109 protein-coding genes (2 of these 109 only partly in view) are annotated in these 115,343 nt (G+C 66.6%); 64 read left to right on the forward strand and 45 right to left on the reverse strand.

Annotated features, from left to right (window positions below):
• On the forward strand, positions 1–686 hold the 3' portion of the coding sequence (locus tag OG326_RS01230; RefSeq protein WP_327142784.1) for an aminotransferase class I/II-fold pyridoxal phosphate-dependent enzyme. Its footprint begins 415 nt before the window's first position; only the last 686 of its 1,101 coding nucleotides appear in the window; its start codon lies beyond the left edge, outside the window; it ends in the stop codon at positions 684–686.
• On the opposite strand, the gene OG326_RS01235 is transcribed toward OG326_RS01230, so the two are convergent.
• On the reverse strand, positions 640–1,608 hold the full coding sequence (locus OG326_RS01235; protein WP_327142786.1) for a bile acid:sodium symporter family protein: 969 nt from the start codon (positions 1,606–1,608) through the stop codon (positions 640–642). The genes OG326_RS01230 and OG326_RS01235 overlap by 47 nt on opposite strands.
• Before the next feature lie 121 nt (positions 1,609–1,729).
• Between OG326_RS01235 and OG326_RS01240 the strand changes: the two genes are divergently transcribed.
• From OG326_RS01240 to OG326_RS01250, 3 genes are all read left to right on the forward strand, one after another.
• Positions 1,730–2,716 carry a TIGR04222 domain-containing membrane protein gene (locus tag OG326_RS01240; protein ID WP_327142787.1) on the forward strand — a complete coding sequence of 329 codons (987 nt, stop codon included), beginning with the start codon at positions 1,730–1,732 and terminating at the stop codon, positions 2,714–2,716.
• 284 nt (positions 2,717–3,000) lie between these two features.
• Positions 3,001–3,870: a DUF692 domain-containing protein gene (locus OG326_RS01245; RefSeq protein ID WP_327146319.1), complete on the forward strand. Its 870-nt coding sequence runs from the start codon at positions 3,001–3,003 to the stop codon at positions 3,868–3,870.
• A gap of 212 nt (positions 3,871–4,082) precedes the next feature.
• Positions 4,083–4,397, forward strand: a complete 315-nt coding sequence (locus tag OG326_RS01250; RefSeq protein WP_327142788.1) for a hypothetical protein — start codon at positions 4,083–4,085, stop codon at positions 4,395–4,397.
• Here the strand turns inward: OG326_RS01250 and OG326_RS01255 are convergent.
• On the reverse strand, positions 4,394–5,002 hold the full coding sequence (locus OG326_RS01255; RefSeq protein ID WP_327142789.1) for a TetR/AcrR family transcriptional regulator: 609 nt from the start codon (positions 5,000–5,002) through the stop codon (positions 4,394–4,396). The genes OG326_RS01250 and OG326_RS01255 overlap by 4 nt on opposite strands.
• Before the next feature lie 87 nt (positions 5,003–5,089).
• On the opposite strand from OG326_RS01255, the gene OG326_RS01260 reads away from it, so the two are divergent.
• The 3 genes from OG326_RS01260 (at position 5,090) to OG326_RS01270 (ending at position 6,298) form a co-directional block, all read left to right on the forward strand.
• Complete coding sequence (locus tag OG326_RS01260) at positions 5,090–5,485, forward strand: DUF4345 domain-containing protein (protein ID WP_327142790.1); 396 nt, start codon at positions 5,090–5,092, stop codon at positions 5,483–5,485.
• Positions 5,486–5,558: 73 nt separating this feature from the next.
• Positions 5,559–5,855: a hypothetical protein gene (locus tag OG326_RS01265; RefSeq protein ID WP_327142791.1), complete on the forward strand. Its 297-nt coding sequence runs from the start codon at positions 5,559–5,561 to the stop codon at positions 5,853–5,855.
• Between the two features lie 14 nt (positions 5,856–5,869).
• Positions 5,870–6,298 carry a GNAT family N-acetyltransferase gene (locus tag OG326_RS01270; RefSeq protein WP_327142792.1) on the forward strand — a complete coding sequence of 143 codons (429 nt, stop codon included), beginning with the start codon at positions 5,870–5,872 and terminating at the stop codon, positions 6,296–6,298.
• A gap of 7 nt (positions 6,299–6,305) precedes the next feature.
• Here OG326_RS01270 and OG326_RS01275 read toward each other — a convergent pair whose 3' ends face one another.
• The gene (locus OG326_RS01275; protein WP_327142793.1) at positions 6,306–6,716 is read right to left on the reverse strand and encodes an SdpI family protein; all 411 of its coding nucleotides are present in this window, start codon (positions 6,714–6,716) and stop codon (positions 6,306–6,308) included.
• Between the two features lie 259 nt (positions 6,717–6,975).
• Between OG326_RS01275 and leuS the strand changes: the two genes are divergently transcribed.
• Complete coding sequence (gene leuS / locus OG326_RS01280) at positions 6,976–9,834, forward strand: leucine--tRNA ligase (RefSeq protein ID WP_327142794.1); 2,859 nt, start codon at positions 6,976–6,978, stop codon at positions 9,832–9,834.
• A gap of 63 nt (positions 9,835–9,897) precedes the next feature.
• On the opposite strand, the gene OG326_RS01285 is transcribed toward leuS, so the two are convergent.
• From OG326_RS01285 to OG326_RS01295, 3 genes are all read right to left on the reverse strand, one after another.
• Positions 9,898–10,689: a polysaccharide deacetylase family protein gene (locus OG326_RS01285; protein ID WP_327142795.1), complete on the reverse strand. Its 792-nt coding sequence runs from the start codon at positions 10,687–10,689 to the stop codon at positions 9,898–9,900.
• Between the two features lie 41 nt (positions 10,690–10,730).
• Positions 10,731–11,537: a polysaccharide deacetylase family protein gene (locus OG326_RS01290; protein ID WP_327142796.1), complete on the reverse strand. Its 807-nt coding sequence runs from the start codon at positions 11,535–11,537 to the stop codon at positions 10,731–10,733.
• 136 nt (positions 11,538–11,673) lie between these two features.
• On the reverse strand, positions 11,674–12,378 hold the full coding sequence (locus tag OG326_RS01295) for an SDR family oxidoreductase (RefSeq protein ID WP_327142797.1): 705 nt from the start codon (positions 12,376–12,378) through the stop codon (positions 11,674–11,676).
• A gap of 208 nt (positions 12,379–12,586) precedes the next feature.
• Between OG326_RS01295 and ggh the strand changes: the two genes are divergently transcribed.
• Together ggh and OG326_RS01305 are read left to right on the forward strand one after the other, a co-directional pair.
• Positions 12,587–13,927, forward strand: coding sequence for a glucosylglycerate hydrolase (ggh, locus tag OG326_RS01300; protein ID WP_327142798.1), 1,341 nt, complete (start codon positions 12,587–12,589; stop codon positions 13,925–13,927).
• A 79-nt stretch (positions 13,928–14,006) separates the two neighbouring features.
• Complete coding sequence (locus OG326_RS01305; RefSeq protein ID WP_442790896.1) at positions 14,007–14,735, forward strand: glycoside hydrolase family 25 protein; 729 nt, start codon at positions 14,007–14,009, stop codon at positions 14,733–14,735.
• A gap of 4 nt (positions 14,736–14,739) precedes the next feature.
• Here OG326_RS01305 and OG326_RS01310 read toward each other — a convergent pair whose 3' ends face one another.
• The 3 genes from OG326_RS01310 to OG326_RS01320 all read right to left on the reverse strand — a co-directional run bounded on the left by OG326_RS01310 (position 14,740) and on the right by OG326_RS01320 (position 18,164).
• Positions 14,740–15,465 (reverse strand): amino acid ABC transporter ATP-binding protein, encoded by a 726-nt coding sequence (locus OG326_RS01310; RefSeq protein ID WP_327142799.1) that lies wholly within the window; start codon positions 15,463–15,465, stop codon positions 14,740–14,742.
• Positions 15,462–17,243 (reverse strand): ABC transporter substrate-binding protein/permease, encoded by a 1,782-nt coding sequence (locus tag OG326_RS01315; RefSeq protein ID WP_327142800.1) that lies wholly within the window; start codon positions 17,241–17,243, stop codon positions 15,462–15,464. The genes OG326_RS01310 and OG326_RS01315 overlap by 4 nt, the downstream gene beginning before the upstream one ends.
• 147 nt (positions 17,244–17,390) lie before the next feature.
• Positions 17,391–18,164: an LLM class F420-dependent oxidoreductase gene (locus OG326_RS01320; RefSeq protein ID WP_327142801.1), complete on the reverse strand. Its 774-nt coding sequence runs from the start codon at positions 18,162–18,164 to the stop codon at positions 17,391–17,393.
• 240 nt (positions 18,165–18,404) lie between these two features.
• On the opposite strand from OG326_RS01320, the gene OG326_RS01325 reads away from it, so the two are divergent.
• Positions 18,405–19,475: an ABC transporter ATP-binding protein gene (locus tag OG326_RS01325; RefSeq protein ID WP_327142802.1), complete on the forward strand. Its 1,071-nt coding sequence runs from the start codon at positions 18,405–18,407 to the stop codon at positions 19,473–19,475.
• 31 nt (positions 19,476–19,506) lie between these two features.
• Here the strand turns inward: OG326_RS01325 and OG326_RS01330 are convergent, their stop codons facing one another.
• Complete coding sequence (locus tag OG326_RS01330) at positions 19,507–19,998, reverse strand: winged helix-turn-helix transcriptional regulator (protein ID WP_327142803.1); 492 nt, start codon at positions 19,996–19,998, stop codon at positions 19,507–19,509.
• A 96-nt stretch (positions 19,999–20,094) separates the two neighbouring features.
• Between OG326_RS01330 and OG326_RS01335 the strand changes: the two genes are divergently transcribed.
• Positions 20,095–21,264 (forward strand): thiolase family protein, encoded by a 1,170-nt coding sequence (locus OG326_RS01335; protein ID WP_327142804.1) that lies wholly within the window; start codon positions 20,095–20,097, stop codon positions 21,262–21,264.
• Positions 21,265–21,291: 27 nt separating this feature from the next.
• Here OG326_RS01335 and OG326_RS01340 read toward each other — a convergent pair whose 3' ends face one another.
• Together OG326_RS01340 and OG326_RS01345 are read right to left on the reverse strand one after the other, a co-directional pair.
• Complete coding sequence (locus OG326_RS01340; protein WP_327142805.1) at positions 21,292–21,627, reverse strand: hypothetical protein; 336 nt, start codon at positions 21,625–21,627, stop codon at positions 21,292–21,294.
• A 98-nt stretch (positions 21,628–21,725) separates the two neighbouring features.
• The gene (locus OG326_RS01345) at positions 21,726–22,232 is read right to left on the reverse strand and encodes a hypothetical protein (protein WP_327142806.1); all 507 of its coding nucleotides are present in this window, start codon (positions 22,230–22,232) and stop codon (positions 21,726–21,728) included.
• A gap of 588 nt (positions 22,233–22,820) precedes the next feature.
• Here OG326_RS01345 and OG326_RS01350 point away from each other — a divergent pair.
• The gene (locus OG326_RS01350; RefSeq protein WP_327142807.1) at positions 22,821–23,804 is read left to right on the forward strand and encodes an o-succinylbenzoate synthase; all 984 of its coding nucleotides are present in this window, start codon (positions 22,821–22,823) and stop codon (positions 23,802–23,804) included.
• Positions 23,805–23,848: 44 nt separating this feature from the next.
• Here OG326_RS01350 and OG326_RS01355 read toward each other — a convergent pair whose 3' ends face one another.
• Positions 23,849–24,367 carry a TIGR04338 family metallohydrolase gene (locus OG326_RS01355; RefSeq protein WP_327146321.1) on the reverse strand — a complete coding sequence of 173 codons (519 nt, stop codon included), beginning with the start codon at positions 24,365–24,367 and terminating at the stop codon, positions 23,849–23,851.
• Positions 24,368–24,454: 87 nt separating this feature from the next.
• A complete protein-coding gene (locus OG326_RS01360) occupies positions 24,455–25,285 on the reverse strand; it encodes a DUF2786 domain-containing protein (protein ID WP_327142808.1) in 831 nt (276 codons plus the stop codon).
• Positions 25,286–25,432: 147 nt separating this feature from the next.
• Here OG326_RS01360 and OG326_RS01365 point away from each other — a divergent pair, with 147 nt between their 5' ends.
• From OG326_RS01365 to OG326_RS01390, 6 genes are all read left to right on the forward strand, one after another.
• On the forward strand, positions 25,433–26,734 hold the full coding sequence (locus OG326_RS01365; protein ID WP_327142809.1) for an ABC transporter substrate-binding protein: 1,302 nt from the start codon (positions 25,433–25,435) through the stop codon (positions 26,732–26,734).
• A 105-nt stretch (positions 26,735–26,839) separates the two neighbouring features.
• On the forward strand, positions 26,840–27,814 hold the full coding sequence (locus OG326_RS01370) for a carbohydrate ABC transporter permease (protein ID WP_442790990.1): 975 nt from the start codon (positions 26,840–26,842) through the stop codon (positions 27,812–27,814).
• Positions 27,814–28,713, forward strand: coding sequence for a carbohydrate ABC transporter permease (locus tag OG326_RS01375; protein ID WP_327142810.1), 900 nt, complete (start codon positions 27,814–27,816; stop codon positions 28,711–28,713). The genes OG326_RS01370 and OG326_RS01375 overlap by 1 nt, the downstream gene beginning before the upstream one ends.
• Positions 28,714–28,822: 109 nt before the next feature.
• The gene (locus tag OG326_RS01380) at positions 28,823–31,042 is read left to right on the forward strand and encodes a transglycosylase domain-containing protein (RefSeq protein ID WP_327142811.1); all 2,220 of its coding nucleotides are present in this window, start codon (positions 28,823–28,825) and stop codon (positions 31,040–31,042) included.
• Positions 31,043–31,207: 165 nt separating this feature from the next.
• Positions 31,208–31,663: a GyrI-like domain-containing protein gene (locus tag OG326_RS01385; RefSeq protein ID WP_327142812.1), complete on the forward strand. Its 456-nt coding sequence runs from the start codon at positions 31,208–31,210 to the stop codon at positions 31,661–31,663.
• A gap of 5 nt (positions 31,664–31,668) precedes the next feature.
• On the forward strand, positions 31,669–32,094 hold the full coding sequence (locus tag OG326_RS01390) for a GyrI-like domain-containing protein (RefSeq protein WP_327142813.1): 426 nt from the start codon (positions 31,669–31,671) through the stop codon (positions 32,092–32,094).
• A gap of 164 nt (positions 32,095–32,258) precedes the next feature.
• On the opposite strand, the gene OG326_RS01395 is transcribed toward OG326_RS01390, so the two are convergent.
• Together OG326_RS01395 and OG326_RS01400 are read right to left on the reverse strand one after the other, a co-directional pair.
• Positions 32,259–33,359, reverse strand: a complete 1,101-nt coding sequence (locus OG326_RS01395) for an inositol-3-phosphate synthase (protein ID WP_327142814.1) — start codon at positions 33,357–33,359, stop codon at positions 32,259–32,261.
• On the reverse strand, positions 33,352–33,909 hold the full coding sequence (locus tag OG326_RS01400) for a PadR family transcriptional regulator (RefSeq protein WP_327142815.1): 558 nt from the start codon (positions 33,907–33,909) through the stop codon (positions 33,352–33,354). Before OG326_RS01400 ends, OG326_RS01395 begins: the two co-directional genes overlap by 8 nt.
• A 174-nt stretch (positions 33,910–34,083) precedes the next feature.
• Here OG326_RS01400 and OG326_RS01405 point away from each other — a divergent pair, with 174 nt between their 5' ends.
• The 3 genes from OG326_RS01405 (at position 34,084) to OG326_RS01415 (ending at position 39,065) form a co-directional block, all read left to right on the forward strand.
• On the forward strand, positions 34,084–34,494 hold the full coding sequence (locus OG326_RS01405; protein ID WP_442790897.1) for a DUF5318 domain-containing protein: 411 nt from the start codon (positions 34,084–34,086) through the stop codon (positions 34,492–34,494).
• A gap of 728 nt (positions 34,495–35,222) precedes the next feature.
• A complete protein-coding gene (locus OG326_RS01410) occupies positions 35,223–37,415 on the forward strand; it encodes a transglycosylase domain-containing protein (RefSeq protein WP_327146324.1) in 2,193 nt (730 codons plus the stop codon).
• Between the two features lie 21 nt (positions 37,416–37,436).
• A complete protein-coding gene (locus tag OG326_RS01415; RefSeq protein WP_327146325.1) occupies positions 37,437–39,065 on the forward strand; it encodes a glycosyltransferase family 87 protein in 1,629 nt (542 codons plus the stop codon).
• 67 nt (positions 39,066–39,132) lie between these two features.
• Here the strand turns inward: OG326_RS01415 and OG326_RS01420 are convergent, their stop codons facing one another.
• Both OG326_RS01420 and OG326_RS01425 read right to left on the reverse strand, forming a co-directional pair.
• Positions 39,133–40,584, reverse strand: a complete 1,452-nt coding sequence (locus OG326_RS01420; protein WP_327142816.1) for a TerD family protein — start codon at positions 40,582–40,584, stop codon at positions 39,133–39,135.
• Positions 40,585–40,621: 37 nt separating this feature from the next.
• Positions 40,622–40,831, reverse strand: coding sequence for a hypothetical protein (locus OG326_RS01425; RefSeq protein ID WP_327142817.1), 210 nt, complete (start codon positions 40,829–40,831; stop codon positions 40,622–40,624).
• Between the two features lie 244 nt (positions 40,832–41,075).
• Between OG326_RS01425 and OG326_RS01430 the strand changes: the two genes are divergently transcribed.
• The 5 genes from OG326_RS01430 (at position 41,076) to OG326_RS01450 (ending at position 45,101) form a co-directional block, all read left to right on the forward strand.
• Positions 41,076–41,810 (forward strand): hypothetical protein, encoded by a 735-nt coding sequence (locus OG326_RS01430; RefSeq protein WP_327142818.1) that lies wholly within the window; start codon positions 41,076–41,078, stop codon positions 41,808–41,810.
• Between the two features lie 115 nt (positions 41,811–41,925).
• The gene (dhaK, locus tag OG326_RS01435; RefSeq protein ID WP_327142819.1) at positions 41,926–42,927 is read left to right on the forward strand and encodes a dihydroxyacetone kinase subunit DhaK; all 1,002 of its coding nucleotides are present in this window, start codon (positions 41,926–41,928) and stop codon (positions 42,925–42,927) included.
• Positions 42,915–43,550 (forward strand): dihydroxyacetone kinase subunit DhaL, encoded by a 636-nt coding sequence (dhaL, locus tag OG326_RS01440; RefSeq protein ID WP_442790991.1) that lies wholly within the window; start codon positions 42,915–42,917, stop codon positions 43,548–43,550. The genes dhaK and dhaL overlap by 13 nt, the downstream gene beginning before the upstream one ends.
• Complete coding sequence (gene dhaM / locus OG326_RS01445) at positions 43,547–44,281, forward strand: dihydroxyacetone kinase phosphoryl donor subunit DhaM (protein ID WP_327142820.1); 735 nt, start codon at positions 43,547–43,549, stop codon at positions 44,279–44,281. Before dhaL ends, dhaM begins: the two co-directional genes overlap by 4 nt.
• A 67-nt stretch (positions 44,282–44,348) precedes the next feature.
• Positions 44,349–45,101: an isocitrate lyase/PEP mutase family protein gene (locus OG326_RS01450; protein ID WP_327142821.1), complete on the forward strand. Its 753-nt coding sequence runs from the start codon at positions 44,349–44,351 to the stop codon at positions 45,099–45,101.
• A 36-nt stretch (positions 45,102–45,137) separates the two neighbouring features.
• On the opposite strand, the gene OG326_RS01455 is transcribed toward OG326_RS01450, so the two are convergent.
• Positions 45,138–45,482 (reverse strand): hypothetical protein, encoded by a 345-nt coding sequence (locus tag OG326_RS01455; RefSeq protein ID WP_327142822.1) that lies wholly within the window; start codon positions 45,480–45,482, stop codon positions 45,138–45,140.
• 1,050 nt (positions 45,483–46,532) lie between these two features.
• On the opposite strand from OG326_RS01455, the gene OG326_RS01460 reads away from it, so the two are divergent.
• Positions 46,533–47,447, forward strand: a complete 915-nt coding sequence (locus tag OG326_RS01460) for a hypothetical protein (protein WP_327142823.1) — start codon at positions 46,533–46,535, stop codon at positions 47,445–47,447.
• 584 nt (positions 47,448–48,031) lie between these two features.
• Here the strand turns inward: OG326_RS01460 and OG326_RS01465 are convergent.
• Positions 48,032–49,198, reverse strand: a complete 1,167-nt coding sequence (locus OG326_RS01465; RefSeq protein ID WP_327142824.1) for a helix-turn-helix domain-containing protein — start codon at positions 49,196–49,198, stop codon at positions 48,032–48,034.
• 133 nt (positions 49,199–49,331) lie between these two features.
• Here OG326_RS01465 and OG326_RS01470 point away from each other — a divergent pair, with 133 nt between their 5' ends.
• Entirely contained in the window at positions 49,332–49,508 is a 177-nt protein-coding gene (locus tag OG326_RS01470; protein WP_327142825.1) for a hypothetical protein, read from the forward strand.
• A 3-nt stretch (positions 49,509–49,511) separates the two neighbouring features.
• Positions 49,512–49,856: a hypothetical protein gene (locus OG326_RS01475; protein ID WP_327142826.1), complete on the forward strand. Its 345-nt coding sequence runs from the start codon at positions 49,512–49,514 to the stop codon at positions 49,854–49,856.
• A gap of 18 nt (positions 49,857–49,874) precedes the next feature.
• Here OG326_RS01475 and OG326_RS01480 read toward each other — a convergent pair whose 3' ends face one another.
• The 4 genes from OG326_RS01480 to OG326_RS01495 all read right to left on the reverse strand — a co-directional run bounded on the left by OG326_RS01480 (position 49,875) and on the right by OG326_RS01495 (position 55,608).
• Positions 49,875–50,654, reverse strand: coding sequence for an HAD family hydrolase (locus tag OG326_RS01480; RefSeq protein WP_327146327.1), 780 nt, complete (start codon positions 50,652–50,654; stop codon positions 49,875–49,877).
• Positions 50,655–50,710: 56 nt separating this feature from the next.
• Positions 50,711–53,194: a phosphoribosyltransferase gene (locus tag OG326_RS01485; protein ID WP_327142827.1), complete on the reverse strand. Its 2,484-nt coding sequence runs from the start codon at positions 53,192–53,194 to the stop codon at positions 50,711–50,713.
• The gene (locus tag OG326_RS01490) at positions 53,191–54,348 is read right to left on the reverse strand and encodes an HpcH/HpaI aldolase/citrate lyase family protein (protein WP_327146328.1); all 1,158 of its coding nucleotides are present in this window, start codon (positions 54,346–54,348) and stop codon (positions 53,191–53,193) included. Before OG326_RS01490 ends, OG326_RS01485 begins: the two co-directional genes overlap by 4 nt.
• Before the next feature lie 93 nt (positions 54,349–54,441).
• Positions 54,442–55,608, reverse strand: coding sequence for a hypothetical protein (locus tag OG326_RS01495; protein WP_327142828.1), 1,167 nt, complete (start codon positions 55,606–55,608; stop codon positions 54,442–54,444).
• Positions 55,609–55,867: 259 nt separating this feature from the next.
• Between OG326_RS01495 and OG326_RS01500 the strand changes: the two genes are divergently transcribed.
• Positions 55,868–56,443, forward strand: coding sequence for a TerD family protein (locus OG326_RS01500; RefSeq protein ID WP_327142829.1), 576 nt, complete (start codon positions 55,868–55,870; stop codon positions 56,441–56,443).
• A 110-nt stretch (positions 56,444–56,553) separates the two neighbouring features.
• Positions 56,554–57,663 carry a DUF475 domain-containing protein gene (locus OG326_RS01505; RefSeq protein ID WP_327142830.1) on the forward strand — a complete coding sequence of 370 codons (1,110 nt, stop codon included), beginning with the start codon at positions 56,554–56,556 and terminating at the stop codon, positions 57,661–57,663.
• Positions 57,664–57,693: 30 nt separating this feature from the next.
• On the opposite strand, the gene OG326_RS01510 is transcribed toward OG326_RS01505, so the two are convergent.
• Both OG326_RS01510 and OG326_RS01515 read right to left on the reverse strand, forming a co-directional pair.
• Positions 57,694–58,770, reverse strand: a complete 1,077-nt coding sequence (locus OG326_RS01510) for a DUF389 domain-containing protein (protein WP_327142831.1) — start codon at positions 58,768–58,770, stop codon at positions 57,694–57,696.
• Positions 58,771–58,893: 123 nt separating this feature from the next.
• Complete coding sequence (locus OG326_RS01515; RefSeq protein WP_327142832.1) at positions 58,894–59,847, reverse strand: DMT family transporter; 954 nt, start codon at positions 59,845–59,847, stop codon at positions 58,894–58,896.
• Between the two features lie 83 nt (positions 59,848–59,930).
• Here OG326_RS01515 and OG326_RS01520 point away from each other — a divergent pair, with 83 nt between their 5' ends.
• Positions 59,931–60,488: a CGNR zinc finger domain-containing protein gene (locus OG326_RS01520; protein WP_327142833.1), complete on the forward strand. Its 558-nt coding sequence runs from the start codon at positions 59,931–59,933 to the stop codon at positions 60,486–60,488.
• Here the strand turns inward: OG326_RS01520 and OG326_RS01525 are convergent.
• Entirely contained in the window at positions 60,485–61,819 is a 1,335-nt protein-coding gene (locus OG326_RS01525; RefSeq protein ID WP_327146329.1) for a hypothetical protein, read from the reverse strand. The two genes, OG326_RS01520 and OG326_RS01525, sit on opposite strands and share 4 nt — an antisense overlap.
• A 283-nt stretch (positions 61,820–62,102) precedes the next feature.
• Here OG326_RS01525 and rpsF point away from each other — a divergent pair, with 283 nt between their 5' ends.
• The 7 genes from rpsF to OG326_RS01560 all read left to right on the forward strand — a co-directional run bounded on the left by rpsF (position 62,103) and on the right by OG326_RS01560 (position 67,654).
• Positions 62,103–62,393, forward strand: coding sequence for a 30S ribosomal protein S6 (gene rpsF / locus OG326_RS01530; protein WP_297614012.1), 291 nt, complete (start codon positions 62,103–62,105; stop codon positions 62,391–62,393).
• Positions 62,394–62,500: 107 nt separating this feature from the next.
• Positions 62,501–63,082 carry a single-stranded DNA-binding protein gene (locus tag OG326_RS01535; RefSeq protein ID WP_327142834.1) on the forward strand — a complete coding sequence of 194 codons (582 nt, stop codon included), beginning with the start codon at positions 62,501–62,503 and terminating at the stop codon, positions 63,080–63,082.
• Positions 63,083–63,136: 54 nt separating this feature from the next.
• Complete coding sequence (gene rpsR, locus OG326_RS01540; RefSeq protein ID WP_297614015.1) at positions 63,137–63,388, forward strand: 30S ribosomal protein S18; 252 nt, start codon at positions 63,137–63,139, stop codon at positions 63,386–63,388.
• A gap of 17 nt (positions 63,389–63,405) precedes the next feature.
• A complete protein-coding gene (gene rplI, locus OG326_RS01545) occupies positions 63,406–63,861 on the forward strand; it encodes a 50S ribosomal protein L9 (protein WP_327142835.1) in 456 nt (151 codons plus the stop codon).
• Positions 63,862–64,482: 621 nt separating this feature from the next.
• Complete coding sequence (dnaB, locus tag OG326_RS01550; RefSeq protein ID WP_327142836.1) at positions 64,483–65,877, forward strand: replicative DNA helicase; 1,395 nt, start codon at positions 64,483–64,485, stop codon at positions 65,875–65,877.
• Positions 65,878–65,957: 80 nt separating this feature from the next.
• A complete protein-coding gene (locus OG326_RS01555) occupies positions 65,958–66,950 on the forward strand; it encodes a GlxA family transcriptional regulator (RefSeq protein ID WP_327142837.1) in 993 nt (330 codons plus the stop codon).
• Between the two features lie 86 nt (positions 66,951–67,036).
• Complete coding sequence (locus OG326_RS01560) at positions 67,037–67,654, forward strand: cysteine hydrolase family protein (RefSeq protein WP_327142838.1); 618 nt, start codon at positions 67,037–67,039, stop codon at positions 67,652–67,654.
• A gap of 6 nt (positions 67,655–67,660) precedes the next feature.
• Here the strand turns inward: OG326_RS01560 and OG326_RS01565 are convergent, their stop codons facing one another.
• Together OG326_RS01565 and OG326_RS01570 are read right to left on the reverse strand one after the other, a co-directional pair.
• Positions 67,661–68,650 (reverse strand): alpha/beta hydrolase, encoded by a 990-nt coding sequence (locus OG326_RS01565; protein WP_327142839.1) that lies wholly within the window; start codon positions 68,648–68,650, stop codon positions 67,661–67,663.
• Positions 68,651–68,928: 278 nt separating this feature from the next.
• Complete coding sequence (locus OG326_RS01570; RefSeq protein WP_327142840.1) at positions 68,929–70,677, reverse strand: penicillin-binding transpeptidase domain-containing protein; 1,749 nt, start codon at positions 70,675–70,677, stop codon at positions 68,929–68,931.
• A gap of 120 nt (positions 70,678–70,797) precedes the next feature.
• Here OG326_RS01570 and OG326_RS01575 point away from each other — a divergent pair, with 120 nt between their 5' ends.
• The 5 genes from OG326_RS01575 (at position 70,798) to OG326_RS01595 (ending at position 77,542) form a co-directional block, all read left to right on the forward strand.
• On the forward strand, positions 70,798–72,705 hold the full coding sequence (locus tag OG326_RS01575) for a DUF6301 family protein (protein ID WP_327142841.1): 1,908 nt from the start codon (positions 70,798–70,800) through the stop codon (positions 72,703–72,705).
• A 22-nt stretch (positions 72,706–72,727) separates the two neighbouring features.
• The gene (locus OG326_RS01580) at positions 72,728–73,366 is read left to right on the forward strand and encodes a class I SAM-dependent methyltransferase (protein WP_327142842.1); all 639 of its coding nucleotides are present in this window, start codon (positions 72,728–72,730) and stop codon (positions 73,364–73,366) included.
• A 48-nt stretch (positions 73,367–73,414) separates the two neighbouring features.
• Entirely contained in the window at positions 73,415–74,314 is a 900-nt protein-coding gene (locus OG326_RS01585; RefSeq protein ID WP_327142844.1) for an NADP-dependent oxidoreductase, read from the forward strand.
• A gap of 87 nt (positions 74,315–74,401) precedes the next feature.
• Positions 74,402–75,937 (forward strand): FAD-binding protein, encoded by a 1,536-nt coding sequence (locus tag OG326_RS01590; protein WP_327142845.1) that lies wholly within the window; start codon positions 74,402–74,404, stop codon positions 75,935–75,937.
• A 9-nt stretch (positions 75,938–75,946) separates the two neighbouring features.
• Entirely contained in the window at positions 75,947–77,542 is a 1,596-nt protein-coding gene (locus OG326_RS01595; protein WP_327142846.1) for a phytoene desaturase family protein, read from the forward strand.
• 10 nt (positions 77,543–77,552) lie between these two features.
• On the opposite strand, the gene OG326_RS01600 is transcribed toward OG326_RS01595, so the two are convergent.
• Positions 77,553–78,029, reverse strand: a complete 477-nt coding sequence (locus tag OG326_RS01600) for a winged helix-turn-helix transcriptional regulator (protein ID WP_327142847.1) — start codon at positions 78,027–78,029, stop codon at positions 77,553–77,555.
• A gap of 27 nt (positions 78,030–78,056) precedes the next feature.
• Here OG326_RS01600 and OG326_RS01605 point away from each other — a divergent pair, with 27 nt between their 5' ends.
• On the forward strand, positions 78,057–78,947 hold the full coding sequence (locus OG326_RS01605) for an NmrA family NAD(P)-binding protein (RefSeq protein WP_327142848.1): 891 nt from the start codon (positions 78,057–78,059) through the stop codon (positions 78,945–78,947).
• A 6-nt stretch (positions 78,948–78,953) separates the two neighbouring features.
• Here the strand turns inward: OG326_RS01605 and OG326_RS01610 are convergent, their stop codons facing one another.
• Both OG326_RS01610 and OG326_RS01615 read right to left on the reverse strand, forming a co-directional pair.
• Entirely contained in the window at positions 78,954–79,862 is a 909-nt protein-coding gene (locus OG326_RS01610) for a LysR family transcriptional regulator (protein ID WP_327142849.1), read from the reverse strand.
• Between the two features lie 15 nt (positions 79,863–79,877).
• A complete protein-coding gene (locus OG326_RS01615) occupies positions 79,878–80,798 on the reverse strand; it encodes a LysR family transcriptional regulator (RefSeq protein WP_327142850.1) in 921 nt (306 codons plus the stop codon).
• Between the two features lie 277 nt (positions 80,799–81,075).
• Here OG326_RS01615 and OG326_RS01620 point away from each other — a divergent pair, with 277 nt between their 5' ends.
• Complete coding sequence (locus OG326_RS01620) at positions 81,076–82,545, forward strand: threonine/serine ThrE exporter family protein (RefSeq protein WP_327142851.1); 1,470 nt, start codon at positions 81,076–81,078, stop codon at positions 82,543–82,545.
• Here the strand turns inward: OG326_RS01620 and OG326_RS01625 are convergent.
• Positions 82,522–83,148: a GDSL-type esterase/lipase family protein gene (locus OG326_RS01625; RefSeq protein ID WP_327142852.1), complete on the reverse strand. Its 627-nt coding sequence runs from the start codon at positions 83,146–83,148 to the stop codon at positions 82,522–82,524. The genes OG326_RS01620 and OG326_RS01625 overlap by 24 nt on opposite strands.
• A 194-nt stretch (positions 83,149–83,342) precedes the next feature.
• Here OG326_RS01625 and OG326_RS01630 point away from each other — a divergent pair, with 194 nt between their 5' ends.
• A complete protein-coding gene (locus tag OG326_RS01630) occupies positions 83,343–85,841 on the forward strand; it encodes a lysylphosphatidylglycerol synthase transmembrane domain-containing protein (RefSeq protein ID WP_327142853.1) in 2,499 nt (832 codons plus the stop codon).
• Between the two features lie 74 nt (positions 85,842–85,915).
• On the opposite strand, the gene fadD5 is transcribed toward OG326_RS01630, so the two are convergent.
• A complete protein-coding gene (fadD5, locus tag OG326_RS01635; protein WP_327142854.1) occupies positions 85,916–87,475 on the reverse strand; it encodes a fatty-acid--CoA ligase FadD5 in 1,560 nt (519 codons plus the stop codon).
• Between the two features lie 326 nt (positions 87,476–87,801).
• Between fadD5 and OG326_RS01640 the strand changes: the two genes are divergently transcribed.
• Positions 87,802–88,773, forward strand: coding sequence for an NAD(P)H-dependent flavin oxidoreductase (locus tag OG326_RS01640; RefSeq protein WP_327142855.1), 972 nt, complete (start codon positions 87,802–87,804; stop codon positions 88,771–88,773).
• A gap of 160 nt (positions 88,774–88,933) precedes the next feature.
• Positions 88,934–89,107 carry a type II toxin-antitoxin system VapB family antitoxin gene (locus tag OG326_RS01645; protein ID WP_327142856.1) on the forward strand — a complete coding sequence of 58 codons (174 nt, stop codon included), beginning with the start codon at positions 88,934–88,936 and terminating at the stop codon, positions 89,105–89,107.
• On the opposite strand, the gene OG326_RS01650 is transcribed toward OG326_RS01645, so the two are convergent.
• Positions 89,080–90,024: an MBL fold metallo-hydrolase gene (locus OG326_RS01650; protein ID WP_327142857.1), complete on the reverse strand. Its 945-nt coding sequence runs from the start codon at positions 90,022–90,024 to the stop codon at positions 89,080–89,082. The genes OG326_RS01645 and OG326_RS01650 overlap by 28 nt on opposite strands.
• A 167-nt stretch (positions 90,025–90,191) precedes the next feature.
• Here OG326_RS01650 and OG326_RS01655 point away from each other — a divergent pair, with 167 nt between their 5' ends.
• The 3 genes from OG326_RS01655 to OG326_RS01665 are packed head-to-tail and all read left to right on the forward strand — an operon-like array spanning position 90,192 to position 94,363.
• A complete protein-coding gene (locus tag OG326_RS01655) occupies positions 90,192–92,735 on the forward strand; it encodes an acyltransferase domain-containing protein (RefSeq protein WP_327142858.1) in 2,544 nt (847 codons plus the stop codon).
• Positions 92,736–92,765: 30 nt separating this feature from the next.
• Positions 92,766–93,143 (forward strand): hypothetical protein, encoded by a 378-nt coding sequence (locus OG326_RS01660; protein ID WP_327146330.1) that lies wholly within the window; start codon positions 92,766–92,768, stop codon positions 93,141–93,143.
• A complete protein-coding gene (locus OG326_RS01665) occupies positions 93,140–94,363 on the forward strand; it encodes a cation:proton antiporter (RefSeq protein WP_327142859.1) in 1,224 nt (407 codons plus the stop codon). Before OG326_RS01660 ends, OG326_RS01665 begins: the two co-directional genes overlap by 4 nt.
• Here OG326_RS01665 and OG326_RS01670 read toward each other — a convergent pair.
• From OG326_RS01670 to OG326_RS01680, 3 genes are all read right to left on the reverse strand, one after another.
• Positions 94,360–94,752, reverse strand: coding sequence for an RNA-binding S4 domain-containing protein (locus OG326_RS01670; RefSeq protein WP_327142860.1), 393 nt, complete (start codon positions 94,750–94,752; stop codon positions 94,360–94,362). The two genes, OG326_RS01665 and OG326_RS01670, sit on opposite strands and share 4 nt — an antisense overlap.
• 16 nt (positions 94,753–94,768) lie before the next feature.
• Entirely contained in the window at positions 94,769–95,365 is a 597-nt protein-coding gene (locus OG326_RS01675; RefSeq protein WP_327142861.1) for a C40 family peptidase, read from the reverse strand.
• Positions 95,366–95,772: 407 nt separating this feature from the next.
• Positions 95,773–96,024, reverse strand: a complete 252-nt coding sequence (locus tag OG326_RS01680) for a hypothetical protein (RefSeq protein ID WP_327142862.1) — start codon at positions 96,022–96,024, stop codon at positions 95,773–95,775.
• A gap of 188 nt (positions 96,025–96,212) precedes the next feature.
• On the opposite strand from OG326_RS01680, the gene OG326_RS01685 reads away from it, so the two are divergent.
• The 5 genes from OG326_RS01685 (at position 96,213) to OG326_RS01705 (ending at position 102,682) form a co-directional block, all read left to right on the forward strand.
• Positions 96,213–97,397 (forward strand): AAA family ATPase, encoded by a 1,185-nt coding sequence (locus OG326_RS01685; RefSeq protein ID WP_327142863.1) that lies wholly within the window; start codon positions 96,213–96,215, stop codon positions 97,395–97,397.
• 127 nt (positions 97,398–97,524) lie between these two features.
• Positions 97,525–99,480 (forward strand): acyl-CoA dehydrogenase family protein, encoded by a 1,956-nt coding sequence (locus tag OG326_RS01690; RefSeq protein WP_327142864.1) that lies wholly within the window; start codon positions 97,525–97,527, stop codon positions 99,478–99,480.
• A gap of 254 nt (positions 99,481–99,734) precedes the next feature.
• Positions 99,735–100,730, forward strand: coding sequence for an alpha/beta fold hydrolase (locus OG326_RS01695; protein ID WP_327142865.1), 996 nt, complete (start codon positions 99,735–99,737; stop codon positions 100,728–100,730).
• 124 nt (positions 100,731–100,854) lie between these two features.
• Positions 100,855–101,145, forward strand: a complete 291-nt coding sequence (locus tag OG326_RS01700; protein ID WP_327142866.1) for a hypothetical protein — start codon at positions 100,855–100,857, stop codon at positions 101,143–101,145.
• Between the two features lie 118 nt (positions 101,146–101,263).
• Positions 101,264–102,682 carry a wax ester/triacylglycerol synthase family O-acyltransferase gene (locus tag OG326_RS01705; RefSeq protein ID WP_327142867.1) on the forward strand — a complete coding sequence of 473 codons (1,419 nt, stop codon included), beginning with the start codon at positions 101,264–101,266 and terminating at the stop codon, positions 102,680–102,682.
• A 15-nt stretch (positions 102,683–102,697) separates the two neighbouring features.
• On the opposite strand, the gene OG326_RS01710 is transcribed toward OG326_RS01705, so the two are convergent.
• Entirely contained in the window at positions 102,698–103,732 is a 1,035-nt protein-coding gene (locus OG326_RS01710; RefSeq protein WP_327142868.1) for an alpha/beta hydrolase, read from the reverse strand.
• Positions 103,733–104,475: 743 nt separating this feature from the next.
• Positions 104,476–105,807, reverse strand: coding sequence for an acetyl-CoA acetyltransferase (locus OG326_RS01715; protein ID WP_327142869.1), 1,332 nt, complete (start codon positions 105,805–105,807; stop codon positions 104,476–104,478).
• Positions 105,808–106,167: 360 nt separating this feature from the next.
• Here OG326_RS01715 and OG326_RS01720 point away from each other — a divergent pair, with 360 nt between their 5' ends.
• The 3 genes from OG326_RS01720 to OG326_RS01730 are packed head-to-tail and all read left to right on the forward strand — an operon-like array spanning position 106,168 to position 109,727.
• The gene (locus OG326_RS01720; RefSeq protein WP_327142870.1) at positions 106,168–107,001 is read left to right on the forward strand and encodes a hypothetical protein; all 834 of its coding nucleotides are present in this window, start codon (positions 106,168–106,170) and stop codon (positions 106,999–107,001) included.
• A 48-nt stretch (positions 107,002–107,049) separates the two neighbouring features.
• Positions 107,050–108,978, forward strand: a complete 1,929-nt coding sequence (locus tag OG326_RS01725) for a fumarate reductase/succinate dehydrogenase flavoprotein subunit (protein ID WP_327142871.1) — start codon at positions 107,050–107,052, stop codon at positions 108,976–108,978.
• A gap of 2 nt (positions 108,979–108,980) precedes the next feature.
• A complete protein-coding gene (locus tag OG326_RS01730; RefSeq protein WP_327142872.1) occupies positions 108,981–109,727 on the forward strand; it encodes a succinate dehydrogenase/fumarate reductase iron-sulfur subunit in 747 nt (248 codons plus the stop codon).
• A 37-nt stretch (positions 109,728–109,764) separates the two neighbouring features.
• On the opposite strand, the gene OG326_RS01735 is transcribed toward OG326_RS01730, so the two are convergent.
• The 3 genes from OG326_RS01735 to OG326_RS01745 all read right to left on the reverse strand — a co-directional run bounded on the left by OG326_RS01735 (position 109,765) and on the right by OG326_RS01745 (position 111,191).
• On the reverse strand, positions 109,765–109,920 hold the full coding sequence (locus tag OG326_RS01735) for a hypothetical protein (protein ID WP_327142873.1): 156 nt from the start codon (positions 109,918–109,920) through the stop codon (positions 109,765–109,767).
• 180 nt (positions 109,921–110,100) lie between these two features.
• On the reverse strand, positions 110,101–110,307 hold the full coding sequence (locus tag OG326_RS01740) for a DUF397 domain-containing protein (protein WP_327142874.1): 207 nt from the start codon (positions 110,305–110,307) through the stop codon (positions 110,101–110,103).
• Positions 110,304–111,191 carry a helix-turn-helix domain-containing protein gene (locus OG326_RS01745; RefSeq protein WP_327142875.1) on the reverse strand — a complete coding sequence of 296 codons (888 nt, stop codon included), beginning with the start codon at positions 111,189–111,191 and terminating at the stop codon, positions 110,304–110,306. Before OG326_RS01745 ends, OG326_RS01740 begins: the two co-directional genes overlap by 4 nt.
• A 391-nt stretch (positions 111,192–111,582) precedes the next feature.
• Between OG326_RS01745 and OG326_RS01750 the strand changes: the two genes are divergently transcribed.
• The 3 genes from OG326_RS01750 to OG326_RS01760 all read left to right on the forward strand — a co-directional run bounded on the left by OG326_RS01750 (position 111,583) and on the right by OG326_RS01760 (position 113,457).
• Complete coding sequence (locus OG326_RS01750; protein ID WP_327142876.1) at positions 111,583–111,786, forward strand: hypothetical protein; 204 nt, start codon at positions 111,583–111,585, stop codon at positions 111,784–111,786.
• Positions 111,787–112,171: 385 nt separating this feature from the next.
• The gene (locus tag OG326_RS01755) at positions 112,172–112,594 is read left to right on the forward strand and encodes a GNAT family N-acetyltransferase (protein ID WP_327142877.1); all 423 of its coding nucleotides are present in this window, start codon (positions 112,172–112,174) and stop codon (positions 112,592–112,594) included.
• Positions 112,595–112,596: 2 nt separating this feature from the next.
• Entirely contained in the window at positions 112,597–113,457 is an 861-nt protein-coding gene (locus OG326_RS01760) for a hypothetical protein (RefSeq protein WP_327142878.1), read from the forward strand.
• A 9-nt stretch (positions 113,458–113,466) separates the two neighbouring features.
• Here OG326_RS01760 and OG326_RS01765 read toward each other — a convergent pair whose 3' ends face one another.
• Both OG326_RS01765 and OG326_RS01770 read right to left on the reverse strand, forming a co-directional pair.
• Entirely contained in the window at positions 113,467–114,450 is a 984-nt protein-coding gene (locus OG326_RS01765; RefSeq protein ID WP_327142879.1) for an SCO2521 family protein, read from the reverse strand.
• Positions 114,451–114,460: 10 nt separating this feature from the next.
• Positions 114,461–115,343, reverse strand: the 3' portion of a protein-coding gene (locus tag OG326_RS01770) for an SCO2522 family protein (protein ID WP_327142880.1). The gene runs 134 nt beyond the window's last position; the window shows 883 of its 1,017 coding nt (coding positions 135–1,017); its start codon lies off the right edge, out of view; its stop codon occupies positions 114,461–114,463.

Raw genomic sequence — 115,343 nt, forward strand, 5'->3', positions numbered from 1 at the left:
TGGCGGTGTGCCGGCCGCACAATCCGACGGGCACCGTCGTTCCGGCCAGCGAGTTGAAGGCCTTCCTGTACTCGGTACCGGCCACCGTGCCGGTCATTCTCGACGAGGCGTATATCGAATTCCTCGGCGCGACAGACACGCTCGACACCGTGGAGTTGGTGCGGCGGCACCCGAATGTGCTGGTGCTGCGCACCTTCTCGAAGGCGTACGGGCTCGCCGGACTGCGCATCGGATATGCCTTCGGCGCACCGGAACTGGTGCGGCGCGTGCACCGGCTGCAGCTGCCGTTCGGGACGCCGGCGGCCGCCCTCGCCGCGGTGAGCGCCTCCTATGCGGCGGAAGCCGAACTCGGCGAGCGCATCCTGCGCATCACCACCGAGCGGGAACTGTTGCGAACAGCGCTGCGGCGCAATGGCATTCGGGTGCCGCGCAGCAGCGCGAACTTCCTCTACCTGCCAGGCCGCGAGGTCGCACCGGCACTGGCGCGCGCCGGGATCGTGGCCAAACGCTATCCGGACGGCAGTGCGCGCATCGCGGTCGGCGATCCGACGGCCGGGCGCGCGGTGTTGAAGGCCCTGGCCGCCCGGCCTGCCACGGGTGCGCGGCCACTGCGCCGGGATGACAGCCGGGTGCTCTCGCTCACGGTGCGCTCCGAGCCCAGCGTTGTGCGAGCGCCGCACAGGTGATCAGCTGGATCTGATGGAAGACCATGAGCGGCAGCACGATCAGGCCGATGGGATGGCCCGCGAACAGGACCGTCGCCATCGGCAGACCCGTGGCCAGGCTCTTCTTCGACCCGCAGAACACCACCACGATCCGATCGCCGCGATCGAAGTGCACGGCCTTGCCGAGCGCCGAGGTCGCGGCGATCACCAGTGCCAGCAGGACGCAGCACACCAGGACCAGGAGCAGAATTCGCCACGGGGACAGGGAATGCCAGATGCCCTCCACCATGCCCGCGCTGAAGGCGCTGTAGACCACCAGCAGGATGGAACCGCGATCCACCAGCTTGGTCGGCTCCGCATAGCGGGCGAGGAAACCCTTCACCTTCGGGCGGATCAGCTGGCCGAGGAAGAACGGCACCAGCAGCTGCAGCACGATATCGCCGATCGAGGACAGATCGACCTTCGCCTGACCGGTGGTGTTCATGAGCAGGATCACCAGGGCGGGGGTGAGGAAGACGCCGAGCAGATTGGAGAGCGTGGCGCTCACGATCGCGCCCGCCACATTGCCCTTGGCGATCGAGGTGAAGGCGATCGACGACTGCACCGTGGACGGCACCAGGCACAGGAACAGCAGCCCGGTGTAGAGATCGTCGGTCAGTACATGCGGCACCAGCACTCGCGCGGCAACACCGAGAATCGGGAAGAGCACGAAGGTGCAGGCGAGCACGGTGATGTGCAACCGCCAGTGCTTCAGACCGGTGACCGCCTCGTGCGAGGACAGGCGCGCGCCGTACAGCAGAAACAGCAAAGCGATGGCAATCTTCGTCAGCCAGGTCACCACCGTCGCGGCCTCACCTCGCGCCGGGAAGACGCTGGCCACAGCGACGGTGGCGAGAATCGACAGGATGAAGCCGTCGATGTAGAACTTGCTGAGAAATCGCACCGAACCAGGCTAATCACCCGGTGATTTCTCGATTAACACCGCACCCTTACCTCGGCGATACTCATGTTGATCTGTGTTTCCAGACGCTGTACATACAGACGACTCCGAGGATGGAATCGCCATGGACCCCTGGACCGCCCTGGCCGGCGCACCACACCCGGCCGCCGCCGATACCTGGGGAATCTCCGGCCCGACCTTCCTGAGCCTCTACGCCCTGGCCGGAATCCTCGCCGCGCTGTACGGATTCGGCAGGCGCGCCATGGTTTTGCGGGACGCGCGCGGCGCGCAAACCTCCGCCCACGCACTGTCACCGACCGAGACCGCCATGCTCTTCGACGACCGGCGCCCCGTCCTCACGGGTCTCGCGCAATTGCGCGGGTACCAGCTCATCAACTCCGCGGGCGCGACAACACGTCACCTGACCGCCACCGAAGAGCAGGCGCTGGACCCGGTTTCGCAATCCCTGCACGCCCACCTGATCGGCTCCGCGAACCGGAATGTGCTGACCCTCGACGCAGTGGCGCGCGACCCACTGACCGCGCTGCGAAACAGCCTGACCGACCGCGGCTACCTGATCGGCCCCGAACAGCGGAATTCCCTTCTGCTGGCGGCTTTTCCGCTCGGTGCCCTGTTCCTGTTCGGCGTGCTGCGCGTCATCGCCGGCCTCGCCAATCGGCACGGCGTCGGTTACCTGATTCTGGTGATGGTCGTGGTGCTGATCTGCACGCTCCTGATCCTGCGGCCACCACGCCTGACCCGCCTCGGACGTCGGGCCGCTGACGAGTCCGTCCGCCGCAACGGGCATCTGCGCCCGCACAATACGCCCGCGTACAGCGCGTATGGCCCCGACAGCGCCGCCCTGGCCACCGCGCTCTTCGGGGCAACGGTACTGGTAAGTCTCGATCCGGCCCTCGCCCACGCGACCGGAGCCCTCTGGGCCGGTGGCGGATTCACCGGATCGGGCGGCGGCTACTCCGGCAGCAACTGCTCGAGCAGTGACAGCGGCAGTAGCGGAAGTAACTGCAGCAGTAGCAGCAGCGGTTGCAGTAGCAGCAGTTGCGGCAGTAGCTGCGGTGGCGGCGGATGTGGGAGCGGATGCGGCGGATGACGAGACTGAAGTCGCGGCCGACAGCGCCCATGGGGGAGATAGCAGCGGCTACGGCGGAGCCGGCAGCGCGTGGAACCGAGAGAGCGGCGTCCTCGGCGGAGCCTGCAGCGCATGAGGCCGAGCTGACAGCGCCTGCGGCCGAGGGAGTCGCGGCAGCGACAAAGGCAAGCCACATGCCGGAGAGTTCTGGAAAAGTACTGGACGGCAGCACATTCGGAGGCTCCACCGATCTCCTGCTCCCGGGCCGGGCGATCGGGATCGGGTGGCGGCGCGAGATCTGCGGGATGATCGACGCGTTGGACGGGATCGGATTCTGCGAGGTCATCGCGGAGTCGCTGGTCGCGAGTCCGGCCCGGTCCGATCGTCTGGTCGGCCGAGCCTCGGCCGTGATTACCGGTCTGGTTGGACGGCGTGATTCCCGAGCCGAGGTTGCGGTTCCCGAAGAGCTCGCTGCGCTGGTCGCGCGAGGAATAACCGCCGTGCCGCACGGGATTTCGCTGTCGCTCGGAGGTGCGGAGCCGGTGGATGAGCGGCGGGTTGCGCATTTGGCGGCGTGTGCGCGGGCGCTCGGTTCGCCGCTGGTGAGTGAGCATATTGCGTTCGTTCGGGCGGGCGGGATGGAGGCTGGGCATCTGCTGCCAGTTCCACGCACTCGCGAGGGTCTGAATGCTCTGGTGCGCAATATCTCCCGCGTTCGGCAGGCGCTGGAGGTTCCGCTCGCTGTCGAGAATATTGCCGCCCTGTTCGAGTGGCCGGACGCCGAGTTCACCGAGGCCGAGTTCCTTCAGGAGTTGGTGGAGCGCACCGGCGTTCATCTGCTGCTCGATATCGCCAACGTTTATGCCAACGCCCGCAATGCCTCCCGCGATCCGCTCACCGAGCTGCTGCGGCTGCCCACCGAACAGCTCGCCTACTGCCATGTGGCCGGCGGGCGGGAGACCGGCGGGCGCTATCACGACACGCACAGTGACCCAGTTCCCGCGGACGTGCTGGCCCTGGTCGCCGAATTCGCCGCCGACCGCTCGGTGCCGCTCCTGCTCGAGCGCGACGGAAACTACCCGCCCGCAGCCGAATTGCTCGATGAGCTCAATGCCATCGCCACCGCCGTCCGCCGTCCGCTCATTACAGTTCGCTTACCGGAGCCGCAGGCATGACCGAATCAGTCAGTCCGGCAGGCATGGCCGCGTCGACCAGCCCAACAGGCGTGGCCGCATCAGCCAGCCCAACAGGCGTGGCCGCATCAGCCAGTCCGGCAGGCGTGGCCGTGTCAGCCAGCGCAGCAGGCGTGGCCACGTCAGCCAGCCCGACAGGCGTGGCCGCGTCAGCCAGCCCAACAGGCGTGACCGAGTCGGACAGCCCAACAGGCGTGACCGAGTCGGACGGTCTCGCGGAGCAGCAGGCGGCAGTTGTACGCGCACTGGTTGCTGGGGCGGCGGTACCTCCGGGCTTCGATGCGGCGGACTTCTCTGCCACCGCGCACGCGCTGCTGCACAAGCGTGCCGGCGAAGTGGCGCACCGTTTCCCGCTGCTCGCGCACGCCTGCGGACCGGACTTCAGCGCTCGTTTCCTGGAGTGGGCCCGCACCCGCCCCAAGACCACCACCGCACAGGACGCGGCCGCTTTCGCGGACCACCTCGGAATCCCGCTCCCCCAGCGCAGACGGTGGCAGCGCTCACGCTAATTCGACTGCGCGGGAACGGCTTCCAGGTCGAGGTGGGCGCCGACGGTGGCATCGAGCGTGGCCATGCACAGCTTCAGCGCCTCGTCCCGCGAAATCCGCTGGTGCAGTAGCCATTCGATCGCTACCTCGCGGATGAACGCAATCCATCCCGCCAGTGCCGCCGACGCCAGATCACGCGTGTGACCCGTGGCCGCACAGGCATCGAGTACGCGATTGCAGATCGCGGTCAGATCGTCCGCGACCGGTCCGCGCACCGCCGGATCAGTCGCGACCGCACTGCGATTCGCGATGAATACCAGCGGCACGTGCGCCTGATAGAAGTCCAGGTGCGCCGCGAGCGCGATGGCCACACCGGCACGCACGGACCGAGCGGGGTCGATGGTCGCCTCCGAGAGCAGCCGGTCGTGCGCCCGCTTCCAGATGGCGGCGAAGAACTCACCCTTCGTCGGGAAGTAGTGGTACATCAGCGCCCGCGAAACCTGCGCGTGCGCGGCGATGTCCTCCATGGCGATGTCCTCGAAACCGCGTTCGCCGAACAGTTGCGCACCGGCGTCCATCAGCTCGTCACGGCGCTGCTCGGGGGTCAGGCGGCGACGGCTGGGCACGTGGTCATCGTAGGTGGCAGGGGTTGACGCACGGCGGGCGAGGCGCATACCGTCACACTATTCAACAGTCGTCTAATAGGGGTGCCCATGCGACGAATTCTGCAGGTCTGGTTGGTGGCATTCGGGGTGGTCTGCGTGGGAATCGCGGTGGCGCACCTGCTCTTCGGCACCTCCACGATCATCGGCGGCGGAACGGTCAATGCCACCATCGACTCCGATATGCGTTTCTACGCAATCCTTTTCCTCGCCTACGGCCTCGCACTGCTGTGGTGTGCGCGGGACGTCGAGACCAAGGGCCTTCCGATCAACCTGCTGGGCCTGATCTTCTTCGCGGGCGGCCTGGCCCGGGCACTGGCCTGGGTCGCGACCGGCGAGCCGAATTGGTTCTACGTCTTGATGACTCCGGTCGAACTCGTCATTCCGGTACTCAACTATCTGCTGGTTCGCGCGGTGTGCCGCCCGGCCGCACTCGCGCGGGTGTAACCGACGAATGCATGGGTGCTAATGTCCCTACCTGTTTGCTGGATTGCACCCACCATCTCGGAAGGGAAGCTCCATGACACAGACCCATGCTGCTCACACCGATCACGATCATGCGCACGGCGCTAGTTGCGGTCACGTTGCCATTCCACACGGCGACCATGTCGACTATGTGCACGACGGACATCTGCACCGCGAGCACGACGGCCACTTCGACGAGTGCGAGCCCACCGCGCACACCGCGCACGACAGCCACGACCATCAGCACGGCGACGGATGCGGGCATGTGTCGGTGCCGCACGGCGATCACGTCGACTACATCCACGACGGCCACCGGCACGCGGCCCACGACGGTCACTACGACGAGCACTGAGGCATGCTGGCCTCATGATCGAGGTCATCACCGTCGGCACCGACCAGGAGCTGGCCGACGCCTACGCCGTCCGCATGAAGGTCTTCGTCGCGGAGCAGGGCGTGCCGGAGGAACTGGAACTCGACGAACTCGATGAGACGGCCGATCACTTCCTCGCCCGTCTCGACGGGCAGCCGGTCGGCGCGGGCCGCCTGATCGTCCGCGGGGATGTGGGCGTGCTCGGCCGGCTGGCGGTACTGGCCGAAACCCGGGGCTCCGGCCTCGGGGTCGCGCTGGTGCGAGCCATCGAGGAGCGGGTGCGCGAACGCGGGCTGATCGCGGTCGAACTACACGCGCAGACCCACGCGCAGGGCTTCTACGAACGGCTCGGCTATCAGGCCTACGGCGATATCGGTGAGGACGCGGGCATCCCGCACATCTGGATGCGCAAGGACCTCGGGTAGCCGGAAATCAGTTGGCGGCGGGGGCGCAGGCATCGCGCAGCGAGCACGAACCGCAGGCGCTGCCGCAGCCGCCGACCTCGGGAGCGGGCGCATTCGCCGCGAGCGCATTGGCCGCCGCGGTAGCGCCGGCGCCGAGCGTGAACACCGCGATGACCAGCGTCAGCACCGAAATGATGAGGGCGGGCAGACCGCCCGCGACCACCGCGACTCCGCCACCCGCGGCCAGCAGTACGCCCGCCACGAGGGAAGCCGGTGCGGCCACACGATTCGCGAGGCGGTAGTTCTCCTCGGTCCGCACTGCCTCGTCGGTGTGAACACCGAAGATGCGGTTCGGCGGAAGGGTGCCGGTGAGTCCGAGCACTCCGGTGACCACGGCCACCGCCGACAGGGCAAACAGAATGAGCGCTACAACCAACACGGTCGTCAATTTACCTCTGCCGCGCCGCGGCGCGGTTCCCGGCCCGCCCGTCACCGCCGGGAATCCGGTCACACCGTGCGGGCGGAGGCGCCGCGGCCCGGCGAAACTCACGGCGTGCCGGGGTGCGAGGTTCCGACCCTTTTTGGGGCCTGGGACCTGCACGCTTTAACCTGGTGAACGACCTTATAGGGGATCGGCTAGGACAAGAGGGCAGGACGTGCAGGACACTCGCGCAACCGACACACCCACCGCTGACGGCATGGCAGGCAGCGCGGCGGCGGTGGGTGGGGCCAGCGATGTGCCCGCACACCGTTACAACGCGGAGCAGGCCGGCCGCGTCGAGCAGAAGTGGCAGCAGGCCTGGCAGGAGCGCGGCACGTTCTACGCGCCCAATCCGGTCGGCCCGCTGCAGGGCGAGACCCCGGCCGACAAGCTGTTCGTGCAGGACATGTTCCCGTACCCCTCGGGCGCGGGCCTGCATGTCGGCCATCCGCTGGGCTATATCGCCACCGACGTCTACGCGCGCTTCCACCGCATGCGCGGCCGGAATGTGCTGCACGCCCTGGGTTATGACGCCTTCGGCCTGCCCGCCGAGCAGTACGCGGTGCAGACCGGCGCGCATCCGCGGGTGACCACCGAGTCCAATATCGCGAATATGCAGCGCCAGCTGGACCGGCTGGGCCTGGGCCACGATCGCCGCCGCTCCTTCGCCACCACCGATCCCGAGTACTACAGGTGGACGCAGTGGATCTTCCTGCGCATCTACAACGCCTGGTACGACGAGGCACTGGGCAAGGCCCGGCCGATCGCCGAGCTGATCACCGAATTCGAGCAGGGCAGGCGCGTCGCCGCCGATGACGACCGCGCCTGGAACGAGCTGGCCCCGTCCGAGCGCAATGCCCTGATCGACTCGTATCGCCTGGTGTACCAGACCGATTCGATGGTCAACTGGTGCCCCGGCCTGGGCACCGTGCTGTCCAATGAAGAGGTCACCGCCGACGGCCGCAGTGAGCGCGGCAATTTCCCGGTGTTCCGCAAGCGCCTGTGGCAGTGGATGATGCGCATCACCGCCTACTCCGATCGCCTGGTCGACGATCTGGACGATCTGGACTGGCCCGAGAACGTGAAGTCCATGCAGCGCAACTGGATCGGGCGTTCGCGCGGCGCGCAGGTGAAGTTCGAGGCGGGCTCGGACGTCGTCGAGGTGTTCACCACCCGCCCCGACACCCTGTTCGGCGCCACCTACGTGGTGCTGGCCCCCGAGCACGAGCTGGTCGACCGGCTGACCGAGGCCACCTGGCCGTCCGGCACCGATGTGCGCTGGACCTTCGGCGATGCGGAAACCCCGGCGGAAGCCGTTGCGGCATACCGCAAGTCCATTGCGGCCAAATCCGATCTGGAGCGGCAGGAGAGCAAGGAGAAGACCGGCGTCTTCCTGGGCTCCTACGCCACCAACCCGGTGAACGGCGCTCGCGTGCCGGTCTTCATCGCCGATTACGTACTGAGCGGCTACGGCACCGGCGCCATCATGGCCGTGCCCGGCCACGATCCGCGCGACTGGGAGTTCGCCAGCGCCTTCGGCCTGCCCATCACCGAAGTGGTTGCGGGCGGCGATATCTCGGAGGGCGCGTACTCCGGTGAGGGCACGCTGGTGAACTCCGGCTACCTGGACGGGCTGGAGATCGACGCCGCCAAGGCCAAGGTGATCGCCGAGCTGGAGGCCAATGGCCACGGTAGGGGCACCATCCAGTACAAGCTGCGCGACTGGCTGTTCGCCCGGCAGCGCTACTGGGGCGAACCGTTCCCCATTGTCTACGACGAGGACGGCGCGGCGCACGCGCTGCCCGAGTCCATGCTGCCCGTGCAGCTGCCGGAGATGGAAGACTTCGCACCGGTCACCTTCGATCCGGACGATGCCGACTCCGAACCGTCGCCGCCGCTGGCCAAGGCCACCGAATGGGTGCACGTCACCTTGGATCTGGGCGACGGCCCCAAGCAGTACCGCCGCGATACCAATGTCATGCCCAACTGGGCGGGCAGCTCCTGGTATCAGCTGCGCTATGCCGACCCGACGAACTCGGAGGCGTTCTGCGCCAAGGAGAACGAGCAGTACTGGCTGGGTCCGCGCACCGCCGAGCACGGTCCGAAGGATCCCGGCGGCGTCGATCTGTACATCGGTGGCGTGGAGCATGCGGTGCTGCACCTGCTGTACGCGCGCTTCTGGCAGAAGGTGCTGTTCGATCTGGGCGATGTGTCCAGCAGCGAGCCGTACCGCCGCCTGTTCAATCAGGGCTACATCCAGGGTTACGCCTACACCGACGAGCGCGGCGCCTATGTGCCCGCCGCCGAGATCGTGGAGCGGGACGGAAAGTTCTTCTGGACAGACACTTCCGGCACCGAGATCGAGGTCTTCCAGGAGTACGGCAAGATCGGCAAGTCGCTGAAGAACGCGGTCTCGCCGGACGAGATGTACGACGCGTACGGCGCGGACACCTTCCGCTTCTACGAAATGTCCATGGGCCCGCTGGACGCCTCGCGCCCGTGGTCCACCAAGGATGTCGTCGGCGCGCAGCGCTTCCTGCAGCGCGTGTGGCGACTGGTGGTGGACGAAGAGACCGGCGCGGTCCGGGTCACCGATACCGAGCCTTCGGGCGAGGCACTGCGCCTGGTGCACAAGACCATTGCCGGGGTGGACGACGACTACGCCAACCTGCGGGACAATACCGCCGGCGCGAAGCTGATCGAGCTGACCAACTACCTGACCAAGAACTACGGCGACGGCGCACCGCGCGCCCTGGTCGAGCCGCTGGTCCTGATGCTGGCCCCGATGTCCCCGCACATCGCCGAGGAACTGTGGGAACGCCTGGGCCACACTGCCTCGCTGGCGCACGGCCCCTTCCCGATCGCGGATCCGGCACTGCTGGTGGCGGATTCGGTGGAGTACCCGATCCAGGTCAACGGCAAGGTCCGCAGCCGCATCAGCGTTCCCGCGGATGCCGATCAGGCAGCGGTGCAGGCCGCCGCCCTGGCCGATGAGAAAATCGCGGAACTGCTGGGCGGCAAGGATCCTCGCAAGATCATCGTGGTCCCGGGCCGCCTGGTGAATATCGTCGCCTGACGCTGATCACCGACGATTCGGGCCCGGTGCGCAGTGCGCATCAGGCCCGAATCTATCGGCGCGCTAGCCGAGTACGAGCACGTCGTTCAAGGTGACCGTCGAGAGATTGCGCTCGCGGATGATGTCGTTGAGCTGATCGAAGATATGCGTCACGGTCGGTCGATTGGCGTGGCCGATGACGATGGACTGGGCGCGGAACCACTGGCGTGCGGCATTGAGCAGCATGTCCTCGTTGATCACCTTGTTGGTGTCCTCGAGGGTGCCGTACCACATGGTCGGCACCGCATAGCCGGAGTCGGCGGCGACCCGATCGACGGTGGCATTGTGGTATCCGTAGGGCGGGCGGTAGTACGGCGTGCCGTCGGTGCCGAAGTTGTTGAGCAGGAACGTCTTCGTGCGCTCGAGCTGATCGGCGATCGCCCCGGCCGACAGCCTGGTCAGGTCCGGGTGATCCCAGGTGTGATTGCCCAGCTGGATCTGCCCCGAATCCACCAGCGGCCGCAGGGCATCCCGGTGGATAGACCAGGAGTCGTAGTAGGCCGTCACGAAGAAGGTGAGCCGCACGCCGGTGCGCCGGGCGAATTCGATGAACGCGCCGACGGTTTCGGCGCTGGCTCCGTCATCGATGGTGAGCGCCATAGTGTTTCCGGCGCCGGGCAGTGCGCTGAGGGCGCCCGGCCCGATCGTCGTGCGGGGTGCGAGCGGCGGAATCGCATTGCCGGGCACCAGCCCCGGCGGGACCAGGCCGGCCGAACCGGAATCGAGGGGAGCGGGGTCACCGTGCGCTTCGCTACCGCCCAGCAGGGTGGCAGCGGTTCCCGCCGCCAGCAGCGTCAGCAGCCGTCGTCTGTCCATCATCGACCTTCTTCATTTATCCAACACAGAGAACTACGAGCTCATCGGGGCGGTGCGAGGACGTCGTCGAGGGTGACCATGGCGAGATTGCGTTCGCGGATGATGTCGACCATCTGGTCGTAGCAGTGGGTGACCGCGGGATGATTGGCGTGGCCGATGACAATGGTCTGCGCAGTGAAATACTGCTGCGCACACTGGATCAGGTACTGCTCGGTGATCACACCGGAGTCCGACAGCGAGCCGTACCAGAGCACGGGAACGGTGTAGCCGAGATCCGCGGCGACCTTGTCGACGGCGGCGTTGTGAAAGCCGTACGGCGGGCGATAGTAGGGCGTCCCGTCCACGCCGAAGGTATTGCGCAGGAACGTCTTCGCCCGCCCGAGCTGGTCGGCGACCCCGCTCGCGGAGAGTTTTGTCAGATCGGCGTGATTCCAGGTGTGATTGCCGAGCTGGATCTGACCGGAATCCACCAGCGGCCGCAGGGCATCGCGGTGGATGGACCAGGAGTCGTAATAGGCGGTCACAAAAAAGGTGAAACGAGCGCCGGTGCGCCGGGCGAATTCGATGTACGCGCCGACCACCTCGGGGCTCGCGCCGTCATCGACGGTGAGCGCGATACTGCTGCCCTTTCCGGGCAGCCCGGTAATAGTGCCGCCGCCGATCGGAGTTTTCGGCCCGCCGGGCGGTGGGAGCAGCAGACGCGGCGTCGGCGATGGCACACCGGGCCACTGAACCGGTCCTGCACCTGCGGATCCGCTGTCCGGCGGATCACCCTGAGCCTCGCTGCCGCCGGTGAGCGCGACCGCGGTGCCCACCGCGAGCAGGGTGAGCAGCCGTCTTCTGTCCATCATGTTCGGTTATATCGAGTTCCGATGAACCGAGCACTAATTCTGTGCGAAACGATCTGAATTCAGCCGAAACGTTCAGGCTCTTCTCAGTGTGCGATACCTCTCACGCGATCTCGGACACCTCTCGAAACGATCTTCAGCGCGGAATCGGCCGCAGCACGATTTCGGTCGGGTGTGCGTCGCGGGGGGTTTCGATCGCATTCCGCACCGCCCACGCCACCGTTTCCGGAGTGAGGAATTCCGTCGGCTCGTAGTCGCGCTGCTCACCGGCGACCACGGCGCGCTGCATATCGGTGTCGATGCGGCCCGGATGCACCGAGGTGACCCGCAGGTCCGATTCCTCCTGGCGCAGCGCATCGCCGAAGGCGCGCAGCGCGAATTTACTGGCCGCGTACACGCCCCAGCCGGGGCTCACCCGCAGTCCCGCCCCCGAATTGATCAGCACCACATGTCCGTGGGCGGCGCGCAGTGCGGGCAGCAGCACCCGGGTCAGCTCCGATACCGCTATCAGGTTGGCTTCCAACGTATTCCGCCACTGCGCAACGGACGAATCGGCTATTGTTCCCAGGTCGGCGACCCCGGCATTGTGCACCAGAACGTCCAGCCGCTCGATCGACTCCGCCGCGCGGGCCACCGCCGGATAGTCGGTCAGCTGCACCGGCCAGCCGGTGGCCTCGGGCAGTTCGCTCAGAATGGGTTCCAGCGCCTCCGGCGTGCGTGCGCCGAGCAGCAACCGGTGGGTGGGCGCCAGCTCCCGGGCGATGGCGGCGCCGAGGCCGCGGCTGGCTCCGGTGATCAGCGCGGTCGGTCGCTCGTTGCTGGTCTTCGCGGAATTCGCCATGCGATCACCGTAACCGGGCGGGGGTTACCGGCGATGCTCCGGCTAGGGACAGCAGCGTTCGAATCACGAGAAGGCGAACACAGTGCAATCTGGCGATCCGGTATCTGTACCGGAGATAGCGTCCCCCGGCCACCCCGCAGCGCCCTCCGGCCACCCGCCGCGGGATGCCCCCCGCGCATACCTGCAAGTTCCGTCGCAGAATAGGGCGATGACGCACCCGGGTTTCACGCCGACACAGCTCGCGGCCCGCGCGGCCTATCTGCTGCGCGGCAACGATCTGGGCACCATGACCAGCGCGGCCCCCAAGCTGTATCCGCACATGTGGAGCTGGGACGCCGCATTCGTCGCGGTCGGGCTGGCCCCACTGAGTGTGGAGCGCGCGACCCTCGAACTCGACACCCTGCTCTCGTCGCAGTGGCGCAACGGCATGATTCCGCACATCGTCTTCGCCAATGGCGTGGACGGCTACTTCCCGGGCCCCGCGCGCTGGGAGTGCCGCACGCTCGCGGCCGACGCACCCGACGGCCCGGACACCTCCGGCATCACCCAGCCGCCGGTGCATGCCATTGCGGTGCAACGGATTCTGGACCATTCGCGCAGACACGGACGCTCCACGCGGGCGACCGCCGAGGAGTTCCTGCAGCGCCGCTGGCCGGATCTCATGCGCTGGCACCGCTGGCTGGCCTATGCGCGAGATCCCAAGCAGCACGGGCGAATCACGCTGTACCACGGCTGGGAATCCGGGATGGACAACTCACCGCGCTGGGATCGCGCCTACGCCAATGTGATTCCCGGTGCGGACCTGCCGCCGTACGAGCGCGCCGATCTGCATGTGGTGGAGGATCCGACGCAGCGGCCCACCGACCGCGAGTACGACCGGTACATGTGGCTGGTCGAACAGATGCGGCGGGCCGGGTACGACGACTATCAACTGGCCTCGACCATGAGCTTCGCCGTCGAGGACGTCTTCGTCACCGCCATCTTCGCGCTGGCCTGCGATGTGCTCGCCAATATCGGCGAGGACTACAAGCAGCCGCATGCCGATGTGCGCGAGCTCTACGAATGGGCCGACTACTTCCGGTCCGGGGTGATCGCCACCACCGATGCCCGCACCGGCGTCGCCCGCGACTTCGATCTGCGCGCCGATCGGTGGATCGACACCGAAACCCTCGCCTGCTTCGCGCCCCTGCTCAGCGGCGGACTGACCCGCGATGCCGAACGCCGCCTGCTGCGCCTGTTCGAGGGCCCGCGCTGGTGCGGCCATCCGGATCTGCGCTACGCGCTGCCGCCGTCGACCTCACCGGTCTCCAAGGACTTTCGCCCGCGCGAATACTGGCGCGGCCCGGTCTGGCCGGTGATGAGCTGGCTGTTCTCCTGGGTCTTCGCCCGCCGCGGCTGGGCGGAACGCTCGTTCATGCTGCGGGCCGAAGGGCTGCGGCAGGCCAGCGACGGCACCTTCGCCGAGTATTTCGAGCCCTTCACCGGCGAACCGCTGGGCAGTATGCAGCAATCCTGGACCGCGGCCTCGGTGCTCGACTGGCTGGGTTAGCTGAGATTCAGCTAACACTTGGACAACACGCGGGCGATTCCATAGGCAATGAGGGAAAGCCCACATAGCGTCCCCTGGCATGGTTCGACGAAACAGGCTGGGCCTGATCGCCTTCGCGGCGGCCAGCATTCTTGCAGCAATGTCGGCCGCTCCCGCAGCGGCCGATGCCGGCGGTCCCGACGTATCGTCCTGGCAGCACCTGAACGGCACCATGATCAACTGGTTCGCGGTGCGCGCCGCGGGCCATAACTTCGCCATGGTCAAGGCGACCGAGGGGCTCAACTACGTCAACCCCTACTTCATCCCGGACAGCGTGCTCATGCGCACGGCGGGCGTGGCACGCGGGACCTATCACTTCGCGCGCCCGGCCCTGCCGCCGGAACCGCAGGCCGCGCTCTACGCCGCGGTCGCGCTCGGCCAGAACGGGCCGCTGGATCTGCCGCCGGTGCTCGATATGGAGGACGCGGGCGGACTGTCGCCCGCCGGGCTCATCGACTGGACGCATCGGTATCTGAACACGGTGCAGGCGTTGACCGGTCGCACCCCGATCATCTACACCTATCCGCGCTTCTGGCAGACCGCCATGGGCGACTCCAATGAATTCACCAGGTACCCACTGTGGATCGCCGACTACCGCGGCAATGACGGTCCCGAGGTGCCGGGCGGGTGGCCCGCCTGGACGTTCTGGCAGTACACCGACTCCGGCAATGTCCCCGGCATCAACGGCGGCACCGACCTGAACTCCTACAGCGGAGCCCAGGGCGATTTCAGCCGCTTCGCGAATATGCCCAACCTCGGCAGTAGCTGACCCGCTACAGCACCTGGGACAGGAACTGACGGAGACGCGGCGTCTCGGCATTGTCGAAAAGCGCTTCCGGCGTTGCGGTTTCGACGACCTTGCCGTGGTCCATGAACACCACCCGGTCGGATACCGAACGGGCGAAGCCCATTTCGTGTGTCACGACAATCATCGACATGCCGCCCGAGGCCAGGTCGGCGATGAGCGCGAGCACGCCCTTGACCAGCTCGGGGTCCAGCGCCGAGGTGGCCTCGTCGAAAAACATGACCTGCGGCTTCATGGCCAGCGCCCGCGCGATGGCGACGCGCTGCTGCTGACCGCCGGAGAGATTGGCCGGGCGGGCGTCCGCCTTGCCCGCCAGGCCGACCGCCTCCAGCTGCTCGATGGCCAGCGTGCGCGCCTGCTCCTTGGAGAGCCCGTGCAGTTTACGCGGGCCCAGCTCGATATTCTCCGCGACCGTCTTGTGCGGGAACAGGTTGAAGTGCTGGAACACCATGCCGATTTGCCGGCGCAACTTGTCCGGATCGTCCTTCAGCACGGACTTGCCGTCGAGCAGGATGTCGCCCTTACTCGGCTCGTGCAGGCGGTTCAGCACGCGCAGCAGCGTCGATTTGCCGGAGCCCGAGGGACCGATGACCGTGGTGGTCTTGCCCGCGTCCACGTGCACGTCCACACCGCGCAGCACCTCATTGCTGCCCAGCGTCACATGCAGGTCGGTGCCGGTGAGAGAGGCACTCATGCTCCACGCCCTTCCGTGGTCACGGTCTGCTCGACCGGTTCGATCGCCTTCTCGGCCCGGCCGGTGCGCAACCGGCGGTCGATGTAGTTCACCAGGTGGGTCAGCGGCACCGTCAGGATCAGGTACATCAGACCGGCGGCCATCAGCGGCGACAGATTTCCGGTCTGCGCGTTGAGATCCCGGCCCACCGCGAACAGCTCCCGCTGGGTGGCGAGCAAACCCAGGAAGTAGATGAGCGAGGAATCCTTGATGAGCGCGATGAACTGGTTCATGAGCGCGGGCAGCACTCGGCGCACACCCTGTGGAATCACCACCAGCGACATCGACTGCCGGTAGCCGAAGCCGATGGCGCGCGCCGCCTCCAGCTGACCCGCCTCCACCGATTGGATGCCGGAGCGGAAGATCTCGCCGATATAGGCGGAGGACAGCAGCGCCAGCGCCACCACGCCCAGCCAGTACGGGTTGTTGCCGGTGAGGTTCTTCACCACCGGGCCCACACCCAGGCCGATGATCAGAATGATCACCACCGCGGGCAGGCCGCGGAAGATATCGGTGTAGACGCGGGCGGGCCAGCGCAGCCAGCGGGTGCGGGAGATGCCCGCGACCGCAAGCAGCATGCCGATCACGGTGCCGAGCGCACCCGAAACCAGTGCCAGGATCAGGGTATTCGGCAGACCGGTCTTGATCAGGTCCGGAAAAGCCTTGCGGTACAGCGACCAATCGAAGAATGTGTCCTTCAATTGCGCGAGCGTGGATTTCGGCGCCGTCGCGGCCTGGCCGGTGTGATCACCGGCGTGTTCGGCGGCGATCTTGTCGAAGTCCGGGAGCTGCGGGGCGGCAACGGCTTTGGAGCCCGGCTTCCAGCCCGGCGGCAATTCGCGCGGCACCCAGTTCTCGTACAGCTTCGCGTAGGTGCCGTCGGCGATCACCGCGTCCAGACCGGCATTGAGCGCATCGGTGAGCGGCTGATTGCCCTTGCGCACCGCCCAGCCGGTGAAGTTGTTGAGGCTGAAGGTGTTCTGCACGATCGAAACCGGATCACCCGGCTTGATGGTGCCGATGGCCTGCTGCGACGGGGCCACCCAGGCATCGATCTGCCCGGTCTTCAGATTCGCGTAGGCGGTGTTGTAGTCGGGGAACTTCACCGGATCCAGGTGCAGTTCGTTCACCACGTACTCGTCCTGCACGGTGCCCTGCACCACGCCGATGCGGGTGCCGCGGTTCAGGTCCGAGAAGGCTTTGACGGCACTGCCGTTCGGTGCGACCAGGGAGAAGTAGCCGAAGTCGTAGCCATTGGTGAAATCGACCAGCTGGCGGCGGGCATCGGTGGTGGTGATGCTGGAGGACGCCGCGTCGAAGCGGCCGTTGGCCACCTGCGCCAGCAGCCCCGCGAAGTCGGTGCCGGTGAACTCCACCTGCAGGCCGATCTTGGCGGCGGCCGCCTTCAGCAGTTCATTGTCGAAGCCGGTGTAGACGCCCTGCGAATTGACGCAGATGCTCGGCGGGGCGTCCGAGAGCGTGCCGACGCTGAGCTTGCCCGGCGTGAGCAGCCCGAGCTTCTTCACATCGATGCGGTCCAGCGGTTCGGTCGTCGCCGTCGTGTACTTGTCCGAGGACGGGGACTGCTGCCCGCTCGCCAGATTGGTCGGCGCCGCGCTGGCCGCCGATAACCCCGGAGGAGAGCACAGATCGGTGCTGCTGGGCGCCGCGGAGCTGGGCCCGGCACCGAGGGTGACAGCGCCCAGGGTGACCAGCAACACCCCCGCGATCGACAGCATGCGAGGTCGACGGCCGTACCGTCGGGACCTGGCCGTGCGCAAGCAAACCATGACAAACCACCCTAGTGGGGGTAGCGGGCATTTCCAGAGTTGCGGTCAGCTCGAGTCGAGAGTTGCGTTCAGGCCGAATGAATTGATAACCGAGATCTAGCCGGTGACCTTGTCGCGCCAGGCAATGGCCTCCTTGACCGCCGTCAGGTCGTAGTCCGGGCCGCCCGTGCCGACGGTGAACAGGGTCGCGCCCTGCGCCACGAAGTCGTCCGCCTTGTCCGCACCGGGCCAGTCGACCGACTTCTCGATGGTCGCCACATCGGTGCCGACCGCGGTGCAGTGGTCGGCCAGAATGCCGGACTTGCGCTTCAGCACGTCGAGATCGGCGAAGGTGTGCCAGATATCGGCGTACTGGGCGACCAGGCGCAGCGTCTTCTTCTCGCCGCCGCCGCCGATGAGGATGGGGATATCGCGGACGGGCTGCGGGTTGAGCTTGGCGAGCCGGTCGGTAATGCGGGCCAGGTATTCCTTCAGCAGTTCCAGACGGCTTCCGGCAGTGCCGAATTCGTATCCGTACTGGTCGTAGTCCTTCTCGAACCAGCCCGCGCCGATGCCGAGAATCAACCGGCCGTCGCTGATCTGATCGACCGTGCGGGCCATATCGGCCAGCAGATCCGGATTGCGGTAGCCGCCGCCGGTGACCAGTGCGCCCAGCTGCACCCGCTCTGTCTGCTCGGCGACCGCGGCGAGCATGGTCCAGCACTCGAAGTGCGCGCCCTCGGGATCACCGTAGAGCGGATAGAAATGGTCCCAATTGAAGACGATGTCCACCCCGGCGTCCTCGGCCCGGCGCACCGCGTCACGGACCAGCCCGTACTTGGGCGCGTGCTGCGGCTGCAGTTGAACTCCGATACGAACCGATCGACTCATTGGTCGCTCCTCGTTTCAGGCTGACATTCATGGACCGATCAGGTAGCCCGACAGACCCGGGCGGCGTCCGATTCCGAGGCTACCGGGATCCGGTATCGCGGTCGCGGTGTGCGTCGGCTTCGCACCCCGACACGCTGGCAAGCATGCTGATATCGTGCGCGGACCCGGGCTCGATGCCCGGGGACAACCCCCTCTACTCGGATCGTCCGGCACGTTCCTGCCGGTGAAGGGATGTGCACCGTGGCTACGGTGACTTTCGACAAGGCCTCCCGGCTGTACCCGGGCTCGGCCAAACCCGCTGTGGACGAACTGAATCTGGAGATCGCCGACGGCGAATTCCTGGTTCTGGTGGGTCCGTCCGGCTGTGGCAAATCCACCTCGCTGCGCATGCTCGCGGGCCTGGAGGAGGTGAGTGACGGTCGCATTCTCATCGGCGATCGGGACGTCACCCATGCCGAGCCCAAGGAACGCGATATCGCCATGGTGTTCCAGAACTACGCGCTCTACCCGCATATGAGCGTCGCCGAGAACATGGGCTTCGCGCTGAAAATGGCCAAGGTCGCCAAGGAGGAACGCCAGCAGCGAGTGCTGGAGGCGGCCAAACTGCTGGATCTGGAGCCGTACCTGGACCGGAAACCCAAGGCGCTCTCCGGCGGTCAGCGCCAGCGCGTCGCCATGGGCCGCGCCATCGTGCGCCAGCCGCAGGTGTTCCTCATGGACGAGCCGCTGTCCAATCTCGATGCCAAGCTGCGGGTGCAGACCCGCACCCAGATCGCCCAGCTGCAGCGCCGGCTCGGCACCACCACCGTCTACGTCACCCATGACCAGGTCGAGGCCATGACCATGGGCGATCGGGTGGCCGTGCTCAAGGACGGGCTGCTGCAGCAGTGCGCGTCCCCGCGCGATCTGTACCGCAATCCGGCCAATCTTTTCGTGGCCGGATTCATGGGCTCGCCCGCCATGAACCTGTTCACGCTGCCGGTCGAGAACGGCGCGGTCACCGTCGGCGGCCACATCATCGAGCTGCCCCGCACGGTCGCCGACGCCGCCGGGCCGAAGGTCGTGGTCGGTGTGCGGCCCGAGCATCTGGAGCCGGTCGGCGACGGTCAGGGCATCGGCATGGAGGTCGATGTGGTGGAGGAGCTCGGCTCCGACGCCTACATCTACGGCCGCACCCACGGTGACGGGGAAACCATTGTGGCGCGCGCGGATTGGCGCAACCCGCCGGTCAAGGGCGCGAGCCTGAGCCTGACCACCGAGGCCGAGCACATCTACTTCTTCGGCCCGGAAGACGGCCGCCGGCTGAACTGACGGCTCCCGCACGACCGGCTGGCGTCGCCCCTCACTGACGGGGGCGGCGCCAGTTCTTGTTGATGCGCACGCGCAGATTCTCCAGTGGCACTTCATGTCCCGAGGCGCTGCGGATTTCGACCCGGACCGGCTCGCCGGTGGCATCCTCGACGCGCTCCAGCGGCGGCACACCGTCCTGCAGGTAGGTGTCGCCCCATTGCCAGAGCCCGACCACTACCGGAAGAAGATCCAAACCCATTGCGGTGAGCGTGTATTCGTGCCGGGTGCGCTTGCCTTCCTCCTGGTAGGGGCGCTTCTCCAGCAGCCCGGCCTCGACCAGCTTGCGCAGTGCACTGGAGGCGGCGGCATCGGTGATGCCCACGCGGGTGGCGAAGCCGTCGAATCGGGTGGTGCCGTAGTACGCCTCGCGCAGGATGAGGATCGCCGAGCGGGTGCCGACGATCTCCAGGGCCTTGGCGATCGAGCAACCCTCGGGTTTCCATGCGCTCAGATCACCGAGCTTGCCTTCCATCACTGCGGACATGGCGTACATCATACACAAGCTGACTTGCCCTAACTATTGCCAGCTCGTACGCTGGCATTAGGGCAATGAAGCCAGCTACTCCGAAAAGGATCAGCCATGAGAGACGCAGTCATCGTCGAAGCGGTGCGCACACCGGTCGGCAAGGGCAAGGCCAACGGAGCGCTGCACGGCGTGCACCCCGCCGATCTGTTCGCGCACAGCCTGCGAGAAGTGGTCCGGCGCAGCGGAATCGACCCCGAACTCATCGACGATGTGATCGGCGGCGTTGTCACCGCGGTCGGTGAACAGGGCAGCAACCTCACCCGGCGGGCCGCGCTCGCCGCCGGCTATCCCGAATCGGTGCCCGCCACCACCGTGGACCGCCAGTGCGGAAGCAGCCAGCAGGCCATCCACTTCGCCGCGCAGGGCGTCATCGCCGGGGCCTACGACATCGTGGTCGCGGGCGGCGTCGAATCCATGAGCCGGGTGCCCATGGGCGCGAACATGATCGGCGCGGAGGACATCGCCGGCGTCGGATTCGCCGAGCGGTATCCGGAAGGGCTGGTGCCCCAGGGCATCAGCGCCGAACTCATTGCCGCGAAGTGGGGGCTCTCGCGCGGTCAACTGGACGAGTTCGCGCTCGCCAGCCACGAAAAGGCCGCTCGCGCAACGAAGGACGGGGCCTTCGAGGCACAGCTCGCACCCCTCGGCGGACTCACCACCGATGAGGGCATCCGCGTCGGCAGCACACTGGAGACGCTCGGCGCACTGCGACCCGCGTACTACAGCGAGGACATGGCCGCCCGCTTCCCGCAGATCGGCTGGAACATCACCGCCGCCAATGCCAGTCAGATCAATGACGGCAGCTCCGTGGTACTCATCATGACCAGCGAACGCGCCGCCCAGCTCGGCCTGACCCCGCTCGCCCGGGTGCACAGTTTCGCCGTGGCCGGCGACGACCCGCTGCTCATGCTCACCGCCGTCATCCCCGCCACCCGGAAACTCCTGCGGCGCAGCGGCCTCCAACTCTCCGATATCGACCTCTTCGAAGTCAACGAGGCCTTCTCCTCGGTAGTCCTGGCCTGGGCCCACGACACCGGCGCCGACCTGTCCAAAGTGAACGTCAACGGCGGCGCCATAGCCATCGGCCACCCCCTCGGGGCCTCCGGCGCCCGCCTCGCCACCACCCTCGTCCACGCCATGCACGACCGCGGCGCCCGCTACGGCCTGCAAACCATGTGCGAAGCAGGCGGACTCGCCAACGCCACCCTCTACGAACGCCTCTGACACCTTCCGACATGCGTGGGTTCTCGGTCAGATCGACACTGCCACTACGGCGGTGAGGAGGCCGAGGACCCAGGCTTCGATGAGCATGGGGAAGGCGAGTAGGGCGGTGGTCCAGGAGCGTTGCCGCCATTGGGCGGCGCGGAGGATCCAGAGGGGGACGAGCATGAGGGTTACGGCTATGCCGGACCAGGCTACGGCGTAGGCGATGGGGAGGTAGCGGGGATCGCCTGGGCCGCGGGCCAGTAGCTGGTAGTCCGGGACGAAACCCGCTATCACCCAGGCTGATCCGCATGCTGCGAGATAGATCAGCGTGGAGATCGCGAGATCGGCCCAGCGCATGGGCGGCCGCCACCACTCCGCCATCCCTCCAGCATGCGCCCGCGCGTCAGCTGACGGCGTTGCCGACTACAGGGTGCCCGCGCCTCAGCTGACGGCGTTGCCGACTACAGGGTGCCCGCGCCTCAGTTGACGGCGTTGCCGACCAGAAGGTGCCCGATCCCTCCGCACACCGCGATCATCGGGAGCGCCGCTGCCGTCCACCACCAGGCGCGCCGCCCCGTCATGGCTGCCACTGCGGCCAGTACCAGGCCCGCACCCAGGGCCAATGCCATTCCGCCACCGCCGATCAGCAAGCCCCACAGGGCCGATCCCGCCGGCCGAATCGCCTCACACTGCACCGAGAAGTCCTTCTTCGCGGTGCAGCGATTATGGATCAGCCCGAATGCCTTACCGAAAAGGTCGTAGGCGAACAGGGCCGCAATAGCCACATCCACTGCGAACAACAAGGTCGCCAGGAGCACGTCCTTGCGCGCCACCGCTGGTCGTGACGACCCGGCGGGTGACGACACCGACCGGTCGGGTCCCGCAGCCACGGGATGCTGTTCCGGCACACTCTGATTCACCCCGGAGTCGCCGGGTGGCAGGGTGTGCTTGACCGTTTCGGCCGCGTCCGCCCCATACGGCTGCACCGCACGGCCCGGTTCCTGCGGCGGAGTGGGGCCACCGGGCCCTCGTGAAACACCAGGACCCGGCGGACGGCCTGCCCCGCCCGGATTCCGTTGCGGCCCCAGCCCACCTGGCCCCGGCGACTGCCCCGGCCCGCCCGATCCCGGCCCCGGCCCACCTGGTCCCGGCGACTGCGCTGACCCACCCGATCCCGGCGGCTGCCCACCTGGCCCCGGCGACTGCGCTGGACCGCTCGGTCCCGGCGACTGCCCCGGACCGCTCGGCCCCGGCCCACCTGATCCCGGCGACTGCGCCGGACCGTTCGGTCCCGGCGGACGTCCCGGACCCGGCGGGGGTTGCTGACGTCCGGGAACGCCTGGATTCCGTTGCGGCACCGGGCCAGCCGGTCGCTGCGGCGGCGCTGGCGGGCGGGCGGGATTCGGGCGAGGGCCGTCCGCCCCTGGCCGTCGCGGTTCATTGGGCGGATACATACGTGGACTCCCCCGGTCGATCGTCTTCTCTCGGCATTCTGACCGTGTCGCGAGCTCACCGCCACTCCGATTCCGGTCGGCCGGGCCGCATACCGGATAGCTGAGTAGGGTGCTCGGTTAATGAACGAGAGCGCGGGTGCCCCGGACTTCGACGCTGCGATCGTCTATGCGATTCCGATGCGGACTCGGTTTCGCGGGATCACCGTCCGGGAGGGGATGCTGATACCCGGGCCGCTCGGGTGGGGAGAGTTCTGCGCCTTCCCCGAGTACGACGATCATGAGGCGGCCGCCTGGCTCGCTACCGCGGTGGAGCAGGTGACCGCCGGGTGGCCCGAGCCGGTGCGGGATCGGGTGCCGGTGAACTGCATTGTCCCGGCGGTCGGCCCGGAGCGGGCCCGGGAGATCGTTGCCGCGTCGGGGTGCCGGACCGCGAAGGTGAAGGTCGCCGATCATCCGGGGTCGCTGGCGGAGGATATCGAGCGGGTGGCTGCCACCCGGGAGGCGCTCGGACCCGGCGGCGGGGTCCGGATCGACGCGAACGGGCTGTGGGATGTGGAGACCGCGGTCGAGCACATCAAGCAGATCGACCGGGCCGCAGGAGGTTTGGAGTACGTCGAGCAGCCCTGCCGCACCATCGAGGAGCTGGCCGCCGTACGCCGGCGGGTGAACGTGCGCATCGCCGCCGACGAATCGATTCGGCGCGCGGAGGACCCGATGCGCGTCGTGGTGGCGGGCGCCGCGGATGTCGCGGTGCTGAAATGCACACCGCTGGGCGGAGTCCGCCGCGCGCTGCAGGTCGCCGAGGCCGCCGGACTGCCCTGCATCGTCTCTTCGGCACTGGAGACCAGCATCGGCCTCTCCGCCCAGATCGCCCTGGCCGCAACACTTCCCGAACTCGACTTCGCCTGCGGCCTGGACACCCTCTCCCTCTTCACCGGCGATCTGGTCACCGAATCCCTGCGCCCGGTGGACGGCTACCTTCCGGTCCCGGCCGCCCCGCCGACCCCCAGCCTCGAATTGCTGAAGCGCTACCGGCACCCGGACGCGGAACGGACCGCGTGGTGGCACAGCCGTCTCACCCGCGTTCGCCGCCACCTGGAATAGTCGTTCGAAGCGGGCCCTGCGTTCAATGCCGGTAATGGTGCGGTTCAGGTGATTCGGACGCCGCAGGAGTACATCGTGGTGCGCAGTAGAAGTGCGGCTTCGGGGCCTATGACACCGTCCACCAATTCCACATAACGACCGCAGAATTCCGACCCGTGCGCCGCGGTTCCGGCGTGATCGGGGTCCAGATGATGCGCCAATTCGTGCAGGATCACCAATTCCCGCAGCGCCCACGCACGGCCGTGGACATGCAGCGGAACAGCGAGAACCGCCCCTTCGGCCTCGTAGTGCGCCGCCTTCGCACCGGCCCGGGCGCGCACCAGAATCGGGGTTCGCGACCGTTCCCATTGGGCGCGTACCCAATTCAATGCGAGCACCCGATCCACATAACTCTGCACCGATTCCACCGAGGCGAACTTTCGCTCGATCGGCAGCGTCACCTGTGAGCCGAGCACCTCCACCGTGCGCGCCCCGAATTCGTCCGCCCGCTCGAATACCCCGCGCACCAGCATTTCCGCGTCGTACACCTGAGCCCGCTGCGAATCACGCACCGCCGCACTCATTCCCGGACTTCCGGTGGCAATGCCTCGCAGGACCCGCCGCTCGATCACCGCATAATGCGGGCCGGGAGAACGGCACCGGCCGACGGCTCACTGCCCGCCGCGCGGCAATTGCCCGCGAGCGCCGTCCAATTCGGGGGCGGTGCCCAGGCGCGCAGCCTTGCCCGCGCGGTCTCCGGCCCGGCGCGCGGCCGCCGAATAGCCCGCCGACGCCTGCGGCCCGCGCCAGGTGCCACGCGCCTCGGAGGTGCTGGTGTAGAAGTCGGTGAGCTCCAGCTCCTTATTGCGCAGCGCCAATGCCGTTCCGGTGGAGACGGTTTCGGTGCGCACCGCCTCGGCCTCCACCTCGGTCTTGACCTCGCCCAGCCGGCGGCCGATGCGCGCGGCGAAGGCCATCTGGAAATTCAGGCGCGCGGTCACCGCCGCGACGGGCGCCTGCACGCGGCGCTGCACGGTACGGCCCCACCGGGTTTCGGCGACCACCTTCTCGGTGGTGGCACTGCGGTAGGCCCCGGATTTGATGTACTGATCCGAAGCCCGCACCATCTGCACCAGCAGGCTGCCGTAGAGCGCCTCACAGGTGTCGATATCGGTGTCGAAACCGTAGGCGTAGACCGTCGTCGAGGACCGCGCCACATCACAGCGCACATCGTTCGCGGCGGCGATGGCCACGAAGAGCTGCACATAGGTGCGCAACCCCTTCTTGCCCGGCTCGCCGATGGGCACCACCCGCTGGATCGGCGTCGGCCGTCGCTCTCGGCCCGCGATATGCGCGCGCGCCACCGCCAGATCGACCGAAGACCTGGTCGCGAGCTTCTGCGCGGCCGCGAGGAACGCCTCCGCCTCATGCTCGTTATCGGTGGATTCGGCCTGCCGCAGCAGTCCGCCGATACGCGTCAGTAGTTTGTCCTGAGAAGACATCGGCACCCAGCCTAGCTGGGCCTATGACTGCGCGTCCGAGCCGGAAGACCGAGGTAGTCCGGGCACCGGGCACATCCACCATGTATCTTCCTGTGTGCAACCGGCTGAGTGTGCCGCCGCTCACGTCTCGACCCTGGAGTATCAAAGATGGTTTTGAAGAAGGTGTCGTCCCTACGATCGTCGCTGATTCCGCGCGCCGCGGTGGCTTTCACCTCCGCCGCGCTGCTGACCGCGACATTCGCCGCGGGCTGCTCGAGCGACTCGAGCACCAACGCCACCTCGCAGAACCTCACCGGGCGTGGCCCGATCACCTATGTCGAGGGCAAGGACACCACCGAAACCGGTGCGGTCAAGCAGCTCATCGACCGGTGGAACACCTCGCACCCGGACGAGAAGGTGACGTTCAAGGAGCAGTCGAACGACGCTTCCCAGCAGTACGACGACCTGGCGCAGCACATGCGCGCCAAACAGTCGGACTACGACGTGGTCGCGCTCGACGTGCCGTGGACCGCGGAGTTCGCCGCCAAGGGCTGGATCCAGCCGTTGAAGGACTCCTTCGCCATCGACACCTCCACCCTGCTGTCGCCGCCCGTGGCCAGCGCCACCTACAACGGCACGCTGTACGCCGCGCCGCGCAATACCAATGGTGGCCTGCTGTACTACCGCAAGGACCTGGTCCCCGAGCCGCCCAAGACCTGGACCGAACTGCTGGGTGACTGCCCGAAGGCCAAGGACGCCGGAATCGGCTGCTACGCCGGTCAGTTCGCGCCGTACGAAGGTCTGACCGTGAACACCGCCGAGCTCATCAATGCCTACGGCGGCAGCTTCGTCGGCCCGGACGGCAAGTCCCCCACCGTGAACAGCCCGCAGGCCCGCGCCGGCCTGCAGGTACTCGTCGACGCCTACAAGAACGGTGACATCCCGAAGGAAGCGATTTCCTTCAAGGAGCCGGAGAGCCAGAACGCCTTCGCCACCGGCAAGCTGCTGTTCATGCGCAACTGGCCCTCCAGTTTCGGTGATGTCGGCTCCGACGCCTCCGCGGTCAGGGACAAGTTCGGCGTCGCGCCGCTGCCCGGCAAGGACGGCATCGGCGCCTCCACCCTCGGTGGCTACAACGCGGCCATCAGCTCGTTCTCCAAGAACAAGGCCACCGCGCTGGACTTCCTGCGCTACCTGATCAGCGAGGACGCGCAGCACATCGTGGCCCAGGGCGGGTTGCCGTCGGTCCGCGCCTCCGTCTACGACGATCCGGCGCTCATCGCCAAGATGCCGTACCTGCCCGCGCTGAAGGATTCCATCGCCTCGGCCGTGCCGCGTCCGGTCACCCCGTTCTACCCGGCGGTGTCGAAGGCCATCCAGGACAACGCATATGCTGCTCTGACCGGCACCAAATCCGTAGACGACGCCATTGTCGGAATGCAGAAGGGCATCGAGACCGCCGGTTCGTAGTCTCGACGCAGTGCGGATAACGCTCGAGTCCCGTAGGAGAAGAAAAAGGTGTCACGTCCTTCGGGAGCGACCGACGTCGCGACGCCCGACCTGCCCGGCAAGACCGTGAAATCCGCACCGCCGCAACCGAAGCGCCGATCCGCCCTGGGCGGGTCGGCGAAGGCGTGGCTGTTCGTCACCCCGGTGTTGCTCTCCCTGGCCGTCGTGATCGGTTATCCGGTCGGCCGGGCGCTGTGGATGTCCTTCCAGAAGGACCAGGGTCTCGACAAGAGCACCGGCATGTTCACCGAGGGCGGCAGCGCCGGGTTCGACAATTACACGCACTGGATCTTGCAGCAGTGCACCGATTCCCTCGGCCAGACGGTCGACTGCCCGACCGGCAATCTCGGCGCGTCGTTCTGGTCGGCCATCGCCATCACCCTGCTGTTCACCGTCGTGACGGTGACGCTCGAGGCCACCATCGGGCTCGGCATGGCCGTCATCATGGGCAAGACGTTCAAGGGCCGCGCCCTGCTGCGCGCCGCCGTGCTCATCCCGTGGGCCATCCCCACCGCCGTCACCGCGCGGCTGTGGGAGTTCATGTTCCAGTACGACGGTGTGGTGAACCGGGTCCTCGGCACCCACATCCTGTGGACCGCCGACGAGTGGCCCTCACGTTTCGCGGTCATCATCGCCGACGTGTGGAAGACCACCCCGTTCATGGCACTGCTGATTCTGGCGGGCCTGCAGGTGATTCCGGGCGATGTGTACGAGGCCGCCCGCGTGGACGGCGCCTCGGCCTGGCAGCGCTTCACCAATATCACGCTGCCGCTGCTGAAACCGGCACTGATGGTGGCAGTCCTGTTCCGCACCATGGACGCCCTGCGCCTGTACGACCTGCCGGCCATCATGACGCAGAACAGCCCGCACACCCGCACCATCTCCATGCTGGTGGTGGATCAGGTGCGCCAGGGCCCCAACAGCGCGTCGGCACTGTCCATCATCACCTTCCTGCTCATCTTCGCCGTGGCGTTCCTGCTGGTGAAGGTATTGGGCGCCAATGCGGTTCGCACCCAGGAAGAACAGCGGGAGGCGCACTGATGAGCACCGATCTGGCCACCGAGACCGTGTCCGAGCCGAAAGCCCCTGCCGGGCAGGCAGTTCCGTGGACCAAACGACTCGCCTCCGGCCGCGTCTACCTGGGCGCGCTGATCGTCCTGGTCTGGGGTCTGGGACCGTTCTACTGGATGGTCGTCACCGCACTGCGCGATCCGGTCTACACCTTCGACAACACGCCGTGGCCCACCCACGTCACCTTCCAGAACTTCAGCAATGCCTTCGACACCAGCCGCGGCAACAACTTCGGGCGCGCACTGCTCAACAGCGTGGTCATCGGCTCGATCACCACGGCGGTCGCCCTGCTCATCGGCGTCATGGCCGCTTACGCGCTGGCGCGCCTGACCTTCCGCGGCAAGTACGTGGTCTCCGGGCTCATCCTGAGCGCCTCCATGTTCCCGGTCGTGGTGCTGGTGACGCCGCTGTTCCAGCTGTTCACCGATCTCGGCTGGATCGGCCACTACCAGGCCATGATCATTCCGAACATCTCGTTCGTGCTGCCCATGACCGTGTACATCCTGGCCTCGTTCTTCACCGAACTGCCCTGGGAGCTGGAGGAGGCCGCGCGCATCGACGGCGCGACGAAATTCCAGGCATTCCGGCTGGTCATGCTGCCGCTGGCCGCACCCGCCGTATTCACCACGGCGATCCTGGCTTTCATCGCGGCGGTCAACGAATACCTGCTGGCGAGCCTGCTCTCGAGCGATAAGACCGAACCGGTGACGGTCGCCGTCGCCCGATTCTCCGGTAACGATCCGCTGGTCCAGCCGTACGCGGCGATCATGGCCGCGGGCACCATCGTCTCGATTCCGCTGGTGATCATGGTGCTGCTTTTCCAGCGCCGCATCATCTCCGGTCTCACCGCGGGCGGCGTCAAGAGCTGATCCCGCGTACACCCGGAATGACAGAGCGCGGCCCATGCGTCCATTAGCATGGGTCGCGCCGCGTCTGCGGCGCTGAAGTACGCAAGCTTTGTCGACGCTCCGGAAGGAGATGCTCGTGAGCTCGTCCCGTAAGCGGCGCCGTGAACAGCCTGCGCCGTACGACACCCTGGCAGGGTGGAACGAGCTCCCGACCAGCCCCCTTCCCAAGCAGACCGGACAGAGCAGCAAGCCGCGGCGACGCCCCAAACCAGCCGAAAAACCCACGGCCGCACCACGTCCGGCGCAGCCACGCACACCCAGAACGCGCGCGCAACGCATTCGGCGGGTGATCACCGCACTGTTCGTGATCTTCTTCGTCCTGCCCACCCTGCTGCTCGGGCTCGCCTACTGGAGCGCCGAGATTCCCGATCCGGCAGCGGTGCAGACCAATCAGATCGCCACCATCCTCGCCGCCGACGGCACCAGCGTCATCGCGAAGGTCGTTCCGCCGGAAGGCAATCGGATCCCGGTACCGCTGACCGATGTCCCCGAACCGGTGCGCCTGGCCATGCTCTCGGCCGAGGACCGCAACTTCTACAGCAATCCCGGCTTCTCCACCGCGGCCTTCGCCCGCGCCGCCCGGGACAATCTGCTCGGCAAGGAGGACGCCGGCGGCGGCTCCACCATTACCCAGCAGTATGTGAAGAACGCCTTCCTCAGTTCCGAACGGACCCTGAGCCGCAAGATGCGCGAGCTCATCATCTCCGCGAAGATGTCCCGCGAATGGAGCAAGGACGACATTCTCGCCGCCTACCTCAACACCATCTACTACGGCCGCGGCGCGTACGGCATCTCCGCCGCCGCCAAGGCCTACTTCGGCAAACCGGTACCGGAGCTGACCGTCGCCGAGGGCGCGGTGCTCGCCTCCGTGGTGCGCACCCCCTCGCTGCTGGATCCGGAGACCCATCTGGATCAGCTGCGCGCCCGCTGGACCTATGTGCTGGACGGCATGGTGACCATGGGCGCTCTCACCAGAAACGACCGCGCCGCAGTCCAATTCCCGGTCATCGTCCCCGCCACCGGAATCGACGACAGCATTCCGCGCGGCCCGGAGGGACTCATCCGCACCCAGGTGCTGCGCGAACTGCGCTCCTCCGGCATCAGCGAGCAGGAACTCAATACCGGTGCGCTGCAGATCATCACCACCATCGACGCCCGCGCCCAGCAGGCCGCGCTCAATGCCGTCGGCAATGTGATGGGCGGGCAGCCGGGCGAACTGCGCACCGCCGTGGTGTCCGTCGATCCGCGATCGGGCGCGGTGCGCGCCTACTACGGCGGCCCCGACGGCATCGGCATGGACTTCGCGCAGGCGCCGCTGCAAACCGGTTCCGCCTTCAAGACTTTCGCGGTGCTGGCGGCGCTGCAGCAGGGCATCACCATGTCCTACCCGCTCGACAGCGCGCCGGTCACCGTCAACGGCGAGAAGATCCAGAATGTCGGCGGCGAATCCTGCGGCACCTGCCCGCTCAGCGAGGCGTTCAAGCGATCGCTCAACACCAGCTTCTACCGGCTCACCCAGAGCCTGTTCGAGGGCCCGAAAGCCATTGCCAATGCGGCACATCAGGCCGGCATCCCCGACCAGATTCCCGGTGTCGCCGGTAAATCGCTGTCCGAGGACGGCGCCGCGCCGCTGCCCGCCATCGTGCTGGGCGCGTATTCGGTGCGGCCGATCGATATGGCCTCGGCCTACGCCACCATCGGCGCGTCCGGCACGTACCGCGCGCCCTACTTCGTGCAGAAGGTGACCACCGGCGACGGCAGGGTGCTGCTCGATCGCGGGGCCGACCCGCAGCAGGGCGAACAGCGCATCCAGGCCTCGGTGGCCGATACCGTGTCGCAGGCCATGCTGCCGATCGCCGCCTACTCCAATAATCACAATCTCGCGGCCGGGCGGCCGTCGGCGGCCAAGACCGGGACCACCCAGCTGGGCGACACCGGACAGAACAAGGATGCCTGGATGGTCGGATTCACCCCCTCGCTGTCCACCGCCGTCTGGGTGGGAACCGAACAGTCGCAACCGATTCACACCGCGCGCGGATCGGCCATCTACGGCTCCGGCCTGCCCTCGGACATCTGGAAGCAAACCATGGACGGCGCGCTGGACGGCACACCGATCGAGCAGTTCCCGAATTCGAATCCGCTGCCCGGCGCGCCGCCCGCCAATGGCAATTACGACATTCTCAACCCCGCGCCGGGGCCGGCACAGGAACCGGTGGTGGTGATTCCACCCGCCCCGGCGCCACGGCAGGTGGAGATCTTCCCCGGCCTCAGCATCCCCGTTCCCGGTTAGCCACAGAGTTGTTGATCATGAATCGCGACTACCGGACCCATCCGCCCCCGGCCACGGATATTGTGGAATCGGCCACCGGTGCCATCGACTCCGGACATCGGTGGCAGGATGCGGGTTGGGAGCAGGGTGGGGTCGGAGACAGCACGAGACTTAGGGGCGACGCCGGTGGATTTCAATGTTGTTGAACGCCACGAGACGCTGGTGGCCGGAACGGTGCTACGCAGCCCGGCGCTGGCTGTCGAAGGGCCGCGCCGCGCCAAAGTAGAGGAAGCCTGGAAACAGAACCTCTCGCGCAGCCTGCCCGGACCACCCGCGACCGCATATGTCGATCACGCACCCGAGATCGGGTCGTATCTGACCCATATCGTCGGCTACAAGTGCGAAACCCTGGACGACCTGCTGCCCGGCGATGTGCTGGCGCGCGTCCCCGCGGGCACCTTCGCGCTGTTCACCCGCACCGGCGAGAATCTGGGTGACACCATCGCCTCCATCTGGCGCACGGTGTGGGATCTGGAGGCCTCGGGCACGCTGGTCCGCGCGTACACCGGGGATTTCGAACGGTATCCGGACTCCCGGACCGTAGAGGTTTTCGTCGCGCTGCACCCCGGCGCGGAGGGATAGAGGCCGTGGATTTCGAGATCATCACCCTGGACGCGTTCTTCATCGGCGGGCTCACCATCCCCCTCGCCGGCCGTGAAGTCACCGCACGCGACCTCGATCTGGTCAACTTCACCTGGGACCGCTACCTGGCCCGCGAGAAGAAGGTGGAACGCACCGCCGCCTACATCGGCCAGAACGACCATGCCGTAGCGGTACTCGGCTACGAACTGGCCGGACTCGACCAGCTCGACACCGGCGACGTCCTCACCCGAATCCCCGCCGGGCGCTACGCGAAATTCGTGGTCTCCGACAAGCCCTACGACCTGCTCCGCACCGCCTGGGCCAAGGTCGCCAAGGCCGAAAACGCCGGAACCATCACCCGATCCCACACCGCGGAGATCGAGCGCTACACCGGACCGACCTCAGTCGAGGTCTACGTCTCCCTCGACTGAATTTTCTGCCTCCGCTTCGCTCCGGCGGGTTCGCGGCGTGGATGTTGTTGCGAGGCTGCGGATGCCGAGTCGGTTGCGAACCTTGGGCGCGGTCGAAGACAGCAAAAGCCCGGCCGGAGTTGAACTTCCGGCCGGGCTTCCCTCACCTGCGTGGTGTGTTGCTACTACTCGGCGCCGATGATGAACGCTTCGAGCTGCTCGCGGGCGACATCGTCGGCGAGCTGCTTCGGGGGCGACTTCATCAGGTACGCGGAGGCCGGGATGACCGGTCCGCCGATACCGCGATCGAGGGCGATCTTGGCGGCGCGGACGGCGTCGATGATGATGCCGGCCGAGTTCGGGGAGTCCCAGACCTCGAGCTTGTACTCCAGGTTCAGCGGCACGTCACCGAAGGCGCGGCCCTCGAGACGCACGTACGCCCACTTGCGGTCGTCCAGCCAGCCGACGTGATCGGACGGGCCGATGTGCACATTGCCCGCGCCCAGATCCTTCTTCAGGTTGCTGGTGACGGCCTGGGTCTTGGAGATCTTCTTGGACTCCAGGCGCTCCCGCTCGAGCATGTTCTTGAAGTCCATATTGCCGCCGACGTTCAGCTGCATGGTGCGGTCGAGCTGCACACCGCGGTCCTCGAACAGCTTGGCCATCACGCGGTGCGTGATGGTCGCGCCGACCTGGGACTTGATGTCGTCGCCGACGATCGGGATGCCCGCATCGGTGAACTTCTTGGCCCACACCGGATCCGAGGCGATGAACACCGGCAGCGCGTTGACGAAGGCAGCGCCCGCGTCGATGGCGCACTGCGCGTAGAACTTGTCGGCCTCTTCGGAACCCACCGGCAGGTAGGAAACCAGCACGTCGACCTTGGCGTCCTTGAGCGCCTTGACCACGTCGACCGGCTCGGCCTCGGAGAGCTCGATGGTCTCCGCGTAGTACTTGCCGATGCCGTCGAGGGTCGGGCCGCGCAGCACGGTCACATCGGACGGCGGCACATCGGAGATCTTGATGGTGTTGTTCTCGCTGGCGAAGATCGCGTCGGACAGGTCGAAACCGACCTTCTTGGCGTCGACATCGAACGCGGCGACGAACTTCACATCGCGAACGTGGTAGCGACCGAACTTGACGTGCATCAGGCCGGGCACAGTCGCGGTCTCATCCGCGTCCTTGTAGTACTGCACGCCCTGAACCAGGGACGATGCGCAGTTACCCACACCTACGATGGCCACGCGAACTTCGATGGCGCCCTCAGCCGTGTTGATTTCACTCATGGCCGATATTTCCCTCTTTCTGTGGTGCCGCCTTCGTCGATTGCTCCGCAGCAATCAACTCGTTGAGCCAGCGCACTTCGCGCTCGCTTGATTCGAGACCGAGTTGATGGAGCTGGCGGGTGTAGCGATCCAGTTGCCCGCTGGCTCGTTTGATCGCCTCCCGCAGTCCTTCTCGGCGCTCCTCGACTTGCCTCCGGCGCCCCTCCAAGATCCGCATTCTCGCTTCCGCGGGGGTGCGGCTGAAGAAAGCCAGATGAACGCCGAAGCCGTCGTCGGTGTAGTTCTGTGGTCCCGTATCGGCCAGGAGCTCGGCGAACCGCTCCCGGCCGGTGTCAGTCAGCTGGTAGACCCGCCGCGCACGGCGTGTTGCCAACCCCTGCGGACTCTCCTCCGCAATGAGACCGTCGGCCTGCATGCGCCGCAGGGTCGGGTAGAGCGACCCGTAGGAGAAAGCCCGGAAAGGGCCGAGCAGACCGGTCAATCGCTTGCGCAGCTCATAGCCGTGCATGGGCGATTCGAGGAGCAGCCCGAGGATTGCCAACTCGAGCACCGGGCCTCACCCCCTCCTGACTGTTCTTTTCAGACCTAACCGATGGATGCAGTTCCAAACTATATCGCGCCGATATAGTTTTCGTGCACTACCCGAGCAGTCGGCGCCTGACGGAACCCTGAGAGTCACGCTGGGGCGTGCGGGGGTCGCTACCCCGCAAGTACTCTGGGACGCGTGCGAATACAGCGGCAGGTAGTGGACTATGCGCTTCGGCGCCGGTCGCTGCTGGCCGACGTCTATGCCGGACGTGTGGATGTGTCCGAGGTCTGTGACGCGAACCCGTATCTCCTGCGCGCGGCGAAGTTCCACGGACGCGGGAGCGAGGTCACATGCCCTATCTGCCGGAAAGAGCAGCTGACTCTCGTATCGTGGGTCTACGGTGACGGGCTGGGCCCGGTAGCCGGCTCCGCCCGCACGCCGGAGGAGTTGATCCGGCTGGCCGAGTCTCGCGAGGAGTTCTCGGTGCATGTGGTCGAGGTATGCCGGACCTGCAGCTGGAACCATCTGGTGCAGTCCTATGTGGTGGGCCAGACCCCGGCGCCGGGGCGCCGCCGTACCGGCAACCGCCGCCGCGCGGCCGAGTGAAGGACCACGACGACTGCTGACTTGGCGGGCACACGTGTGCCCGCGCGGCCTTTCCGGCCGCATCGAGCAAGGACCGTACCGAGTAGTTATTGGAGAGCCAGGCTGTGACATCGCCCTATGACGACGGACCGCAAGGCGGCCGCCCCCAGCGTGGCGGTTCGCAACCCGGCCCCGGCGGCTACCCGCCGCCTCGACCGGGCGGCCCGCCGCCAGGGGGACGTCAGCCGATGCCGCCGCGTCAGGGGCAGGGTCCAGTGCCCGGTCGTGGACCGGTCCCCGGCGGGCAACCGCCGCGCGGGCCCGGCGGGCAACCGCCGCGCGCACCCCTGCCGCCGCCAGGCGGGCAGCCGCGCCGTCCCGGACCGCCGCCGCCGCGCGCCGGCTCCGATGCCACGCAGGTGGTGAACACCGGCTCCAGGCAGGCTGTGCCGGAACATCTTCAGCGCGCCGCCACCTCCGATCGCGCCGAGCGCGTCGCCGATCGCAATCCGCGAGTGGCGAATCGGGCGGCGGGAGCGGGCGCCGGAACACGTCCGCGCCCCGCCGACGACCGCACCCGGCAACTGCCGGGTTCCGACTCCGGCGCGTCGCGACGGGTGCAGGGCGGCCCGCCGTCGGGTCCGCCGCCGCGGCGTCCCGGTGGTGAGGGTCCCGGGGGCGGTGGCGGTAGTCGCCGGCCGAAGAAGCGTTCGACGTGGAAGATCGTCCGGCGCGTCCTCTACATCTGCATGGCGCTGGGCATCGTGCTGCCGAGTACCGCGTTCCTGGTGGCCTATTCGACCGTGGACGTGCCGAAGCCCGGTGACCTGAAGACCAATCAGGTGGCCACCATCTTCAATGCCGACGGCACCACGGTGCTGTCCAAAGTCGTTCCGCCGGACGGCAACCGGTCCGATGTGAGCATCGACCAGATTCCGCCGACCCTGCGCAATGCGGTGATCGCCGCCGAGGATCGCGACTTCTACACCAATCCGGGCTTCTCCATCTCCGGCTTCGTCCGTGCCGCACGCGACAATGTGATGGGCAAGGCCAGTGCCGGTGGTGGTTCCACGATCACCCAGCAGTATGTGAAGAACTCGATGGTCGGTGACGAACACTCACTGACCCGAAAGATGCACGAGCTGGTGATCTCGGCCAAGATGGCGCGGCAGTGGTCCAAGGACGACATTCTCACCGCGTACCTGAACACCATCTATTTCGGTCGCGGCGCGTACGGCATCAATGCGGCGGCCAAGGCGTATTTCGACAAGAAGGTCTCGGACCTGGACGTCGCCGAGGGCGCCATGCTGGCCGCCACGATTCAGCAGCCGTCCAATCTGGATCCGGAGAAGAATCCCAAGGGTGCGCAGCAGCGCTGGAACTATGTGCTCGACGGCATGGTGTCCGGCGGCAATCTGTCGGCCTCCGATCGCGCGGGTATGCAGTATCCGCAGGTGATTTCGGGCGCCAAGGCCGCGGGTGACAACACCCTCGACAGCGGCCCGGAGGGCTTGATCAAGACGCAGGTCCTCAAGGAGCTCGAGGCCGCGGGCATCAGCTCGCGGGAGCTGAATACCGAAGGCCTGCAGGTCACCACGACCATCGACGCGAAGGCGCAGCAGGCGGCCATCGACTCGGTCAACAAGACCATGGACGGCGAACCCGACATCCTCCGCACCGCGGTGGTTTCGGTGGATCCGAAGACCGGTGCGGTGCGCGCGTACTACGGCGGCTCCGACGGCCAGGGCTTCGATTTCGCGAATGCCGGTCTGCCGCCGGGCTCCTCGTTCAAGGTGTTCGGCCTGGCCGAGAACCTGGAGATGGGCAAGCCGCTCTCGACGATGTACGACTCCTCGGCCGTCACCGTGAACGGCATCAAGATCAGCAACGTCGCCAATGAGACCTGTGGCACCTGCACCATCGCCGAGGCGCTCAAGCGGTCGCTGAACACCAGCTTCTATCGCATGGAACTGGATATGCCGGGCAACGGCCCGCAGAAGATCGCCGATATGGCGCACAAGATGGGCATCCCGGAAAACATTCCGGGCGTGGGCAAGTCGCTCACCGAGGCGGACGGCAGCGGTCCCAACAACGGCATCGTGCTGGGTCAGTACCAGGTGCGGGCCCTCGATATGGCGTCCGCGTACGCCACCTTCGCGGCCTCGGGCGTCTATCACGCACCGCACCTGGTGCAGAAGGTCGTGACCTCCGACGGCACGGTGCTGCTGGATCGCGGCGATGTCGCGGGCGAGCAGCGTGTCGCCGCGGCGGTCGCCGACAATGTCACCGACGCCATGAAGCCCATCGCGGCGTACTCCCGCAATCACAACCTGGCCAACGGCCGCGAATCCGCGACCAAGACCGGTACCAACCAGCTCGGCGACACCGATGAGAACCGCGACGCCTGGATGGTCGGCTTCACCCCGGAGCTGTCGACGGCGGTATGGGTCGGCACCGAACAGGGCGTGAAGTTGCGCAATGCCAACGGTGTTCAGATCTACGGTTCCGGTCTGCCCGCCGATATCTGGAAGGGCACCATGGACGGTGCGCTGAAGGGCGTGCCGAACAGCAAGTTCCCCAAGCCGGCCCCGATCAACGGGCAGGCGGGTGTGCCCTCGTGGTCCGCGCCGTACACCGCGCCCTCGACCACGGAGGCGCCGGTGCTGCCGCCGGTGGTGACCCAGAGTCAGGTGGAGATCCTGCCCGGTATCACGATTCCGGTGCCCGGTCTGGCGCCGAATCCGCAGAACCAGCAGCGTTCACAGCCGCAGCAGCAACAGTCGCAGGATCCCGGCGCGGGTCCGCTGCCCGGGCAGCCCGTCGCACCGGCCGACGGCGGCGCCGCCGTGACCACCACGCCCAATGCGAACGGTTACGGAAACGGCGGTTACGGCAATGGCAATGGGAACGGCAACGGCAACGGGTCCCCGCGTAGTCGGTAGCCTCGAGCCGTGATCGAGGAAGTGGAGCACCGGCCGGCCGCCAGTGGCGAGTCGGCCGGTGGTGCATCGCAGCCGTCCTACGTCTCCCCCGCACCGCTCGCCGCGGATCTGCGGTCGGTGGACGACCGGGACAAGCCGAGCCGCACCGATACCCTGACCGCGCAGCTGTGCGATCTGATCGGCGGACCGGTCGGCGATCACGCGGTGATCGGCCGGGTCCGGTTCTGGACGCCCATGCGCGTGCTCATGGCCTTCGCGGTGCTGTTCCTCGCGCTGAGCTGGTTCGGGAAGGCGGGCTGTATTCAGCAACGTCCAGATGCCGACGGCGTACTGGGATTGGATTGGAACAACGGCCGCCAGTACGTGGCCATGTGCTACTCGGACACGGTGCCGCTCTACGGCGCAGAGCATTTGAACGAGGGCGCGTTCCCGTACAAGAAGCAGTGGACCGATTTCGGCGCGGACGGCAAGCCGCAGGTCCGGTACATGGAGTATCCGGTGCTGTCGGGTCTCTACCAGTACGCGGCCATGGGAATCGCCAAGGCGTGGAAGCAATCTCCGCTGCCGGGCGCGCTCGAGGTGGTCATCTACTTCAATGTGGTCGCGGTCGGGCTGGCCCTGGCGTGGCTGGTAACGGTATGGGCGTCAGCGCAATTGGCGGGACGGCGAGTGTGGGATGCCGGGCTGGTGGCGCTCTCGCCGCTGGTGCTGGTGCACGCGTTCACCAATTTCGACACGCTCGCAACGGCTTTCGCGGCCGCCGGCCTGCTGGCCTGGGCACGGCGCAGACCGGTGCTTGCGGGCATACTGCTCGGACTCGGCGGTGCGACGAAGTTGTATCCACTGCTACTGCTGGGCCCGATTCTCATTCTGTGCCTGCGGGCCGAGCGCCTGGGCGAGGACGATGCGCGCTGGGGCGGTCTGCGGCCGCTGCGGGCCGGCGGTGCGGCGGCCGCGGCGGCGGTGATCACCTGGCTGGTGGTGAACGCGCCCATCGCGTTCCTGTACAACGAGGGCTGGCGAGAGTTCTTCCGGCTCAATACCGATCGTCATGCCGACCCGGATTCGGTCTACAACGTGATCAGCTCGTTCACCGGCTGGCAGGGCTTCGACGGGGTGCTCAAATCCACCGATACGCCGACGGTTCTGAATCTGGTGTCGCTGCTGCTGTTCGTCATCGCGTGCGCGGGCATCGGCTGGATCGGTCTGACTGCCGCCCGCCGACCGCGCCTGGCGCAGTTGGCCTTTCTGGTGATCGCGGCCTTCCTGCTGACCAATAAGGTGTGGAGCCCGCAGTATTCGCTGTGGCTGGTGCCGATTGCCGTGCTGGCGCTGCCGCAGCGGCGAATCCTGCTGGCGTGGATGAGCATCGACGCGCTGGTGTGGGTGCCGCGCATGTACTACTACCTGGGCACCGACCGTAAGGGCCTGCCCGAGCAGTGGTTCACCACCACGGTCGCGCTGCGCGATCTCACGGTGATCGCGCTGTGCTTCCTGGTGATTCGGCAGATCTACCGGCCCGAACACGATCCGGTGCGCCGGGACGGCGCGGACGACCCCGGCGGCGGGCTGCTGGATCGCGCCCCCGATCCGGAGTATCCGTGGTTGCCGCCGCGGCTGCGTCCGAGGACATCGGTCGGCGTCACCTAGCGCAACAGCCCGGATAAGATTCGGCCCCGCACTCATTCGGAGTGCGGGGCCGAGTTGTCTGCCGGACCTAGTTCTGTACGAAGCGGCCGAGCTGGGGTACCGCCTCGCCCGGATGCTTGGCCTGGAAGCCTTCGCCGATCGCTTCGAGTTTCCAGTCTTGGCTGCCGTTCGGGCGGTAGACCTTGGCCATGGCCATGGCGGTGAAATTCGCACCGCCGGGCAGGGTGAAGCGCGCCAGTTCGGCATTGTTGGTGCCGTCGACCAAGCGGCAGAAGGCATTCGCCAGCTGTTCGAAGGTGTGCCCCTTGTAGGAGGTCACGATGAACACCAGGCTGGTGACCTGCGCGGGGAGGCGGGTGAGGTCGACCAGGATGACCTCGTCGTCGCCGTCGCCCTCACCGGTGAGATTGTCGCCCTGGTGGCGCACGGAGCCGTCCTTGGAGGCGAGGCTGCCGTAGTAGACGACATCCACCGGACTCGCGCCGGCGAACATCACCACCGAGGCGTCGAGATCGACGTCGGGCGCGCGGTTTCCGAACATGCCGCCGCGCTTGACCGGGTCCCAGCCGAGCCCCATCTTCACGTAGGTGAGGGCCGCGCCACCTTCTTTACGCAGGTTGATGCGCTGACCCTTGACCAGGCTGACGGCATGGTTGTTCGGCAGATCGCGATCGGCGGGCTGCGCCGGTGCGGAGCCGTATCCGGGCGGGGGCGGAAACCCCTGCTGTGGATAGCCCTGCGGCGGAGGCGGATACCCCGAACCCTGGGGCGGGGGCGGATACCCCGATCCTTGCGGCTGGGGCGGATAGCCCGGGCCCTGCGGCGGATAGGAGCCGGGCGCGGAATAGCCCTCGTTCGGGTCGGCCGTCGGATAACCCACGGCGGGCGAGAATTCGGCCGGGGCGGGCGGCGGATAACCGCCGGTCGGCGCGAACTGCGGGGGCGCAGGCGGCGGATAGCCCGCCGCGGGCGCGAACTGCGGGGCCGGCGCGGCGGCGGGAGCAGCGGACTGCGACTCGCTCACCTGCACACCGTGATCGGTGACCAGTGCGCCGAATCCGCCCGCATACCCCTGACCGACCGCGCGCACCTTCCAACTGCCCTGCCGCCGATAGACTTCCAGCGCGATAACGATGGATTCGGCCTGCAGGCCCTCGATCCGGTACTCGAACAGGGCATTTCCGCCCAGATCGGCGACCGTGGCGACGGGCGGGGCGATGCGGCCGAAATTGCTGCCGGGCTCGTCGAGGGTGACGACCGCACGAATCTGCTCGATATCGGCGGGCACCGCGGCCAGCGAAATCACCAGGCCGGCGGGCTGACCGGATGCCCCGGGCTGCAACTTCACCCCGGGCCCGTTCGGATGATTGAAGAACACGAAGTCGGCATCGGACCGAACCTTGCCGTGCTCGGTGACCAGGAGCGCGGACAGATCCGCGGGTGCGGCGATCTGCACGCTGATCACCACATCGTTGACATTCAAAGGACCGTTCTGGCCCTTCACCAATGCTGCGGACAAGGTCGACCCTTCACTCGTCGGTGCTGACAGAGCCACTCTACGAGAAATCGCCGACCCGGTGGTGGTCGATGCGCAGTCGCTCACGACTGCCCGGGGGAATGTGCACGCTGAACTTGAAACCGCGCTGAGCTGGCGCAATGCGTTCGGCTGCCGAGCCGGTGCGGCCGTGGAGCCGCACGGTGCCGGCGGGAGCGCCGGGCACCTGGGAGCCTCGATGAGGAAGCTGAGAGTCTGCGATGAGGGCCATTTCCGAATCCGATGAATCTCGTTGGGAGCGATAATGTTCCGGGCAAGAATTATGCCCACGGCACCGATCTGCACAAACCGTTATTCGCGTTCCTTCCAGAATAGCAACCAAACCATTGATGCCGCGAATTTGCTGACCCTCGAGTTCGACTTCAGATCGACTGAGTGCCTACACCAGTCAGGGCACGCTAAAAGTTTGCTGACATTACGGCTGTCCGCCGCCTGCCCATGGCAGTATCGATCGCGTGAGTAGCGGTGAGGTCGAGCCGGCGGAAGGGCACGAGAAGTATCTGCGCGCCTTCCGGCATCCAGCCGTGTCCAGAGCCCAGTTGGAGGATCTGCTCGATGCGGTAAATGGCTTCCTCGACACCATTACTCCCGGTGAAGGCGAATTCGTCCCGCAGGGCGGCTGGGCGCCGGAATCGACCGCCATGGCCTTCCAGATCGGCCGTGCGGTCGAGCAGGTCCTGACCGAGCGGGAACAGGCCGAGCGGGAATTGCTGCACCGCCGGGAGATTCGAGATCGCCTGGTCGTAGCCCTGGACGCGGTGCTGGACTGCCTGCGCTCGCTGCCCGATCTTGCCGAGGCCGAGATCGCGCTGGGCACAACGGCAGTCAATGAAGGTTTCCAGGTATTCGACGACGGGTCCGTCCGCACCACCGTGACGCAGGAGATCGGCGCGGATATGGGTGCGCTGGAGGCCCGGCGCGTCGAACTCGACGAGCAGATGACGGCGGCGGTATCCGCCCGTACCGGATTGGTCGACGATACCGCGGACCTGGTGCGAGATCAGCTGGGAGTGGCCGATGTCGGTATCCCGTGGGTGATTCTGGAGGCCACGCGCGGCGGCCTCGATGTGTCCGAGCCGTTCGAATTCGCCGCACACCATCTGCCGGACTGTGAGCTGCGCGATCTCATGGTGCAGTTGGTGACCGATATCGAACTCGCGCGCACGCTGGAGCACGAGACTTCCGAATAGGACACTGCCGAATCGGGACGCCACTCCCGAATAGCCCGAAACAGGCACTGTCGGCGCGCCGGGGTGCGAGGCTGGCTGCAGCCGTGCGAACCGGGCCTTCCGAGGGGAGAATTCGGTGAAGAAGCTGATCAATGATCCGGCCGATGTGGTCGACGCCGCCCTCGCGGGTATGGCCGCCGCCCACTCCGAGCTGCGGGTCGATGCCAAACAGCGGGTGGTGGTGCGCGCCGACGCACCTATCGTGGGCAAGGTGGGTCTGGTATCCGGGGGCGGGTCCGGGCACGAACCGCTGCACGCCGGATTCGTCGGCCACGGCATGCTCGACGCCGCCTGTGCCGGGGAGATTTTCACCTCCCCCGTGCCGGACCAGATTCTCGCGGCCACCACCGCTGTGGACGCCGGGGCCGGGGTGCTGCACATTGTGAAGAACTACACGGGCGATGTGCTCAATTTCGAGATGGCCGCCGAACTCGCCGCGGCCGAGACCGGCGCGCAGGTGCTGTCGGTGGTGGTGAACGACGATGTGGCCGTGCAGGACAGCCTGTACACCGCCGGTCGGCGGGGTGTCGGCGCCACTGTGATCCTGGAGAAGATGGCAGGCGCCGCAGCCGAACAGGGGCGTCCGCTGGCCGAGGTGGCGGGCATTGCCGAGCGGGTGAACAGCGCATCGCGCAGTATGGGCATGGCCCTGACCTCCGGCACCGTTCCCGCCGTCGGCCACCCCACCTTCGCTCTGGGCGAGACCGAGATGGAGATCGGCGTCGGCATTCACGGGGAACCCGGACGGCGGCGGGTGCCGCTGGCTCCGGCCCGGGAGATCGCCGCCATGCTCGTCGAGCCGATCCTCGCGGATCTGCCGTTCGCCCAGGGTGATCGGGTGCTCTGCTTTGTCAACGGCATGGGCGGCACCCCGCTCATCGAGCTGTACCTCATGTTCGACGAGGTGTCCCGCCTGCTGCGCGGCCACGGTGTGGAGGTCGTCCGCTCGCTGGTGGGTTCGTACATCACCTCGCTGGATATGGCGGGCTGCTCGGTGACGCTGACGCGGCTGGATGAGGAGCTCACCGCGCTGTGGGACGCACCGGTCCGCACTCCGGCACTGCGATGGGGGATCTGATGACGGTGGATGCGGCGGCGTGGGTGCGCGGGTTCGCGGCGCTGATCGATGCGCACGCCGACGAGTTGACGGCGCTGGACGCCGCCATCGGCGATGCCGACCACGGCACGAATATGCAGCGTGGGATGTCGGCGGCTGTTGCGGCGCTGGATAATTCGGGTGAGGGTGTGGGTGAGACGGCGGCCGAAGTGTGCAAGCAAACCGCCATGGTGCTCATTCGCACCGTCGGCGGCGCGAGCGGTCCGCTGTACGGCACGTTCTTCCTGCGGTTCGCCGGTGCGATTCAACCCGATACGGAGACAGCCGATTTCGGGCGCGCGTTTCGTGCCGGGCTCGACGGCGTGATTGCCCGGGGTAAAGCCGAACTCGGCGACAAGACCATGATCGATGCCCTCTCCCCCGCCGCGGATGCGCTCGACAAACAGGTCGCGGCGGGTGCCGCTCCGGCCGACGCGCTGGATGCGGCGGTCACCGCCGCCGAAACCGGCCGGGACGCAACGACTTCCCTGCTCGCCCGCAAAGGTCGCGCCTCCTATCTCGGCGAACGCAGTGTCGGGCACCAGGATCCGGGAGCGACCAGCGCCGCGCTGCTGGTGCTCGCCGCCCGGCAGGCGCTGCGATGATCGGCCTGGTCGTCGTCTCGCACAGCCGTCCCCTCGCCAGAGCGGCGGTCGCGCTGGCCACCGAACTGCTGCCCGCCCAGGCGGTGCGTATCGAAATCGCTGCGGGCTCATATGACAACACCCTCGGCACCGATGCGGTCGCCGTGGCCGAGGCCATCACCGCGGCCGACAGCGGTGACGGTGTCCTGGTGCTCATGGATCTCGGCAGCGCGGTGCTCTCCGCCGAAACAGCGGTGGATCTGCTGGAGACTCCGATTCGGGTCCGACTGTGCGCCGCGCCGTTCGTGGAGGGTTTGGTCGCCGCGCTGGCAATGGCGGGCAGCGGCGCGGACCTGGAGAAGGTGGCACAGGAGGCCGAACACGCCTTGACCGCCAAACGAGCACAGCTGGGGATACGGCTGGATGATCCCGAAGGCGAATCCCCTTCCCTCGCAGACCCGATCGCACCGCCGACCACCACCGCGGGTCGTACCGTGGCCGTGATCGAGGTGACCAACGAACACGGCCTCCACGCCCGCCCCGCCGCCGAACTGGTGGCGGCGCTGCGGGATATCGATGCCGATGTCGAACTCCGCAATGCGACAACCGGCGCGGGCCCGGTCCCGGCCGACAGTCTGACCCGAGTCCTGACCCTCGGCCTGCTGTCCGGCCACCGATTGGAGGTATCGGCGCTCGGCCCGGAAGCGGCCGCAGCCATCGAGATCGTGCGCGCTTCGACCTCTGGACACTGAAGGACGCCGACGGCTCCGTGACCTGACCTCCTTTCGCCTGTCGCAGGACAGGGGCAAGATCGTGGGCATGACCCTGAAGGAGCAAGCAGTCACATTCCTCGGACTCCACCAGCCCGGCAATCCGGTGATTCTGCCGACGGTCTGGGATGCGTGGTCGGCGAAACTGGTACAGGAGGCCGGTTTCTCGGCATTGACCGTCGGTAGCCACCCGCTCGCGAATTCCCTCGGCAAAGAGGACAAGGAGGGGATGACGTTCCCCGAGGTGACCGCCCGCATTCGCGAGATCACCGCCGCCGTGACCATCCCCGTCTCGGTGGATATCGAATCCGGCTACGCCCAGAAGCCCGCCGACCTGATCAACGGTCTGCTCGACGCGGGCGCGGTCGGCCTCAATATCGAGGATTCCGTGCACAGCGAGGGCGGCCGCCTGCGCACCCCCCAGGAGCACGCCGACCTGGTCGCGGAACTCCGCCAAGCCGCCGACACCGCCGGCGTCCACTTCGTCATCAACGCCCGCACCGACGTCTTCCTCCGCCAGGACACCGGCACCCCCGCCGAACGCCTCGAAAGCGCCCTCACCCGTTTACATCTCGCCGCCGAAGCCGGCGCCGACGTCCTCTACCCCGTAGGCCGCCACGACCCCGAAACCCTCCGCACCCTCTGCACCGACCTCCCCCTCCCCATCAACGCCATCGGCATCCCCGCCGAAGCCAACCGCCCCGCCCTCGCCGAATCCGGCGTAGCCCGAGTAAGTTTCGGCCCCTTCCTCCAAAACGCGTTGTCCGAGCACGCAAACACACTCCTCACCCCCTGGCGCTGAACTACCGTCAATTCCCGATCGACCGACGACCCGAGATCATCTCGGGTCGTCGGCGTCATCGCTGGTCCAGTTGTGCAGTTCTTCGACATACCATTCGTGCTGTTGCTTCTCCCACGCACGCATAGTCGGATAGCGGTCTCCGCAGTAGCGGCGCACCATGTACGCGGCCAATGCTTCTCGCTCGGCATCGTCAGCCAGCACCATCGTCGCTCGACCCGCAGGGATCTCGAAGCCCTCATCACTTCGTCGCCGACATGACGACTCGACATCCGACGATTCGAACCCGCCAGAAGCACCGAGATGTGCGGAATAGACCGCGCGGTAGGCGAATTCATCGTTCTCATCGTGAATCTGACGAAGCCAGGCGTCGAACTTCTCCATGGTTGCGATTAGATCACTCTGCCTTGAACATCCGCTCCTGCCGCCGCGAGGATCGCGGTCCGACGGTGGCTAGTCGATCCTTCGATGCCGTGGGAGCGCAATACGTCCTGGAGATGAGGCGCAAGCCAGTCCGCACCGAGTACGCGTACAGATTCGGGAGGAGATCCAGGTCGTCGAGGCTGGGAGACTGCAGCCACCGCGAGGCTCGGGGCAGAAGCCGGCCGCTGCGCGGGTCCCCCGAGAACCAGGCTGGCGCGAGCTCGCCGCCCGCCAGCAGTCGGAGCGGATCCGCGAGGCCACTTCGCCCTTTGGTGACTATGGCCGCACTTCAAGGTCCTGCTGTTGGTGGCGGTCGTTGGCTGGGCATAGGCGGCAGTACGAACTGATCGGCACTGATCTGGGTGATAGCTACATAGCAATCACAGTAGGGAACTGGTCGGTTGTTTAACATTAAACTCAGCTACCATCGAATGGCGAAAAGATCCCGTATGTACGGTTTACTTGACCGTCGGGCGCCGGTGGATTCGCCTCGATCGAATGTGGGATCGAGCCTGGGATTTGTGAATCTTGTCACACGTCCAGAGGATCTCCGGACGGCCTACCGGGGGTTATGTGCGACCACCGCACACGTGTTCGACGTCGATGTTGGGCTTGTTGATCAGGCCAAATGCCATCACCATTTGTTCGTTATAAGGATGTGATTGGTACGTCGTAGCGGTTGATGTGAACCGATCGGTGCGTCTTATTCGGGCATTTAGCACGGTTTGATGTCGGGTGCCGAATGTATGCTCTACAAAGTCTGGGTGAGTTCGGCGAACCCGACCCCTCGGTCGCTCCGAGGGGTCGGATGCCGATGGAGTCCAGACAGCAAAAAACCCGGTTTCCGCGCCAACGGAAACCGGGCCCGTGCCGACTCGAGAGGCTCGGCGGTGACTTGCGTAGGTCGCCTCCAGCCTAGCGGGAGTTCCCACGAGGGCAACCCCTCGGCTCCCGCTTTTCTCGAGCGGATCCGTAGCCCCGCAGCTACCCATCCCCTCATTAGGAGGCTCCATGACCACGATCAAAAATTACTTCGGAATCACCGGCGCTGTCCCGTTCGTCGACGTCAAGGTCGAGACCGACAACCGCATGTTCCTCGACCCGCGCCGTGTTCGGCTGGCCCAACAGCCTCACCCCCACGCACGCAACGCGCGCCTGTGCCTGAACACCTTCTTCACAACGATCGCCAGCTGCGTCATGTCCTCGAACCCCGCGGACCAGCATCGCGGGCTTGACCTGCTGCAGCACTTCGGTGAGCCGCGCGAAACCCGCCTCGGTATGTCGCGCGCCGGCATCGATGGGCACGGCGGAGCCGGCAAGATCGGGCGCGCCATCTGGGACGCGCTCAGCGGCCCCGAGCTGGCACCGCTCTGGCAGGTAGGCATCATGCACGAGGTCGAAACGATCCCGCTGTTCGTGACGGGTGTCGACAAGGACATCACCTCAGACCTCACCACCCGCATCATCTTCGGCCCGCTAATCGACTTCACCGCAGAGGTGGTCGCGAACTTCCCTCAGTTCAAAACCCATCCGCACGGGCTGGTCACCGTTGAGCGCCCGATCTGGGACCCCAAACTTCGTGGCTGGGTCCAGAAGCGGGTAGAGCTACCCGTGGCGGCCGGTCAGCCGCTGGTGCTGGTGCCCGCCGAATGGGCCGCGTCGACCCTACTGATGTCGTCAGGGCGCTACCACGACACCGCGATCCTCGGCTGGGTCCAGGACAAGCAGTCGGTTCTGCGCAACGGCAAGGTCCTCAAGACGCCGAAGCACGAACTGCGCCGCCAGCCCGGCCTGGGCCGCGGTCGTCGCACCGACATCTCGTGGACGTTGCGCGCCTTGGAGGAGGACGAGTACGACCTGCTCGGCCGCTTCACAGCATGGGTCGACAGCAAGTACAACAGCCGCAACCAGGGTGAGGCCGCCTAGTCGAACCGCCGCCGCGCTCGACGCGGTGGCAAGCGCGACCTATCGCGGCTGCCACCGCCCGAGCCTGGGCGGGTACCGGACGTCTCGGGCCATCGGCGGGCCGTAGCGAGGGTAGAGGTGCTATCTCACTGTTCACCGAGTCGCCTGGACGCTGGAACGCGCTTCTAGCGACCATCGCTGGGTGGACACCTACCCACTCAACGGCCGGCCTCGACAAACACTCGGATTCCGCACACCATCAGAAGCACTCGAAGAAGTGTTGCGATGATTGCCTGAGCCCGCACCGCATGCCGCGCGGTTCGAAGCGGCCATGCGGCGCGATGCAAGGTCGCCGGGTCGAGATAATCTCGTGTGGGCGCGCACCGGTGCCAGAAGCTTGTGCAGTGCCAACTCGGCCGGGAGCATCCGGCCTGAGCGGTCAGAGATCGTGGTTGGACAGCAATTTTGCCGCCATGGCGGGGTTTGTGACCGCTCAGGCCGAGCGAGGTCCGGATTACCCACTCCTGCAATGACATCAGTCACGGAAGGCGGCAAGCCGGGGAAGGCCCGTCCGTGACATCCCACGTCAACGACTTACGTCTACATCAATCGACCAATCCGGCATGATTCGCCAAGGACCGCAGACCATAGCTGGCGCGCCGCTGTTGGGCTGCTGCAGTTTGCAATGCGGTCTTCACCGTTGTGCTGGCGCGAAAGTGCTCCGGCGCCAGGGCGTGTGCTTGATGTAGTTCTTCGATTGCCTCGTCAGGGTTTCTGTTCAGCAAGTACGCACGGGCACTATCGAGGTGAAAGTGCGTACGGCGCTCGGTTGCCATATCTCCCGGCAGCGCCGTAGTTTTCGCGATCCGGATCGCTTTGCCGCCTTGACCCAGGTCAACTGCTGCGGCGATCGCATGCAACTGCACATTGGCGGGCCCCACCGTCGTCTCGTAGACGACGCGATTGCCGACGCTCTCCGCGACACGGGCGGCCTCGTCGAGATGCTGCTGCGAGCCCGCACTGTCGGCGAGTGTGGCAGCGATTGTTCCGGCTCGCATGTGGAGTGCTGTCCAGACGGCCGCCGCATCTCGGTCCGCTTCGATGAACGGCTCGATATCGGTCATAGTGCGATCGAGCAGCAGTAGGGCTTGTTTGCCTGCGCCGATTCGAGCAAGGGCCGCGGCGCGAAGATAGTGGGTCGTTGCCAGCAGCAGTACGTCGCCGCTGCGCCTGGCGGCCCACTCCATACGGTCCATGGCCGTCAAGGAAAGATCCGCGTATCCGAGCTTGTGCGCCAATGTGTTCGACGCACGATATGCATCTGCCAGCAGAGCATAGGCGGGCTCACCGTATTCGCGTCCCGCGATGAGCAACTGCTCGACGAGATCCGGTAGCGCGAGTCCGATCTTGCGATACTTGGTGGCACGTCGCCAGCTGTTGAGTTCGACCACTCGCGACCGGAGGACCGAGATCTGTTCCGGCCCAGCATCAGGGTCGTAGAGGTCCACCGATGCCAATGCCCGCCGGATTGTCGGCACCATCTCGTGCAGCTGCTCCGGACCATCCTGCGAACCGGTCAACACCGTGGTGTCCACGCCGAGCGCCTGAGCGATCGCGCCGAGCAGCTGTGACGATGCCGAGGCATAGCCTCCTTCGATTTTCGACACCATGCTCACGCTGCTGCCGGCCTTCTTGGCGAGGGCGACCTGAGTCAGTCCACGCTGCTTTCGAATTCGTGCGACGCGGGCACCCACTCGTTCCAGCTCCTCCATGAATTCACGCTACCGCGATCACGCTCGCAGTAGCAGCGGGATTGAAAGTTCATTGAAAGTTCGAGGGGTCGCCTGTGCGTAGCGTCACAGGAGGATTCACTACAGCGAAACTCCGAGGATCGGGAGACACCAGATGGAAACTGCTCTCGTCATGATGTTCGCCGCCGCGGCCGTGATGCTCACGGCGATAAATCCTTTCGGCCGCACCGGATCGGCCGGACGGCACCAGCGTGGTCTACCGGTCGCCACGATTCAGGCGCGGCTCTCGCGCGAGCGTGCTCGCACCTTCGTCCCGCTGCGCGGATGGTGAATCATGTTGGAGATCCCCACCGCCATCGGGTACCTGCGCAGCGACATCTCGGGGTCGAGGCAGTCCTGGGATGAGATTCGGATACGGAGTCTCGCCGCACGTCTCGGATACACGCTCGCGAAAACCGTTGTCTTCGGGCGGTATACCGAAGATCCGGTGCACAGACTGATCGATGTGGTTCGGAGCGTGGATGCCGAGGCGGTGATCATGCCAGGTATCGAGCATGTGGGTGGACAGATATCCAATGAGCTGCTGGCGGTGGCCGATTCGATTATCGTCGATACTCAGGAGACGTTCTCGCGCTGGATCGTTCCGCCGGATACGCCTGCCGATCTGGGTTCCCATTGATTCTCAGACAGAACGCAATCAGCGGTCGCTCGACTTCAGGAACCAGTCGAGGATCTCCTCTCCGGCTCGGATGCCGGCGGCGGTGGTGATGGTTAGGTTGGGGTGGGTCCAGGCGAGTTCTTCCAGTTCGCCGTGGCGCGGGCGGATCGCGGCGTCCGAGGTGCGCAGCATTTCGGCGTCGAGTGCACCGTCTCCTGCCGAGAGCAGCCGGGCGGCGGGGTCCAGATCGCCCGAATCCTCCAGGCGGCGGCGGACTTCCGCGACCGTCCGGCTCTTACAGACCGAGACGGGCATGGTGTAGATCTTGCGGCCCTGCTGAGAGGCGGACCAGCCGCGTGGACGGCACCAGGCATCCCATTCGGCGAGGAAGTCGGCGGGTAGCGCTTCGAGCTGCACCACCAGGTAGCAGAAGAGCTCATCAGCGACCCGATACTTCAATACAAAGGAATCGTCTGTGCGCGAATGCAATTCGGCACTGATCTCCGCGAGCGATGCGCTGGTGGAGCGGACTTCGGCGGCCAGGCTCGCACGCCAGTGCGGGTCCGGCTGACCGTTGTCGAGAATATTGCCGCCGTTGGTGGTGACGGCGTATCGCCAGGGAGCACCGGGCAGCTGAATTCTGTTGAACTGCTCGATCGTTCGGGTGGTGGTCGGAACGACCATCGCAAGCTCGGTCAGCGCCTTCAGACTATCGGCGGCATCTGCGGTCATATAGGACAGCGGTTCGCCGTCCAGGTGTTCCACACAGACCGTGGACAATTCCGGTACCGGACCGAACGCGTTGCGAGAGTAGATCATGGTGCGATCGAGATCGGTCGCGACCAGGGTTCGCCTCGGCGATCGATGGTCAGCCACTACTGGTTCACATCCTTGATCAGTCCCATGCAGGCGTACGCCAGATCGGGAACCACCTCGACCGGTACATCACGCGCGGCGGCCAGCATTCGGATGTGCGCATGCTCGGGCGCGTCGGCCTCGCGCACCAGTACTCGCCACGGGAGTCGGCGTAGGAGCACCCTGGTCGTCTCTCCCACACCAGGTTTCACGAAATTGACACTGGATATGCCGTACGCTTCGCGCACCTTCTCGACCGAGACCCATCCGACCCAGGTGGGTGTCCGATCGGATTGCTGGATCTCGGCAACCCGTTCGGCGACCGCGGGCCGAACCGTATCGAAGCAGGTACTGACCTCCTCCACCAGTCGCCCGGAGACGTCCGCGCCCGCCAGCTCCCGGTAGAACTTCGCACCGTGGAAGTCGCGGTGACCGATCAGCGCGTCGTTCAGTACGGTCCGTGACACCAGACCGGAGACAGTGGAATTCAAACAGGCTGAGGCGATGAGGAAGTCGTCACGCGTACCGTATGTGCGGACGCAGCTACCCGGATCGGCGAGTACAACGAGCTCGTCATTGAAACGAGCGCCTCCCGCACGGTGGTAGGCAGCGAGGGCTTCGCTGAGTTCCCTGGTGATCGCCCCTTTTCCGGTCCAGCCGTCCACGAATACGATGCTCGCCGGATCATGCTGCTCGGCAAGATAATCCAGTGCCACCGTGTCGATCCCGCGATCCCGCACGATCGAGACCGCGTAGTGCGGCACATCTATTCCGCGAGTGCGCAGCCACCGGCGCATGAGAAGGCCAATCGGTGTGCCGGCTCGTGCCAGCGACACCAGGACTATGTCCCGGCCACGTTCCGCGACAACCAATTCCGCTACGGTGGCCACCGCCAGCGCCAACCGCTGCGCGCTCTCCGCGAGCACCTTGTCGAACAGTTCGCGGTACGCGGCGTCGGGTTGATATTCCACGGGCAGCGACTCCGCATAGTGTGCGGTACCGGCCTGAATCCGCCGTTCACGCTCCATCACATCGGCTTCCAGATCCGCTGTCGACAGATCCTTCAGCAACCACGCCACTTCATCCGGGGCGTAAGAGCCGAATGCCGGTCCGCGCAACGGTGAGGGGAGTGACAACGCGCTCGACGTACCGAGGTTCGAGCCGCTGGAATCGCCGCGAGCCACTGCGCGAACCGATGCTAGTCGGCGCGGGTCGGCGCCATGCAGCACGGCGAGTACGACATCGGCTCCGGCGGCCGTTAGGACATCCAGCAGTCCGCCGGCGGCCGTCATCCGATCGGTGTCGGCGGGTTCATCAGCGATCACCAGGATGATCGGGTCGGGCGCACCCGGCTCCGGCCAGTGAGCGTTGTACAGGTAGCGGGGCGCTTCTTCGCCGGATTCCGGTGCCGTGAAACGGAATCCACGACGCAGCGGATAACCGGGTTCATCCAGTACGTAGGCCGGCGAGCGTGTAGTCGTCTGATAGCGGGTGGGTACGCCGCCGTCCGCGAGGAACCCGGCCAGGCGCAGCGGAAGGTACATGAATTCTTCGTGTCCGAGCACGACCACCGGCCGCTGTGCGAATTCCCGCTCCGCAGCGCTGCCGACCGGGCCATTCCCGGTCCCCCAGGGCAGCGAATCCAGTTCCCCCCGCAGCACTTCGGCGGCGTTCGAAAGCGCGGTTTCGAATCCCACGACTTCGGTGTGCAGAATTCCGTGCCGACCGCCCTCCGGAATCGCTTCCGGCCAGGGTAGTTCGATCCGAGCGGTTCGTCCGCGTACGGCAGCACGCGGATTTAGTTTCGGATCAGGAAGCGCCGCAACTGATTCGACCAGATCTGTGGGAAGGAGCGTCTCGCCCGAGGCCAAGCACACCGTGTCTATGCGCACACCGAGTTCGCGGGCCCCCGCATCGAATACCGCCCGATCGGCCTCGGTACGCATGTCCACCAGCGAGGCAAGCACATAGTGCGGGCGCGGAGTGAACGCGTGCAGAGCCCTGATCGCATCGAGTGCTGTTGCACCGGTGGAGATCTCATCGTCCACCAGCACCATCGGCAGCTCGTTGCGGAAGATTTCCGCAGGCATCGGCTGCAGCATGTGCGAGGTGGCGTGTGAGTGCCCCTCCTCGAATCGGGTAAGCGTATCCGCCCTGGGCACCACACGACGAGTCGAGTGCAGGTAGCACTCAGCCTGGATGCGCGCAGCCACGCAGTGGCCCAATCCGGTTGCGGTTTCCGCGAAGCCGAGCACGATGACCGGACCGTCGATTAAATCGCGGACTCGATCACCGAGCCGGTTCCCAGCCTCGATCACGCGGTGCGGATCCGTCGGCAGGTGCTTGCCCAGGACAGTGGAAACCAGCAGATGGCCGCGCCTCGGGTTGCGGCGCAGACCGGGTTCGAGCAACGTCGAGATATGCCACTTGTCGGCCGGCGGATAGGACTCGCCGTGCCGCAGACCGAGTCCGAGTTCACGGGTCGCCCAGGGCGCGGAAGTCACGATGCCACCAGCACTTTCAGTAGATCCACGAAGGACACCCCCGTATTGGTGACCCCGAATACCCGGGCGCGCAGCAGCGTCTGCCGGGCCCAGCTGCGATGCGGGCGCATCTCGTTCATCTTGTTGCGGTACTCGGAGGCGGCGACGCCGCCGACGTCCTCGCGCAGAATGTCGAGGGCGTCGAGGTACTCCTCGTGCGTCACCACCGAAAGTGCGTGCACCACAGCCACATGCGAGGGATGGATGACCGTCTTGCCCTGAATACCGTTGGCGCGGTCCAGCGTGATCTCCCGCAGCAGCCCGTCCAGATCGCGGCTGACCAGGTATTGCCGGAACGGCACCGCATCGACTTCGGCAAACGGCGAGGTGCGCAGCAGCGGGCGGAACATGCGCTCGTGATCGGCGAAGTACTCCCAGACCGGGCCGGTGATGGTGAATCCCGTTCCGTCCGTACGCCCGAGGTAGTTCACGATATCGGCGATGACGTCGGCGACCACCCGCACGTCGTAGATGGTGAGATCGCGATCGCGGCGAATGCCGAAGGTGGAGCACATATCCGTGGCTCCGATGCGCACCGCGAGCACCTGTTCACGACGCGCGGAGAGCATCGATTGGATGCGGTGCAGTTCGGTATCACGGGTCTGCCGGTGCACCAGCGAGGGCGATTCCAGCACCGGCATGCCGAAGAGCGTGCGGCCCAGGCGTTCCGAGGCGGCGTCGAGCGCGGCGAGGTAGTCCGGGCCGGAGACGCTGTCGAACTTGGGGAATACGAATCCGGTGAGCGCCACGGCCCCGGGTCCGAGGCATTCGATGATTTCGCCGACGCTGGCGGCATCGCGCACCCGCACGAACAGCAGCGGATACGGGTCCATGCCCGCGCCCAGCTCCTCGATGGTGAGCGCGGCCTGCTTCTTCGCGAATTCCAGTTCGTGGTCGGCGACCGCGTCCTCGAGATCGATGACCATGGAGCACACGCCGCGTTCGGCCCGCCGCACGATGGTGGCGGTGAGATCGGGGCGGGTCGCGGGCACGTACAGCGTCGCCCCGAGTGCCATGGACAGCAGGTCACGGTCGGTGGAGCCGCCGAAGGGTTCGGGCAGCTGATGGAAGAGCAGTCGCAGCTCAGGTCCGGGGACCTGCCGGAAGTGCCGCATCGGGAACCGTTTTCGGAGCGATATGGGCGCGAATCCCGGATAAGTGGTGATAACTCCGGTCATCGGCTCTCGTTCCTCCTACTGTTCGGTCGGCTATCTATCGGTTTTTCGCATGCGGTCGACAACACCCGTCAGAAACCCGGAAATGGCATCCAGTTCGGAGATGTAGGCCCAGTAGTCCGGATGTGGTCCGACCAGCCCGCCCGCCGCCCGTTCGAGGCGTTCGGCCTGGGCATCCAGGACCGAACCCCACTGGGCGACAAGTCCGCTGTTCACCGCCAGCATCTGCGCGTCACGCAGTTTGAATCGGACGGTTTTGGCCTTCTCCTGCGGCTGCGCTCGTACCTCGCGCAGCAGGCTCAGCCGGTCGGTGACGGCGTCGGCCTGCTCCTCGGCGGTCGCGAGGAGGCCGCGGGCGGATGTGGTCAACTCAAGGGTTTGCTCCGGGTCGTTGTTCTGCAGGGCGGCCCGGGCTTTGGACAGTTCCGCAGCTGCGGCGTCGATCGCTCGGTGGGCTTGGCGCTCATTGTTCGCCAAATCCGCGGAACTTGCAGCGTTGAACTCTCGGAGCAGCGCGGACCGCGCCGGTGCGAGGCGTTCGGTACGGGTCTGCACGGCCGATAATCTGGTCCCGGCGGAGGCGAGTGCGGTGCCGGCCGAATGCTGTTTGCCCGGAGCCTCTTCCAGGGCCCTTGACAAGGATCGGGTGTGCGCCTCCAATTCGGTCGCCGCCTGCCGCACCACCCCCGCGCCACCACCGGCGACCGCGCCCTCGACTGTGACGAGAGCCTCATCCACAGCGGCCGCGTACTGCCGCACCGAGGGGTATCCGGCGTACGGGGAAGCGTCGGCGGCCTGCCGCGCCTGCTGCGCCGCGGACCGCACCTGGGCCACCAACTGCGGCACCGACGACAGCAGTGCCACCGAATGCTCGAGGTGCGCCTGATTGGCGTGATAGAACTCATCGACCCCGCGCGCGGCCTCGGCGAGCCGCCGCACCTGCGCGTCGATTTCGGGCTGCGGCACCGGGATTCCGTCACGTTCGGCCTGGTCCAGCCGCTCGTTCAGGGTCAGATAGGCGCCCGCGGCGTCATAGCAGCGCGCCCGCACCCGCTCCCACTGCGCGGACATACCGCGCTCCGGCGCTATCTGCGCGGAGGCCGCGACGGCATTTTCGGCAATGCTCTGCCGGGTGTCCATGTCCAGGAAGGCAGCGGTCAGCGCCTGCCGGGCCTGCTGCACCCATGCCGTATCCCTCACCGGGGTCCGGAACCATCCACGCTTACGGCCTGCCACGCCCCGATGTTAGGTGGCCGTTCACATCCTGGGCGACTGTGACGATGAACCCGGTGACATGTCGTGAGACAGGGTTGTCCCCCGCGATGTCCTCGGTTTGTTCGTGCGCAGGGCAGGTGTGAGCTACTAGGGTCGTACTTGCGGACTCCGGCAATTCGGACATGCCGCTGTAAAGCAGCTCTACCACAAGGCTTGAAAGCTTTCGAACGGAAGGGATTCCCGCATGGGTGTCAGTTTGTCCAAGGGCGGCAATGTTTCGCTGACCAAGCAGGCTCCGAACCTGACCGCAGTGGCCGTGGGGCTGGGCTGGGATGTGCGGACCACCACCGGGACCGATTTCGATCTGGACGCGAGCGCCATCGCGACCGGTGCCGACAAGAAGGTGTTGTCGGACAAGCACTTCATCTTCTTCAACAACCTGCAGTCCCCGGAGGGCACCATCGTGCACACCGGCGACAACCTCACCGGCGAGGGCGAGGGTGACGACGAGACCATCAATGTCGATCTCGCGAACACCCCGCCGACCATCGAGTCCATCGTCTTCCCGGTCTCGATCTACGACGCCGATTCGCGCGCCCAGAGCTTCGGCCAGGTCCGCAATGCCTACATCCGGGTCGTCGACCGGGCCACCAATGCCGAACTCGCCCGCTACGACCTCAGCGAGGACGCCTCCACCGAGACCGCCATGGTCTTCGGCGAGCTGTACCGCAGCGGGGCCGAGTGGAAGTTCCGCGCCATCGGCCAGGGCTACGCCTCCGGTCTGTCGGGCATCGCGCGCGACTTCGGCGTGAACGTCTAACCGAACAACGTTTTCCACGCACCAGGGGCTCGGGCACCCGAGCCCCTGCCTTGTGCGGGTTCTTGCTCTGAAAATCGAATCGATACCGGCACTACGAAAGGCCCTCTGCGGTGCGTATTTTCGGCCTCTCCATGATCGTCTCGGTGGTGGCTCTCATAGCGGCATTCGTATACGGCGGTGTCACAGGACTGGCTCTGTGCGCCATCCTGGGTGTCCTCGAAGTGTCGCTGTCGTTCGACAATGCGGTCATCAATGCCAGTGTCCTGCAACGGATGAGCGAGTTCTGGCAGAAGATCTTCCTGACCGTCGGCGTGCTCATCGCCGTCTTCGGCATGCGCCTGGTGTTCCCGCTGGGCATCGTGTGGGTCACCGCCGGTCTGGACCCGAAGCGGGCCTTCGACCTGGCGCTGAACCCGCCGGCCGACGGCGCGCTCACCTTCGCCGACGGCAGCCCCTCCTACGAGAAGCTGCTCACCGACGCGCATCCCCAGATCGCGGCCTTCGGCGGCGCGTTCCTGCTGCTGCTGTTCCTGAACTTCATTCTGGAGGAGCACGAGGTCACCTGGCTCGGCTGGCTGGAGCGGCCATTGGCCAAACTCGGCAAGCTGGACATGCTTTCGGTGGTCCTGACCCTCGGCGCCATCATCATCGCCGCGGAATTCATTGCGGACAGCGATGATCGGGGCACGGTACTGCTGTCGGGTGTGCTGGGCGTGATCACCTACATCCTGGTGGACGGGCTCGGCTCGGTCTTCCACACCGAGGAGGAGGGCGAATCCTCCTCCGGGCCTTCCGAAGCCGTGAAGGTGGCGGGCAAGGCGGGCTTCTTCCTGTTCCTCTACCTGGAAGTGCTCGACGCCTCGTTCTCCTTCGACGGCGTGATCGGCGCGTTCGCCATCACCTCCGACCCGATCCTGATCGCCCTGGGCCTGGGTCTCATCGGCGCCATGTTCGTCCGCTCCATCACCGTATTCCTGGTCCGCAAGGGCACGCTGTCGGAGTACGTGTACCTGGAGCACGGCGCGCACTGGGCCATCGGCGCGCTGTCGATCATCCTGCTGGTCTCGATCGGCGTGCACGTCAACGAGGTCGTCACCGGCCTGGTGGGTGTGGCGTTCATCGGAGCGGCGTTCATTACCAGCATCATTCGCAATCGCCGGGAAGGCGATGACGACGAGTCCAAAAGTGTGAGCACCAACGAGCCCACACCGGTCGGCTGATACCGGTTCACAGCATCCGCTGACACCGGTTCACAGCATGCGGCGCGGCGCGGCCAGATGCCTGGCTCGCCGCACCGATATGCGTGACCACACCGACTGCTGAATCGCGAGCGTGGCCCAGCCCGCCAAGGCCATCCCGGCCACATTCAACAGCAATTGCGCCACGCTCCCCCAGATGGTCGAGCCATTGCCGAAGGCCACACCCAGCGCGATATTGCCCGCGGCGGGGACGGTGGTCACCGAGATGAAAACGCCTGCCAGGCCAACCGATTTCGACGAGGTCATGGACAGCACACCGGCCGCGCCGGCGATCACCGCCACAATGAACGACCACTTGTCGGGCGTGTAGATGAAGGCGGTGCCGGGGCGGGGGCCGATCACATCGTCGAGGGTGATCCAGCCCAGTCCGCGGCCGATGAGCGCCAGCACGATGGTGAGTGCGATCGCGACCACAAAGCCCAGCACCAGAGTGCGAATCGCGAGCTGCAGCAGGACGAAACGCCGTCGCACCAGGGCCACGCCCAGTGCGGCGATGGGGCCGAATTCGGGTCCGAGCACCATGGCTCCGACCGTCAGAATCTGCGAATCCGTCACGATGGCGATGCTCGCGATGACGGTCGCCAGCGTCAGAAAGCTCAGGAACGTCCAATTGAGTTCGGTCTCGTCGTAGGACCGCTGTGTCACCTCGGCCCATACGACCGAATCGGCGCTACTGCCCGGAGTGTGCAGTTCGGCTTCGAATCCGCTGCGCGACAACCAGGTTCCGACCTGTTCGATCTCGATACTGCCCTCCTGATGCACCTTCAGGACGCGCAGCTTGTCCACCACATCATTGGCGGCCTCCCGCGCCACCTGCGCCGTGATCACATCGCCCGGCGGCCGAATCGCGGCGCCACGGAAAACGGCGAGTCCGGTGACCGCCTCATCGTTCTCCAGGGCGGACAGAACAGCATCAGTCATGGCGCCTGGGGCCATGATCCGCAGGTGCAGCATGGCCACAGTCTGCCCCGAGCACGCCCCGATTCGCGGTACCCCGAACCAGCCGCGCATCAGGAACCTTCGTGCGAGACCCACCCCGCCATCCGACGGCACGACCCACCCCGTCATCCCGGCATGCTTTTGGCCGGGATCCACGTGGGTCGAACATGCACTCCCAATGTGGATCCCGGCCAAACCCGCGCCGGGATGACGAAGGAGCGCGGCACCGGGGAGGATGCCGCGCTCGGTTGATCAGGCTCGCGCCAACCGCGGTAGCACGTCGGGCATTGTGCGTGCGGGCCGCGCTGCGACTTCAGGCTGTGCCGCCGGTTCGGGCTGAGCGGGCGCGGCCGGGGCCTTACGGGAGGCCAGCACCATGCCGATCACGCCCACGCCGAGTCCGGCAATGGTCAAGGGGTGCAGGGGTTGTGCGATGACGAGCCAGGCCAGGACCGCGGTGGTGACGGGGGTGGCGAAGAAGAGCTTGCCGACCCGGGTCGCGTCCCAGCGTCGCAGCATGGCGTTGAGCAGCAGGAACGCGCCCATGGAATTCATCAGCACCATCCAGGTCAGCGATACCCCGAACCGGCCGGGATCGCTGATGTGGAAGTTGCCGCTCAGCAGGACGAGCACGGCGGCGAAGGGCGCGCTGGCCAGCTGGTGCACGGCGGTGGCGGCGCGGCTGTCCACGGTGGGGGTGAACTTCTTCTGGTACACCGTGCCGAGGCTCAGGCCCAGCAGGCCGATGACGCACAGCAGCAGGCCCATCCAGGAGAAGGCCGACTGATCGCTGACGGCGAGGGCGACGCCGATGCCGCCGATGCCGAAGCCGATCCACTGCCGGCGGGTGATGTGCTCGCCGAGAACACCCGAGAAGAGTGCGATGACAACGGGATTCAGGCCCTGCATCAGGGCGATCACCACGGCCGGGACATGCTCGCCCATGGCGGTGTAGAAGGCCCCGAACTGCACGATCTGCATGAGGAGTCCGGCGACGATGACATGCCGCAGCTCCCGGCCGCGCGGCCAGACCGCGTGCACCGCAAGGCCGTACAGCACCAGCAGCGGCCCGGCGAAGGCGTACCGGGCGAACAGCACCACCATCGGCGGGGCCGCGCCGACGCCGATGATTCCGACGATGAACGCGCTGCTCCACATGAGAACGAAGGCGGGCTGTGCCACGCCTTCCATGAGTCGATTCTTCATCGCTACCTCTCAAGTAACCCCTTGATGTGGTTACTACCTTCCACTCCTTTCCGTAACCAGTCAAGGGGGTTATTGTGGGAAGTATGTTCACCTTCGTCAGCGGCAACCTCGCACTGGACTTCATCGGGACGGTGCAGTCCCGGCGCGCCGAGTTCGCCGATCTCCTCGCGACCCCCGGCGACCTGGTCGAATGGACAGTCGAGGCCGCCCTGCTCGACAGCGCGCCCGCGGCCGATCCCGCCGCTCTCGCCGATGCCACGCGATTGCGCGAAGCCGCCTACCGGCTGGCGCTGGCCGTCACCCACGGTGAACCGCTCGCCGCACCGGACCGGCAGCTGGTCAACGACCTCGCGCGGGGCACGCTTCCGGAACTCACGGTCGAGGCCGACGGCTCGGTAAAACGCAGCGGCACAATCGACACCGTGCTCGCCGCCATTGCCCGCTCGGCCGTCGAACTGATCGGCGGCGCGGATCGGGACCGGATCAAGGAGTGCGGGCGCGCCGATTGCACCCGGCTGTACGTCGACACCTCACGCGCGGGTTCGCGGCGCTGGTGCGATATGACGGTGTGCGGAAATCGGGCCAAGAGCGCGGCATTTCGGGCCCGGAACACCGAAACCGACTCGCACGCAGCGCATTAGAGCGCCGAATATGCCAGCACCGGTTGCGGCGGCTGTTCCAATTCCCTTGTCGTATCGATAATTCCGCGCGATTTCGCACGCACGAAAACGAAGAAGAACACGACCAGCAGCATCGCGCGGCCCCACACCCCGAACTGCACGACATTCTCCTGCAGATCAGCCGAGCGCCCGGAGCCGAGCGCGTAGAAGTAGCGGAACACCCCGATGCCGATCGCCGCATCGGCCAGCAGGTACACCCCGATGAGCGACCACGGTACCTCCAGCAGCACCAGGAACGGGATCAGCCACAGCGTGTACTGCGGCGAATGCACCTTGTGCAGCAACAGGAATCCGCACAGCATGGCCCCGCTCACACCGACCCACGGATATACGCCGGTCAGCACATAGCGCCGCCAGCCCAGCCACGCCGCCAGCACGAATGCCGCCAGAATCAGCAGCGGCGAGGCGGCCGACACCACGTTCTGGAAGGTGGCCTCACTCTCCGGCGAATTGCCGAACAGCGGGCGCAGACCCCAGTACCAGATGGAATTGGTGGTGATATCGGCCTGCCGCAGCTCCTGGAAGGTGATCGACGCCCGCCAGCCCTGGAAACCCGCCAGCGCGAACGGCAGATTGATCAGCACCACCGTGACCACGGCCGTCGCGGCCACCGCCAGCGCGCCGCGCACATCGAAGTGGCGCGAGTGCACGCCCGGCGGCGTCTCACCGCGGCACTCGACGGTCGGCTCACCGACCAGAACGTGAAGCAGTAAGGGCAGCACGAAGATTCCCGGATACAGCTTCAGGCAGAAACCGATGCCCAGCAGCACCGCGGCCGCAATTCCCCGCGCCCGCAACGAATATCGGGTCATGGTGGTCACCACGTAGACCGCGCCGACCGCCGTGCACACCACCGGTAGCTCCCAATTGTGGAAGGCGTACAGGATCAGCGGCGGTCCGGCCGCCCACAGCAGTGCGGCGCGACCGGCCAGCTTGCCCAGCATGTAGGCGGTCAGCAGCGCGAACGGCGCCAGCAGCAGCGCCGAATGCAGCAGGAAGGCGGCGTCATTGTCGGCGCCGATCGCACCCAGCCACATGAAAAGTCCACTGAGCACCGGGTATTCGACGGCGCCTCCGGTCAGCGCGCCGTCCGGGGTGATGCCGCCGGAGAGATACGGGAAGACGTGCTCGTTGATATCGCGACCCAGCCAGAGGAACTGGATATCCGAATAACAGACGTGCGAATCCTTGATGGTGTCGAAGATCGTGCTGCGACCGGACTCCTCGAATGGAGCTCCCGCACACCGCGCCTTGTTGAAGTAGGCGACCAGTAGTGTGACGGCACACACCATTACCGAGATGATCGCCAGCTGAGAACGCTCCGCGTCCTCCCCGCGACCGGAGGCCGGCACCCGGCCCGCGCCGCGACCGGCGACCGGCACAGTGGTGACGGGTCGGTTCGACATGGCCCCCACCCTAGGGGCCACGCCCGGTCAGCGGCTTCCTTTGGTCGGCGAGCAGGTGGATTTCGCTGCTCAGAGCAGGTCATGTAGCCTTGGCGGGTTGCTGACGCAACGAACCCTCCTGCCATGGATCGTCCATGGCCGTTTAAGCCCATAGGAGGTGATGAGGTCCGTGCGTCATTATGAAGTGATGGTTATCCTCGATCCGAGCCTGGACGAGCGCACCGTTGGCCCGAACCTGAACACCATGCTCGGCGTGGTTGGTCAGGAAGGCGGCAAGGTCGACAACGTCGACATCTGGGGCAAGCGTCGTCTCGCTTACGAGATCGCCAAGCAGGCCGAAGGCATCTACGCGGTGGTCAAGCTGACCGCCGAGTCCGCCACGGTCAGCGAACTCGATCGCCAGCTGGGACTGAACGAGTCGGTGCTGCGCACCAAGGTGCTGCGGCTCGGCAAGAAGTAGGTCCTGTCCTCCCGCATGTGCGCTCACACAGCGTCGGTCTGTATCTCTAGGCTGACTGCCAACAGGCGAGTGCACTGCGGACTGCACCGGATATAGCAGGAGGAACCATGGCAGCAGGCGACACGGTCATCACCGTCATCGGAAACTTGACGGCTGACCCCGAGCTTCGATTCACGCCCGCGGGAGCGGCCGTCGCGAACTTCACGGTCGCGTCGACTCCCCGTGTGTTCGACCGTAATACCAATGAATGGAAAGACGGCGAAGCGCTTTTCTTGCGCTGCAACATCTGGCGAGAAGCTGCGGAAAATGTCGCCGAGAGCCTGACCCGTGGATCTCGGGTGATCGTGAGTGGACGGCTGAAGCAGCGCTCCTATGAAACCCGCGAGGGTGAGAAGCGCACAGTCGTCGAACTCGAGGTCGAAGAGGTCGGTCCGTCCCTGAAGTACGCGACCGCGAAGATCAACAAAACCACCCGTGGCGGTGGCGGCGGAGGTTTCGCGGGCGGCGGCGGCGCTCCCCAGGGGGGCGGCGGTCAGGGCGGCGGCGGAGGTTTCTCCGGCGGCGGTGCAAACAGTGGCAGTGGCGGAGGTCGTGGCGGCCAGAGTGCCGGCGACGACCCGTGGGGCAGTGCGCCCGCGGCCGGCTCCTTCGGGGGCGGGCAGCAGATGGACGATGAACCGCCGTTCTAGACAACGGCATTCGCAGGGAGCCACCGGCTCCCCCAGGATTACGGAGTAAAACCCATGGCCAAAGCACCGGCACGCGAGAAGGTGCTGAAGAAGAAGGCTTGCGCCTTCTGCAAGGAAGCAAAGACCGGCAGCGTCAACATCGACTACAAGGACACCGCGCTGCTGCGCAAGTACGTGTCCGATCGCGGCAAGATCCGCGCACGTCGTGTGACCGGCAACTGCGTGCAGCACCAGCGCGACATTGCCGTAGCCGTCAAGAACTCCCGTGAGGTGGCTCTGCTGCCTTACGTGTCCACGGCTCGCTGAGAAGGGAAGACACAGCAATGAAGTTGATCCTGACTGCTGATGTTGACAACCTCGGTGCGCCCGGCGACACCGTTGAGGTCAAGGACGGTTACGGCCGTAACTTCCTGCTCCCCCGCGGACTGGCGATTTCCGCCACCCGCGGTGCCGAGAAGCAGGTTGCGGGCATCCGTCGTGCCCAGGACGCGCGCAAGGTGCGCGACCTGGATCACGCCAACGAGCTGAAGCAGGCCATCGAAGGCCTGACGGGCGTGGCGCTGTCGGTGAAGACCGCCGGCACCGGCAAGCTCTTCGGTTCGGTCACCACCGCCGACGTCGCGGCAGCCATCAAGGTTGCCGGCGGCCCGGTCGTCGACAAGCGCAGCATCGAGCTGCCGAAGGCTCACATCAAGAGCACCGGCAAGCACAATGTCGTGGTGCACCTGCACCCCGATGTGGCTGCCAAGTTCGACCTGCAGGTCAACGGCGCCGAGTAATTCGGCCCGAGAGCGGAGGCCATCTTCGCACCTAGGTGCGTGGGTGGCCTCCGATTCTGTCTGTCCGGTATAGGTTTGCCAGGTATTGCCTATTTCGCCTCGCGAGTTGTGCTCGTGGGGCATCGCCATGCGTGCTTCGGAGTGTTCGCCCGGGGTGTGTATGACAAAGCAAACCAACCATTCGCATTGTGTAGCAGGTCACATGCCTGACGAATGCCGTTCACTCAACACGCCCGAAGGTGGACGTCCAGCGACACGCCGGACCAATTTGATCCACAGTTGCGTTCACTGAGAAATGGCCCACTACCTGGGTGTTGATGGACCCGGCCGATTGTTGTCCCCACGTTATGCACAGGGGGTGCACAACGGTTGGTGAACAACACCCACTTTGTCCACAGGTGTATCCACAGCTCGGTTTGGCGGGTGCCTGTCCGGTCGCCTAGGTTCGCATCATTGTCGTGACCACAGCCCCGGGGACGGCACGATTCCCGACACCCACCACACGGCACCACCGGTTTGCCGATATCCGCCGGTAGCGACGCGTCGCTGCCCGAAAGTGTCGGTGCACAGGCGTAGAAACGGTGATGTCGCATCCGGGCCGGACGAGAGAGGACGGTCGACATGGCAGTCGTCGACGATCGCGGCCACGATGAGCACGGACCTTCGGAGTACCGCGAGGCGCCCGGTGAGGATTTCGGCCGCCAGCCTCCGCACGATATGGCCGCGGAGCAGTCGGTGCTGGGCGGCATGCTGCTGTCCAAGGACGCCATTGCCGATGTCATCGAGGTCATCCGCCCCGGCGATTTCTACCGTCCCGCGCACCAGGCCATCTACGACGCCATCCTGGATCTCTACGGCCGCGGCGAACCCGCCGACCCGGTGACCGTCTCCGCCACCCTCGACCGACGCGGCGAACTCAAGCGCATCGGCGGACCCCCCTACCTCGTCACCCTGACCCAAACGGTCCCCACCGCGGCCAATGCCGGCTACTACGCCGAAATCGTTGCGGAGAAGGCGATCCTGCGCCGCCTGGTCGAAGCCGGCACCCGCATCGTCCAGTACGGCTACGCCGGCGCCGACGGCCAGGACGTGGCCGAAGTCGTAGACCGCGCCCAAGCCGAACTCTACGAAGTCACCGAACGCCGCTCCAGCGAAGACTTCCTCCCCCTGGAAGAACTCCTCCAGCCCACGATGGACGAAATCGACTCCATCGCCAGCCGCGGCGGCATCTCCCTCGGCGTCCCCACCGGCTTCACCGAACTCGACGAACTAACCAACGGCCTACACCCGGGCCAGATGATCATCGTCGCGGCCCGACCCGGCGTGGGCAAATCCACGCTGGGAATGGATTTCATGCGGAGTTGCTCGATCAAGAATGGCTTGGCGAGCGTTATTTTCTCCCTGGAAATGAGCCGCACGGAAATCGTCATGCGCCTACTATCGGCCGAGGCGAAAATCAAACTCGCCGATATGCGTTCGGGTCGCATGAGCGACGACGATTGGACACGGCTCGCCCGCCGCATGAGCGAAATCAGTGAGGCGCCGCTCTTCGTGGATGATTCGCCGAACCTCACTATGATGGAGATCCGCGCCAAGGCTCGTCGGCTCAAGCAGCGCAATGACATCCGCCTGATCGTGGTCGACTATCTGCAGCTCATGAGCTCGGGCAAGAAGGTCGAATCCCGCCAGCAAGAAGTCTCGGAATTCTCCCGAAGCCTCAAACTGATGGCGAAGGAATTGGAAGTTCCGGTTATTGCCATCAGTCAGTTGAACCGTGGTCCCGAACAGCGCACCGATAAGCGGCCGATGGTTTCCGATCTCCGCGAATCGGGCTCGCTCGAACAGGATGCGGACATGGTTATCCTCTTGCATCGCCCTGATGCATTCGAAAGAGATGACCCTCGCGGTGGCGAAGCCGACCTCATTGTCGGTAAACACCGAAATGGCCCCACCGCCACTATTACCGTGGCACATCAGCTGCACCTGAGCCGGTTCGTCGATATGGCGCGCGGCTGATCGCAGCCCGGAAGGATCGTGTCCGAATGTGACGGTTAATCGTCATTGCGGACATGTGGTGGGTTGGAGAGGATGGGGGCATGGCCTCTCCGCATCGTGTTGTTATCGCGGTCTTTCCTGATGTCGATCTGCTTGATGTCACTGGTCCGGCTGAGGTGTTTGCGCTGGCCAACAGTGAGAGTGGGGGTCGGGAGCTGTATGAGGTTCGGTTGGCTGGGCCGGTGGCGGGGGTGGTTCGGACTTCGGCTGGGGTGCGGCTGCTGACCGATGTGGCGTTTGGTGAGGTCGGCGCGCGGGTGGACACCATGCTGGTGCCCGGAGCTGTCGATCTGACCGAGCATGGGCCCGTCGCTCGGATCGATGCTGACGTTGTGGAGTGGGTGCGGGTTACTGCACCGCATGCTCGGCGGGTGGCTTCGGTGTGTGTGGGTGCGCATGTGCTGGCGGCGGCGGGATTGCTGGATGGGAAGACGGCTACTACACATTGGTCGACGGCTGCCCAGCTGGCTTTCGACCATCCGGCGGTGACTGTTGATCCGGATCCGATTTTCGTGCGGGCCGATCGGGGGCGGTTGTGGACGGGGGCGGGGATCAGTGCCTGTTTGGATTTGGCGTTGGCGCTGGTTGCGGAGGATCACGGTGAGGAGTTGGCGTTGGGGGTTGCCCGGCAGCTCGTCATGTATCTCAAGCGGCAGGGTGGGCAGAGTCAGTTCTCGGTGCCGATGAGTCGGCCTGCTTCCGGTCGGCGGGATATCGATGAACTGCGGCTCTGGATTGCCGAGCATCTCGACGAGGACCTGGCTGCGCCTGTGCTGGCTGCTCGAATGTGCTTGAGCGAGCGGCACTTTGCGCGGGTGTTCAAGCAGGAGACCGGTACTTCGTCCACCAACTATGTGGAAGCGGCGCGGGTGGAGGCTGCGCGCCGGCTTCTGGAGAGCACCGACCTTCGGCTGGATCAGGTTGCGGCGGTTGCGGGTTTCGGCGCTGCCGAGACGCTGCACCGCGCCTTCCAGCGGCAGCTTGCCACCACCCCGGCCGCCTATCGCCGCCGGTTCCGAACTCAGCCTGCCTGAAATTACCTGTCTCACTGAGCATCTCGCACGGATACGTGCGCGATGCGGATTTGCTGTACCCCAATTTCCCTAGGAGAGGACCCCTGATGAGCACAACCACCCCGTCCACGAGCCTGCGCGATGTGATCGGCCTGGACAATCAGCCGCCGCGCCTGAGCGAGTCGGCGTTGATCCTGATCGATTACCAGAACACCTATCGCACCGGCGTAATGGCTCTGGAAGGCGCCGAGGAAGCGCTCGTGGCGGGCGCGCGACTACTGGAACGTGCACGGGCCGCGGGCATTCCGGTTATCCACATCCTCAACGACGGCGGCGTGGACACCCCGTACGACATTCGCGCCCGGATCGGCGCCATCAGCGACGAGGTCGCCCCGCTGCCCGGAGAAGCGGTGGTGATCAAGGAGTTCCCCGACTCCTTCCACGCGACCGAGCTGCGGAAAGTGCTGCAGGACTTCAACATTGCCCCGGACGGCGATCTGCTGCTCGCCGGTTTCATGACCCATATGTGCGTCACGTTCACCGCCCAGGGCGCGTTCAACCTCGGTTACCGGCCGACCGTCGTCGCCGAGACCACGGCGACGCGCGCGCTCACCGCGCCGGATGGCAGCATCCTGCCCGCCGCCGCCCTGCAGGCCGCGAGTCTGACGACGATCACCGATCTGTTCGGCACGGTCGTCCCGACGGTCGATGCCATCCCGAACTGACGGTGGTCAGCCGATACTGGCGGAGAGATCGGGCAGCATTCGATAGGCCTCGTCCTGCCAGTTGTTCCACGCGTGGATCCCGTATTCGGGGAACGAGTAGGTGATATTGGCGGCGCCGAGGGTGGCCATGCGGACCTGGAAGGCGCGGGTATTGACCAGTGCCAGCGCTTCCAGGGCCATACCGTTCACGGTGCCCATATTCGGGCCGTCGTTGGCGGTGGGTCGGCCGCTGGCCGCGGCCACGTAGACGCGAGTGTTGTTGGCGACCAACTGCGGGGCGAAGACGAAGGGATCCATGCGCAGCCATTGCGGACCCCACGGCGGAGCCATGGAGTCGACGTTGTAGCCGCCGGCGTCGATCATGGCCAGGCGGATGGCTTCGCGCATTCCGGGTGCGGAGATATTGAGGTAGCCGGAGTACGAACCGGCGAAGCTGAATTGATCAGGGTGATAGGCGGCGAGCGTGAGGGCGGCACTGCCACCCATCGACAGGCCGAAGATGCCGTTGCGAGTGGGATTGAAGCCCAGTCGATCTCGCAGGGCCGAGCGCAGGTCCTGGGTCAGGAAAGTTTCCCAGGTGTAGCGGTAGCTCTTACCTGGTCCGCCCGAAAGCGAGTCGGTGGCACCGGATCCAGTGTTGGCCGAGCCGGTTCCCGCTGGGATGCCGAAGAATTCGCTGGGCGCGTTCCAATCGGTATAGAAGCTGGACTGACCACCCACCGGCATGACCACATTGATATTCCAGCTCGCCAGGGTCTCGGCGACATTCGTCTCGATCTCCCAGCCGTTGAGGCCTTCACCGGCGCGCATACCGTCGAGCGCGTACACGACACGGTTGGTATTGCCGTCCGCGGCGCGCAATACGCGAGTCTTGATGGGCCCCATGGCGGGTGAGTCGACCCAGAAGTCGAAGGCGGCCGGATTGAATGCCGCCGAGGCCTTCGCACCGCCGAGGGCGACCGTCCCCAGGGGCACGACCAGCGCCAATGCCACCATCAGTACCGTCCGCCGGAGCCAGCTCCCGGTGGACTCGGACGAATTCGATCTACCGCGAAGCGATCTCAACGATCGGTTCCTCTCGTTCGAGCGGTCACAACACCGCAGGACTGTCCGGAACCGGTCCCCGAACCGGTACAAGCGGGCGTGCGAACAGCGGCAGTTGCTGTCCTCACGCCCGCTCGAAGTACCTATCGCTCACGAACGAGAATTCGTTGCTAGAAAATAGCCACCCAACTATGTGATGCGGCACACGTCCAGTCGATCGCTGCGGACGCTCAATGCGCGCGCAGCATGCGACCTGCGGCATCGACGGCAGGCGTGGAACTACCTGCGTCGTTGATGAATACGGCGAAGGCGAGATCGCCGGAGATACCCACGAACCAGCCGTGCGCATGTTTGTCATCGATGAATTCGGCGGTGCCGGTCTTGCCGAGCAGGCCCGGAATATCGGCCAGCTGAGTCGCGGTCCCGCCGGTAATCGTCTCTCGCATCATGGTTTTCACCTGATCCGCGATCGTCGGCGGCAGCGCGGGCGGCACCTTGCCGGGCACCCCGGGGCGCCCCTGCACGAGCGCCGGATTCGGGGCCGACCCGTGCGCCAGCGCGGCGGCGACCATGGCCATACCGAAGGGACTCGCGGTGACCTGCCCCTGCCCGATGCCCTCCTCCACGCGGAGCGCGGCGGTATCGGCACCGGGAACCTTGCCGGTGACGGTGGTCAGTGCGGGTGTCGTGTAGTCGACGCCCAGGCCGAGCTGCATGGCCGCGGTGGTGAGCGCATCGGGAGCGAGATTCACCGCCAGCCGCCCCATGGTGGTGTTGCAGGATTTGGCGAAGGCGGTGTGCAGCGGGACCTGTCCGAGGTCGAAGTTGTTGTCATTGGGGATCTGCCGGCCTTCGATGTTCTCGGTACCGGGGCAGGCGAGCACGGTATCCGGGGTCACCGCACCCGATTGCAGGGCCGCCGAAACAGTGACCGTCTTGAAGGTCGACCCGGGCGGGTAGAGCCCGGTGAGAGCGAGCGGCCCCTGATCGTCGGCCGGGCCGTTCTGTGCGATGGCCAGCACGTTTCCGGTGGACGGTTGCAGCGCGACGATCGCGGCGGCCTGCGGGATCGGAACCAGCGCCGCCTCGGCGGCACGCTGCAGCGCCGGGTCCAGCGTGGTGTGAATATCGGTGACGGCCTTGGCATCCTGCCCACCCACGCGCTGGGTGCTGCCGTCGGTGCCCCGTGCCCGCACGGCCCAGCCGGCGGCGGCGTCGGCATCCTGCTGCCAGAGATCGGAGAGCCCGGACCACACCGGCGAGGAGAGGGATTTATCGGTCGTGAGCAGGCGCGTCTGCGGCGCCAGCGTGACATTCGGCAGTGCGGTGAGCGCATCCTGGATAGGTGCGATATCCGCCGGTCGCAGCGTCACGGCCGTAATCGGTTTACCCTGCGCGCCAGCCAGTTCCGAGGTCAGCGAGGCGGCGGTGACATCGGGCGCCGCCGCATGCAGCAGTCCCGCCACGGCCGCGGTATCCGCGCCGGGAGCGAGATTCACCAGCGTGACGATCTGCTGGCTCATGAATTCGCCGCCGGTGCTGTCGAGCACGCGGGCCGCCGGTGCCGGATCGACGGGTCCGTAGGACAGCGGCCCGATATCGAGCCCGGGTGCGACGGTGGCCGGGTTCCAGTGCACCTTCCAGCCGTCGCCGGTGTCATCGAGCGTGCCGGTGGTGGAGTACGTCCACTCGTTATGGCCGTCCTTGCCCAGTTTCCAATCGGCGGCGAGGGTGAAGGTGCCGCCGGCGTCGGTCTTCTGAACATTGCTGACCTGGTATTTCACCTGCTTGCCGAGGGCGTCGTAGAGCCCGCCGAGACTGTCGGTGGCCTGTTTCGCATCGGTCGTCGCGCCGGCCGCGGCGGCGACGTCATCACGGGTCAGCGCATCGGCGAAACCGTTCGCCGCCTGCTTCATTCGATCGGCCGTCGAGCCGCCGCTGGAGCAGGCCGTCAGGGCCAGTCCCGATGCGATAACCATTCCGAGGAGTCTCGTTCCCGTCCGCATCGTCCCGACGCTACCCGCCACGGCAGGCCCGGGCACGGAACTGGGCGCGTGAACGTGGTACCCCGCCGCGACGGGCAGAGCTAGGGTCGCGGGGTGGGTTTCGAGGTTCGGGTGGACAGTGCGGGCGCGGTCGGGATCGTCAAGGTCGCGGTGGGGTTCGGGTGGAGTTGGGATCCGACGGATATCCGCAGTTTCGCGCGCCGGGTGGGCTGGCAGACACCGGAACCCGTGGGAACCATGCGGCGCGGCGCGGTCTTCTCGCGCACCGGGCTGCGGGTGTGGTGGGACTCGGCCATGTTCTGGGGCAGCGGTCGGCGGCTGCACTATGTGCGGGTGCCGGTCTCCGATTGCCCGGCGCCGAACGGACTCGGCAGCCCGGAACTGCTCGCCGAGGCCATGATTCAGGTGCGCGATGCCATTACGAAGGAGCTCGGCGACCCCGAGCACGGCGCGGGACCAGAAGACGGACCGGCCTGGATTCTGCCGAATCTGGTGGTGGGACTGGCCCTGGGCCCCGACACCGTCGATCTCATGCTGGTGAACCCGGTGGATCAGCGATTCTGGATGGACCGGCGGCACGACGGCGCCCGGCGGCGAACCGCAATGGGCGGGTGGGGACGGTTCTCGGAGGATCTGGCCGGATATCTGGAGACGCTCCCGACCGATGCGCGGGTGGTCGTCACCGCACCCGGCGGGCGGTACGTACAGTTCGCGGTCGAGGAGCGCGAACTGACCAGCGAATTGAGTCGCAGCGAATTCATCGACCCCACTTGGCGATACGGCGATGATGTCGGGAAATCGCTGGAGGCACAGGGCTGGTCGCCCACCGAGGATTCGAACTGGTGGCGCACACTACCCCGGAATGCCGGGCGCACCGCTATGAGTCATTTTGCCGCGGGCGCCGTGGAGGCGCTCCGCACGCTGGACGTGCAGGCGGTCACCGATCTGGTGGTCGACGCCTGGGTGGAGGGCGGCGAGGATCTGCCCCTCACCGCACTGGGCATTCCACCGCATCCGACCTCTCGAACGCAGCGCGCCGAATTCCTGCGCAGCAATGCCCCGTACGGCTTCGATATCGGACCGCTGCGGGTGGATGTCCCGAGCGGCATCGATATCGCCCGTGCCGCAAGGGAATTCGCCTGGACCTGGACGCGCGCGGATATCGACGGTTTCGCCGAACGCTTCGGCTGGAAGCTGCAGGACGAACCCGGCCCGGCGGACCGCGTGGTGTGGGTGCGGACCGAACTGCGCATCGATGGCGCTCGGGCCCGATTCTGTTGTGACGGTGACCGTTTGGAGTCGGTCTGCATCACCCTCAGCGACAGCATCGAATCACAGCTGTACGAGGAGGGCCCGCCCGCCGAGGTGCGCGATCAATTGACCGCGGCCGTCACCCGGGCGGTGGACGGCCTGCGCACCGAGCTGGGCGCACCCGTGCACGGCACGCTCTGGCGTACGCACGGCCCGGTCTGGTCCACCCGGCGGCTGGCGCTCGGAGTCGCGGCGGTGGGCGATACCGTCGAGCTGTACCTGGTGAATCCCGCTGAGCGCGAACGGCAATTGATCCTCGAACAGCAGCAGACAGCGCGCCGGGCCGCCGAGCGCGAGTGGCGGCAGTTCTTCGACGATCTGTCGGCCCTGGTCGCCGATCTGCCGGAAAACGCCGAGGTGACCATAGACGCCGGTGATCGCGGCTGCGCGACCTTCCTCCGTGATGCGGACGGCCTGCGGGTCACCCTGGATGCGGAGGCCGGTCTGGGCCTGCATCCGCGCACCACCGAGCTCATGCGCACGAACGGCTGGCAGCGTCCCGCGACCGGCCGCCCCGTATGGCGGCACGGCCTCTACCGCCCCGCGCTCTTCCGCGATTTCCGCCGTTTCGCGGAGTTCGCGCTCTGGCCGCTGCGCACCCGCATGGGCCCGTACACCGTGCTGCGGGTGCACGCGCAGGGCGAAGAGCATGCCCTGCGCACGCCGTCGACAGGCTCGACCGGCTTCTGACCGGCACCCCTAGAGTCGGGGGATGACCGAGATCGATGATGTCCTTGTCACCCGGGCTGCCTACGACGCCGTTGCCGAGCTCTACACCAATCTGTTCAAGAGCCACCTGGATTCGAATCCGTTCGATCGGGCCATGCTCGATGTTTTCATCGCGTCGGTGAACGAGACCGAGCCCGGAATGGTCGCGGATATCGGTTGCGGGCCGGGTCGGGTGACGACCTATCTGAAGGCCGCGGGGCTCAATGTCTTCGGAATCGATCTCTCCCCCGAAATGATTCGCCAGGCGCGGGCCGCCCATCCCGATATCCATTTCGAAGAGGGCTCGATGGAGCGGATGAGCCTGGACGATGCGGCGCTGAGCGGAATCGTGGCCTGGTACTCCATCATTCACACCCCGCCGGAGCGGGTGCCCGCCGTCCTGACCGAGTTCGCGCGCGTCCTGCGGCCGGAGGGCCATATCCTGTTCGGCTTCCAGGCCGCCGAGGAACCGCGGGGTGTGCAGGCTTACGACCACAAGGTCGCGCCCGGATATCGCTGGGCCCCGGACACTTTGGCGGAGGCGCTGGAGGAGAACGGATTCCGGGTGACAGCCCGCATGCTGCGCGCGCCGCGTCCGGATGATCGCGGCCCGCAGGGCTACGTGCTCGCCGTCCGGAACTGATCGCCCGGAATAGAAATCCACCGGGGCGGCTTGCGAAGACCCATGGGTATGAAGGCGATCAGTCAGCGAGTCCTCGGCGGCCCGGAGGTGCTCGAGACGGTGGAGGTCGAGAAGCCGAGCCCGGCCCCCGGCCAGGTGCTGGTCCGGGTGGCCGCCACCTCGGTGAACGCGGCCGACTGGAAGCTGCGCGCGGGCATTGTCACCAAACTGGGCGCACCGCCGTTCACCCTGGGACTCGATGTATCCGGCGTGGTCGAGGAGATCGGCGCGGACGTCACCGAGTTCGCGCCCGGTGACGAGGTGTACGGCGCGGTGCTGAGCCGCAATGGGGCCTACGCCGAATATGTGGTCACCCCGGCGGATTTCCTGGCGCCCAAGCCCGCGACGCTCGACCATGTGCACGCCGCCGCCCTGCCGACCGCGGTGCTCACCGCCTGGCAGGGACTCACCGAAGTACAAGCGGGACAACGCGTTCTGGTCCACGCGGCGGCGGGTGGCGTGGGCCATCTGGCCGTGCAGATCGCCAAGGCGCGGGGTGCGTACGTGATCGGCACCGCCCGCGCCGCCAATCACGAATACCTGCTCGAACTCGGCGCGGACGAGGTAATCGATTACACGACAACCGATTTCACCACCATCGCCACCGTGGATCTGGTAATCGACCTGGTCGGCGGTGACTACACCGAACGCTCACTGACCGTCCTGCACCCCGCCGGCCGCCTGATCGACGCCCAGGGCGAGGTGCCGCTGGACGACCCTCGCTATCACCGCCTCTACTTCAGCCCCTCCGGCGCCGATCTGCGTGCGGTGGCGGCGCTGGTCGACCGCGGGCAGCTGCGCAGCACGGTCGAACGCGTCATGCCGCTCGCCGAGGTGGCCGCGGCGCACGAGCTCAGCGCCTCCGGGCGGGTGCGCGGCAAGATCGTGCTGGTGCCCTGGGCCGCCTGACCGCGGATTCCTGGCCATCGGGACATCTGGTGCATCGCCGCGGCGCTGGGCTTACCGTCGAGCAGAGGCGATAGCAGGGAGTAAGTGGTGGAGTACTGGGACGAAGAAGTCGATGTGCTGGTCGCCGGTTCCGGCGGTGGTGTGGCCGGGGCCTATACGGCCGCACGCGAGGGTTTGACGGTGACGCTGGTGGAGGCCACCGACAAATTCGGTGGCACCACGTCGTATTCGGGCGGCGGCGGAATGTGGTTCCCCTGCAATCCGGTGCTGCGGCGGGCCGGCGTCGACGACACCCTCGAGGATGCGCTCACCTACTACCGCGCGGTGGTCGGGGATCGCACGCCGGCCGAACTGCAGGAAGCGTATGTGCGCGGCGGTTCGGGAGCGATCGAGTATTTCGAGAGCGATGAGAGCATCTCGTTCCAGATGTTCCCGTGGCCCGACTATTTCGGCAAGGCGCCCAAGGCGCGGCTCGACGGCAAGCGGCACATCATTCCCACTCCCCTGCGCGCGAGCGAACTGGGTGAGCTGAGCGAATCGATCCGCGGACCGCTCGCCACCGACCGGCACGGTGATCCGCAGCCGGACTATCTCATCGGCGGCCGGGCGCTGGTCGGGCGGTTCCTGCTGGCCATGGCCAAGTACCCCGGCGTGTCACTGCGGCTGCACACCGCACTGGTGGAGCTGGTGGTCGAGGGCGGTGCGGTGGTCGGCGCGATCGTCGAGCGCGACGGCAATCGCGTTGCCATCCGCACCCGCAAGGGAGTGCTGTTGGCGGCGGGCGGTTTCGAGGGCAATGACGAACTGCGTCAGCGCTACGGAGTGCCCGGCGTGGCCCGGGACACCATGGGGCCGTGGGGAAATGTCGGTAAGGCGCACGAGGCGGGCATTGCCGCCGGCGCGGATACCGATCTCATGGATCAGGCGTGGTGGTCGCCGGGGCTGATCCATCCGGACGGCCGCGCGGCCTTCGCGCTGTGGTTCACCGGCGGCATCTTCGTGAACCAGGCCGGCGTGCGGTTCGTCAACGAGTCCGCGCCGTACGACCGGCTGGGCCGCGACATCATCGACCGGATGAACGACGGCTCGGTGCGCCTGCCGTTCTGGATGATCTACGACGACACCGAGGGTGCGGCGCCGCCGATCAAGGCCAGCAATGTGCCGATGGTGGAGACCGAGAAGTACGTCGAGGCGGGGCTCTGGCACACCGCCGACACGCTGGAGGAACTGGCCGCGAAGATCGGCGTGCCCGCGGATGCGCTCACCGCGAGCGTGGCCCGCTTCAACGAGCAGGCCGTGGCCGGGGTGGACGCGGACTTCGGGCGCGGCGACGAAGCCTACGATCGCGCCTTCTCCAATGGCGAGTCCCCCCTCGCGCCCATTGTGAAGGGACCGTTCCACGCGGCCGCCTTCGGCATTTCCGATCTGGGCACCAAGGGCGGGCTGCGCACCGACACGGTGGGACGCGTCCTGAACGAGGCCGGTGACACCATCCCCGGGCTGTACGCGGCGGGCAACACCATGGCCGCGCCGAGTGGCACCACCTATCCGGGCGGCGGCAACCCGATCGGCGCATCGGTGCTGTTCAGCCACCTGGCGGCACTGGATATGGCGGCCCGCTAGAGTCGATCCATGAGCCCGGTCGACGAGGCAGCATCGAGCACACCAGCGCGGGCGCGGTATGACGTGGTCGTGGTGGGCGGTGGCCACAACGGGTTGGTGGCCGCCGCCTATCTGGCGCGGGCCGGGCGGTCGGTGCTGGTTCTCGAGCGTGCGGATCACACCGGTGGTGCGGCGGTGTCGGCGCGGGTATTTCCCGGTGTGGACGCACGCCTGTCCCGGTACTCGTATCTGGTGAGTCTGCTGCCGCAGCAGATTGTGCGAGATCTGGGGCTGCGCTTCGAGACTCGGCGTCGGCGCATCTCGTCCTATACCCCGGTCGGTGCGGGCGGGCTGCTGGTGGACAACGGATCCGAGGCGGGAACTAGGGAGAGTTTCGCGCGGGTCACCGGCTCGGATACGGATTTTCTTGCGTGGCAACGGTTCTACGCAGAGACTGCCGGACTTGCTCAGCGCGTCTTTCCCACCCTGACCGCACCGCTGCCGACACGGGACGAAATGCGCCGCACGGTAGCCGATTCCGCGCTCTGGGACGCGCTCTTCGAACGCCCACTGGGTGAATGGGTCGAGAAGACCTTCACCGACGACACCGTGCGCGGCGTAGTCCTCACCGATGCGCTGATCGGCACCTTCACCCATGCGCACGATCCGTCGCTGCTGCAGAACCGCTGCTTCCTCTATCACGTCATCGGCGGCGGCACCGGCGACTGGGATGTGCCGGTCGGCGGTATGGGCGCACTGACGGATGCGCTCGCGGCCGCGGCCCGCACGGCCGGGGCGGAGATCGTGACCGGTTGTGCGGTCGCGGGCATCGAAACCGATGGCAACACAGCGCAAGTGGCCTTCACCATGGCATCCGGTGAGACCGGTACTGTCACGGCGGGCCGGGTGCTGGCGAATGCGGCGCCGTACGAACTGGCGCGGCTGCTCGGCGAGACCGCGGAACGTCCGGAGGGTTCCCAGCTCAAGATCAATATGCTGCTGCGCCGCCTACCGCGCCTGCGGGACACCCGGGTCGATCCCGCCGCCGCCTTCGCGGGCACCTTTCATATCGCCGAATCCGCCACCCAGCTCGAACAGGCCTATCGCGAGGCCGCATCCGGCCGGCTGCCGTCCGCGCCGCCCGCGGAGATCTACTGCCACACCCTCACCGATCCCTCGATCCTCGCCCCCGAGCTCCGCGCCCAGGGCATGCACACCCTCACCCTCTTCGGTTTGCACACCCCCGCACGACTTTTCGCCGCCGATCCGGACGGAACAAAGGCTGCGCTGGTCGATGCCACACTCGCCCAACTGGATTCGGTTCTCGCCGAACCTCTTCGCGACTGCCTCGCCGTCGACGCCGACGGCCGCCCCTGTCTGGAGGCGAAGTCCCCGGTCGATCTGGAACGCGATATCGGCCTCCCCGGCGGCCACATCTTCCACCGAGATCTCGAATTCCCCTACCTTCCAGAGGAATCCGACAACTCCCCCGCCGCTCGCTGGGGCGTCGCCACCGCACACCGGAACATCCTGCTGTGCGGCGCGGGCGCAGTCCGCGGCGGTGGTGTCAGCGGCATCGGCGGCCACAATGCCGCCATGGCGGTACTCGAGTCCACCGAAGCCTGACGCCGCGACATCACCGCTCCGCGGGGTGCTCGGCATCCCACTTCGCCCGAGCCTCGCTCACCGCGTCCATATGGTTGCGCGACCAGTCCGCCAGATCCGCCGCCACCCCGGCCAGGCTGTAGCCGAGATCGGTGAGCCGGTACTCGACCTGCGGTGGAATGGTCGGATACGCGGTGCGCTCGAGGAACCCGTCGCGCCCCAGCCGCTTGGTGGTGAGGGTCAGCATGCGCTGGGAGATGCCCGGGATCGCGCGCTGCAGTTCACTGAATCGCCGTGTGCCCTTGTGTAGTTCGACCAGCACCAGCACCGTCCACTTATCACCCAGCCGGTCCAGGGTGTCGCGGATGCCGCAGTTGTCATCACCACACGGCCCCTCCGGAACAGGCTCCGCCACCTGCGCGGTAACACCGGTGTTCGTGAGTGACAGCAAAGTGCCTTCTTCCCGAGTGGGCGCAGTCGTCGGATGCTCGACCATGTCGTAGTTCACGACCTTCTCAACGCAAGGAGTGTCCCAATGATTCTGGTGACGGGCGTTTCCGGCAGCCTCGGCGGATTGGTGCTGGCAGGGCTGCGCGCGCAGACCGATCTGGAGGTGGTCGCGGGATCCAGCTCCGGCGACGGGACCACCACCCGCCGCCTCGATTTCGACGATCCCGCCACCCTCGCGGAGGGTTTCCGCGGAGCGGACGTCCTGGTCTTCATTTCGGCCGGATACGCCGAGGACGATGTGGTGCTGGCCCGGCACGGCGCGGTCGTGGACGCCGCCACCGCCGCGGGCGTGCGGCATGTGATCTACACCAGCCTGGCCGGTTCGGCGAGCTCGGCGACCATTGCCGTCCCACACCGCTGGACCGAATCCCGTTTGGCTGCTGCGCCTTTCGAGGTCACGGTGCTACGCAACGGCCTGTACACGGAGGTTCCGGTCGGCCTGGCGCTCGCCGCCGCCGAATCCACCGCCGCGACAGGTGTTTTCGCCGCGGCCTTCGGCGACGGCCGCATCTCGGTGGTGGCCCGGGAGGATCTGGCCGATATCGCGGTACGCGTTGCCGCCGAAGCGGATCGGGATCTGCGCGCCGGATCCGGAAACCGGCATGCCGGGCGCACCTATGAGCTCGAGGGCGTGGATTCGCTCAGCGGGGCCGATATCGCCGAGGCGCTCGGCGCGGCACTGGGCCGGCCGGTCCGGTACCAGGACATGGCACTGACCGATGTGCGCAATGGATTGAGCGGCAGCGGTCTGCAGCCGTATCAGATCGGCCACACCCTCTCGCTCTTCTCGAATCTGAAGGCCGGGTTCCTGCATGCCGCCGGTGGCGATCTGCGCACACTGCTTCCGGCGCCGCCGCGCCGCGTGCACGATCAGATCGCCGCCGCGATCACGACCCCCGCGACCATCGGAAACTGAAGCGGCTCAGTCATCCTGGGGATTCGCGGCGCACACCTCGGCACAGCAGCGGATGAAGTCGCGGACCATGGGATTGCTCTCGGAGGCGGCGGGCCAGGCCACCGCCACCCGGCTGGGCCCGATACCGCGCACCGGGCGGTAGACGATGCCGGGGCGCGGGTAGTAGCGGGCCGAGGAGGCCGGGGTGAAGCTGATGCCGAAGCCATTGGCGATGGCGGTGAGCCATTCATCGGTATTGCGGGCGATGGCCCCGATGACGGCGGTCGCGGCGGGACGGGCGTCGGCGCCGATCCAGAAGTCGCGCCACCAGCCATTTTCCGGCGGAGACGCGACAAACGGCTCCTCCCACAGATCCCGGAATTCGATCTCCTCGGACCCGGCGAGGTGATGGTCGGCGGGCAGCGCCAGCCAGCGCGGTTCGGTGAAGAGCTCATGCCTGCGGTAGTTGTCGTGGCCGGGGAAGGGCAGCCGGACCAGCGCGGCGTCGACATCGCCCTCGGCGAGACCGGCGCTGGGGTCGGTCCAGCCGAACTGCCGCATATCGACCCGCCAGCCCGGATGCGCGCGCCGGAAGGCGGCGACGATCTCCGGGGTGAATTCGTTTGCGGCACTGGCGATGAAGCCCACCCGCAGCACCTTGCCCGCCCGGCTGGCGCCACTCTTGGTGGCGTGCAGCATATGCTCCCAGCCGGCCAGCAGCACCGGCGCGTGCTCGGCGAAAACCCGGCCGGGTTCGGTGAGGGTCATACCGGTGCGGGTGCGGATGAACAGTTGCACGCCGAGCTGTTGCTCGAGCTGTTTGATCTGTTTGGTCACGGCGGGCTGGGACACGTACAAACGCTGGGCAGCCCGGGTGACGTGCCCTTCCTCCGCGACGGCGACGAAGTAGCGCAGCAGCCGCGTGTCGATGTCCATACCTCAAGGTTATGGCTACGAGGTCCGGCGGCCGTCGCCCGCCTGCTGCCCCATGATGTCGGTGCAGCACCGAATGAAGTACCGCACAATGGGATCCGCCTCGGAGGCGTCCGGCCACACCACGGCCACCCGGGTCTGCGCGATGCCGTGCACCGGCCGGAACACCACGCCCGGATAGGGATTGGTGCGGGAGGTGGAGGCGGGCGTGAAGCTGACGCCGTATCCGCTGGCAATGGCCCGCAGCCATTCGTCGGTACTGCGGGCGATGGCGCCGATGATGGCGGTGTCCGCGGGACGGGAGTCCAGGCCCATCCAATAGTCGCGCCACCACCCGGTTTCCGCGGGCGAGGCGACATAGGGCTCATCCCACAGCTCCCGGAAGGCGATATCGTCGCGTTCGGCGAGCGGATGATTGTCCGGCAGGGCGATCCAGCGCGGTTCGGTGAACAGTTCCCGCACGTGATACCCGTCCTGGCCGGGGAAGGGTAGTCGGAGCAGGGCGACATCCACATCACCCTCGTCCAGTCCGGCGGTGGGGTCGGTCCAGCCGCCCTGGTGGATATCGACCTGCCAGTCCGGATGCAGCCGGTGGAAGACCTGGATGATCTCCGGTATGTGCCCGTCGGCCGCGCTGTTGACGCAGCCCAGGCGCAGCACGCGGGCCGCGCGGCTGGCATCGCTCTTGGTATCGCGCAGAATGCGATCCCAGGCGCCCAGCAGTTCGGGCACCTGCGCGGCGAGCACCTTTCCGGCGGCGGTCAGGGTCCAGCCGGCCCGGGAGCGGATGAACAGTTCCACCCCCATCTGCTGTTCCAGCTGTTTGATCTGGGTGGCCAGCGCGGGCTGTGCGACATGCAGGCGCTGCGCTGCCAGCGGAGGGGACTCGGTCTCCGCGACCGCCAGGAAGTAACGCAGCAGTCGCGTGTCGATATCCATCGGTCTCTATTTTGCCCTCCACCGCGCTCCGGGCGGGCTCGCGGCCCTGAAGTCCCAGTTGGGACCTTTGCGAAGAGTGCCGTGAAGTGCGGATGTTAGGGCCGATTCACCCGAAAGTCTGGATCGTCACGGTCGGGAAAATCCGGGGCAGTGGACAGGACGCGCGCAAATCCATTGCGGCACCGACCGGTCGGTTGCTCGCGCGCTAGGGTGAATTTGCCACGAAGTTGCTGTATTTCAGGACGCTGATTCGGCCACCGAGCGAGGCAGGAGGCGTGTGAACCCGACCGAACCCGAACCCGAACACCATCAACCGCAGCACCGGCTCGCCCCGGCTCCGCGCCCGATGAGCGGCCGCCTCTACGGGGCGACCCGCCGCGCCGCCGGATCCATGGACCGCTGGCTGCGCCGCGTCAGCGCCAGCCCCCTCGACCTGTCCGCCGAGGACGCGCCCCCGCCCGTCGAACCGCCCGTGTCCGCGGATCTACTCGATCTGCTGCGGCATCTCGGCGTCGCGCTCATCTCCTCCGGCGAAACCACCAATCAGGTGCAGCGCATCCTCGACGATATGGCCCGGCGCTACGACGCCGACGAGGTGCATTTCTTCGTCCTGCCCACCGGAATCTTCGTGCGCGTGCACGATTCCCGGGGCACCGCCGTCGACCTGCTCGAGGCCAATGGGGAGACACTGCGGCTGGATCAGATCGCGGCGCTGTACAAGCTGATCGACGAGATCAAGCACACGGTGCCGCCGCCTGCCGAGGCCACACTCGAACTCGCGAAGATCCTCGCCTCACCGCCACCCACCGCGGTGTGGCTCATGCTGCTGGGCAATGTGGTGCTGACCACGGGCCTGGGCCTCATGCTCAATCCGACGGCCAATGCCCTGCCCGGATACATCGTCATCGGCCTGGTGGTGCAGCTGCTGATCATGCTCGCGGACCGCATGCCGCTGCTGTCGCTGGGCCTGCCGGTGGTCGCGGGCGCCTCGGTCACGCTGCTGGCCTTCGGTTTTCCGCATGCTATCGGCGGCGGCAATCCACAGCAGCTGCTGGTGCCGGGCGTCTCCTCACTGCTGCCGGGCGCGACGCTGACCAATGGTTCCATCGAGCTGGCCACCGGATCGATGGTGGCGGGCGCCAGTCGCACCATCTACGGCCTGAACAAACTGATCCTGCTGGCCTTCGGCATTCTCATCGGCCTGCAGATGCTGGGCCCGAACCCGTCGATCACTCCCGAGACCATGCACCAATTGGGTTGGTGGGCACCGTTTCTCGGTGTGCTGCTGATCGGCCTCGGACATTCGTGGCGGGCCAGCGCGCCCCCGAAATCGCTGCCCTGGCTACTGGTGGTGCTCTACGCGGCCTTCCTCGCGCAGAAGCTCGGGGTGCAGATCGGCGGCGGACTGCTCGGCTCGTTCCTGGGCGGCATGGTGGCGGTGCCCGCCGCATATCTGGTGCAGCGCAATCGAAATGCGCCGCCTACGCAGGTGGCGTTCCTGCCCGCCTTCTGGATGCTGGTGCCCGGCGGCATCGGTCTCACCGGGGTGTCGGAGCTGGTGACCCAATCGAATGCGAACGGGCTGCACGTCCTGGTCACCACCACGCTCACGGTGCTGGCCATCGCCATGGGGGTGCTGGTCGGCTCGGGTCTGGCCACCAAGCGGCCGCCGCAGATCTCGCCGATGGTGGAGCAGTTCCTCGGTCCCGATACCGGGAAGCATTCAGCGGACCATCGCGAGCCCTGAGTCCGGATCGATCAGCCACAACAGCCAGTGCGGTGCGAGCAGGGCCGCGAATTCGTCGTAACCGGGTGCGTCGGGGTGGTAACCGTCGACGGCGGCGACCTCACGCATCCAGATGCGATTGTCCCGCAACGGCTGATGCGCACGCAGATATAGGACGCCGGCACTGTCGCACAGCGCCGTGAAGCGGGCGTCGAGGTCCAGCAGGCGGTCGTTGTGGTCCTCGTCGACATTCGGCGGCGGTGCGACCACCATTGTCGTCCAGCCGTTTTCCCGGGCCCGGCGCAGGATTGCCGCGAGATTGTCCACCGAATCCGCGGGATCGACGCGCGGACGGCCGTTCTCGTACTGGCTGTCGTTGACGCCGGTGGAGATCACCAGCCGGCAATCCGCGCCGGCGGGCAGTCGCGGCGCGCACTCGGCTTCCCAGCGGGCCCGGAGCTCGGTGCTGTTCTCGCGGCGAATACCCAGGTTGTAATAGGTGAGCGGCTGCCCAGCGGCAATGGCGCGGGCCGCCAGACGGCCCGCCCAGCCCAGGCATTTCCGGTCCCCGACCCCCGCTACGAAAGATTCGCCGATAAAGCAGACACGGAGATCGGATACCACAGACCAATACTCGCACGCAGGGAAAACAGACACGCCGGACGGGGACCGGCGGCGGCGTCGTGCCGCGACCGGCCCGCGACGGGTTACGGTAACCGGCGGATTGGAAAGTCGGCCGAACCGCCGACCGCCGCAACCCACCCCGAGCCGACCATGGGACCACAGCCGTTCCCACGATCCGAAAGCGCGTATAGGACATGCGAGTCGACGGACGGGATATCCCCGTCTCCGGCAGCCTGCTGCAGCCGCGGATCCGGCGGACCAGCGACATTCTGCGCGTCGTGCTGTCCGCGCTACTGACCGCTGTTGTCATTACCGGCTCGCTCATCACGCGGCCGCAGTGGGAGGCCCTGGAACGGTCGGTCTCCGACATCATCGGATTCCTGACGCCGGAACAGTCCAATCTGATCTATGTCGTGTACGGCATCGCGATTCTGGCGCTGCCGCAGGCCATTCTGGTCCGGTTGGTATGGGATCGCCAGTGGAAGCTGCTGGCGGGCTTCCTGTCCGCGGGTCTGATCGCCGTCCTGCTGTTCTCCATCACCGGCACCGGGTTCACCGCGCCGCGCTGGCATCTGTCCGAAGCGCAGCAGGTCAATACGTTCCTCTCGCAGTTCCTGGACGATCCGCGCTGGATCGCCATGCTGGCGGCCGGGCTGACGGTCTCGAGTCCGTGGCTGCCGCCGACCTGGCGACGCTGGTGGTGGACGCTGCTGCTGGCCTTCGTGCCCATTCACCTGGTGGTCAGTCTCGTGGTGCCGGCACGGGCGCTGCTCGGCCTGGCGGTCGGCTGGCTGGTGGGTGCGGTCATCGTGCTGGTGGTCGGCACTCCGGCATTGGAGGTCCCGCTCGACGCGGCCGTTCGAGTGCTGGCGCAGCGCGGTTTCCGGGTGACGGCGTTCAAGGTCGTGCGCCCGGCCGGACGTGGTCCGCTGGTGCTGTCGGCCGCCTCCACCCAGGTCGAACCGGCCCCGCACGAATCCGATACCGCGGCGAGCGGCGGATCGAAAACCACGCCGGGCAGATCGAAACCCAAGGCGGGTGAAGCGGTTACCGCCTCGGCCGACCCACCGGCCGACGGTCCCGCGCAGACATTGACGGTCGAGCTGTACGGGCAGAATCAGCGCAGCCGCAGCGCATTACGGCAGCTGCGCCGCTGGCTCACCATCCGCAGCAGCGAGTATCCGACCCTGTTCGCCTCCATGCGGCGCGCGGTCGAACACCGGGCGCTGATGGGCATCGCCATCGGCGATCTGGGGCTGGGCAGCAATAAGCCGCTCACGGTGGCGGCGCTGGATCGCAAGTGGATGCTGTACGCGCACACCGTTCCTCGCGGCCGGCCCATGGTCGCCGAGGACGGCGAGCCCATGCTCACCAAGGTGTGGCAGGCGCTCGACACCCTGCACCAGGCGCAGATCTCGCATGGCGATCTGCGGGCCGAGGATATTCGAATTGTCGAGGGGCAGGTGCGGTTCGGCGGTTTCATGGCCTCCGAATTCGGCGCCTATCAGGTGCGATTCGAATCCGATATCGCGCAGCTGCTGCTGTCCACCGCGGCGCTGTTCGGCACCGAGCCCGCCGTGCGCACCGCCCTCGCGGTCATGGGCACGCAGCCGGTGCTCAATGCCTCCCGGCGTTTGACCAAAACCGCGCTGCCGGAACAGGTTCGCAAGGCGGTGCCCGATGCGGGCGAGCTGATGAAGACCACCCGCGAGGAGGTGGCCTCGCAGACCGGTCAGGACAAGATCGAGGCCGCGAAGATCACCCGGTTCTCGCGCAATCAGATCATTCAGCTGGTGCTGCTCATCGGCCTGGTCTACGTGGCCTACCCGTATATCAGCGCCTCGCCGACCTTCTTCTCCGAACTGCGCAATGCCAATTGGGCCTGGGCCGCACTGGGACTCACGGTATCCGCGCTGACCTACATCGGTGCGGCCATGGCGCTGTGGGCGTGCGCCTCCGAGGCGGTGAAGTTCAGCAAGCTGCTGCTCATGCAGATCGCGAATACCTTTGCCGCGACCACCACCCCGGCGGGTGTGGGTGGTCTCGCGCTGAGTGTGCGGTTCCTGCAGAAGGGCGGGCTCGGTGCGGTGCGCGCCACCGCGGCGGTCGCGCTGCAGCAGACGGTGCAGGTCATCGTGCACCTGGTGCTGCTGGTGTTCTTCAGTGTGGCGGCGGGCGCTTCGACGAATCTGTCGCACTTCGTGCCGAGTGCGACGGTGCTGTATTTCGTGGCGGGCGCGCTGCTGGGTCTGCTCGGTGTGACCATGTTCGTGCCGACTGTGCGGCGCTGGATCCGGACCGAGGTGCGGCCGCAGCTCAAGGAGGTCGTCGCGCAGCTGGGCGATCTGGCCCGGCGCCCGGCGCGGCTGCTGATGATCGTGGGCGGTTCCGCGACAACCACTCTCGGCGGGGCGCTGGCGCTGTGGGCCAGCATCGAAGCGTTCGGCGGCAGTACCGGATTCGTGACGGTCACCATTGTCACCATGATCGGTGGCACGCTCGCCTCCGCAGCGCCCACACCCGGTGGTGTCGGCGCTGTCGAAGCGGCCCTCATCGGTGGTCTGGCGGCCTTCGGCGTCCCCGCCACCATCGCGGTTCCCGCCGTCCTGCTCTACCGGGTCCTGACCTGCTGGCTCCCGGTGTTCTGCGGTTGGCCGATCATGCGCTGGCTCACCGCCAACGACATGATTTAAAGAACTCTCCAACTCTCGGGGGCTTCGCCCCCGAACCCCCAGGAGCATTCCCGGGGATTCGCCTCGACCCAGTCCTACTTGCGCAGTTCTACTTTGAGGACCTTGCCGCTGGCATTGCGGGGCAGTTCGGCGACGATGACCAGATCCTTGGGGTGCTTGTAGCGGGCCAGGGATTCGTTGAGGAACGGGGTGAGTTCCTCGAGGGTGAGGTCGTCGACGCCCTCGACGAGTGCGACGACCGCGACCGGCACCTCGCCCCACTTCTCGTGCGCACGGCCGATGACCGCGGCCTCATGGATCTTCGGGTGGGCGAACAGGACGTTCTCCACCTCGGCGCAGTAGATGTTCTCACCGCCGGAGATGATCATGTCCTTCTTGCGGTCGACCACGTAGATGAAGCCCTCGGAATCCTCCCGGACCAGATCACCGGAGTGGAACCAGCCGCCGTGGAAGGCTTCCGCGGTGGCCTCGGGCTTGTTCCAGTAGCCCTGCATCATGGTCGGGCCGCGGTAGACGATCTCGCCGACCGTTCCGGGTTCGACATCGTTCATCTCGTCGTCGACCACGCGGGCCTGGATGGTGGGAATGGGCTTACCGACCGAGCCGATCTTGGTCAGCGCGTCCCGGCCTTCGAGAACGCAGGTGATAGGCGACATTTCGGTCTGCCCGAAGACCGCAACGCTGAAAGCGTCCGGGAAGCAGTCGGACATGGCCTGCAGCACCGTATTCGACGCGGGAGCCGCACCCCAGCAGAGTGAGCGCAGGGCCAGCTTGCGCTCCCGGACGGTCGGCTCCTCACAGATGAGCTGCCACTGCACCGGCACGCAGAACGCCGTGGTGGCCTGCTCGGCTTCGATGGCGTCCAGGTACTCGGTGGCATTGAACGCGCCCAGCGGATGCAGCACCGTCTTGCCGCCGAGCATGAAATACGGGGTGAGACTGCCCAATCCGGCGATGTGGAAGAGCGGGGAGGTGCAGAAGCCGATGGACTCCGGCGTGATCTCCATGGCCCGGATGCAGGTCAGCGCCTGTGCGTTCAGGTTGGCATGCGACAGCACCGCACCCTTGGGGGTGCCGGTGGTGCCGGAGGTGTACATGATCAGCGCCGGGGTGTCCTCCGGAATATCCAGTGGCGCGTGGGGTTCGCCCGCCTCGGCGAGGAAATCGTCGTAGCCGACGGCGCTCTCGCCGCTCTGACCGTTGATGACCACACAGGTCGCCAGGTCCGGGGCCTGCGCCTGCACGGCCGCGGCGAGCGGCTGCAGCAGTGCGTCGGTGACGATCGCCTTCGCCCCGGAGTCGCCCACGATGTAGGCGACCTCCGGCGGGGTCAGCCGGAAATTCACCGGCACCGCGATGGCGCCGAGGGCATTGATGCCGATGACCGCCTCGATGTACTCGGTGTAGTTCAGGGCGAGAAGAAGTACGCGATCGCCGAACCCGACCCCTCGACGGGCCAGCGCGTCGGCGAACCGCTCCGAGCGCTCGTGCAGCTGCAGCCAGGTGGTGTCCACACCCTTGAACCGGAAGGCGACATTCGCCGGTCGCATCGCGGCATGCGTGGCGATCTGGTTGACCCAGTGATTGCGCCGCGACCGGATGGGCTCGTCGAGTGGCTGGAAACCTGTGGTCATGCCACGTACTCCTCTCGCACCGTCATGGGATGGCTCCGGCTGTTCCGGCGGCATCGACGGCTGATCGTTCGCGAGAATACCAACTAACTTTTCAGCGTGACAAGGGTTACAGAGAAGGTTCCGGCACTTTTTTGTCATCGTTTCAATCAGCAGATCAGAGCATGTGAACTGATCTTTGAGGCGGCGTAGACTGCGCCGGGTTATCCCCAGGTTCGACATGAAACCGATGCCAGAAGTGCAAACTCCCACTCACATCGGGGTTGAACCGCCATATGCAACTATGCGAGTATCAAGCGGTTCGCGAGAGGCTAGAGAGGACAGCGCCGATGCTGCGTACCAGGTTCACCGAGACCTTCGGAGTCGAGCACCCGATCGTGCAGGGCGGCATGATGTGGGTCGGCCGCGCCGAACTCGCCGCCGCGGTCTCCGAGGCGGGCGGTCTCGGCATCATCACCGCCCTGACCCAGCCGACGCCGGAGGATCTCCTGAAGGAGATCGAGAAGGCGCGCTCACTCACCGATAAGCCGTTCGGCGTGAACGTGACGATCCTGCCGTCGATCAATCCGCCGCCGTACCAGGAGTACATGCAGGCGATCATCGATTCCGGCGTGAAGATCGTCGAGACCGCCGGCTCCAATCCCGAGCCCTTCCTGCCGTACTACAAGGCGGCCGGGATCAAGGTGCTGCACAAGTGCACCAGCGTCCGGCACGCCCTGAAGGCGCAGAAGATCGGCGTCGACGGCGTCAGCATCGACGGTTTCGAATGCGCCGGGCATCCCGGTGAGGACGATGTCCCCGGCCTGATCCTGATTCCGGCCGCGACCGCGGCGCTCGATATCCCGGTCATCGCCTCCGGCGGCATCGCCGATGCGCGCGGTCTGGTCGCGGCGCTGGCGCTGGGCGCGGACGGCGTCAATATGGGCACCCGCTTCATGTGCACCCAGGAGTCGGCGATCCACCAGACGGTCAAGGAGCAGATCGTCGCCAATTCCGAGCGCGCCACCCAGCTGATCTTCCGCACCATGCACAACACCGCCCGCGTGGCGGACAACGAGATCAGCCGCAAGGTCGTCGAGATCGAGAAGGCCGGCGGCAAGTTCGAGGATGTGCGCGATCTGGTCGCCGGTGCGCGCGGCCGCCGCGTGTTCGAAGAGGGCGATCTGGATGCGGGCATCTGGTCGGCCGGCCAGGTCCAGGGCCTGATCAATGACATCCCGACCTGCGCGGAGCTGGTCTCCCGCATGGTCTCCGAGGCCGAGGCCCTCATCGGCTCACGCCTGGCGGGCATGCTCAGCTGATCGCCGCGCTGGGTACGGAATACGAAAGTCCGTACGTCTCAGACAATTAGGACAAGAGCCCTTGGCAAATCTGCCGAGGGCTCTTGTCATTTCGGGTGCCTTCGAGCAGCTGATCCGTCATGCTTTAAGGACACGACGGACGTGTGGCGGAGGTGCCGATATGGCAATCACTCGAATTTATCTCGATGACGACGCCCTGCGTCGGGCAATGGCGATTTCGGGCGTTCACACCGAACAGGACGCGGTGAACCTAGCACTGCGTTTTTTCAGTTCGCATGCGACAGCGGCGGATTACGAACACCCGTTTCACCCGCGGGCAGCCACGGCATCGTAATCGTGAGAGGCGATGACCTCGATACCGTCGGGGAGCGCGTGTAGGCGCTGAATGGTTCGGAAGGCATCGTCCCGGTCGGCATCGAAGAGCAGGCCGGGCATGGGGGCTTTCTCCCGAATCAGCTTGACCTGCAACGTGTTCCATACGGCGTCACCGGCCAGGAGGACGCGCGTGCCATCGTCCACGGCGAGCAGCACGCCGATACTGCCGGGCGTATGACCGGCGAGATCCACCAGGATGACCGCGCCGTCGCCGAACAGGTCATGGCTGCGCGGAAAAGTAAGTATCGGCGGACCGTCCAGTTCGATGTTTCCGGTACCGCGATTCCGCAATGGCGCGCGCACCACACCGATCGGCGCCCGCGGGCCGCTCATCGCCCACTCGTATTCGATTGCCGGAATTCGCAATTCCACCGAATCCGGAAGTTCGAGCAGACCGGAGACATGATCCCAGTGCAGATGCGTGGCGAGGACAAAATCGAGTTGCGCACCGGTGAGATCGCGGGCGGCCAAGACATCACTCAGTCCGAGGACCGGTTTGTCCGGCGAAACGAGCAGCCCGACCGGGAAGGGCAGTCCCGGCAGCACCCGCCGGTGCACATCGGCGCACAGCGCCGGATCGACCAGGAACCGCGCCCGCGGATGTTCCACCAGGAACGCGCCCATGGCCATGGGCAGTTCGCGCAGGCTGCGCACACCCTCGGCGACAATGGTGGCGGGCGCGGACATCCGGCCCTGGATCAGCGACCGCAACGTCACGGTATTGCGCGCCGGCGGCAGCTCCGCCAGATGCAACCCCGCGAGAAACGCGGTATCGGGCTGCCGCGGGCGCAGTAGCCTGCCGGGCGTCGCCGCGACGGCCGCGCAACAGCGCGTCAGTGTGGACAGGACACCGGGGCGGCCCTCATTCTCGCTCACGCGCGTCACGTTATGTCACAAGCTAGCTGCGCGAAAGCTCTTCTGGGCGGGACGAAACCTTGGCAGAATCGCCGGAGGTACTTCGGCGCGGACGTCGCCGGACACGGGAGGGATTTCCTGTGCGGGAGAGTACGACAGCATCCACCGATCGCACCCCCCTTCTCCGGGTGTCGATCGTCGGTGTCGCGTACCGCGCGACAGGGACCGCCTTCGACCACGAGTGGTTCGGCATCACCGAGCGTGAGGCCGCCGCCATGGATCCGCGCCAGCGGGTGAATCTGGAACTGGCCGTCGAGGCGCTCGATGATTCCGGCCTCGGCTGTCTGGCGCGCGGATCCCGCGCCGCCGTGGTGTTCGGCGCCGCAACGGGATTCGCCGCCGGCGCGGCCAATAGCGCGCATCAGCTGTCGCGGACGCTCGATCTGCACGGCCCCAGCCTCATGGTGGACAGCGATTACGCCTCCCCGCTGGTGGCAGTGGATACGGCCGTGCGGCTGCTGGCCGACGACGCGGTCCCGTTCGTCATCGCGGGCGGTGCGGATCTGACACTGCTGCCGGATCTTTCCGGCATCGCCGTTCCCCCCGACAGCGGCGGATGCACCGTCCTGGTCCTGCAGCGGACCTTGGACGCCGCACGCACCGGAACCCGCAGCTACGCCGAAATCGCCGGAACCGGCCTGGGTTTCCCCGGATCCGGCGCCACCGACGCCCACATCGCCCTCCGCAACCCCACCAGCCCCCGCTCCCCCGCCCCCCGAGGCGAAGAACCGCCGATACTCCTTCCCCTCTCCGCCCCCGACCCGGTCACCCTCCACAGCCTGGCCCAGCACTGGGCACAATCCGTCACCACCTACCCCACCCTCCGCGAATTCGCCACAGCCGCAGCCCGACTCGTCCCCGATGAAGTCCGAGCCGCCGTCCTCGCCCACGACACCACCGACGCCGCCACCCAACTCCGCGCCCTCGCCCAGCACATCGCGGCCACCGCTCTCATCGATACCGACGAGCAGATCTCGGCAGCCACCTACGCGACCACGGCGTCGGAATCATCGCCCGGTCAGCGGGATTCGTGCGGAATGGCGCGGCGCATTGTCGGGTCGGTGGTGTCGGCGGTCGCGCGCCCTGCCGGAAATGGTGCGGTGGTGGGGGTTTCGGGGGAACGGCGGGCGGGCGGGGTGCTGTTGCTGTTTTCGGGTGGCGGTGGGCATGCGCGGATGGGGCGGGGGTTGGCGGGGCGGTATCCGGTGTTCGCGGGGGCGTTGACGGAGGCGGCTGATGCGGTGGCGGAGGCGGGTGGGCCGCGAGTGTGGACGCCGCGCACCGGGTTCGGGCACGGGGAGGTGGGAGAGGATTTCGCGCAGCCGGCGTTGTTCGTGCTGCAGGTGGCATTGGCGGAGTTGCTCGAATCGTGGGGTGTTCGGGCGGATGGCGTTGCGGGGCACGGGGTGGGTGAGATCGCGGCGGCGGCGGTGAGCGGAGCGGTGTCGCTGGGTGATGCGGCGCGGATCGTGGTGGCACGGGGAAGGCTGCTGTCGAAGATCGGGGATCACGGTGCGGCAGCGGTTTTGGAGGCCACGCCCGCCGAGGCGCTGCGGCTGCTGGAGCCGATGCGGGCGGCGGTGGGGGTGGCCGCGATCGACGGGCCGCGCTCGGTCATCGTCTCCGGGGAACCGCGCTATATCGACGCGCTGGTGCGCCGTGCGCATCGGCGGGCCATCTTCGCGCAGCGCATCAATGCCGACAGCGCGGCGGCCGGAACGATTGCGGTGCCGCATATCCCCCAGGTGCGAGCCGTTGCGCCACAGCTGATTACGGAGCTCGCTGGAATCACGCCTCGGCGGCCGGAATGCGCCGTCTACTCGACGACCCGGCGGGGCACGGTGATCGGCGGGCCCGGCCTCGGCGTGGGCGGCAATCATGGTGCGGCCGACCCGCACTGGGACGATGCACGAAACTCGCAGACCCACGCGGGCATGGATGCCGCGTACTGGGGCGAGAATGCGGCAGGGCCGGTCGAATTGGGCGCGGCCCTGGAACAGGCTGCCGCCGATGGTTTTTCGACGGTGGTGGAGGTCGGGCCGCATCCTGTGCTGTCGGCGATCGTGCGGGAGCAGGCGGCATTCCGGGAGTCCACGTATTCGGTGGCCTCGCGCGCGGATGAGGCCGCGAGTTTTCTGCGGACGATCGCGCGGCTGCATCTCGACGGGCGGGCGGTCGACTGGACGGCGCTGGGACCCCAGAGCTCGCCGCCACCGCAAAGGCTGTGGCGGCGAACGATTTCGGTGGGCGGTGCGGCGGTGCGGCCGCCGGAGGTGCCGATTCGGGCCGAGGGCACCTATGTGGTCGCGGGCGGGCTCGGGAATTCGGGGGCGGTGGCGGTGCGGTGGCTGCTGGATGCGGGTGCGCGCGATGTGGTGGTGCTGACGCGCACACCGCGCGCACTGCCGCCCCCGCTGGACGGCATGGACGACTGGATCGTGGTGATGCGCTGCGATGCGGCCGACCGGACGGATCTGGCGACGGCGCTGCACGATATTCGAGAGTGCGGTTCGCCGATTCGCGGGATCGTGCACGCGGGCCGGGAACCCGACCGCACGGCCGCGGTGAATCTGCTGGAACTGACCGCGAGCGATCCGACCGACTTCACCATCGGGTTCTCCACCTCCGGCTGGCAGCCGCTGTCCCGCGTGTCGGGTGCGACCGGCCGGTGATGCGGCCATGATGACTGGATGGCCGAACCAATTGTGCAGGTGAAGTGGAAAGACGACCCGGATGAACACGACTATCCGGCAGCGGCGGATTATCTCGACTTGCTGGCCGCCCCGGAGGTCGTGACGACGGTCATCGAGGAATTGCGCTCCGCGAAGGTCACGCACAAGAAGGCCAAGGATATTCTGCGGGCCTCGGGCCTGGAGCTGGCGGACGCCTCCAATCCCTATGTGCGCCGTGACCTGGCGAAGATCGCGGCGGGCAAAACACTGTCCCCGATCCTGCTGGTGCGCGGTGACTTCCGCAAGGGCGTACCGACGCAGATCGCCGACGGCTACCACCGGGTGTGTGCCATTCACTACACCGACGAGAATATTCAGATCCCGGTGAAAATCGCTGCGCTACCGTGACATTCGGACTTCTCGCACTCGTCATCGTGCTCGGGCTGGCCGGGCCGGTGCTGGCCTGGCGCTCGCAGTGGCACCTCCCGGTCATCCTCGGTGAACTGCTGGCCGGAATCCTGTTCGGCACCACCGGTTTCGGGATACTGAATCCGGCGGATCCGACCTTCACCTTCCTCGCCAATGTCGGATTCGCCGTGGTCATGTTCGTGGCGGGCACGCACGTACCCATGCGTGATGCGACCATTCGCACGGCCCTGGGCAAGGGTGCGCTGCGCGCCGTGCTCGTCGGCCTCCTCGCGGTGATCGCCGGCCAGGCGGTGGCCGTGGTCTTCGATACCGGACACGGCGCGCTCTACGCGGTGCTGATCGCGTCCTCCTCGGCCGCGCTGGTGCTCCCCATCCTCGATTCGCAAGGCCTGACCGGGCCGGGTCCTTTTCAAAAACCGGTGCTGGAGTTGACCGCTCAGGTCGCCATCGCCGACGCCGCATGTGTGGTCGCGCTGCCGCTGGTGATCGATCCCGCCAATGCCGGACGAGCGGCGATCGGCGCGGTGGCGGTCTCCGCGGCCGCGGCCGTGGCGTACTTCGTGCTCCGATACCTGAGCGCCTCGGGTATCCGGCAGCGCTATCACAAGATCTCCGAACAGCGGCAGTTCGCGCTGGAGCTGCGGGTGAGCCTGGCCCTGCTGTTCGCGCTGTGCGCCCTGGCCACCAGCACGCACGTATCGGTCATGCTGGCGGGCTTCGCCCTCGGACTCGCGGTCGCCGCCGTCGGTGAGCCGCGCCGGGTGGCCAAACAGCTGTTCGCACTCGGCGACGGATTCCTGACGCCGATGTTCTTCGTCTGGCTGGGCGCGCGCCTGAATCTCCGTGAGTTCGGCCAGCATCCGTGGTTGATCCTGCTCGGCCTGGCGCTCGGCGGGGCGGCGGTGCTGACCCATATCGCCATGCGTTTCACCGGTCAGCCGATCATCTTCGGCACCATGGCCGCCGCGCAGATCGGGGTGCCGGTCGCCGCGGTCACGGTCGGCACCCAGCTCCATGTGCTGAAACCCGGAGAGCCGGCGGCGCTCATGCTGGGCGCGCTCGTCTCGGTCGCGGCCACGGCGGTGGCGGCCAATCGTGCGGCGGTCCGCCAGATGGCGCAGCCGGGACCGCAGGACCCGAAGCCGGCCGACGGCGGCAGTGGCGGGTCACCCGATCAGAAGAGCAGCCCGGCCCCTTAGGGCTCGCGCCCGAGCAGCCGATCCGTTTCGCGGCGTTCACGTTTGGTGGGGCGACCGGTGCCGCGATCGCGCTGCGGCAGGGTGGCGACCACCAGCGGGTCGGGCGGGGGCGGGCTCTTGTCGATCAGGCACAGCGCGGCGACGGCCGCGCCGACGCGCTTGGTGAGCAGGCGCTCGACAATGACAATGCGTTCTACTCCGCCGACGCGGACCCGGATCTCATCACCGTGCTTGAGCGCGTGGGCAGCCTTCACCGGCACACCGTTGACCCGCACATGCCCGGCGCGGCAGGCCGTGGCCGCCGCCGACCGGGTCTTGAAAAGACGAACAGCCCATACCCAAGAATCGACTCGGGCCTGGGCTGGTTCGCTCGGTAGAGCAGAAGTCACGCGTTGACGATACGGCTTACGCGCTGATGCGACGCGCGGTGACCACCATATTGGGACGCAGCGTGGTGTAGGAGACGGGCGTACCGGTCTGCACGGCATTGAGCAGCTTGCCGTCACCGGCGTACATGCCGACGTGGCCGCCGCCGTTGGTGACAACGATGTCACCGGGCTGCAGGTCCTCGAAGGCTACGGGTGCGCCGACGTTGGACTGCTCGAAGCTGGTGCGCGGCAGTTCGACTCCGGCCTGCTTGTAGGCCCACTGGACCAGACCCGAGCAGTCGAAGCTGTACGGGCCGGTGGCACCCCAGGAGTACTGGGCGCCGACCTTGGACTGCGCGGCCTGGAGAGCGATCTGAGCCGGGGCGCTCGGCTGCTTCTGCTGCTGCGGGAACAGTTCCGGCAGCTGGAAGCCATTGGCGCCCGGGGCGGGATTGGCGCCGAGCTGCTGGATGGCAGCACCCGGATTCGCCTGAAAGTCCTTGACCGCCTGGTTGAACTGCTGAACCTGCGGTGCAAAATTGTCCGGCACATCGAAGTTCCCGATACCCGGGACATCGATGGTGGCGGCCGAGGCGGTGATCGCCGGGAACGCGCCGGTTGTCGTTGCTGCCATGGCGCCCATCACAATGGCGCCCTTCACGGAATTCGGTACCCGAGATTCCCGCTGCAAACTGTGTCTACCCACCGAGCTCGCATCTCCGATCTTGTGCTGCATCCCGATTCGAGGACGAATGTGTTGCTCGTCATCGTCTAGCCGGTAACGTCGCGGGCCGCCTCTCCGATGAAGCGACAGACTCCGCTAAGTCACGAAGAGATTACGATGGCCAGCGCCTGTTGTCCACCCCACACGCGGCGCGTGTCGCGACGCACCGCAAAACGCCCGGCGGACACGCGAAATCGCGTACCTGAAAATGGATCACGACTCGGTATACCTGATCGACATCAGCGTTACCGAACTGCAAACCAGATGGTCTGCCGGACGCTTCGCCGCCGCACTCGACCACCTCTGGGCCACAGCACTCAACCGCGCGCCTCGATCGTGCGCTCGAGGTCCTCGATGCGGCGCCGGGCGTCGGCGAGTTCGACCTCCAACTGCCCCAGCGCCATTACCAGCGGCCCGACCGCGAGGTCCGCGACCAACTGCGGATCGTCGTAACCGCGTTCGATGGCCACCAGAATGTTGTTGCGAATACGTGCCGCCACCACCGCCTCGGCGGGGACGTTCCAGGACTCGACCACCTCGGAGACGGTGGACGGGGCTTCCTCCGACATGAACCCTCCTGCCCTGGGCATCAGCGAACCAGTCATAAGGGTAGCGAGGGACGAAGAGCGACAAGGGGTGTGAAGCGAACACCCGTCGCGCCACGCGCTCACACCCCCGCGTATGCCGGTCGATAGCTACGTCTAGGGGGTTCGGTAGATGCCCGGATAATCCGTGATTTTGGCGTTACCGTCGTCGCGTGGACCCGGTAAGAAACCCGTACGCCCCCGGCGCCGGCCAGCGGCCGCCCGAACTCGCGGGCCGTGATCGGCAGCTGGACGCCTTCGACATCGTGCTGGAGCGCATTGCCCGCGCCCGCCCGGAGCGCAGCGTCATGCTCACCGGTCTACGCGGCGTCGGGAAGACCGTGCTGCTCAATCAACTTCGCTCGGCGGCGCGCACGCGCGGCTGGGGTACCGGCAAACTCGAGGCGCGCCCCGATCAGGAGCTGCGCCGGCCGCTCTCCTCGGCGCTGCACATGGCGGTGCGCTCGATCGCTGTGGCACATCGCAATCCGGATCAGGTGGACGATTTCCTCGGCATCCTCAAGGCTTTCGCGCTGCGCTCCACCGCCGACAAGGGCATGCGGGAGCGCTGGAATCCGGGTATCGACGTGCCCGCGGTGACCGGGCGAGCCGACTCCGGCGATATCGAGATCGATCTTGTCGAGCTGTTGATGGAGGCCGCGCAACTCGCCCGCGACGCCGGTGTGGGCATCGCGCTGTTCATCGACGAGTTGCAGGATCTGGGCCCGGCGGACATATCGGCCATCTGCGGGGCCTGCCACGAATTGAGCCAGGACGCCGCGCCTTTGATCGTGGTCGGCGCGGGGCTGCCGCATCTGCCGGCCGTGCTCTCGGCCTCCAAATCGTATTCGGAACGACTGTTCTCGTATCACCGCATCGATCGCCTCGATCGGGAATCCGCCGACCAGGCCCTCATCGCCCCGGCCGGGCGCGAGGATGTGAAGTACACCGAGGCCGCCCTGGACGCGCTCTACGACAAGGCCGACGGCTATCCGTACTTCGTCCAGGCCTACGGCAAGGCCACCTGGGACGCGGCCACCCAGAGCCCGATCACCGAGGAGGACGTGGACGTGGCCGCGCCCACCGCCGAGGAGGAGCTGGCGGTCGGATTCTTCGGCTCCCGGTACGAGCGGGCAACCCCGGCGGAGCGGGAGTACATGCGCGCCATGGCGGATCTGGCCGGAGACGACGGACCGGTCTCCACGGCCGCCGTCGCCCGGGAGCTCGATCGCAAACCGGCTTCGCTCTCCCCCGCGCGCGACGGCCTCATCAAGAAGGGGCTGATCTACTCCGCCGAGCGCGGCACGATCGGTTTCACGGTGCCGCATTTCGGCCGATATCTCCGAGGCGTGCAGTAGCGAGAGATTAACTGTTCAACCAAGATCATTGTCTGACAAGCGGTTTCGATCTTTGCCAATGACTACCGATGGGTAACAAAGGCTCCTACACTCGGATGTGATTCCCATCACGTCCGAGGAGGACCACATGGCGACTACCGCGAAAGTCGATGCCACCGAAGAACAGGCCCGGGCACTCGTCGAAGAGTCTCGCGAAACCACCTGGGCCAAACCCTCCTTCGCGAAGGAGATGTTCCTCGGCCGCTTCCGCCTGGACCTCATCCATCCGTTCCCGCAGCCCGGCGCGGCGGATCAGGCCAAGATGGACGCCTATCTGACGCGGCTGCATGCCTTCTGCGAGACCATCGACGGCCAGCGCATCGAGGCCGAGGGCCGCATTCCGGACGAATATGTGCGCGGGCTGGCCGAACTCGGCTGCTTCGGCCTCAAGATTCCGGAGGAGTACGGCGGCGTCGGCCTCACCCAGGTCGGCTACAACCGCGCGCTCATGCTGGTCGGGTCCGCGCACGCCAGCCTCGGCGTACTGCTCTCGGCGCACCAGTCCATCGGCGTCCCCGAACCGCTCAAGCTCGCGGGCACCCCGGAGCAGAAGCGAGAGTTCCTGCCGCGCTGCGCCAAAGGCGCGGTCAGCGCCTTCCTGCTCACCGAACCCGATGTGGGTTCCGATCCGGCGCGCATGGCCTCCACCGCCACCCCCACCGAGGACGGGGAGGCCTACGAGATCAACGGCGTGAAGCTGTGGACCACCAATGGCGTGGTCGCCGAACTGCTCGTGGTGATGGCGCGGGTGCCCAAGAGCGAGGGCCATCGCGGCGGCATCTCCGCCTTCATCGTGGAGGCGGACAGCCCGGGTATCACTGTGGAGCGCCGCAATTCGTTCATGGGCCTGCGCGGCATCGAGAACGGCGTCACCCGCATGTACAACGTGCGGGTGCCCAAGCGGAATCTGGTCGGTCGCGAGGGTGACGGGCTCAAGATCGCCCTCACCACACTGAACGCGGGCCGGCTCGCGATTCCGGCCATGTGCACGGCGGCGGCCAAGTGGTCGCTCAAGATCGCACGGGAGTGGAGCGGCACCCGCGTGCAGTGGGGTCGTCCGGTCGGTGAGCACGGTGCGGTGGCGTCCAAGCTGTCCTTCATCGCCGCAACGACTTTCGCACTGGAGGCGGTGCTGGACCTGTCGGCCACCATGTGCGACGAGAACCGCAACGACATCCGCATCGAGGCGGCGCTGGCCAAGCTGTGGGCCTCCGAGATGGCCTGTCAGATCGCGGACGAGCTGGTGCAGATCCGCGGCGGCCGCGGTTACGAGACCGCCGCCTCCCTGGCCGCGCGCGGCGAACGTGCCGTGGGCGCCGAGCAACTCGTGCGAGATCTGCGCATCAATCGCATCTTCGAGGGCTCCAGCGAGATCATGCGGCTGCTCGTCGCCCGCGAGATGGCCGATGCGCATATGGCGGCGGCCGGAGCGCTGGTCGATCGCAATGCCGAGCTCAAGGACAAGGCCAAGGCGGCCGTCGGCGCCGGCGGGTTCTATGCCAAGTGGTTCCCGCAGCTCACCGTGGGCAGCGGCACCGCGCCGACGGGCTTCGGCGAATTCGGCCCGCTCGCAAGGCATATGCGGTTCGTGGAGCGCATGTCCCGCAAGCAGGCGCGGGCGCTGATGTACGGAATGGCGCGCTGGCAGGCGAAACTCGAATACAAGCAGGGTTTCCTGGGTCGCATCGTCGATATCGGCGCGGAGCTGTTCGCCATGGCGGCGGCCTGTGTGAAGGCCCAATCCCTGCGCGTGGCAGGCGATCCCGACGGCGTGGCCGCCGAGGAGCTGGCCGACGTGTTCTGCCGGCAGTCCCGCATCCGGGTGCAGCAGTTGTTCGAATCCCTGTGGGACAACACCGATGACGCCGATACCGACGTCAGTCGCGGCATTCTCGACGGCCGCTACCGCTGGCTGGAGGGTGGTGCGCTCGATCCGAGCGAAGGCACCGGCCCGTGGATCTCCGAATGGCAGTTCGGACCCTCGACCGAGCAGAACCTGCTGCGAACGTTCCTGCCGTCGACCAAGGCGTCGGCAGCCACGTAGCAGCGCCGGTTCGCCGTCGAGGTGAATCTGCCCCTGTCTAGCCGAATAACTAGACAGGGGCAGATTGCTGTCGAGGACTTCGCACAGCTATCTACAGCTTTCTAGCAGCAACGCTAGATTGCCGTAGATAGACCGATTGATGTCGATCACCTGCGTCAGTTGGACAACTTGTGCATAACGCCAGGTGTAAGGCGGTAACGCGGAGGCAATTCCCATCGACAACCGGGCAAAAGGCGAACTCTTTAGGAGCCGTCATGTCCTTCGTCATCTGCAGCGCCGCCGATAACGACAGTCTTCATCGCACCGTCCCCGCGGACGACGGTGTCCCCATCGCGGTCCACGAGTTCGGCCCGGCCGATGCCCCGCTCACCGTGGTATTCGCACACGGTCACTGCCTGCGCACCGAATCGTGGGCACTGCTGCGGCAGCAGTTGCTGCCACGCTGGGGCGATGACGTGCACATGGTCTTCTACGACCATCGCGGACACGGGGATTCGGGTACGGCGGATCCGGCGACCTACACCATCGATCAGCTGGCACAGGATCTGGACGCGGTACTGCGGACCGTCGCACCCACGGGTCCGATTGTGCTGGTGGGGCATTCGATGGGCGCCATGACCATCCTGGCCTATGCCCGGCTCTATCCGGGAGCCATCGGCGGTCGCATCGTGGGCGTCGGACTGCTCGCCGGGGCCGCCAACAGTGTCACCCGGGTCGGCCTGGGCCGGCTGCTGAACGGTCCGGCGGTGACCTCGCTGCGGGTCGCGGTGCGCCGCGCACCGCGCGCCATGCAGGCGTCGAAGCATTTCACCCGGCACCTCTTCGAGCCGATGCTGCGCGAGGCCGCACTGGGCACCCGCAGGGTGAGCCCGCGCATGCTGGCGGTGGCCACGGCCATGCTCAACGAGACCTCACTGCTGACCATGGCGAGCTTCCTGGAATCGCTCATGCGGTTCGACGAGATGGCCACCCTGCAGCGGCTGGGCACGATTCCGACGCTGGTGCTGGCCGGCTCGGCGGATGTGGTGATTCCGTTCGCACATTCGGTGGTGCTGGCCTCCCAGCTCGACGACGTCGAATTGGTGCGCCTGGACGGCGCCGGGCACAGCGTCATCATGGAACGTGCCGAGGAAGTAGCGGGAGCCATTGCGGCACTGGTGAATCGGGCCGTCGCGGCGTTGGCGGACCCCGATGCGGGCCCGTTCGGGCCGGAGCCGGAGTGCGGTCCGGAGTACGCGATCGCGGGCTGAGCGGCCCGCCGGGACAGGCCGCTGAACTGCGGATATATCGACCTGACGAGCGCAATCGAATATCTTCACGTACTGTGTTGTAGATCATAATGTGTGGTCTGTCACACGGCTCGAGGAGGTTTCGATGACACGCAGCGAGATTGCGGAACTCCGCTACGCGGTCGGCCAGCTCCGGCAGTGCGTCGGCGCGTTGCGTTCGCACTACGGTGAGGCCAGTGAGGTCCGCCGGCTGGAGAACGATCTGGAACGGCTCGTCATCGACGCCGATGAATTCGAGCAGGCCCCACCCGCTCAGGTAGCTCGCTCCGGCGAGCCGAACGTCATCTACGTTCCCGACAGCAAGTCGGACGAAGCGGCGTGGATGGGCGCGCAGGACGAGGGCTTGGGCTTCCACTCCCGTCCGCGCACCAAGTAGCGGCGCCCGGTAGCTTCTGCCCCGCACCGAGGTGCGGGGACGCTAAGCTCCCGCCCGGGATCGCGCTGTCGTGGTGATGTACCGATCCGCGACAGCGCCGTCCCGGGCAGGAGTATGTGTGAGCCCCGCGGAGCAATTGACGGCGCGAGATGCCGTCTTCGTCTATGACGAGTTCGAACGCCACCCGTCGAATATCGTCGCGGTGTACGCGTTCGACGCCACCGCGCCGGGAGCCGCGGCGCCCGACGCGCAGAGTGTGATCCCCTGGGTACGAGCGCGTCTCGGCCACTTCCGCCTGTTCCAGCGGCGACTGGCCCGGGTGCCGCTGGATCTGGATCTCCCCTACTGGGTGTGGGACGGGGACTTCGATATCGACCGGCACGTGGTGCTGGAATCCCGCCGCGAATGGGCGGCGGTGCGGTCCCGCATCGCGGAAATCGCCGCCACCCGAATGGATCTCACGCGGCCGCCGTGGCGGATCCATATCTTCGATCGGGTGACGGGTTTCCCGGGCGCACCCGATACGGCGGTCACGCTGGTACTGCTCGGATTTCATCACAGCGCGGGTGACGGCGTGGCGACCCGGGAGCTGGAACTGACGCTGTTCGACGGCAGTGATCTGCCCCCGATCACGGAATCTGCCGATGCGCGGGAGTGGTCCGCGCGCCGGGCCTTCGGCCGGGCGGCGGTGGCGCTGCCGTATCGGCTGGCGCGCTTCGCGATCGGATTGCGGCGTACCCGGGCGGCGGCAGCGACGGCCCGCGAGCGGGCGGCTGCGCAGGTGATCCACGAACCGCTCGCGCTCCGGCCCGCCACCCGATTCAATCGACAGGTGGATCCGCTCTTCGGCTTCGATCTGGTGCGGATTCCGATGGCATCGATCCAGAAGGCGAAAGCCGCGTCGGCGGAACGGATTACGGTCAACGATCTGGTGCTGACGGTGGTGTCCGGCGCGCTGGCGGCCTATCTCGCCGAGCGCGGTGAGACACCGGAGGGCGCGCTGGCCGCCATGGTGCCCCGATCCATGCGCGGTCTCGCCCAGTGGAATTCGGCCAATCAGCTCACCCAGATGTCGGTCGATCTGCACACCGATATCGCGGATCCGGTACAGCGGCTGCGGGCCATCCGGGAATCGATCCGGCGGGAGAAGCAGCGCGGGGCCGATGCCGCGGTGCTGCGCCGTGAGGAGCGGGTGCACACCTCACCGGCCGCACTGTTGCGGCTGGCCGGATGGGCCCGGGCGCACAGGCGATTCGACGAGGTGGCGACGGTGCCGCTGTCCAATACGACCATCAGCAATGTGCCGCCCGTGGCCGAGCGGCTGGAGTTCCTGGGCGCGCCCATGATCAGCGCGTTCGGCGCGCTGCCCATCATGGACGGGGACGGCTTGCGGCACCTGACCACCTCGCAGGGGGGCGAGCTGATCATCAGCTTCAGCGCCGATCGGGCGATGATGCCGGATACCGCGCACTACGCGGAATTGCTGCTGCAATCGTTTGACGACACCTGGCAGGCACTCGAATCACACCGGGACTGAGCGGCGCACGGTATTTCACACGCCTAGTGCCGGACCGAGAATCGGCCAGGATTTATGCAGTTCGTCCTGCCAGTAGCCCCAGGAGTGCGTACCGGAATCATCGAGACTGTAGGTGATGTCGGTGCGGCCCAGGGCATTCGTGCGCGCGGCGAGCTGCGTGGTGCAGTAGTGCGTGGTGGCCTCGATGCCGCCGCCGATCAGCATCTGATTGGCGAGGGTGGTGGCGTTCTGCCGGACGGTCGGATCGGCGAGTGCGTCATGGGGGCCGGGCATTCCGGTGCCGCTGGAGATGTACATGGGAATGTTCGGCAGGCGGTCCGCGTGCAGCAGCACATCGTGTTCGCGCCACTCCGGTCCGCCGAGCGGGCCCCACATATTCTGTGCTCGCCCACCGCCGAGACTGATGACGAAGTTGATTGCCGACTGTCCCAGTGGATCACTCGTCATGGCGCATCCGCTGTAGGCGGCGACGCCGCGATACAGCTCGGGCGCCTGGATGGCCAGGTCCAGCACGGAGGTGCCCGCCATAGAGATGCCCGCCAGGCCGTTCACGCCGTTCGTTCCGAAGGCGCGGTCGATGACCGGCGGCAGCTCCTCGGTGAGGAAGGTGGCCCACTTGTTCCGGCCGTTGTTGCCGAGCTTCTTGCCCAGACCGGCATCGTCCTGCTGCCAATCGGTGTAGTAGCTGAAGGCCCCCTCCATGGGGACAACGATATTCACCTGTTTATCGGCGAAGAACCCGTTGAGATCGGTCTGCGCGACCCAGCTCGCGGCATCCTCGCCGCCGCCCGCGCCATTGAGCAGGTACAGCGTGGGCGCCGGAGTGCCGGTGTCCGCGGGCCGGAGCACCTGGAGCGGGATGTCCCGGTCCATGGCCGGTGAGTAGACGCTGATCTGAACCAGCCGTCCCGCACCGGCGGTCTGTGACACCACCCGGGCCGGTGCGGCGTGCGCCGCCGGCGCCGCGGGGGTGGACATCGTCCACAGCAGGCCCGCCGCCAGCAGGAGCGTCATCTGGAATGCGGTGCCGCGCAACCGCTGCATACTCATGAAATCGCCTGTGTCCCTGAAACATCGCCAAGGGGGCACACCGAGATGGTGCACCCCCGAACTCGACTGCCGGTGGGTTACTTACCCGCCGCCGGAGTGCCGCCGCTGAGCGTGATCAGCGCGTTCACAATCGTGGTTCCGACACTGCCGACGCTGCCGCTGCCCTTGCCGAGGACATCCCAGAGCGATCCCATGTGTATCTCCTTAGTCGTACGTGTGAGGTGTCGCGAATGGCCTGCTACTGACGGAATTTCGCCAGCGAGCCGAGGAAGGTGTCCAAGAGGCCATCGCCTGCGACGGCGGACCCGAGGGCCGGAATTATGGAGCCGAGCAGATCGCTCAACGAACCCATCGTGAATCTCCTTGTGCACGTTAGACATTGCCCCGTGCGAACGGCGCCTGCCCGCAAAGAGGAATGATCACGTTCACCAATCGAACGTGACGCACGCAACATAGCAAGCGACCATTTCATGATCAAGGCATATCGCCCAAAATTCTTCGCCAGGCGCACTATCAATGGAGCAAATTTTCGGCACTTACGTCGGATGAACCGATGACCGAAATCTGAAACCCCTGCTGGGCAGCCATTTCCGGAACTTGGTCCGACCAGGGCACTTGACGTAGGAGCGGCCTTCACCAAAAGCGGTGGCTTCCGCTACCACCGTCGATGTGCTAGCGGAGCGCGCCAAGCAATTCCGTTCGGCAGCAACACTCGGCGTGTCGAACGGCGTGTCGTACTGGCTTCAGGAGCGGTGCCGGCCCAGGCGGCGGGGCGGGCGGGCGCCGTGGAAGCGGGCGCCGCGCGGTGTCGGCACATCCTGGACGGTGTAGGCGCTCTCGAAGACCGCGGCCATGGCCTGCGAGGGTCCGGTGGGCAGCGCCGCGAGGCCGTAACCGCCTTCGCGGCGGGCGAGTTCGTGCAGCAGGGTGGTGACCATGCGCAGGCCGGCCGCGCCGCCCGGATCACCCAGCGCGATGGCGGCGCCGTGCACATTCAGGCTGGCGGCCGGATCGAATGTCCAGCCCTCCCGCTCCCACAGCCGGGTCAGCGCCAGGATCTCGACGGCACTGGTCTCGTCGATCTCGACCACATCCAGATCGTCCAGGCCGAAACCGCTGCGGGCCAAGGATTTACCCACCGCCAGTCCGGCGGCGGGCACCGCGATGTCCGGATCGCCGGTGGCACAGGCCCAGTCGACCAGATAGCCCATGGGCACCAGGCCCAGATCGGCCAGCCGATCCTCGGCCACCACCAGGCAGGCGGAGGCCGCGAGGGTGCGGGTGCTGCTGTTGCCGACGGTGGTGACACCGCCGGGGACAAACGGTTCCAGCGCCGCGAAGGCGCGGGCCGAGACATCGTCGCGCAGGCCCTCATCGCGGTCGACCAGTTGCACCACACCGGAATTCGAGTCGTCCGGAACGGCATTCACCACGACGGGCGCGGTTTCCGCGCCGAAGATCCCCTGCCGCCGGGCCCGGGCCGCGCGGCGATGACTGCTCGCGGCGTACTCGTCGGCCGCCGCCCGGGTGACGCCGTAGTGCTGGGCCAGCAGTTCGGCGTCCTTCAATTCGATCGGCCCGCGGGCCGCTTCGGCCGCACCCCACACCGCGAGCTGCTCACCGGTGTCGACGCCGGCCACCTCACCACCGGGTAGCCGGACGGAGGTACGCGGGCCGCGCGGTAGCGGCCCGGCGCCCAGCGGACCCCGGAACCCTCCGGTTGCCGTTGGCGCGCAAGGGTATTCGGCGCCGAGGGTCAACACCACATCGGCCGTGCCGGTCTGCACCATCATGGCGGCGGTGATCAGTGCGCGCAGGCCCGCACCCGGACCGCTGCCGATGGGGAATTCGCCGAGATCGGAGGGCAATCCGGCCAGCGGGACGGCCGCGCGCACCGAACCGTGGTCCGGAACGGCCGTGACGAGTTGCTCGATGCGATAGGGGTCTATACCCGAACGGCCCACCACGGCCGCCAATATCGTCGAGATCAGGCGCTGCGGCGCGACCGCCGCCAACGCACCTCCCGGCAGGCCGACGGGTGTGCGCATAGGCATCACGATCGCGGCTCTCCTCATCAACCGGCTCCCTTCACGCTCGCACCGGCCCCCTGCTGGGGTGTCTTGCTCAGGGCAAGGTCACCACAGTCTTGTTGCTGCCGTGTGACGGTCCGCGAACGGACAGGGGAGTCATTCGCGCTCTCAGCGTTGCGGAGTCGCGAATCGGACCGGTTCGGGCCCGTCCCGCGAGGATTGCCGTTTGTTCACTAAGCAAACGACTGGCCGCAGAATTTCTGAATTGTGGCGCAAATCACGCGATCACGAATTCACGGTTGCGAGCTCGAGTGATAGCTGTCCTGTCGTAGGGTGCTGACCATCACATTCGATGCCGGAGGTAACGATGACGTTCCACGGGGTAGAGCAGCGAGGCATCCAGCAGTGAGCGCCGCACCAGTCAAGGCACCTGAATCGAGCACGACCGGGGTATTCAGCAAGGGTCGCGCCGCCATCGCGGCGCGCACCCTACGGACCGATCGCTGGTGGGTTCCACCGCTGGTCACCGTGCTGGGACTCGGGACTTTCGTCATCTACGCGACCATCAGATCCTTTGCGCGCGCAGCATATTGGGTGAACGACTACCACTATCTGACGCCGTTCTACTCACCCTGCCTGAGCGCCTCCTGCGTCGAGGGCTCCAGCCACCTCGGCGCACCCATCGGCCATCTGCCGATGTGGATTCCGCTGGGCTTCCTGGTGTTGCCCTTCCTGTTGCTGTTCCGGCTGACCTGCTACTACTACCGCAAGGCCTACTACCGGGCCGTGTGGTTCTCGCCGCCGGCCTGCGCGGTGGCCGAACCGCATGCGAAGTACACCGGTGAGACCAAACTTCCGCTGATCATCCAGAACGCCCACCGCTACTTCTTCTTCGTGGCGGCCATCATCGCGGTGATCAACACCTACGACGCGGCAATCTCCTTCCACGCCAAGGGCGGCGGCTTCGGCATCGGCCTCGGCACCCTCATCATCACCGCGAATGCCCTGCTGCTGTGGGCGTACACGCTGTCCTGCCACTCGTGCCGGCACATTGCGGGCGGCCGGCTCAAGAACTTCTCGAAGCATCCGGTGCGGTACTGGTTCTGGACCAAGGTGTCCGCATTGAACACCCGGCACATGCTGCTGGCCTGGACCACCCTCGGCACGCTCGTCCTGACCGATTTCTACATCATGTTGGTTTCGAGCGGCACCATCACCGATCCGCGGCTCATCGGCTGATCGATCGGTTGATCCCAATCCTCAAGTCTGTCAGGAGTATTCGGTTCCATGCCTGAAGTCGAACGGCACAAGTACGACGTCGTGGTCATCGGTGCGGGCGGCGCCGGACTGCGCGCGGTCATCGAAGCCCGCGAACACGGCCTGTCGGTGGCGGTGGTGTGCAAGTCGCTGTTCGGCAAGGCGCACACCGTCATGGCCGAGGGCGGCTGCGCGGCCGCCATGGGCAATGCCAATGAGAAGGACAATTGGCAGACCCATTTCAAGGACACCATGCGCGGCGGCAAGTTCCTGAACAACTGGCGCATGGCGGAGTTACACGCCCAGGAGGCCCCCGACCGGGTGTGGGAGCTGGAAACCTATGGGGCGCTGTTCGATCGGACCAAGGACGGCCGGATCAGCCAGCGCAATTTCGGCGGCCACACCTATCCGCGCCTGGCGCACGTCGGCGACCGCACCGGGCTCGAGCTCATCCGCACCATGCAGCAGAAGATCGTCTCGCTGCAGCAGGAGGACTTCGCGGCCACCGGTGATTACGAGGCCCGCGTCAAGATCTTCGCCGAATGCACCATCACCGAGCTGATCAAGGACGGGGACAAGATCTCCGGGGCGTTCGGCTACTGGCGCGAATCGGGGCGGTTCATCCTCTTCGAGACGCCGGCGGTGGTGCTGGCGACCGGCGGAATCGGCAAGTCCTACAAGGTGACCTCGAACTCCTGGGAGTACACCGGCGACGGCCACGCACTCGCCCTGCGGGCGGGCGCCACGCTCATCAATATGGAGTTCCTGCAGTTCCATCCGACCGGCATGGTCTGGCCGCCCAGTGTGAAGGGCATTCTGGTCACCGAGGGTGTGCGCGGTGACGGCGGCATCCTCAAGAACTCCGAGGGCCAGCGCTTCATGTTCGACTACATACCCCCGGTCTTCAAGGGGCAGTACGCCGAAACCGAGGAGGAGGCCGATCAGTGGTTGAAGGACAACGACTCCGCGCGCCGCACCCCTGATCTGCTCCCCCGCGACGAGGTCGCCCGCGCCATCAACGAAGAGGTCAAGGCCGGGCGCGGCACCGAGCACGGCGGGGTGTTCCTGGACATCGCCTCTCGCATGCCCGCCGCGGAGATCAAGAAGCGGCTGCCCTCCATGCACCACCAGTTCCTGGAGCTGGCGGATGTGGATATCACCAGGGAGCCCATGGAGGTCGGCCCGACCTGCCACTACGTCATGGGCGGCATCGAGGTCGATCCCGATACCGGTGCGGCGACGGTGCCCGGATTGTTCGCCGCCGGTGAGTGTTCCGGCGGTATGCACGGTTCGAACCGGCTCGGCGGCAACTCGCTCTCGGACCTGCTGGTGTTCGGGCGGCGCGCGGGAATGGGCGCGGCCACCTATGTGGAGCAATTGCCGGGACGGCCCAAGGTATCCGATACCGATATCGCGGCGGCCGCGAAAGCCACTGTGGCGCCGTTCGATTCGCCGACCAGCGGCACCGGCGAGAACCCGTACACCATGCATCTGGATCTGCAGCAGACCATGAACGATCTGGTCGGCATCATCCGCAAGGAGGGTGAGCTGAAGCAGGCCATCGAGAAGCTCTCGGAGATGCGCGATCGCTTCGACAGCGTCACCGTCGAGGGGCATCGGCAGTTCAATCCGGGCTGGCATCTGGCGCTGGACCTGCGAAATATGTTGCTGATCAGCGAATGTGTCGCCCAGGCCGCACTGCTGCGCACCGAGAGCCGCGGCGGCCACACCCGTGACGATCACCGCGGCATGGATCCGGTGTGGCGCAATAAGCTGCTGGTCTGCCGCATCGATCCGGACGAGGTCGGATTCTCGGTGCCGTCGGTGACGGTGACCCCGGAGGATCAGCTGCCCATGCGCGTCGATCTCCTGAAGCTGTTCGACCTGACGGAACTCGAAAAGTACTACAGCACTGCCGACCTCGCGCCCGTGCGCGACGGCGCCGGAGAGGCGGAATAGCCATGGCTTACGACGCGAAGTTCAAGGTCTGGCGCGGCGATATCGAGGGCGGCGCGCTCGCCGATTTCACCGTGCAGGTGAACGAGGGCGAGGTGGTGCTCGATGTCATCCACCGGCTGCAGGCCACGCAGACCCCGGATCTGGCGGTGCGCTGGAATTGCAAGGCCGGCAAGTGCGGTTCGTGTTCGGCGGAGGTGAACGGCCGCCCGCGACTGCTGTGCATGACGCGCATGAACACCTTCACGCCGGAGGACGTGATCACGGTGACGCCGCTGCGCGCCTTCCCGGTGATCCGCGATCTCGTCACCGATGTGTCGTTCAACTACCAGAAGGCCCGGGAGATACCGTCTTTCACGCCTCCGGTGGATCTGAAGCCGGGCGACTACCGGATGCAGCAGCAGGATGTGGAGCGGTCGCAGGAATTCCGCAAGTGCATCGAATGCTTCCTGTGCCAGAACACCTGTCACGTGGTGCGTGATCACGAGGAGAACAAGGAGTCCTTCGCCGGGCCGCGCTATCTGATGCGGATCGCGGAATTGGAAATGCATCCGCTGGATGTGGCCGATCGGCGCGACCTCGCACAGGACGAGGCCGGACTCGGGCTCTGCAATATCACCAAGTGCTGCACCGAGGTCTGCCCGGAGCACATCAAGATCACCGACAATGCCCTCATTCCGCTCAAGGAGCGGGTGGCCGATCAGAAGTACGATCCGCTGGTCTGGCTGGGCAACAAGCTCTTCCGGCGGTAGCGGACAAGGCCCCTCGTCAGCTCGTGACGGGGGGCTTTCACAGCATGGCGACGACGCCGATCGCGACGGCGCCGACCAGCAGTCCCACTGCCAGCGCCGAGATCAGGGCTCCGGTGAGTACGTACACGCCTATCGCCGATACCGCGAAGAGCAGCCCGACGATCAGTCGTTCCACCCAGTCGCCGGGATCCACTCTGCGGTACCGGGTTCGGGAATTTCTGAGCCCTCGGTCCACGGAATATTGGATACCCATGTATTGCCGTGGCAAACATGTTTTCGAGATATAACGGCTACCGATTCGTGATCTTCCGTGAAGCGGGCGGTGAACAGTAGTTTCGCCGCCCGCCGCCCCGGAGGAACGGGACTGCACGGATCAACTGTCGAATGCGCCGCCGTCGATGCCCGAGGTGAACGAGGCCCACTCCCCCGCACCGAATACCAGTGCGGGACCGTGCGGATTCTTACTGTCCCGCACGCCGACCCGATCGCCGGTCAGAAAAGCCACCTCGACGCACTCCTTGCCCGCGCCGCTGCGACTGCTCTTGAACCAGTGGGCCCCAGCGAAATCCTCGATGCTCATGCCGAATACTCCTTCGCCACCTGCCGCAGCAGGATTCTGCTGTCCTGGACATCCAGTGCGCACTGCTCCAGAGCACCCTGTGCCCGGCGATAACGCTGAACGTCGCCCTGTCTTTCGAGATAGAGATCGCCGGTGAACCCCTCCACATAGACCACCGGGGGCTCCACCGGCTGCCCTTTGCCGTCGATCCCGAACTCGAGAATCACGAACGGACCGGTCGAAAGTCCCAGGGGGACACCGGCTGCGAAGGGCAGAATGCGCAGAGCGACATTGGGTCGGGTACTCAGATCCGCCAAGTGCCGCACCTGCGCCGCCATCACCTTTGCACCTCCCACGGACCGCCGCAATACCGATTCGTGCAACACCATGGCGACCGTCGCCGGATGCATGCGCCGGGTGATGAGCGCCTGCCGCTGCATCCGCAGCTGAACCCGCCGATCCAGTTCCGCCGCACCGTCGTTCGGATATCCGAGACTGTTCAGGGCCCTTGCGTAGTCGGCGGTCTGCAGCAGTCCCGGCACCAATTCCGATTGGTAGCAGGACAACTGCTGCGCGGATGCTTCCAGCCCCACGTAGATGTCGAAATTCTCCGGGATGAGGTCGCCGTAGGAGTGCCACCAGCTCTTGACGGCCGCCTGCTGCGCCAAACCCTTGAGCCCCTCGGCGATTTCGCCCGGTATGCCGTAGATGCGGCACAGCTCGTGGATGTCGATGGTGCGGATGCGATCCGCATTGCCCTTCTCCAAGCGCTGTAATGTGCTCGCGCCCCACTCCATGAGTTTGGCGGCCTCGGCGATGGTCAACCCTGCCTGAATTCGCCAGTCCCGCAGGTAGCGGCCGAGCTGGCGGCGTGGCAGGGTCGATGACGCAGGGCTCTCTGACACAGCGCACTCCGTTCTCGGGGCGGGGAGGACCGGGTCGGCGGCAGCGGTGCACAGGGGTCTGAAACACCGTGCGTTAGGCTTGCGGTACACCGGCTCCCGCCCGGACACACTCCCCGGACACATGTTCATCGGCGGGGGGTTCGTCCACTATGGGGAATCCTCCTCCCCCAAGTGGATTCACTGCTGGGAATTCGCGCAATTTTGCGTTCTCATCTTCGAAAAACGCCCGCCGGGCGTCTGCTCATGGTGTGCTGGATATGTGCTCGGAGTGGTGTTGCTAGGCCCCTTTCGTTTCCTGAATTCTCCGGGCACTTCAGGTATCCCATGCGGAACGAGGAGTCATGGCCGAAGTCGTCACCCCTTACCACCGATCTCTCACGGAGGTCGGGACATGCAACTGACAACTCTCAATATGCACGTCGCCGGTTTGCTGCGTTGTCGCAGGGATCCGGGCGTCATGAGCATCGAACAGGCGCACGCCGCAATGCAATTGCACCTCGACTGCACGGTGCAGACCTGCAAGGTGCGGCGGCGCGCTCGTGCGACGCTGGTCGAGGAGGGACGGTGCGTGCTCGACGAGCGCGCACTGCCATGACAACCGGCGCCGGCCGGTATGAACGTGCGGTGCATCGCGCACTGTGGTGGATGCTCGATCTCCGCCGCACGCTCAACCGGTCGCGTTCGCGTGGCCAGGGTCGTTCGGGGAAGGCCCCTGGTCGCAATAGCAGCTGCCGCACCGCCTTTCGATCGCCGCCGCACCCTCCTCCGGTGCGCCCGGTGTAGCCCCGCCGCGTTGCGTCAGCGCGGTCCGGCCCGCCCGCTCCACAGACGGCGGGCAGGCCGGACCGCACCCACCTCCGGGCTCGGCCACCCAGACGGCCAACGACGCCTACCCTGGAATCCATCGCACCACGCCGGTGGAGGGGACATCGTTGTTAGCCTTCGGACAACCGCAGGTACCGGTTTTCCGGTCTGCGTCCATGGGGGATCTGGATGCCATACAGGCCCTGGAGGTCGCCGAATTCGCGCACCTCGCCTATCCGTATTTCATTCTGCGCCAGCTGTTCGAGCTGCACGGCCCGGAATGGACCGTCGCCGAGCACGAGGGCCGAGTCTGCGGATATGTGCTCGCCGCCCTGCGCGGCGGGGGCACCGCGTGGTTCATGGGATTCGCGGTCGCCGGTCATTGCCGCGGGCGCGGATACGGTCGCGCACTGCTGGAATCGGCGCTCGAGCGCTGCCGCGCCGAACAAATCGATCAGGTATTCGTAACGGTGCGCCCGGGCAACCGCGCCGCCTACCACCTGTACAAAGAGGTCGGTTTCGTCTGGGCCGATCACGAGGTGGACTACTTCGGACCGGATGAGCCGCGAGATGTCCTGGTGCGCAAGCTTTACCATTGATCATGCTCGAAAAGAGCTCGCCCTCGTCACCGTTCGTCGCGGCCATGAGTACCCGCGTCGAGCGGCATGCCGACGCCTATGCCGAGGACATCTCCGGATTCCTCGAACAGCCGCATCGGCTGCGGCGCACCGTGACCGAACGACCCCTGCTCGATACCTTCACCCGCCATGTGGAGGCGGTGGTCGGCACCTACGATCCGCCGGGCATCCGCCGCATCGGCGACAGCCTGGTCTTCGGGCACCTCTACGCCGAGGCCCTGACCCAATCCCCCGACGGCACAGCGCAATCGGTTCCGGTGGTGAAGCTGCTCGCCGCGCTGCTGGCCGCCGAGGTGGAATTCCGGGGGCCGCTGCGGCTGAGCCGCACGCAGAAGCGTCAGCTCGCCGAGAACTACGAGCGCCTGGGCCGACGCCTGATCGCGGTGGGCTTGCCCGCGCACGCCGCCTTGGCCTTTCGGCGAGCGAACGGTCTGTTCCACGGCGACGAGGACACCGATGCCGAGGACCGCTGCGGTCTCGCGCTGGCACGGGCCCGCCGGCTGGCGCAGCCGGTGGCGTGGCGGCGCATCGGCGGTCTCTTCCCGGATCTGGTGTGCGGCTACGGGTATCGCCCGTTCCGCATGCTGGGCTGGATCGCCCTGCAACTGCTGGTCTTCGTGCTCGCGATCGCTACGGTCTCGAATCAGGCGCTCTCCGTCACCGTGTACGAGGTGATGGTCAACTATGTGAATCCGCTCGGACCCGGTGACACCGAGGGCCTACGTGCCGGTGGGCGCGCCTATTTCGTGATCGAGTGCTATCTGGGCACCGTCACGCTGTCGGTGTTCTTCGCACTGCTGGTCCGCCGCTGGTTCCGGCTGTGACGCGGTGGGTCACCACTGCGCGGTGCTGATCTTGGAGCTGCGCAGGGCCTCCAGCGTCGCCACGGCCAGCCGGTCGCGCAGCTGCCCGACCTGGGCCGTCCACTGCCGGGAGAAACCGGGATCGGCCTCCAGGCGGGTCCACAGTTCGCGCAGCCGCGGCGGGGTGTGCGCGCCCGGCATCCACAGGTGCACAAGCTGTTCCAGCAGTGGGCTCAGCAGCGCCACCGCATCCCGTTCGGGTCCGAGGCGGCCGGCGTCGGCCAGCGCGGCGTCGAGCGTGGTGAGCAGCCAGTCGTGCACCGCCAGGTCCTCGCAGAAGCGTTGCACGCCTGCGAGATCCCGGACGGTCGGCACCATGATCCGCACCGACCGGGTGGACTCGTCCTCCAGCCGGAAGGCGAACAGGGTGCGATTGCGCACCTCGCCCTCCAGCCGCGGCGCCACCCGCGCCGCCCAGCGCAGCCGCGTCGCGGTGGTGCGCAGCTGCGGGCGGCGGTCGAGGCGGGCATCGGTGCGCACCTGGGTGAGCAGCCGATCGCTGATGGAGCCCAGATCGAGGGTGGTCGAGCTGGAGGCCTCGAGAAAGCCCTCGCTGAGATCGACTGCGGCAGCGGTATCGTCGCCGATCCGCGGGATCAGTTCGACGGTGCCGAGCTGGGACAGATAGTGCGACCACGGCCGCCGGCTCGATTCGGCGGCCCGCACCACCCGCACCGCGGACGAACTCTGCGCGACCCGGCCGCCCACCAGCGCCGCATGCGAGGCGACGGTGCCGACCACGCGACTCTCCGAGCGGGATACGGTCGCGAGCTGACAATCCACACCGACCGCGGCGGTCGGTGAAATCGCCAGTGCCAGCGGTCGTTCCCGCGTGAGCACGCGCTGCCCGGGCAGCAGCGCGAGTAGTTCGGCCACCTCCGCCGACGGCAGCGCCACCGAGGCGGGCAGCAGCCCCGTGCGCACCTCCCCCAGCAGAACCAGCGGATCACTCACAGCGTTCCCATCAGACGTCGCCGAGGAATACATGATTGACCCGGTGCGTGACGCGCGCGGGCACATCGACGGGAATGCGCTCGGCCGCACCGCGTTCGGCCAGTTTGGCGTAGACCTCGTCATCGAGTTGCAGATGGTCGAGGATCACCCGCACCGCGTGCTCGATGCCGAGGTAGCTGTGCGGCAGCACCGAGAGCGTGCGGTAGGCGGCGAAGGGCGCGGCGGCCGGATTCAACTGCACCACGGTCGGCATCTTCCACCAGTCCGCGGGCCACGGATCGGCCCAGGCCTGAGGCTTGGCCACCACCGCGCCGTCGTGCCGGATCATGCCCAGCCGCAACAGCTGCCAGATGGAGGCCAGGAACGGACAGGACCACTGGGTGCGCTCGACCGCCGCACCCGACACCTGCTCGGTGTAGCGGCTCCACAGCTGCACATCCAGGAAGATCGAATGGTTGCGCGCGGCGAATTCCACCGGCGGCCGATACGGTGCGACCCGCATGGCCTGCGCCGCATCATGTTCGGAGGAACGGCGGCCGTTGCACAGCCAGCCCGAGCTGGTGGTGGCCGGGCGGCGGCCGGTGGCGCCCAGATCCTCCGGTTCCGGCACGATGCGGGCCGCCATCATCTCGGCCAGCCGGATGGGTTCGCCGACGGCCTCGCCGTCGATGAAGACCGGGACCTCGGCGCAGCCCGCCTCCCGCGCCAGATAGTCGATGCGCACACCGCATTCGGTGGCGGCCTGCAGCAGCTTCTCCAGAATGGTCCGGGGATCGGTGTCGTGCCGGAAGTAGTCGTCCACCAGGAAGCAGGTGCTCACCCGCGCACCCGGGCCGAATTCCAGCCGGGCCGCCTGGGTGTGCGCCTCGACCAGCGGCGCGACCCGCCGCAGC

This window comes from Nocardia sp. NBC_01327 (assembly GCF_035958815.1).
GTDB lineage: Bacteria > Actinomycetota > Actinomycetes > Mycobacteriales > Mycobacteriaceae > Nocardia.

Coding starts and splice junctions, on each gene's coding strand:
- OG326_RS01465 (WP_327142824.1), bottom strand. CDS start 49,198: ATGGAGGAGCTGGAACGAGTGGGTGCCCGCGTCGCACGAATTCGAAAG.
- OG326_RS01595 (WP_327142846.1), top strand. CDS start 75,947: ATGAGCCCGGTCGACGAGGCAGCATCGAGCACACCAGCGCGGGCGCGG.
- OG326_RS01565 (WP_327142839.1), bottom strand. CDS start 68,650: ATGGTGGCATTGGCGCTGGTCGTGCCCCTGGGGACGGTCGCCCTCGGC.
- OG326_RS01715 (WP_327142869.1), bottom strand. CDS start 105,807: ATGAGGAGAGCCGCGATCGTGATGCCTATGCGCACACCCGTCGGCCTG.
- OG326_RS01240 (WP_327142787.1), top strand. CDS start 1,730: ATGGACCCCTGGACCGCCCTGGCCGGCGCACCACACCCGGCCGCCGCC.
- OG326_RS01710 (WP_327142868.1), bottom strand. CDS start 103,732: ATGAGTATGCAGCGGTTGCGCGGCACCGCATTCCAGATGACGCTCCTG.
- OG326_RS01340 (WP_327142805.1), bottom strand. CDS start 21,627: ATGGCGGAGTGGTGGCGGCCGCCCATGCGCTGGGCCGATCTCGCGATC.
- OG326_RS01690 (WP_327142864.1), top strand. CDS start 97,525: ATGGCGACTACCGCGAAAGTCGATGCCACCGAAGAACAGGCCCGGGCA.
- OG326_RS01755 (WP_327142877.1), top strand. CDS start 112,172: ATGGGGGATCTGGATGCCATACAGGCCCTGGAGGTCGCCGAATTCGCG.
- OG326_RS01330 (WP_327142803.1), bottom strand. CDS start 19,998: ATGTCCGCAGTGATGGAAGGCAAGCTCGGTGATCTGAGCGCATGGAAA.
- OG326_RS01760 (WP_327142878.1), top strand. CDS start 112,597: ATGCTCGAAAAGAGCTCGCCCTCGTCACCGTTCGTCGCGGCCATGAGT.
- OG326_RS01515 (WP_327142832.1), bottom strand. CDS start 59,847: ATGAAGAATCGACTCATGGAAGGCGTGGCACAGCCCGCCTTCGTTCTC.
- OG326_RS01310 (WP_327142799.1), bottom strand. CDS start 15,465: ATGAGTGCCTCTCTCACCGGCACCGACCTGCATGTGACGCTGGGCAGC.
- OG326_RS01585 (WP_327142844.1), top strand. CDS start 73,415: ATGAAGGCGATCAGTCAGCGAGTCCTCGGCGGCCCGGAGGTGCTCGAG.
- OG326_RS01395 (WP_327142814.1), bottom strand. CDS start 33,359: ATGAGTGAAATCAACACGGCTGAGGGCGCCATCGAAGTTCGCGTGGCC.
- OG326_RS01700 (WP_327142866.1), top strand. CDS start 100,855: ATGACACGCAGCGAGATTGCGGAACTCCGCTACGCGGTCGGCCAGCTC.
- OG326_RS01610 (WP_327142849.1), bottom strand. CDS start 79,862: ATGGACATCGACACGCGGCTGCTGCGCTACTTCGTCGCCGTCGCGGAG.
- OG326_RS01500 (WP_327142829.1), top strand. CDS start 55,868: ATGGGTGTCAGTTTGTCCAAGGGCGGCAATGTTTCGCTGACCAAGCAG.
- OG326_RS01335 (WP_327142804.1), top strand. CDS start 20,095: ATGAGAGACGCAGTCATCGTCGAAGCGGTGCGCACACCGGTCGGCAAG.
- OG326_RS01410 (WP_327146324.1), top strand. CDS start 35,223: ATGGCGCTGGGCATCGTGCTGCCGAGTACCGCGTTCCTGGTGGCCTAT.
- OG326_RS01605 (WP_327142848.1), top strand. CDS start 78,057: ATGATTCTGGTGACGGGCGTTTCCGGCAGCCTCGGCGGATTGGTGCTG.
- OG326_RS01290 (WP_327142796.1), bottom strand. CDS start 11,537: ATGGACAGAAGACGGCTGCTCACCCTGCTCGCGGTGGGCACCGCGGTC.
- OG326_RS01490 (WP_327146328.1), bottom strand. CDS start 54,348: ATGCGGCACTTCCGGCAGGTCCCCGGACCTGAGCTGCGACTGCTCTTC.
- OG326_RS01305 (WP_442790896.1), top strand. CDS start 14,007: ATGGTTCGACGAAACAGGCTGGGCCTGATCGCCTTCGCGGCGGCCAGC.
- OG326_RS01750 (WP_327142876.1), top strand. CDS start 111,583: ATGCAACTGACAACTCTCAATATGCACGTCGCCGGTTTGCTGCGTTGT.
- OG326_RS01360 (WP_327142808.1), bottom strand. CDS start 25,285: ATGTCTTCTCAGGACAAACTACTGACGCGTATCGGCGGACTGCTGCGG.
- OG326_RS01315 (WP_327142800.1), bottom strand. CDS start 17,243: ATGCTGTCGATCGCGGGGGTGTTGCTGGTCACCCTGGGCGCTGTCACC.
- OG326_RS01265 (WP_327142791.1), top strand. CDS start 5,559: ATGACACAGACCCATGCTGCTCACACCGATCACGATCATGCGCACGGC.
- OG326_RS01320 (WP_327142801.1), bottom strand. CDS start 18,164: ATGAGTCGATCGGTTCGTATCGGAGTTCAACTGCAGCCGCAGCACGCG.
- OG326_RS01640 (WP_327142855.1), top strand. CDS start 87,802: ATGCTGCGTACCAGGTTCACCGAGACCTTCGGAGTCGAGCACCCGATC.
- OG326_RS01350 (WP_327142807.1), top strand. CDS start 22,821: ATGAACGAGAGCGCGGGTGCCCCGGACTTCGACGCTGCGATCGTCTAT.
- ggh (WP_327142798.1), top strand. CDS start 12,587: ATGACGCACCCGGGTTTCACGCCGACACAGCTCGCGGCCCGCGCGGCC.
- rpsR (WP_297614015.1), top strand. CDS start 63,137: ATGGCCAAAGCACCGGCACGCGAGAAGGTGCTGAAGAAGAAGGCTTGC.
- OG326_RS01560 (WP_327142838.1), top strand. CDS start 67,037: ATGAGCACAACCACCCCGTCCACGAGCCTGCGCGATGTGATCGGCCTG.
- OG326_RS01270 (WP_327142792.1), top strand. CDS start 5,870: ATGATCGAGGTCATCACCGTCGGCACCGACCAGGAGCTGGCCGACGCC.
- OG326_RS01570 (WP_327142840.1), bottom strand. CDS start 70,677: ATGGTTATCGCATCGGGACTGGCCCTGACGGCCTGCTCCAGCGGCGGC.
- OG326_RS01525 (WP_327146329.1), bottom strand. CDS start 61,819: ATGGTGTGTGCCGTCACACTACTGGTCGCCTACTTCAACAAGGCGCGG.
- OG326_RS01675 (WP_327142861.1), bottom strand. CDS start 95,365: ATGGCAGCAACGACAACCGGCGCGTTCCCGGCGATCACCGCCTCGGCC.
- OG326_RS01355 (WP_327146321.1), bottom strand. CDS start 24,367: ATGAGTGCGGCGGTGCGTGATTCGCAGCGGGCTCAGGTGTACGACGCG.
- dnaB (WP_327142836.1), top strand. CDS start 64,483: ATGGCAGTCGTCGACGATCGCGGCCACGATGAGCACGGACCTTCGGAG.
- OG326_RS01730 (WP_327142872.1), top strand. CDS start 108,981: ATGGCTTACGACGCGAAGTTCAAGGTCTGGCGCGGCGATATCGAGGGC.
- OG326_RS01740 (WP_327142874.1), bottom strand. CDS start 110,307: ATGAGCATCGAGGATTTCGCTGGGGCCCACTGGTTCAAGAGCAGTCGC.
- rplI (WP_327142835.1), top strand. CDS start 63,406: ATGAAGTTGATCCTGACTGCTGATGTTGACAACCTCGGTGCGCCCGGC.
- fadD5 (WP_327142854.1), bottom strand. CDS start 87,475: ATGACCACAGGTTTCCAGCCACTCGACGAGCCCATCCGGTCGCGGCGC.
- OG326_RS01630 (WP_327142853.1), top strand. CDS start 83,343: ATGCGAGTCGACGGACGGGATATCCCCGTCTCCGGCAGCCTGCTGCAG.
- OG326_RS01475 (WP_327142826.1), top strand. CDS start 49,512: ATGTTGGAGATCCCCACCGCCATCGGGTACCTGCGCAGCGACATCTCG.
- OG326_RS01520 (WP_327142833.1), top strand. CDS start 59,931: ATGTTCACCTTCGTCAGCGGCAACCTCGCACTGGACTTCATCGGGACG.
- OG326_RS01380 (WP_327142811.1), top strand. CDS start 28,823: ATGCTCGTGAGCTCGTCCCGTAAGCGGCGCCGTGAACAGCCTGCGCCG.
- OG326_RS01680 (WP_327142862.1), bottom strand. CDS start 96,024: ATGTCGGAGGAAGCCCCGTCCACCGTCTCCGAGGTGGTCGAGTCCTGG.
- OG326_RS01285 (WP_327142795.1), bottom strand. CDS start 10,689: ATGGACAGACGACGGCTGCTGACGCTGCTGGCGGCGGGAACCGCTGCC.
- OG326_RS01725 (WP_327142871.1), top strand. CDS start 107,050: ATGCCTGAAGTCGAACGGCACAAGTACGACGTCGTGGTCATCGGTGCG.
- dhaM (WP_327142820.1), top strand. CDS start 43,547: ATGATCGGCCTGGTCGTCGTCTCGCACAGCCGTCCCCTCGCCAGAGCG.
- OG326_RS01645 (WP_327142856.1), top strand. CDS start 88,934: ATGGCAATCACTCGAATTTATCTCGATGACGACGCCCTGCGTCGGGCA.
- OG326_RS01510 (WP_327142831.1), bottom strand. CDS start 58,770: ATGACGGGGTGGGTCGTGCCGTCGGATGGCGGGGTGGGTCTCGCACGA.
- OG326_RS01580 (WP_327142842.1), top strand. CDS start 72,728: ATGACCGAGATCGATGATGTCCTTGTCACCCGGGCTGCCTACGACGCC.
- OG326_RS01260 (WP_327142790.1), top strand. CDS start 5,090: ATGCGACGAATTCTGCAGGTCTGGTTGGTGGCATTCGGGGTGGTCTGC.
- OG326_RS01695 (WP_327142865.1), top strand. CDS start 99,735: ATGTCCTTCGTCATCTGCAGCGCCGCCGATAACGACAGTCTTCATCGC.
- OG326_RS01555 (WP_327142837.1), top strand. CDS start 65,958: ATGGCCTCTCCGCATCGTGTTGTTATCGCGGTCTTTCCTGATGTCGAT.
- OG326_RS01470 (WP_327142825.1), top strand. CDS start 49,332: ATGGAAACTGCTCTCGTCATGATGTTCGCCGCCGCGGCCGTGATGCTC.
- OG326_RS01365 (WP_327142809.1), top strand. CDS start 25,433: ATGGTTTTGAAGAAGGTGTCGTCCCTACGATCGTCGCTGATTCCGCGC.
- leuS (WP_327142794.1), top strand. CDS start 6,976: ATGGCAGGCAGCGCGGCGGCGGTGGGTGGGGCCAGCGATGTGCCCGCA.
- OG326_RS01450 (WP_327142821.1), top strand. CDS start 44,349: ATGACCCTGAAGGAGCAAGCAGTCACATTCCTCGGACTCCACCAGCCC.
- OG326_RS01245 (WP_327146319.1), top strand. CDS start 3,001: ATGATCGACGCGTTGGACGGGATCGGATTCTGCGAGGTCATCGCGGAG.
- OG326_RS01375 (WP_327142810.1), top strand. CDS start 27,814: ATGAGCACCGATCTGGCCACCGAGACCGTGTCCGAGCCGAAAGCCCCT.
- OG326_RS01455 (WP_327142822.1), bottom strand. CDS start 45,482: ATGGAGAAGTTCGACGCCTGGCTTCGTCAGATTCACGATGAGAACGAT.
- OG326_RS01535 (WP_327142834.1), top strand. CDS start 62,501: ATGGCAGCAGGCGACACGGTCATCACCGTCATCGGAAACTTGACGGCT.
- OG326_RS01425 (WP_327142817.1), bottom strand. CDS start 40,831: ATGGCCCTCATCGCAGACTCTCAGCTTCCTCATCGAGGCTCCCAGGTG.
- OG326_RS01460 (WP_327142823.1), top strand. CDS start 46,533: ATGACCACGATCAAAAATTACTTCGGAATCACCGGCGCTGTCCCGTTC.
- dhaL (WP_442790991.1), top strand. CDS start 42,915: ATGGGGGATCTGATGACGGTGGATGCGGCGGCGTGGGTGCGCGGGTTC.
- OG326_RS01615 (WP_327142850.1), bottom strand. CDS start 80,798: ATGGATATCGACACGCGACTGCTGCGTTACTTCCTGGCGGTCGCGGAG.
- OG326_RS01480 (WP_327146327.1), bottom strand. CDS start 50,654: ATGATCTACTCTCGCAACGCGTTCGGTCCGGTACCGGAATTGTCCACG.
- OG326_RS01295 (WP_327142797.1), bottom strand. CDS start 12,378: ATGGCGAATTCCGCGAAGACCAGCAACGAGCGACCGACCGCGCTGATC.